This is a genomic window from Streptomyces sp. NPDC127197 (genome assembly GCF_042672405.1).
GTDB lineage: Bacteria > Actinomycetota > Actinomycetes > Streptomycetales > Streptomycetaceae > Streptomyces > Streptomyces flavusporus.
Genome location: NZ_JBHXVG010000019.1, coordinates 57672 through 171596 on the forward strand (window position 1 = coordinate 57672; position 113925 = coordinate 171596).

Sequence of the window (113925 nt, forward strand, 5' to 3'; positions counted from 1 at the left end):
GGGCGAGTATGGGTGACCTGCGTCAGTGCTGTGGCGGCACTCTGCGGGTTCGTCGCGCCGCACCTGGGTGGGAGCGGTGCGCCGGGCCACGATCCGCGTCCTGTGCGGCGTTCCGCTGACGGCGAGAGCGATCAGCGGGAGGAGGGTGAGGGCGGCGAGGGCCAGGATCAGCGTCTGGCGCTGCGGCATGCGCAGGGTGGCCATGGCCATGGTCGGCCCGCCGACGATCATGCCGATGGCGAAGGCGGTGATCAGCAGGCCGGCGTGGGAGACGCTGACGCCGAGGTCGCCGGCCAGCTCCGGCAGCAGGCCGCGATGACGAACTCGGTGGTCCCCATCAGGAACGTGCCGGCGGCGAGCACCCACACGACGAAGGGCAGCTTGCCGGGGGTGGTCCCGGATGCGGAAGGCATACGTGTGGTCTCTCCTTGGGCGGAAAGGGGGCAGATCAGGTGGGTGATGGCGAGGCCGTCGGAGCGGACGGTGGCCACGTCCGTCACGGTTCCATGGATCGAACGGGTTGGAGAAGGGAGGATCTTCTCCCCCTCTGGCGGGCACCGCCCTCCGCGCCCGGCTCCCCCACCCACGAACGGCTGCGCATCCTCGCCTCCTGGGCCGCCGACCAGAACCTGGCCGCTTCCCCTCCCCCACCTGACGGCGACCGGCGGTCGGTGGACCGGGCCCGTGCCCCGGGTCCCGGGCTAGCCGCCGATGGCGGACATGGGGCGGTCCGGCTGGACGAAGGTGGGGTCGTCCAGGCCCGCGCCTGCCTTCTTGCCCCACATCGCCAGGCGCCAGATGCGGGCGATCTCCTCGTCCGGGGCGCCGGCGCGCAGGGCGGCGCGCAGGTCGGTCTCCTCGCGGGCGAACAGGCAGGTGCGGATCTGGCCGTCGGCCGTCAGGCGGGTGCGGTCGCAGGCCGCGCAGAACGGGCGGGTGACCGAGGCGATGACGCCGACGCGGTGCGGGCCGCCGTCCACCAGCCAGCGCTCGGCCGGGGCCGAGCCGCGGGCTTCGTCGCCCTCGGCGGTCAGCTCGAAGCGGGTCCGCAGGGACGCCAGGATGTCCCCGGCGGTGATCATGCCGTCGCGCTTCCAGCCGTGCTGGGCGTCCAGGGGCATCTGCTCGATGAAGCGCAGCTCGTAGTCGTGCGCCACCGCCCAGGCGAGCAGGTCCGGGGCCTCGTCGTCGTTCAGCCCGGGCATCAGGACCGCGTTCACCTTCACCGGGGTCAGGCCCGCCTCGCGGGCGGCGTGCAGGCCCTCGAGGACGTCCCGGTGGCGGTCCCGGCGGGTGAGGGTCTTGAAGACGCCGGGGCGCAGGGTGTCCAGGGAGACGTTCACCCGGTCCAGGCCCGCCGCCTTCAGCGCGGCCGCGGTGCGCCGCAGGCCGATGCCGTTGGTGGTCAGCGACATCTGGGGACGCGGCTCCAGGGCGGCGACACGCTCGACGATGCCCACCAGGCCGGGGCGCAGCAGCGGCTCGCCGCCGGTGAAGCGGACCTCCTCGATGCCCAGGGACGTCACCGCGATGTCGATCAGGCGGACGATCTCGTCGTCCGTGAGCAGGTCCGGCTTGGCCAGCCACTGCAGGCCCTCCTCGGGCATGCAGTACGTGCAGCGCAGATTGCACCGGTCGGTGAGCGAGACCCTCAGGTCGGTGGCCACCCGGCCGTAGGTGTCGATGAGCACGTAGGCCCCCTCCTCAAGACAGGATTCGGTCCCCTGTGAGGGCGGTCCGACCGCCGGCCCGGCTCCGGATCAGCGGTCGATGAATCGGCCCCGTGCCCTGGGACAGAGGCAGACCAGTGGCATGGTTGGCGCAGGAGATGATCTCCGCGCTGATGGAGACCGCCGTCTCCTCGGGGGTGCGCGCGCCGAGGTCGAGGCCGATCGGGGAACGCAGCCGGGCCAACTGCTCCTCGGTGACGCCGACTTCGCGCAGGCGGTGCAGGCGTTCGGTGTGGGTGCGGCGGGATCCCATGGCGCCGATGTAGCCGACGGGCAGGTCGAGTGCGAGGCGCAGCAGCGGGATGTCGAACTTGGCGTCGTGGGTGAGGACGCAGACGGCGGTACGGGCGTCCACGGCCGTCTGCTCCAGGTAGCGGTGGGGCCAGTCGACCACGATCTCGTCGGCGTGCGGGAAGCGCGCCGCGGTGGCGAAGACGGGGCGGGCGTCGCAGATGGTGACGTGGTAGCCGAGGAAACGTCCGGCCTGGCTGAGGGCGGCGGCGAAGTCGACGGCGCCGAAGATCAGCATGCGGGGGCGGGTGGCGGCCACGTGGACGAGGACGGAGAACCGGTCGGGGCATGTGTCCGCCTCCCCGCCGAGCGGGACGAGCGCGGTGCGTCCCGCCCGGAGCAAGGCTGCGGCTCGGTCCGCCACCGCCCGGCCCGTCGGCCCCCGGTCCAGCGTCCCGAAAGCGACGTGACCGTCGCCGAGCACGCTCATGGTGGAGCCGACGAGTGCGTCGGGGCCGTCCACGACCTGGGCCACGGCAGCCGGTCGCCCCTGAACAACTTCGGCGAGAGCCTCTCCCAGGTGCGGCTGGGCAGCGGGGTCGATGCGCTGGACGAGGACGTCGAGTTCGCCGCCGCAGGTCAGTCCGACGGCGAAGGCGTCGTCGTCGGAGTAACCGAACCGGGCGCGCTGGGGAGGGCCCTGGTCATGCAGCACCCGCCGGCACAGTTCGTACACCGCGCCCTCGACGCAGCCGCCGGAGATGCTGCCGACCGCGTTGCCGTCCTCGTCCACCGCGACCGACGTACCGGTCGGCAGGGGCGCGCTGCCGTGCACGTCGACGACGGTGGCCAGGGCGAAGGGACGTGCCTCGCGGCACCAACGGTGCAGTGTGTCCGCGATGTTCAGCATGGGTCTGTCTCCGTGGTTCGCCGTGGGGTTGGCGGGCCGCCGCCGCGTCGCCGGGGAGCGTGTACACGGCGGCGGCCCTGACCGTCCGGCAGCCCGACGGGGGGACAGGCTGCCGGACGGGTCGGTGGGCCCGTCACTGGAATGCCAGGGCTAGATCAGTGCCTCGGCGGTGATGGGCAGATCGCGGACCCGGCGGCCGGTGGCGTTGAAGACCGCGTTGGCGATGGCGGGTGCCACGCCGACCATGACGACCTCGCCGAGCCCCTTGACGCCGAGCGGGTCGGCCTCCATGTCCTCGCCCTCCAGGTAGATCGCCCTGAGATCGGGGACGTCCGCGTTGACGGGGACGAGGTAGTCCGCCAGGCCGGCGTTCACGATCCGCCCGTCGCGGTGGTCGGTGACCGTGTGCTCCAGCAGCGCCTGGCCGATGCCGCCCACCATGCCGCCGATCGCCTGGCTGTCGGCGAGCTTGGGGCTGATGATGCGGCCCGCGTCGTACACGCCCAGGATCCGCCGCACCCGCACCAGGCCCAGCGTGGCGTCGACGGCCACCTCGGCGAAGGTCGCGTTGTAGGCGTGGAAGGAGTGCCGCTCGGGACTCGGCGGTCCGGTGTAGGAGCCGCGTGCTTCGAGGCGGGAGCGGTTGTTGCGGGTCAGCAGCCGCTGGTACGTCTCGCCCCGAGCCGGGTTGTTCCTTACGTGCAGCCGGCCACTGCGCGCCACGACGTCCTCGGCGGCCACGCCGTACAGCGGCGACTGCTCGTCCTCGACGGCCAGCTCGATCGCCTGCCGGCGAACCCGGTTGCAGCCGTCGAGGACGGCGGAGCCGACACTCGCCATGGTCATCGAGCCGCCGTGCGGCCCGGTCTGCGGGTAGAGCGAGTCGCCCAGCCGGAAGGTCACCGCGCGCATGGTCAGCCCGAGCGCGTCGGCGGCGACCTGGGTGTGGGACGTGTAGGTACCCGGCCCCATGTCACTGGAGGCGGTCTCGACCACGGCCGTGCCGTCGGCGTCCAATCGGACCCGGGCTTCAGCAGGCATACGCGCGGTGTGGTAGACACCCGCGGCCATACCCATGCCGATCAGCCAGTCACCCTCCCGCCGCGAGCGCGGCCTGGTGGGCCGGCGGTCCCAGCCGAACTCACGGGCGCCCACGGTGTAGCACTCACGCAGCCGACGGGTGGACCACGGCAGTCCGGACGACTCGTCCTCGGCCGGCTCGTTGCGTCGGCGCAGCTCGATCGGATCGATACCGAGCTCGTTGGCGAGTTCGTCCAGCGCCGACTCGATCACGTAGGACGCCGTCGCAGGGCCCGGCCCGCGCATCCAGATCGGGGTGTTCACATCCAGCGGCACCGTCCGGTACGCCTGGCGGACGTGAGGCATGCTGTAGAGCATCCGGCCCGGGTCCAGGATGCCCTCGACGAACGTCTCGTAGGAGGAGGTCTCGTGGTCCATCTCGTGGACCATGGCGGCAAGGCGCCCCCGCCGGTCGCTGCCCAGCCGCAGACGGTACTCGTAGGACGGCCGGAAGCCGACACCGAAGTACATCTGCTTACGGCTCAGCACCAGCTTGACCGGACGGCCCGTCTCCCGCGCCGCCAGGGCGGCGATGGCAACGTGCGGCCAGCAGCGCAGTCCGCTGCCGAAGCCGCCGCCGACGAACGGTGAGATCACGCGCACCGAGTCCTGGGGCAGGCCGAACACCGCAGCGAGTTCGTCCCGCGTGCCCATCACCCACTGCGTCTTGTCCCACACGGTCAGCCGGTTGCCGTCCCAGCGGGCGATGGTGGCGTGCGGCTCCATCGGGTTGTGATGGTTGCGGGCCAGGTGGTACGTCAGCTCCAGCCGTACGTCCGAGGAGCGCAGGCCTGCCTCGGCATCGCCACGCGCGTAGGTCGTCGGCTCGCCCGGCTCGGCCTCGGCCAGGTCGGTCGAGGGCCGCTCGGCGTCGTAGCTGACCTTGACCAGGCTCGCGCCGTGCTGCGCGGCCTCCAGGGTGGTGGCCACCACGACGGCGACCGGCTGACCGTGGAAGAGCACCCGGTTGTCCTGGAACACCCGCAGTCTGCGGCCGGCCGGGTTGTTCGACCCGGAGTTGTCACGGTACGGCAGCCTCGGCGCGTTGCCGTGGTGGATCACCCGCAGCACGCCCCGGTGGGCCTCGGCGTCACGGGTGTCGACGCCGGTGATGCGGCCGCGGCCGATACTCGCATCGACGATGACCGCGTGCACCGCCCCGTCGACATCGAACTCGGCGGCATACAGCGCCTGACCGGTGACCTTCAGCCGGCCGTCCACCCGGGACAGCGGCGCACCGACGGCTGCCTGCGGCTGGGGACTCACTTGGTACCTCCTACGATGCGCAGCTGGCGTTCCACGGTCCGCTGCAACAGCTCGGGCTTGAACCGGTTGTGCCGAAGCGGGCGGGCTCCCTGAGCCGCCCGCGCGGCGGCGGCCGCCCACAGGGCCTCGGACGGGCGTTCACCTACGAGGTGCCGCTCGACCGCGGGCAGCTTCCACGGCACCGTGCCCACACCGCCGGCGGCAACCTTCGCCTCCCGGATCACCCCACCGCGCACATGCAGTGCCACGGCCGCCGAGGTCAGGGCGAACTCGTAGGACTGACGGTCACGCACCTTCAGATAGCCCGACCGCAGCGGGCGCGGAAGCGCGGGGATCTCCACCGCGGTGATCAGCTCACCCTGCTGGACGGCCTGCTCCCGGTTCGGGGTGCTGCCCGGCCGCAGCAGGAAGTCCGCGAAGGGGAGACGGCGCTCCCCGTCCGGCCCCAGCAGGTGCACGGTCGCCTCCAGCGCCGCGAACGCCACCGCCACGTCGGAGGGGTGGGTGGCGACACAGTCGTCGGAGGTGCCCAGGATGGCGTGCATCCGGTTGAAGCCCTCCCGGGCGGCACACCCCGAACCGGGCTCGCGCTTGTTGCAGGCGGCGGTGACATCCCGGAAGTAGGTGCACCGGGTGCGCTGCATGATGTTGCCGCCGATGGTCGCCATGTTCCGCAGCTGCGCCGAAGCACTCAGCTCCAGCGCCTCGGAGATCACCGGGTACAGGCTGCGCACCTTGCGGTCGGCGGCGGCCTGGGACATGGTCACCAGCGCGCCGATGCGCAGGCCCCCGCCCTCGGTGGCGGTGACCTCACGCAGCGGCAGGCCGGAGATGTCGACCAGCGCCTCGGGACGCTCGACGGTCTCCCGCATCAGGTCGACCAGCGTGGTGCCCCCGGCGATGTAACGCCCGCCGCGGCGCCCGGCGTTGAGGGCTTCCCGGGTGTCGGAGACGCGGGTGTAGGCAAAGGGATACACAGGGCCGCTCCTTACTTCCGGCCCGCGGTCTGCTCGACCGCGCGCACGATCTTCACGTAGCAGCCGCAGCGGCAGATGTTGCCGCTCATCGACTCCCGGATCTCCTCCGGCGATCCGGTGTGACCCTCCTGGATGCAGCCGACCCCGGAAAGGATCTGGCCGGGGGTGCAGTAGCCGCACTGGAAAGCGTCCTGATCGATGAACGCCTGCTGCAACGGGTGCAGCCGGTCGCCGTCGGCCAGCCCCTCGATCGTGGTGACCTCGGCGCCCTCCAGGCGCACCGCCAGCGTCAGACAGGCGTTGACCCGATGGCCGTCGACCAGCACCGTGCATGCCCCGCAGGCCCCGGCGTTGCAGCCCTTCTTCGAACCGGTCAGGCCGAACTGCTCGCGCAGCAGATCCAGCAGCGACGTGCGGTTGTCCACCGTCACCGTCCGCCGGGTGCCATTGACCGTCAACGAGACCCGGCTGGAGGGCGCCGCCGCTACGGCGCCGGCTTCCTCCCCGGAGAGGAACGTGCCCCCGATCACGCCGCCCGCAAGGACAACACCGCCGACCGCGGTACTGGTGGCGATGAAGGTACGCCGAGTGGGAGGTGGTGAGGGCTCGCTGGAGTCGGCGGGTGGTGGAACGGCGGATTCAGGAAGATCAGTGGACATGGATATGCCTTCGCATCACGGACGGATCGGCCGTACAGAGCGGCCCGGCAGGAGGCGGGATCGTCGTCGCCGCAGACGTGGGCGACCGCCGCTTCACTGCCGCGGCCGTCCATGTGGGGAGTCTGGCATCACAGGTAATGCCTGTGGCAGGGAGAGTTTTATCCCCCTCTTGGCGTTCTCACCCACGGGTAAGGGATGAATGAGCAGCCTACCGAGAACACATGGGGATGGCTCCTTACGGGCTGGGGGTCGGCCGCCACGAAGGGCCGGGCGGGCCGGGTGCGCCATCCAGGTAACCCGTATTCCGCGCGGGCAGCGAGTTACTGATGAGGGGTGTACTGGCAGTACACCCCAATTTGCCGGACTCGGGCTTACGGTCAGGTGTGTGGACAACCGTGACGAAGTCCGTGAGTTTCACACCTCGCGGCGCGCCAAGAGCATCCCCGAGCAGGCAGGGCTGCCGGCCGGCAACCGCCGCCGTCTCAGCAGCCAGGAAGGGGGGAGAGTTTTCATCCCCGAGGATTCTCACCCAGGAGGGAATTCTCCCCTTTGCAGGCTCGCGCGACAGTGGCAAGGTCGTGGACGTGACCGGAGAACGGAGCTGGTCACCTGAAAGCTCTCTCGTAATGAACCCGTTGGGGCGGGAATTCTCCAGCAGGCGCTTTCCTGCCTGAACCCCGGACGACGACCATGACCCCCACTTCCGACGCCTGTCACTTCCACCGGTTCGCGTTCCCCACTCGGCCCGCTTCCGTTCCCGAGGCACGCCAACGCACCAGCGCCGCGCTCACCGACCTCAGCGGCCCGCCCTTCCCACGTTCCCCGACGCCACGGCGACCGGCGGTCGCGGGCTGCGCGTCATCTGCGATCTGACCCACCAGGCGGGCGGATCCGCCTGGACTGTCCCGGATCCTGACGAGGTCGGCAAAACCGTCCTTGTCCGCCTGCCCACGTGCAGTGCTCACGCGGCCGGGCGGCTACCGGCCCGTCCCCCGTCGGAGAGCTGCGTGTCGCTGCTCGCGACGAACGCGTCCCGCGGGTGCTGAACCGAGGCGAGGGAGACCAGATCCCGGCCGAACAGGGCCGCAGTGAGCCAGACGGTCAGAACCCGGGCCTTGCGCTCCCAGGTCGGCACCGCCAGAACGTGATAACCCCGGTGCATCAGCCAGGCGGGAAGTCCCTTGATGACAAGACTCTTGTACTGGAAGATGCCCCGCCCCAGGCCCAGCGTCGCCACCACTCCCAGACTGCTGTGGCGGTAGTTGCGGACCTTGCCCCCGTGCAGGTCGGCTGCGATGTTCTTCGCAAGGCGCTTGCCCTGTCGTACGGCGTGCTGGGCGTTCGGCACCGTCCGCGCTCCCGGGGCGGACGAAGCCAGGTCGGGAACGGCCGCATCGTCTCCGGCCGCCCACACATCCGCCACCGGCTCGCTGTCGGTGCCCACCCGAAGATCGGGACGGACCACGAGCAGACCCCGCTCGTCGACCGGAAGATCGGTGTGATTGTGCACCACCGGGTTCGAGGCGTTGCCGGCGGTCCAGACGATCAGCGCCGAGTCGAACTCCTCCCCGCTGGAGAGCACCACATGCCCGTCCACGGCGGAAACCAGCTGCGTGTTCAGGTGGACGCGGGCGCCGCGGCGCTCCAGAGAACGCACCACCCAGGCACCGGGCTTGTCGCCCACCTCGGGCAGGATGCGCCCGCGGGCCTCGACCAGGTGGAAGGACAGGTCGTCCGGACTCAGCTCCGGATACGACTTCAGCATCGCAGTCGCCAGCGACAGCAGCTCGCCGAAACCCTCCACACCGGAGAAGCCGCCGCCCACGAACGTGACGGTGAGCAGCTTGCGCCGGTCGGCGCCCGGCGGCAGTGACGCCGCCTGGTCGAACGCGGTCATCAACCGGTCGCGGATGGCCACCGCCTCCTCCACGTGCTTCAGGCCGATCGCCTGCTGCGCGAGTCCCGGTATGGGGAAGGTGCGCGTCACGGCCCCGGCAGTGACCACAAGAGTGTCGTAGCCAAGGTCGTAGTCGGCGCCGTTGACAGGCCGCACGGTGATGGTCCGGTCCGCATGGCGGATGTCGGTCACGCTGCCGGCGATGAGGCGGGTGCTGCGCAGATGCCGCCGCAACGACACAGCAGCATGACGCGCCTCGACCGACCCAGCCGTCACCTCCGGCAGGAACGGCTGGTAGGTCATGTAAGGGCGCGGGTCGACCACCGTGACACACGCCTCGCCGGCACGCAGTAGCCGCTCCAAACCCCACGCTGTGTAGAAGCCCGCGTAACCGCCACCCACAATGACAATCTCACGCATGATTCCCTCAACTCATAGCCGACGTCACATAGACCGGGTCGCACAAACCGATGTGACAGGTAAGAAAAAAATCGGACGGCGATGTCGAGAACCCGTGACCGGCTCCGTCCCCGAGGTGAACGCGACCACAATGGGTCGCACCAGCACCGAGGAGAACCACGATGGCCAAGTACCTGCTGCTCAAGCACTACCGAGGCGCCCCGGCGGCGGTCAACGACGTGCCCATGGACCAGTGGACGCCGGAGGAGATCTCGGCGCACATGCAGTACATGCACGACTTCGCCGCCCGGCTCGAGAAGACCGGCGAGTTCGTCGACGGTCAGGCGCTCGCCCCCGAGGGCACGTGGGTCCGGTACGACGGTGAGGGGCGACCGCCGGTCACCGACGGCCCGTTCGCCGAGACCAAGGACCTCATCGCCGGCTGGATGGTGATCGACGTCGACAGCTACGAGCGCGCCGTCGAGCTGGCCGGGGAACTGTCGGCCGCCCCCGGGGCGGGCGGGAAGCCGATCCACGAGTGGCTCGAGCTGCGCCCGTTCCTGGCCGCGCCGCCCACCATCACGGAGTGACCTCACCGATGGACGAGGCCCTGCTCCGCAGCCTCACGCCGAGCGTGCTCGCCATCCTCGTCCGCCGCGGAGCCGACTTCGCGGCGGCCGAGGACGCCGTCCAGGACGCGCTGGTCGAGGCGGTCCGCGTCTGGCCGGCCGACCCGCCGCGGGATGCGAAGGGCTGGCTGGTCACCGTGGCCTGGCGCAAGTTCCTCGACCAGGCCCGGGCGGACACCGCCCGCCGCCGGCGTGAGGACCTCGTGGAGGAGGAGCCTGCGCCCGGGCCCGCGCCCGCGGTGGACGACACGCTCCAGCTGTACTTCCTGTGCGCCCACCCGTCGCTCACGCCGGCGTCCGCGGTCGCACTCACGCTGCGCGCCGTCGGCGGGCTCACCACCCGGCAGATCGCCCAGGCCTACCTGGTGCCCGAGGCGACCATGGCGCAGCGCATCAGCAGGGCCAAGCGCACCGTCTCCGGCGTCAGGTTCGACCAGCCCGGCGACGTCGCCACCGTGCTGCGCGTCCTCTACCTGGTCTTCAACGAGGGCTACTCCGGCGACATCGACCTCGCCGCCGAGGCCATCCGCCTCACCCGGCAGCTCGCGGCCCGGGTCGACCACCCCGAGGTGGCGGGGCTGCTCGCCCTCATGCTGCTCCACCACGCCCGGCGCGCCGCCCGGACCGCGCCCGACGGCAGCCTGGTGCCGCTCGCCGAGCAGGACCGCGGCCGGTGGGACACCAAGATGATCGCCGAGGGCGTCGACATCCTGCAGGCGGCCCTCGCCCGCGACCGGCTCGGCGAGTTCCAGGCCCAGGCCGCCATCGCAGCCCTCCACGCCGACGCGCCCACCGCCGAGGAGACCGACTGGGTGCAGATCGTCGAGTGGTACGACGAGCTCGCGCGCCTGACCGACAGCCCGGTCGTCCGACTCAACCGCGCAGTGGCCGTCGGCGAGGCCGACGGACCGCGCGCCGGCCTGGCGGCGCTCGCGGCACTGGACGACTCCCTGCCCCGCCACACCGCGGTGGCGGCGTACCTCCACGAGCGCGACGGCGACCTGGCGACAGCGGCACGGCTGTACGCCGAGGCGGCCCACAAGGCACCCAACCTCGCCGAGCGCGACCACCTGACACGCCAGGCCGCCCGGCTCAACACCAGCCGGTGACGGAGCAGGGAATCAGGGACGGGAAGCGCTCGGCGAGGGCCTCCGCGCCCAGGCCCGCCCTGGCGGCCGCGCCGGGCGCGAGATTCTGCACGAACACGTCCGCCCCGCCGAGGAGTTGGTCCAGCACCCGCCTCCCCCGCTCCGACTTCAGGTCGAGGGACAGGGACTCCTTGGAGCGGTTGAGCCACACGAAACAGCTGGACAGCAGCGGGTCCGCGGGGTGCTCGGTCATGCGGCGGCCTCCAGGAGCGGGTGTGCCCCGACGGTATTACCCACCCCGGCTCAACGCGCCGCCCCGGCTCACGCGTAGAACCGCGTCACGCTCTGCAGCACGCACGCCGGCTTCGCGCCGCCCTCGATCTCGATCGTGCCGTCGACGGTGATCTGCGCGCCGCCGGGGACGTCGTCGACCTCGGCGAGCCGTGCGACCAGGCGGATGCGCGAACCGGCCGGCACCGGTGCGGGGAAACGGACCTTGTTCAGACCGTAGTTGACCTTGGTGGTGACGCCCTCGACGTCGAGCAGCTCGGTGAACAGCGGGATGAAGAGCGACAGCGTGAGATAGCCGTGGGCGATCGGGCCGCCGAAGGGGCCTTCCTTGGCACGCTCGGGGTCGGTGTGGATCCACTGGTGGTCACCCGTCGCGTCGGCGAAGCCGTTGATGCGCTCCTGCGAGACCGTGATCCACTCACTGGTGCCGAGGTCGCTTCCGGCGAGCTTCCTCAGTTCGTCCAGGTCGTTGACGGTGATGCTCATGAAGGGTCCTGCCCTTTCGCTGGTGTCGGACTGCCGGTCCGTCCCGAAGCGGGCGCGGACGCGGGACTTGAGGAGCTTCCCCGAGGCGGTGCGCGGCAGGGTCTCGGCCACCACGACGGACTTGGGGATCTTGTACTTGGCGAGGCGCCCGCCCAGGAACGCGATCACCTCGTCGGTGTCGAACCGTGCGCCCTCCCGGGCCACGACGACCGCGCGGGGCACCTCTCCCCACTTGTCGTCGGGGATGCCGATGACCGCACACTCCACGACATCGGGGTGGGTGAGCAGGACGTCCTCGACCTCCGCCGGGTAGACGTTCTCGCCGCCCGAGATGATCATGTCCTTGAGCCGGTCGACGATCGTGACGAAGCCGTCCTCGTCGACCCGTGCGATGTCCCCGCTGCGGAACCATCCGTCGGCGAAGGCCGCGGCGGTCTCCTCCGGAAGGCCCCAGTAGCCGGCCATGACATTGGGCCCGCGCACCAGCACCTCGCCGGGCTCGCCGACCGCGACGGGTGACAGGTCGGGGCCGGCCACGCGGACGTCGGTGAAGAAGTGCGGGACACCCGCGGAACCGGCTTTGCTCACCGCGTGCTCGACGTCCAGGAAGAGCGTGCCGGGGGCGGCCTCGGTCATGCCGTATCCCTGCTGGAAGTTGAGGCCCCGGGACTGGTACGTCGCGATCAGCGAGGTGGGGACGGGGGCGCCGCCGCAGGTCAGTTGTCGTAGGGAGGACAGGTCGGCGTCGGCCCAGCCGGGCTGCCGGGCCATCTGGTCGAACATCGCGGGCACCCCGAACATGAAGGTGATCCGGTGCCGTTCGATCAGGTCGAGGGTTCCGGCCGGGTCGAAGGCGCCGACCATGACGCAGCTGCCGCCCTTGAGGAGCACGGGCAGGGTCAGCATGTTGAGGCCGGCCGTGTGGAACAGGGGCGCGGAGACCAGCGCGGTCTCGTCGGCGGCCAGGTCCTGGTCGACGAGGACGTTGATCGCGTTCCAGGTGAGGTTGCCGTGGGTGAGCATCGCTCCCTTGGCGCGGCCGGTGGTCCCCGAGGTGTACATGATCATGCAGAGGTCGTCGGGGCCGACCGGTTCGTCGATCGGGTCGTCCGGGGCTGCGGCCAGCAGTTGCTCGTAGGCGGCACCGAGTGGGACGCGGTGTTCGACGGTCGGCCGGGCGGCCCGGCCGCCTTCGCCGCCGTTGTCAGTGGCGTCGTACAGACTGGGGGCATGGATGAGGACGCGCGCTCCCGAGTCCGTGAGCTGGTGGTCGATCTCGGGTGCGGCCAGACGCGTGTTGAGGGGGACGAAGACGGCACCGAGGAGGCCGGTGGCGAACAGGGTCTCCAGGAAGGAGGGGTGGTTGGGGCCGAGATAGGCGACGCGGTCGCCACGGCGGATCCCGGTCGCGCGCAGGGCGTGCGCGAGCCGGTTGGTGCGCTGGTGCAGGCTCAGGTAGCTGAGGGTCTGCTGCTCGTGGATCAGGGCGGTGCGATGGGGGGTCTTGCGGGCACGGCGTGCGGGCCAGGACCCGATTCCCTCGTTGCGCATGGGGTGGTGCCCCCTTTCACGTGCCTGAAGAGCCGGTGGCGTCGGTCGCGGTGAGCCCGAGGAGGCGGGCGGCGTTGTCCTTGAGGATCCTGGGCCGTACGTCGTCCTTGATGGCCAGCTTGTCGAAGTCGGCGAGCCAGCGGTCGGGAGTCAGGACGGGGTAGTCGGAGCCGAAGAGGACCTTGTCCTTCAGCAGGGAGTTGGCGTACTGGACGAGCTGCGGCGGGAAGTACTTCGGCGACCAGCCGGACAGATCGATGTGGACGCCCGGCTTGTGCGTGGCGACGGCCAGGGCCTCGTCCTGCCAGGGGAAGGAGGGATGAGCGAGGATGATCTTCAGATGGGGGAAGTCGGCGGCGACGTCGTCGACGTGCAGGGGGTTGGAGTACTTCAGGCGAATACCGCCGCCGCCGGGGACGCCCGCGCCGATACCGGTCTGGCCGGTGTGGAACAGAGCGATGGTGCCGGTCTCCTCGATCACCTCGTACAGGGGGTAGGCGATCTCGCGGTCGTTGGGGAAGAAGCCCTGGATGCTGGGGTGGAACTTGAAGCCCCTGACGCCGTACTCCTCGACGAGCCGGCGGGCCTGTCGCACGCCGGACTTGCCGCGGAAGGGGTCGATCGAGGCGAACGGGATCAGCACATCAGGGTTGGCGGCGGCGGCCTCGGCGACCTCCTCGTTGGGCACGGGCTCGGTGCCGGTGGCGTGCTCGGCGTCCACGGTGAAGACGACGGCGGCCATCCTGCGCTCGCGGTAGTACGCGGCGGTCTCCTCCAGGGTCGGTTTCCGCTTGCCCTCGACCTTGAAGTAGGCGCTCGAGGCGTCGTGCAGCTCGTCGTCCAGTGACGAGGTGCCCTTCGAGGAGACCTCGGCGTGGGTGTGGACGTCGATGGCGACGAGGTCGTCGACGTTCATGACGGTGGTCATGGGCGGCCCTCGTAGCGGTGCGGAGGGGTGGCGGTGCTGCGGCTCATGGCGCTCATGTCCCTCAGCCCTCCGGGAACTTGGGCGCCGGGATGCCGACCGTCTGCGGCTCGCGGCCGACCGAGGTGTGCCAGACGTCGGCGATCGTCTCGGGGCGCCAGCCGCCGTCGGCGTAGGCGACGGCGGTCTCCTGTGGATGGGACCACAGCGCCAGCTTGTCGCCACCGATGCCGATGCACTGGCCGGTCACGTCCGCGGCGGCCTGCGAGGCGAGGAACGGGACGAGCGCGGCGCAGTCCTCGGCCGTGCCGAAGCCCTCGCCCTTGCGCAGGAAGTCCGGCAGGGCCTCACCGCGCCGCATGGCCTCGACGTACGGGGCGAAGGCGGGGATCGTCTCGGTCATCGCGGTCGCCGCCACCGGGACGATCGCGTTGACCGTGATGCCGGCGCGGGCGAGCTCCATGGACCAGGTACGGGTCATGGCGGCGATCCCGGCCTTGGCAGCCGCGTAGTTGGTCTGACCGAAGTTGCCGCGCTGACCGGCGGGCGAGCCGACCAGGATCAGCCTGCCGCCCTCGCCCTGCTCACGCATCCGTACCGCGGCGGCGCGGGCGCAGGTGAAGGTGCCCTTGAGGTGGACGCCGACGACGGTGTCGAAGTCGTCGTCGGTCATCTTCCACAGAACCTTGTCCCGCAGCACGCCGGCGTTGGTGACCATGATGTCCAGCCGTCCGTATGCGTCGACGGCCCGGGCGACCAGCCGGTCGGCGGCCTCGGCCGGGCCCACCGCGACGGCCTCGGCGACGGCCCGGCCGCCGGCCTGCGCGATGGACTTGGCGGCCTGCTCGGCGACGGCCTCGTCCACGTCGTTGACGACGACGGACGCGCTCGCGGCGGCCAGGGCGTGTGCGTAGGCCAGGCCGAGGCCCCGGCCGCTGCCGGTGACGACGGCGACCTTGCCGGTGAGATCGATGCTGGGCACAGGGGTCCCTTCCGAAGGAGGTGCGACGACGCGTCACAAGAGGGTGCGGCGACGGCGTTCGCAGGGAAGTGCGGCTACGAGATCGAAGCTAAGAGCAATAATTGTTGACGTCAATAGTTGTTGCCGTCCTTCGGGTGCGTCAGACTGGGACCAGCACACGCAACCGCCCCGCCCGGGGCCTCGACCAGGGAGCCCGCCATCGCCCGCCAGCAGCACGCCACGAACACCGCCCCGATCGATGCGAACGAGCCCTGGATGCGCGGACTGCACGCGGACACCGGCTATCTGCTGTACCGGCTCGGCCTGCGCTCCGGGCAGCTCTTCAACGGCTTCCTCCAGGAGTCGGGCCTGCGGCTGCGCCACTACGCGCTGCTGCGCTTCCTCGCCACGGCCGGGGGCGCGCTCCAGCGTGAGCTGAGCACCCGCCTCGGCTACGACCCCAGCGCGATCGTCGGTCTCGTCGACGACCTGGAACGCGCCGATTTCGTGGAGCGCCGCCCCTCCCCGGACGACCGTCGCAGCCGCATCGTGGTGCTCACCGAGAAGGGCCGGTCATTCCTGCGTGACACCGACGAGGCCGGACAGCGTGTGACGAACGATCTCCTCCGGCCGCTGGACCCGGCCGAACGGGAGACGCTGCACGACCTGTTGCTGCGCATCGCGGAGCCGGGGCTGTCCCGAGGCTTCACGGAGGGGTGACGCGGCACGATGACCCCGCGTTCGGCGCCCGACCGGCTTCTGGCGGTGCTCGGCACCTTCGACCACGATCACCCTGCGCTTTCCCTGACAGACATCAGCCGCCGGGCGGGGCTGTCCCTCACCACCGCGCACCGGCTGGTCGGGGCGCTGACGGCGTGGGGTGCGCTGGAGCGTGATCCGTCCGGCGTCTACCACATAGGGCTGCGGCTGTGGGAGGTGTCGGCGCTCGCACCCCGCGGTCTCGCCCTGCGCCAGGTCGCGCTGCCCTTTCTGGAGGACCTGTACGAAGCCACCCATGAGAACGTCGCGTTGGCCGTGCGCGACGGCTCGGAGGTCGTCTACATCGAGTGGATCTCCGCCCGTACGGCGATCGGCGTCCGCATCCAGGTGGGCGCCCGCTGGCCGCTGCACGCCACCGGGGTCGGCCTTGCGCTGCTCGCCCACACCGAACCGGAGTTCCAGGCCGCGTACTGCGCCGAGCCGCTCACCGCGTACACCGAGCACACCATCACCGACCCTGGCGGACTGCGCCGGGCGCTCGCCGAAGTGCGCCGTTCCGGCTGCGCCGTGAGCAGCCGTCAGGTCACCGACGATGCCCTGTCCGTGGCCGCGCCGGTGCGGGGTGCAGGCGCGGCGGTCGTCGCGGCCGTCTCCGTCGTCGTGCCCGTCCGGGACGCGCAGATCCCCGCGTTGGTCCCGGCCGTACGGCTGGCGGCGCGCGGAATCTCGCGCGCACTGGGCTGGCAGCCACGGCCGGAGCCCGAAAGGGCTTCCGTCTGACGGAAGCGGTTGCCGACACAGGCAGCCTGCACGAGTCCCGCTTCTGCGGGGCCGAGCGGTGCATGGGGCCGATCGCGACGGCTGAACCTGGCCCGACCAAGACGTTCAGCCCTCGCCGCTGTACCGAGTCCGCGCGCCGGCCAGTGGATCGCTGCTTGTCGAGCCACAGCCCGGCACGCGTTCCAGGTGTTACCCGGCGGCCTGCGCAGTCATCGACTCGGGGTAGAACTGCTCGACACGGTCGCGCTTGGTGTACATGTCCCAGTAGTACTGGGCAAGGTCGTCGGGGTCGACGATGGGGAACTGTGCACCGGCGTCCGCCGTGGCCGCGGATGCCGCCTCGCTGCGCGCGATCATTGCCCCGATGGTCAAGGCGCCAGCATGGACACCGGTGTCGGCCAGCTCACCGTTCAGGGAGTACAGGTAGTTGCGGGCGGCGACGGCACTGCCGAGCATGTCCGTGCCGAAGCGGACGCCCTCCTCCTCGGTGAAGATGCCGACCTCGATCGGGCGGCGGGTGGTGATGCCGCGTTCGTTCAGGGCGAGGCGGTTGACGCCGCGCAGGCCGGTGCGCTCGTCGTCGTACGCGCCGATCTCGGCGAGGTCCATCAGGACTGCCACAGGCGGTCGCCGTTGATGGTGATCTTGTCGGGGATGGGAGTTGTCATGACCTGTCTCCCTGAAAAGGTGTCGGAAACGGTGGGTGGTGGGTACTGCTCAGCCGGCAGCGGTGGCGACCGCGAGGCCGAAGCCGATCAGCGCGACGCCTGTGGTCCGCCCGAGCGCACGGTGGATCCGCGGTTTTTGAAGAACCGGCCCGGCCTTGGACAGCAGGAACACGCAGCTGCCCAGCCAAGCGAGGGTGAGGGTGCCGTGAAGGAGCACGAGGAGCGTCATAGCCCAGGCGGCAGGCAGCCCGGACGGTGCCAACGTGGGCAGCAGCCCGGTGTAGAAGACGGCGATCTTCGGGTTGAGGACGTTGCTGACCAGGCCGGTCCGCCAGGGGCTCCCGACGGCGGCAGGACCGACATCCGTTCGGCCGGCCGGTGCCGAGCGGCGGTGCTGCCACAGCGCCTGCGCGCCCAGGAACACCAGGTAGCCGGCGCCAAGGAGCTTGACGGCCGAGTAGGCCGCAGGCGAAGCAGCGAGCACGGCCGCGAGCCCGGACACGGTCAGCGCACCCCACAGCAGCAGTCCGGTCACGATCCCGCCCACGGTGCGCAGCCCGTCTCCGGGACCGGCCACGAGCGCACGTCGGGTCACCACCGCCATGTCCGGGCCGGGCACGATGGTCAGCAGCCCGAGGACACCGATCGCGGCCACGAAGTGGGTCAGCACGCTGCCGACCTCCTCCCGATCGAACTGATCGAACCGGTCGGCAGTGGGGGGATGAAGGGGTGGTGAGTCAACGCAGGGGTCCTTCAGGTGTCGCGTGTTCAATGACCAGTGGTGGAGTGCGGGTTGGCAGCAGTCCCCTCGGTGCTCAGCAGCACGACCACCGAGGACGGCCCGAGCCCCCATGCCCTACGGCGTTCCTCGGCTCCCACGCCGATGAGCGCCGCACGCAGACCGGCAAGCGACGCGGCCCCGCAGGGGCCCGAGGAGACACCGAGAGCAGCGAGGTCACCGGCCGCGCGGGCGCTGTCGGCGTCGGCGATGGCGACTGCGGCGTCCAGCCCGCCGCGCAGGTAGGGCCAGGCGATGCTGGACGGGGTGCCGCAGTTCAGTCCGGCCATGGTGGTCTCCCTCGTGGTGACGCTGACGGGTGCGCCGAGGGTGAGGCTTTCCAGGACACCCAGGGCCTTGAACGCGGGCAGCCCCGGACGGCACGACTCGTCCGTGACGAAGACCCGGCCGACTCCCCATGCATCCGCCGGCGACGGGAGTTCGGTCAGTGGGGTGGGCGCGCAGTCGGGCAGCGAAGGGTGGAAGACCCGCACCTCGGCGGGCGCGGGTTCACACCGCCGGGCACGGGCATCGGGACGCATGAACCACGGCGGCGTACGACAGGAGGAAGCGTTGTCAGACACACGATCAGGGTCCGATGCACCCTTACGATCGGCCCAGCGAATGTTTTCGATCTATACTCATCGGAAAAACCGAACTATCCAGCCATCGGTCCGCGAGGGCGAGGAGAGCGGGCTTCCCATGTTCGATCTGCACCGACTGCGCCTGCTCCGCGAACTCAGACACCGCGGCACCCTGGCGGCCGTCGCCGCCGCCCTCTCCTACGCCCCCTCCTCCGTCTCCCAGCAGCTCTCCCAGCTGGAAACCGAAGTCGGCGTCCCGCTCCTTGAGCCGGTCGGACGGCGGGTGAGGCTGACTGCGCAGGCCGAGATCCTCGTCGCCCACACCGAAGCGGTCCTCGAACGCCTGGAGCGCGCGGAGGCGGACATCGCCGCCTCCCTGACCGACCTGACCGGTACCCTGCGCATCGCCTCGTTCCAGACAGCCGCCCTGGCCCTCGTCCCGACCGCGCTCGGCCTGCTGCGTGACCAGCACCCGCACCTGCGCGTCCACGTCACGCACAGGGAGCCGGAAAAGGCCCTACCCGCTCTCCAAGCCCGCGACTTCGACCTCGTCCTCGCCGAGGAATACCCCGGCAACCCCAACCCGCGGCCCGCCGAACTCGAACAGGAAAACCTGCTCGACGACCCCCTGCACCTCGCCCTGCCGAAGCCGGCCGACACAGGGGACGCCGACGGCCCGACGGCGGCGCTGCGCTCACTCGCGGGCCACCCCTGGGTGATGGAACCCGAAGGCACCCCCGCCCGGCACTGGGCCATGACCCTGTGCCGCAACGCCGGCTTCGAACCAGACGTACGGTTCGAGACCACCGACCTCCTGCTCCACCAGCGCCTCGTCGAGCAGCAACACGCCGCAGCCTTCCTCCCCGACCTCGTCTGGAACGGACAACCCCCGACCGTCACCCTGCGCCAACTCCCCCGCGGCCAGCGCACACGCCGCATCTTCACCGTCGTGCGCCAAGGCCGCAGCCGGCACCCCGCCGTCCTCGCGTGCCGGGACGCCCTCCGCCGCGCGGTCACCTTCCGCTCCAACGAGGCACAGGGCAACGTAGCTCACCGTTGAGGCCCTGCGCGCGGACCGCCAGGGCGCGGCCGATCACGGGCACCGGATCACCGCGGCGATCGCCCGCCACGTGGCCCGCGCCGGCGGCACCGTCGACCAGCTACGCCCTCGCGGCCCATGCTGCCGTACGTGAACCCGCCGAACGGCATCGCGTGTTGGTCGCGCGCCTGCTCCGGTGGACCGGCATCAGGCGTCGGTGGCCGCGTGGACGCGTTGCCCTTCGACGAAGGTCTGCAGGACGCGGGTGGCGGTGATCTCTTCGGGCGGGCCCGCGAACGGGTCGCGATCGAGGACGACGAGGTCGGCCGCCTTGCCGACGGTGATGCTGCCGGTGGTGCCGTCGAGGTGGTTCACGAAGGCGCTGCCCGCCGTGTACGCGGCGATGGCGGTGCCCAGGTCGAGGCGCTGCTCCGGGAGGAAGACGGGGGTGCCCTCGGGCGCGTGGTGGGAGATCCGGTTGACGGCGACGTGGATGGCCTGGAGTGGATCGGGGCTGCTGACCGGCCAGTCGCTGCCCGCGGCCAACGTCGCGCCGGCGCGCAGCAGGTCGCCGAAGGGATACTGCCGTGCGCCGCGTGCCGCACCGAGGAAGGGCAGGGTCAGCTCGTCCATCTGCGGTTCGTGGGCGGCCCACAGCATCTGCAGGTTGGCACTCGCGCCCAGGGCGCGGAACCGGGGGATGTCGTACGGGTGGACGACCTGGAGATGCGCCAGGTGGTGCCGTGTGTCGCGCCATCCGTTGGCCGTACGGGCGGACTCCACGGCGTCCAGCGCCTCGCGCACCGCGCGGTCGCCGAGCGCGTGGAAGTGGACCTGGAAGCCGAGCGCGTCGAGTTCGGTGACGTACTTCCTCAGCTCTCCCGGCTCGACGAAACTGATGCCGCTGTTGTCCGAGGAGCAGCCGCAGCCGGTCAGATACGGATCGAGCATCGCGGCGGTGTGGTTCTCGGCGATGCCGTCCTGCATGATCTTCACGGTGCCGGCGCGGAACCGGCCTTGGTTCAACTCCTCTCGACGCGCGGCGAGTTCGGGGATCTGCTCGGCGCCGCGCTCGCGGTCCCACCACAGGGCGCCGACGACGCGGGCGGTGAGCAGGCCCCGGTCGAGGGCTGCCTGATAGGTGGGCGCCGGGTCGGCCATGTTGGCGTACGCCCCCACGATGGCGTCCTGCCAGGCGGTGACACCGTACGAGTGCAGCACGGCCTGGGCCCGGAGCAGGGCGGCGAGTTGCTCCTCCGGCGTGGGATCCGGCAGCAGCCTTCCCACGAGGTGGACGGCGCCCTCCTGGAGCATGCCGGTCGGGTTGCCGTCGGCGTCGCGCTCGATCCGGCCGTCGGCGGGGTCGGGCGTACGGGCGTCGATGCCCGCACGCTCCAGCGCCCGGCTGTTGACCCAGGCGCCGTGGTGGTCGCGGTTGGGCAGGAACACCGGGCGGTCCGGGACGATCGCGTCGAGGGCGGCGGCGGTGGGGGTGCCGCCGGGGAAGGCCTCCAGGGACCAGCCTCCACCGGTGATCCACTCGACGTCCGGGTGCTGATCGGCGTACGCCTTGATCCTGCGCAGGTACTCGGCCGCGTCGGCGGTGTCGGCGAGATGGCACAGCCCGAGCTCGATGCCCGCGCCCTGCGGATGGACGTGGGCGTCCTGAAAGCCTGGGAGCAGCAACTTCCCGGCGAGGTCGACGACTTCGGTGCGCGGCCCGATGAGCTCGCGCACCTCGTCGTGGCCGACGGCGGCGATCCGCCCGTCGCGCACGGCCACGGCGGTTGCGCGGCTGCGGGCGGGATCGACGGTGTGCACGGGGCCGCCCGTGAGGACGAGATCGGCCGGCCCCGTGACCTGGGGATGCGACATGGGGGTGAACTCCGTTGGGGGTGGTCAGACCGTCGTACGGCCCATCGGAAGGGTGAGGGACTCGGCGTCGGTGCCGCGCCCGGTGGTGAAGTACGGGGAATGCCTCACGTACTTGGCCACGGCGGCCATGCCCAGGCCGACGAGGACGATCACGGCGGGCAGCGAGAACATGAACCAGCCGTTGTCCGGGCTGAGTTCGAAGTGATCGCTCATGGTCAGGTACGAGTACCCGAGGTAGCCGCCCAGGCCCAGCAGGACCAGGCCGGACGCGGCGGGCACGCCGACGGCGAGCAGCGCCTCGCGCGCCCCTTCGCGCAGCGCGGAGCGGAAGCGCACGGCGCAGCCGAGCGCGGTGAGGCCGTAGTAGAGGGCGACGATCAGGCCGATGGCGTTGACGGCGGCCAGGAGCATGTCGCTCAGCTTGGGAATCGCGACGGCGAGCAGGGCGATCACGGCGGCGATGGTCATCACGGCGACCGTGCCGGCGGCGGGCGTGCCGTATCGGGGGTGGATCCGGGTCCACAGCGGTCCCATGGTGCGGTCGCGGCCCATGGCGAGCAGTCCACGCGCCGTGGGGATCAGCGTGGCCTGCACGGAGGCGACCGCGGAGAACATCAGCGCGACCAGGGGCAGGGTGGCCCAAGGCTCGGCGGCCAGCTTCTCCCCGAGGTACGGGAGCGCCTGGGGGCCGTTCTGGACGAGTTCGCCCAGGCTCATCTCCCGCTGGAAGGCGACCGAGGCGAAGAGGAACAGGCCGAGCATGGCGAACAGGGCGATGAGGCCTCCTCGGGCCGCGTCGCCCGGGCTCTTCGTCTCCTCGGTGACGCTGAAGGCCGCGTCCCAGCCCCAGTAGAAGAACACCGCGAGGACCATGCCCTGGGCGAAGGTGGTGCCGCTGGAGATCTCGAAGGGGTTGAACCAGGAGAGGGAGAAGGCGTGGTCGCCGGTGACCAGGGCCCAGCCGCAGAAGCCCAGCAGCACCGCGTACTCGAAGACCAGCAGCGCGAACTGGAACCGGGCGACTGCCCGCATCCCGGTGACGGCCATGGCGGTGACGGCGAGGAGTATCACCAGCCCGACCGCCGTGCTGACACCGGTGGACGTCGGATCGAGGGCCATGCCGGCGAGGCTGTGCAGACCGGCCTTGTTGGCGAAGATCAGGACGACCGAGCCCATGATCGCGCTGGTGTAGGCACAGAAGATGATCGAGCCGACCAGGGTGACCCAGCCGGTCAGGAAGCCGGGCCAGGGGCCGAGGGACTTGCCGACCCACACGTAGCCGTTGCCCATGTTCGGTTCCGAGCGGTTCAGACGGGCGTAGGCGGTGGCGATGCCGAGCACCGGCAGGAACGCCAGGAGCAGCAGCACCGGGGCCTGAAGGCCCACGACGGTCGCGATCGTGCCCATGCCGATGGCGATGCTGGTGGTGGCCGCGGTGCTGGACGCGGCGATGGCGATGCCGTCGACGACACCGAGGGATCGACGCAGGGCGGGGCCGGACCCGGCGGACGGGTTCGGCGGGGAGGACAGGGGCGGTGCGGACGACATGAAGGGCTCCTCGGGGAAGAGGGCGGGGAAGAGCCGCGCGGGAATGCGATGGAACAGCCGACGTCCACATTGGGTCAACCCTGTTGACGTAAGGCAGTCGGGGGCCGTTCACTGAGTGTGCTTCGTCGGCGTGCAGTGAGAGGAACGTGGCCATGTCCACTCGTGTCCCGCAGGAACGCAGACGCCGGCGGCCCACCCGGTCCGGGATCCTGCTGTCGGAGGACCTGATCGTGGAGACCGCGCTGCGGCTGATCGGCGAACACGGACCGGAGGCGCTGAGCGTGCGCCGGCTCGGCGCGGCACTGGGCTGCGACCCGACCGCTCTCTACCGCTACTTCCACGGCACCGACGACCTGGTGCTCGCCATCGCCGACCGAATCATCGGCGACGCCATGGCGGAGTTCGTCCCCGGCGACGACTGGGTGGCCTCGCTGCGCGAGATGGCCCTGCGGGTCCGCGCCGGGTATCTCGCCCATCCCCGGGCGGCCGCCATGGCGGCGCATCGGGTGACCCGGCGCAGGAGCGAGATACAGGCGGTGGAGACGGGGATCGGCCTGCTGCTGTCCGCGGGCTTCGAGCCGGCCGCCGCCGCACGGCTCTACCTGGCCTTCATCGACACCGTGCTCAGCCACGCGGCCACGGACGCGGCGTTCCAGGCGCTCCCCCGACAGCAGCGCGAGGCCGATCACCGAGCGTGGCGGGACGTCTATCAGGGCTTGGACCCGGCGGCATACCCGGCGCTCACCGCGGTACGCCCCGAGCTGCCCGGGATGGCGGACAGCTCCTTCGAGGAGGCGGTGGACCTCCTCCTCGAGGCACTGGTGGCCCGCGCCCCGGCAGGGCGGGTACGCGGCCGCTGAGGCCCGCCGTGCACGCCGGGGACCACCGCCCTCACTGTGTCGCCGACCGGGCACTCTTCCGCCCCCGACGGCGCTGGGTCGCTCGGGGCGGAAGAGTGTCGACTTCGACGGGTGACGAGGAGCGCCCCGGCAAGCGCGGGCGAGGGAGATCCCCCTCAGGCCCGCCCCGAGAGCCCGCTTCGGTAGTGCCGATGTGGGGTGCGGTTCCGCATCCGGACGACGCCGAGGGGGCGGACCTGACCGCGCCGGACGTCGCCGTGTGCGGCCCGCTACAAACTTCTGACCGGCCATTTCACGGAACCACTTCCGCCTGGCAGAAGCCGCCTTGCGCGGTGACCGCAGCCGTCACGAATCTGAGTCCAACCACGGACCGCGGGGCGACGACGCCCCGCTCTCAGGGACGGGAACGCCATGCCGCACATGACCGCCTTCGCCAGAAACCAGTGGTACGTCGCCGCCTACGCGCACGAGGTGAGCCGCGAACTCCTCGGCCGGACCATCCTCGGCGAGCCGCTCGTCCTCTACCGCACCGAGGAGGACGGCAGCCCCGTCGCGCTCGCCGACCGGTGCGTGCACCGCCGCTACCCGCTGTCCGAGAGCCGGCTCGACGGCGACCGGATCGTGTGCGGCTACCACGGCTTCACGTACGACACGACGGGCACGTGCGTGTACGTGCCGGGCCAGAAGCGCATCCCGCGCACAGCCCGCGTCGCCGCGTACCCGGTGGTCGAGCAGGACGCGCTGATCTGGGTGTGGATCGGCGACCCGGCGCTGGCCGATCCGCAGCGGATCCCGCGGGCGCCGCACCTGGCGGACCCGGCGATGACGACGGTGACGGGGATGGAGCCCATCGACTGCGACTACGGCCTGCTGGTCGACAACCTCATGGACCTGTCCCACGAGACCTATCTGCACGGCGGCTACATCGGCACCCCCGAGGTCGCCGAGACCCCCATCACCACCGAGGTCGACGAGGGCGCGGGCATCGTACGGGTGAGCCGGCACATGGACGACGCGGAGTGCCCGCCGTTCTACGCCCGTTCGACCGGGATCCAGGGCCGGATCACGCGGTGGCAGGACATCGAGTACCACGCGCCCTGTCTGTATCTGCTGCACAGCCGCATCGCCCCGGTCGGGGTGGTGCCCGAGGCGGACGGCAGCGACCCGAACGGCTTCCACACCGAGATCACCTACGCCATCACGCCGTCGAGCCCCGGCAAGGTGTACGACTTCTGGGCGGTGTCCCGGGACTTCGCGACCGACGACGAGGAAGTCACCACGTTCCTGCGGGACTTCAACCACACCGTGGTCATGCAGGACGTCGACGCGCTGAACCTGCTGCAACGTGCCCTGGGCTCCGAGCCGGCCGGCTACCAGGAACTCAGCATCAACATCGACACCGGCGGTCTCGCCGCGCGCCGCATCCTCGCCCGTCTGGTCGAGGAGGGGGACAAGCCCTTGGAGAGGGTCCGGTGAGCACACCGACCGGCGAGATCTACCGCATCGACTGGCTGCCGGGCACCGACCTCCTGCACGGCACCTGTCACTGCGGTGCCGAGCACACCGCCCAGGACCCGGTCGAGATGTGGGAGTGGATGCTCGCCCACCCCCGAGGACACGAGCCGCGAGGAAACAGTTCATGAGCGCGTACGAAGCCGAACTCGTCGTCGACCGCCGGGAGCCGGTGGCCGACGGCGTGCTGGCCCTCACCCTCCGGCATCCGCTGGGCGAGGAACTGCCCGCCTGGGAGCCGGGCGCCCACATCGACGTGGTGCTCGGGCCGGACCTGGAACGGCAGTACTCCCTGTGCGGGGACCCGGCGGAGCGGCATACGTGGCGGATCGCCGTGCTCCGCGAGATCGACGGGCGGGGCGGATCGGCGTACGTGCACGCGGAGTTGAGAGGGGGCGACAAGGTTCGGGTGCGCGGGCCGCGCAATCACTTCGCCCTGGAACCGGCTCCCCGGTACCGCTTCGTCGCGGGTGGCATCGGCATCACCCCGATCCTGCCGATGCTGGCCGCGGCGGAGGCGGCGGGCGCGGAGTGGACCCTGCTGTACGGGGGTCGTACGCGCGACTCGATGGCGTTCACCGACGAGTTGGGCCGCTACGGGGAGAGGGTCACGATCGCTCCGCAGGACGAGACCGGGCTGCTGGACCTGGCCCCGGTTCTCGACGGCCTGCCCGACGGCACGCTCGTCTACTGCTGCGGGCCCGAGCCGCTGCTGGACGCGGTGGAGGCGGGCTGCTCCGGGGGCGTGTTGCGCGTGGAGCGGTTCCGTCCCAGGGAGCAGGAGGCCGGCCCGGACGGCGAGTTCGAGGTGGTGCTGGAGCGCACCGGTCGCACCCTCACCGTCCCCCCGGGCGTCTCCGTGCTCGACACCGTGCGGGCCTCAGGCGTCGAGGTGCTCTACTCCTGCACCGAGGGAACCTGCGGGACCTGTGAGACGGACGTTCTCGACGGCACGCCGGACCACCGCGACTCGGTGCTCACGGACGAGGAGCGTACGGCCGGCGAGACGATGATGATCTGTGTGTCCCGCTGCCGGGGAGCGCGGCTGGTGCTGGACCTCTGACGGTCACACCAGGGCATGCCAGGCCCGGGAGACGGCGGTGCGGAACCCGTCCACCTCCTGGGCCGAGAACTCGCGGAGCATCCGCTCCTCGAGCAGGGCGACCGCCTCGGCGTGGTCGTCCAGCAGGGCGCGGCCCTCATCCGTGAGCAGGATGAGCAGTTCACGGCGGTTGTGCGGGTTGCGCTCGCGGCGGATGAGCCCCCGGGCCTGCAGGGTGCGCACCAGGTCGGCCATGGACTGGGCGGTCACGAACGAGGCGCGGGCGAGCTGGGCGGAGGTCAGCCCGTCGTGCCGCTCGAGGACCGTGAGGGCCGTGTACTGCAGTGCCGTGATACCGGCCGGTTTCAGCAGCTCGTCGAGGTGCGAGCGAATGACCAGCTCGAGCCGCTTGACCAGGTAGAGCAGGGAAGGGGACATGGATCCAGCCTAGGCCATTGACAGGAATCCTGATCGTCACGAGACTGCGCTTCATCAGCTTTATCAGGATTCCTGATGGACCACGGTGGCGACGTGATGGCCCCGCGTATCCGCCGACCCGCACAGAGAGGACTCGGCAAGCCATGAGCCCCCAGGAGATCGAGGACGGCCTGCTGTTCATAGGCGGCCGGTGGCGCGAGGCCGCGGGCGGCGCCCGCAGGGAGGTCGTCGACCCGTCCACCGGCCGGGCGGTCGGTACCGTGGCCGAGGCGGACGCCGCCGACGTCGACGCGGCCGTCGCGGCCGCCCGCGAGGCGTTCGAGACCGGCCCCTGGGCCGCGACCAGCGGGCGGGAGCGCGCCCGGATTCTGCACCGGGTCGCCGGCCTGATCCGGGAGAACGCGGACGAACTCGTGCGGCTGGAGAGCCTCGACGTCGGCAAGCCGGTCGCCCTGTGCCGGCCCGTCGACGTGATGACCGCCGTCGAGCAGTACGAGTACTGCGCCGGGCTGGCGCAGACCCTCGACGGCGCCACCCGCGACACGCCGCTCAACGCCTTCGCCTACACCCGCCGGGAGCCGCTGGGCGTGGTGGCGGCGATCACTCCGTTCAACTTCCCGCTGATCCTGTCCAGTACGAAGATCGCGCCCGTCCTGGCGGCCGGGAACACGGTGGTGCACAAGCCCGCGGAGGACACCCCGCTCAGTGCCCTGTTCATGGCACAGCTGCTCCAGCAGGCGGGAGTTCCGGACGGGGTCCTCAACGTGGTCACCGGTTCCGGCCGGGTGGCGGGCGAGGCCCTGCTCGACCACCCGGGCGTCGACAAGATCGCCTTCACCGGGTCGACGGGCGTCGGCCGCCATGCCGCCGCCGTCGCCGGTCGTGCCCTCAAACCGGTCACCATGGAACTCGGCGGCAATGCCGCCCACATCGTGTTCGAGGACGCCGACGTGGAGAAGGCGATCGGCGCGATCATCAAGGGATTCGTCTTCAACACCGGCCAGTTCTGCATGGGCGGGCCGCGGCTGCTGGTCGCCCGGCCGCTGTACGACACGATCGTCGGCGCGCTGGCCCAGGCCGTGCCCGGCATCCCGGTGGGCGATCCGCGTGACCCCGCCACCGTCGTCGGCCCCATGGCCGCCGCCCGGCATGTCGAGAAGGTCGAGGAGTACGTCGCCCTCGCCCGCAAGGAAGGTGGCCGCATCGTGTGCGGTGGCGAACCCCTGGACCTGAACGGCGGCTACTACTACCGGCCCACCGTCATCGCCGACCTGGCCCCCGACTCCCGTGTCGTCCAGGAGGAGATCTTCGGCCCGGTCCTGACCGTCCAGCCCTTCGACACCGAGGACGAGGCGGTCGCCCTGGCCAACGGCACCGTCTACGGACTGGCCGCCGGCGTCCAGACCACCAATCTGGCCCGGGCCCACCGGGTCGCGGACCGTCTCCAGGCCGGCATCGTCTGGATCAACGACTGGGCGATGCTCGACCCGGCCGTGCCCTTCGGCGGCGTCAAGGACTCCGGGTACGGGCGCGAGTACGGCCCCGAAGCCCTCGCCTCCTACACCAGGACCAAGTCCGTCGTCGTCTCGCTCGACTGAGCCGCACCCCCGCCAAGGAGTCACCCCATGGGCATCACCACTCAGGCAGCCGTCGTCGAGAACGGCGGCGCGCCCTTCACCCTCAGCGACATCCGTCTCGACGGACCGCGCCCCGGCGAGGTCCTGGTCAAGATGGCGGCAGCCGGCCTGTGCCACACCGACCTCGGTGTGGCGAGCGGCGCCCTGCCCTTCCCGCTGCCGGGCGTCCTCGGCCACGAGGGCGCCGGCGTCGTGGAAGCGGTGGGGCCGGGCATCACCCGCGTCGCACCGGGTGATCACGTCCTGCTGTCCTTCACCTCGTGCGGCGACTGCCGCAACTGCCTCGACGGCCACCCCGCCTACTGCGCCACCTGGCTGCCACTGAATCTCATCGGCGGCCGGCGCCCCGACGGCAGCAGCACGCTCAGCCGCGACGGCGAGCCGATCGGCGGCCACTTCTTCGGCCAGTCCTCGTTCGCCCGGCATGCCCTGGTCAGCGAGCGCAGTCTCGTCAAGGTCGACGCGGAGGTGCCGCTTGCGACGGTGGCGCCGTTGGGCTGCGGGGTCCAGACCGGCGTGGGTGCGGTCTGGAACGTCCTCGCACCGCGCGTGGGGGACACCGTCGTGGTGTTCGGCGCCGGCGCCGTGGGCCTGTCGGCCGTGATGGCGGCGGCGCTCACCCCGGCGACGACGATCATCGCCGTCGACCGGGTGGCCGAGCGACTGCAGCTGGCCCGTGACCTGGGCGCCACCCACACCGTCCACGCCGGCGAGACGGACACCGCCGAGGCCGTCACCGACATCACCGGCGGGCAGGGAGCCGACGGGATCGTGGAGACCACGGGCAACGTGCGGGTGGCCCGCACGGGGACCGAGGTGCTCGCCCCGCGCGGAACTCTCGTCCTCGTCGGCGCACCTCCGTTCGGGACGGACATGGCCCTCGACGTCAATGGCATGTTGCCCGGTAAGCACGTCGTCGGACTGACCCTCGGCGACAACGAGACACAGACCGTCCTCCCCGCCCTGGTCAGGCTGGTGCGCGACGGCCGGCTGCCCGTGCACCGGCTGATCACGCAGTACGCCTTCGAGGACATCGACCAGGCCAGGCAGGACATGATCGCCGGCAAGACGATCAAGCCGGTCCTGCTGTTCTGACGGCTCCCTACGCCGCCGCGACGTCCGCCGGCACCTCCGCCGCCCGCTCCTCGAACTGCGTCCGGTACAGCTCCGCATACCGCCCCCCGGCTGCCAACAGCCCCTCGTGCGTGCCCCGTTCCACGATGTGCCCCGCTTCCAGGACCAGGATCAGGTCGGCGGTGCGCACCGTGGACAGGCGGTGGGCGATCACGAGGGCGGTGCGGCCCTGAAGGGCTTCGGTGAGGGCCTCCTGGACCGCCGCCTCCGAGGTGTTGTCCAGGTGGGCGGTGGCCTCGTCGAGGACGACCACGCGCTGGCGGGCCAGGAGCAGCCGGGCGATGGTCATGCGCTGGCGTTCGCCGCCGGAGAGGCGGTAGCCGCGTTCGCCGACGACCGTGTCGAGGCCGTCGGGCAGGGATCGTACGAGCTCGTCCAGGCGGGCCCGGCGCAGGGCGTCCCACAGGTCGTCGTCGGTCGCCTCGGGGCGGGCCAGTAGCAGGTTGGCGCGGACCGTGTCATGGAACAGGTGGCCGTCCTGGGTGACCATGCCGACGGTGGCGCGCAGGGAGTCGGCGGTCAGGTCGCGGACGTCGACGCCGCCGATGCGCACGGTGCCCTCGTCGACGTCGTAGAGACGCGGCAGGAGTTGCGCGACGGTGGACTTGCCCGCGCCGGAGGAGCCGACGAGAGCGACGGTCCGCCCGGGTTCGGCGCGGAAGGAGATGCCGCGCAGGACCTCGGCGCCACCGCGGGTGTCGAGGGACGCCACCTCCTCCAGGGAGGCGAGGGAGACCTTGTCGGCGGAGGGGTAGCCGAAGCGGACGTCGTCGAACTCCACCGCCACCGGGCCGTCGGGCACCTCGACGGCGTCCGGCTTGTCCTCGATGAGCGGCTTCAGGTCGAGCACCTCGAAGACCCGCTCGAAGCTGACGAGGGCGCTCATCACCTCCACACGTGCCCCGGCGAGCGCGGTGAGCGGCGCGTACAGCCGGGTCAGCAGGAGGGCGAGGGAGACGACGGCGCCCGCTTCCAGGGTGCCGCGCAGGGCGAACCAGCCGCCGAGGCCGTAGACCAGGGCCAGCGCCAGTGCCGAGACCAGGGTGAGCGCGGTGATGAACGCCGACTGGAGGGTCGCCGTGCGCACGCCGATGTCCGCGACCCGGCGGGCCCGGGCGGCGAACTCCGCCGACTCCTGCTCGGGGCGGCCGAAGAGCTTGACGAGGGTGGCGCCGGGGGCCGAGAAGCGCTCGGTCATGCGGGTGCCCATCGCCGCGTTCAGCGTCGCCGCCTCCCGCTGCATGCGGGCCATACGGCTGCCCATCCGCCGGGCGGGCACCACGAACACCGGCAGCAGCACCAGCGCGAGCAGCGTTACCTGCCAGGACAGGGTGAGCATCACGGCGAGGGTGAGCACCAGCGTGACGAGGTTGCTGACCACTCCGGACAGCGTGTTGCTGAACGCCCGCTGCGCGCCGATGACGTCGTTGTTGAGACGGCTGACGAGCGCGCCCGTACGCGTGCGGGTGAAGAAGGCGACCGGCATGCGCTGCACATGATCGAACACCGCCGTCCGCAGATCGAGGATGAGCCCCTCCCCCAGCGTCGCCGAGAGCCTGCGCCCGAGGATGCCGAGCGCCGCTTCCACGACGGCGATGAGCGCGATCAGCAGCGCGAGTCGTACGACGATTCCCTCGTCGCCGTCCGACACGATCGCGTCCACGACGCGGCCGGCCAGCACGGGGGTGGCGACGGCGAGCAGCGCGGTCACCACCCCGAGCAGCACGAACAGGGCGATACGGGGGCGGTGCGGGCGGGCGAACGTGCCGATGCGGCGCAGCGTGGCGCGGGCGAAGGGGCGGCGTTCCTGCTGGGCGGTCATGACGCTGTGCAGCTGCGTCCACGCCGTGGTCTCCATGCTCATACGACCGACCGTAGAACCTCAATCAATCTTGAGGTCAACCTCGGAGAGATGGATCGAGAGAGAGCGGGCGAGATCGGGAGAGATCGAAGTCCGCCCGCTTCCCGTACGTAAGCCGCCGTCCCCGCTTCCGCAACCCGCAGTTGATGCGGTACGGAAAACCTCTCCGAGTGTGACAGCAGTACAACGCTCCACGGGACGGCTCCTCGGACGCATCCCCTTCCGCCTGATCCTGGGCCTGCTCCCGCTCGTCCTCGTGGCGTACCTCGCGGTGCGGCACCGTGACGTGCTCGCCGAGGGCTTCCATCACCTGGCGACGGCCCAGTGGCCGTGGCTGCTGGCCGCGGGCGGCGCCACCTGTCTGACCTGGGTCGCCATGGCGGTGACCCGGCAGGGCGCCGTCGTCGAGCGGCTGCCGGGCTTCCGGCTGCTGGCCACCCAGGTCGCGGCGATGGCGGCCAACCACATGCTGCCGACCGGGCTGGGCGCGAGCGCGGTCAATCTGCGGTTCATGACGGTGTGCGGGCTGCCGCTGGCCCGCTCCTCGGCGGCATTGGCGCTCTATCTGCTCGCGGAGAGCATCGCCCGCGTCGGTCTGCTGGCCGCGCTGCTCCTGCTCTTCCCCGGCGCGCTGCGGCTCGGCACCCTCCTGCCGGACGGTGCGACCGGCCCGCTGCTGCTCGGGCTCGGCGCGGCGGTACTGGTGGCGGTCGCCGTCCTCCTGCTCGTACGGCGGCTGCGCACGGCCGTCGTCTCCTTCCTGCGCACGGCGCTGGGCGAGGCGCGCTCGGTGCACATGCGTCCGTCGCGGGCGCTGGCGCTGTGGGGTGGTTCGCTGGCGTTTCCCGCGTTGCAGGCGGCCGGTCTGGTCGCGGTGGGGCTGGCGCTGGGGCTGGAGATACCGCTGTGGCACATGGTGGTCGCGTATCTGGCGGCGACCGTCGCCGTCGCGGTGGTGCCCACGCCGGGTGGACTGGGCTCGGTGGAGGCGGCGCTGATCGTGGCGCTGGTGGCGGCGGGCGGGCCGGTGGCGGTGGCCACGGCTGTAGTGCTGGCGTACCGGATCATCACCGTGTGGCTGCCGTTGCTGCCGGGGGCGTTGACGTTGGGGGCGCTGGTGCGGCTGAAGGTGATTTGAGGCGTGCGTGCGGGTGGGGGTCGCTTGCCTGCGCCGGCAGGGTGCCGCTGCGCCCGCCCTCCCCCACTCTCGGCTTCGCTCGAGCGGGGGGACCCCCATCGCCCTGGGGGTCCCCCCTCTGGGGGAGGCACGACTGCCCGCAGCCAGGTACGACCGGTAACGTTCCAGCATGCCGGTACGCATCGAGCGCCAAGGGCCCGTCACCACCGTCGTCCTCTCCCGCTCCGAGGTCCGCAACGCGGTGGACGGTCCGACGGCGGGCGAACTCGTCGCCGCCTTCCGGGAGTTCGAGTCGGACGACGCGGCGCGGGTGGCGGTGCTGTGGGGCGAGGGGGGCACGTTCTGCGCGGGAGCCGACCTCAAGGCGCTCGGCACCGAGCGCGGCAACCGGGTCACGGAGGACGGCGACGGCCCGATGGGACCGACCCGGATGCGGCTGTCGAAGCCGGTGATCGCCGCGGTGGCCGGGCATGCCGTCGCCGGGGGTCTGGAGCTGGCCCTGTGGTGCGATCTGCGGGTCGCCGAGGAGGACGCCGTCTTCGGGGTGTTCTGCCGCCGCTGGGGCGTCCCGCTCATCGACGGCGGTACGGTACGGCTGCCCCGGCTGATAGGCACGAGCCGTGCCCTGGACATGATCCTCACGGGACGGCCGGTCCCGGCCGGCGAGGCGTACGAGATGGGGCTCGCCAACCGCCTCGTACCCACCGGCACCGCCCGCCCCGCCGCCGAGGAACTGGCCGCCACGATCGCCCGTTTCCCCCAGCCCTGTCTGCGCTCCGACCGCGCGTCCGTCCTGGAGCAGGACGGCCTGGACGAGCCGACCGCGATGCGTGGCGAACTCCGGCACGGAATGGGCGTGTTGGCGCAGAGCCTGGAGGGCGCGGCACGGTTCGCCTCGGGCGCGGGGCGGCACGGCGCCTTCACGGACGACTGAGCTCAGGCGACGCTCACCCGGACCGGGCCGCCCTTGGGATCGACGCGGGGCGTCCAGCGTGCGGTGAGCGTGAGCGTGCGGTGCGGGACGGCCGAGCGCAGCGGTCGGCGGTGCAGCAGGCGCCCGTCCTGGGTGATGTGCAGGACCGGGCGGGTGAGCAGGGTGGCCGTGCGCAGTACGTAGGGGTGGCGGTCGGCCGGGGTGACGCGGTTCGGGGCGATCCAGCGCAGGGGCGGATCCACGGTCAGGGGGACGCCGTCGGGCCACTCGGCGCCCGCCAGAGCGGCGAGGACGGCGTCGGCCGAGTGTGCGCCCTCGCGGGCCGCCGTGGCCGCGCTCTCCACGGCGTGCAGCACGCTCCCGACGGCGAACACGCCCGGGCGGGCGGTACGCAGCGCGCCGTCGACGGCCGGCCCGCGCGTGCCGGGATCCAGGGGCAGTCCGCCGCGCCGGGCCAGTTCGTGATCGGGCACGAAGTCACCGGTGAAGACGACCGTGTCGCAGGGCAGGGTGGCCGTACGGCCGTCGCGGTGGCGTACCCGGACGCCCGACAGCCGTCCGTGGCCGAGCAGTTCGGTGACCGTGGTGTCGGTGAGCAGCGGGATGCCGCGGCGCAGCCGGGCGTCCAGCGCGCGGGTGGACGCCGTCTGGGCCCGGGGCAGCTCCGTGACCATGGCGACGACGTCGGCCCCGGCGGCTCGTACGGTGTCGGCGGCGGCATACGAGACGTCCTGCGCGCCGACCACCACGGCCCGGGTGCCGACCGGCTGCCGGTGGAGGTGGACGGCTTGCTGGAGTTCGCCCGTCGTGTAGACACCGGCGGGACGCGTGCCCGGCACCAGGCGTGCCGTGCGGGGGCGTTCGCGGGCGCCGGTGGCCAGCACGATCGCCCTCGCGGTGATCGTCTCGGGGCCGGCCGCACTGACCGTCGTCAGGGCCAGCTGGCCCGCCCAGTCGAGGGCGGTCACCCCGGTGCGTACCACTGCCCCGGCTCGGACCGCGGCGTCGGCCAGCAGACGCGCGTACGCCGGCCCGGTCAGCGGGCGCGACCAGGTCCCGAAGCCGCCGTGCGCGCAGTGCCGTGGCACTCCCCCAGCCTGCTGCTCCCGGTCCAGCACCTCGACCCGCCCCGCGCCCGCGGCGGCCAGGCGGGCGGCGGCAGCGAGTCCGGCGGGTCCGGCGCCGACGACGAGGACGTCGACCTGCCTCATGCGCCGGCCTCCTCGAACAGCGCCCGCACCGCGGCCCCGCAGTAGAAGCCCTGGCAGCGGCCCGCCCGGGCGCGGGTGCGGCGGCGCAGTCCGTCGAGGGTGCGCGGCGGGATCGTAGCGGCGAGGGCGTCGCGGATCTCGCCGCGGGTGACGCGTTCGCAGTGGCAGACGAGGGTGCCGTACTGCGGATCGGCGGCGATGAGGTCGGGGCGCTGGTACGGGCGGGGGAAGGCCTCGCCGAGGTTCGGCATGCGCACCGGCTCCAGCTCCCGTTCGGGACCCGGGTCGAGGCCCGTCTCGGTGAGCAGTCCGGTGACGTGCGCCGCGATGGCGAGCGAGGCGGTCAGGCCGGTCGAGCGGATGCCGCCGACGGTGACGTACGCCTGCTCGGGGTGGGCGCGGATGCGGTAGTCGTCGTGCTCGATGGCGGCGCGCAGACCGGCGTAGACGGCGGTGACGTCCTCGTCGAGCAGTGCGGGCAGGATGCGGCGGCCCTTGTCGCGCAGGGCGGCCAGTGCGTCGGCGGTGGAGCCGGTGGCCCGCTTGTCGTCCAGGTCCTCGGCGGTGGGGCCGAGCAGGACGTTGCCGTAGACGGTGGGGGCGACCAGGACGCCCTTGCCGAGGGCCGTGGGGACGGGGAGGAGGATGTGGTGGACCAGGGCGCGGGCGAACTTGTCGAAGACGAGGAGCTGGCCGCGGCGCGGGGTGACGGTGAAGTCGTCGTGGCCGAGCTGGGCGTCGAGTGTGTCGGCGTGCAGTCCGGCCGCGTTGACGAGCCGGCGGGCGCGCAGGGCACCTCGGGACGTCTTCAGCACATGGCTGCCGTCCTGCCGGCTCGCCTGCTCCACCCGGCAGTTGAGGTGCAGGTCGACCCCGTGGCGGACCGCCTGGGTGGCGTACGCCAGGGTCGTCGTCCAGGGGCAGATGATGCTCTCGCCGGGCACGTGCAGGGCACCGCGGGCGCCGGGGCCGAGGTGGGGTTCGCGGGCGTACAGCTCGGCGGGTCCGAGCAGGCGGGCGGCGTGGTACTCGTTGCGCTCGGCCTTCTCGGCGAGCCGGGGCAGCGCGGCGAGCTGTTCCTCGTCCCAGGCGACGAGCAGGGCGCCGACCGGTTCGACGGGGATGCCGGACTCGGCGGCGTACGCGGCGAGTTGCCGGGCGCCCTCGCGGACCAGCCGTGCCTCCAGCGAGCCGGGGACCGCGTCGAACCCGGTGTGCAGGATGGCGGTGTTGGCCTTGGACGTGCCCTGACCGACGTCGTCCTGGGCCTCGACGAGGGCGACGCGCAGGCGTGGGTGCCGGGCGAGGGCGCGGGCGATGGCGCTGCCGACGACACCGGCGCCGATGATCGCCACGTCGTACGTCACGGCAGGCAGCGGTCCCCGCTCGGTGACCGTCGTCCGGGCGTCGCGCTGCGCCGTCTCGGCGCCCGTCATGCGGGCGTCCTGTCGAGGAGCGCGGCGACGGCGCGGCGGAATGCCGCGAGGCGCTCGGCGGCCTCGTCGGCGGTGATGCGGGGCTCGTACACGGCGGCCGGTTCCCAGTCGGGCAGCGCCTCGGCGACGGTCAGGCCGGGCTCCGCGCCGAGCCGGGCCAGCACGCCCACGCCGAGGGCGGTCGCGTCCGGCAGCGCGGACACCTCGACGGGGAGTTGCAGCAGGTCGGCCTGGGTCTGCATGAGGAGCGTGGAACGGGTCAGACCGCCGTCCACGCGCAGCGCCGCCGGCGGACCGCCCAGGTCCGTCTCGGCCGCGTCGGCAAGGTCGACGACCTGGGCCGCGAGGCCCTCGCACAGGGCGCGCACCAGATGCCCGGGCGTGGTGTCGAGGCCGAGGCCGGTGAGCGATCCGCGCAGGTCGCCGCGCCACCAGGGGGCGGCGAGCCCGGCCAGTGCGGGGACGAAGGTGACGCCCCCGCTGTCGGGCACCGAGGCGCCCACGGGGTCGAGGTCGGCGGCACCCTTGATGACGCCGAGGTCGGTGAGCCAGCGCACGGCGGACGCGGCCGTGTACACCTGGCCGTCCAGGCAGTAGGCGGTGCGTCCGGCGAGCCGCCAGGCGACGCAGCTGACCAGGCCGGAGCTGCCGCGCCGGGGTGTGTCACCGGTGTGCGCGAGCAGGAACGCGCCGGTCCCGTAGGTGCACTTGGCGCCGCCGGGTTCGGTGATGTGCTGGGCGAGCAGGGCGGCCTGCTGGTCGACGATCAGGCCGGTGAGCGGGATCTCCGGGCCGAAGGCGGTGGTGGTGCCGACGGAGCCGGCGGTGTCGACGACGTCGGGGAGCCGTTCGCCGGACAGCCCGTAGAGGTCGAGTGCGCGAGGCGACCACTGGACACGGTCGAGGTCGAGCAGCTGGGTGCGGCCGGCGGTGGCGGCGTCCGTGACGTAGGCGCCGGTGAGCCGGTGGACGAGCCAGGCGTCGCTGGTGGTGACGACTCCCTCGCGGGTGAGGTTGCGTCGTATCCACGCCATCTTGGGTGCGGCGAAGTACGGGTCGACGGGCAGGCCCGTCAGCTGCCGCAACTCGTCCTCGTTAGGGGCTAGTTCGGCGCACACGGGCTCGGCGCGGCGGTCCTGCCAGACGAGCGCGTCGGTCAGCGGGCGGCCGGTGCCGGGATCCCAGGCGAGCACGGTCTCGCCCTGGTTGGCGAGGCCCAGCGCCACGACCGGCTCGCGCGCCTCGGCGAGCGCGCGGCGGCCGGCGTCGACCACCGAGTCGTACAGCTGGTCCGGATCGACCTCGACCAGGCCGCCGGGCAGAAAGCGGGGCCGTACGGCGGCGAATCCGGTACCGATGACGCCGCGTTCGGGGCAGACCACCAGCGCCTTGGTGCCGGACGTGCCCTGGTCGACGGCGAGCACCGGACCTGTCATCGAACCCCCTGTCGGCTGCTGGGCGATCACGGCTCGACAGCCTGCCGTCGTCCGCCACACCCCGTCAAGCGGCGCTGACTCACCGTCAATCGGGCTTTGACACGAGCCAGTTCCCAAGGATCGGGGAAAGCGGAGGTGAATGCGGAACCTCCGCCTCTATAGTTTCCGCCGACCACGCGATCTCCTCAACCGCCGCTCGGGGGAGCCCTGTTGTTACTCCACCCTGCCGTCCGGACCCGCCCGTTGACCGGGGCGGGGAGATGATGGCCAGAGACGGAGCACGACCCGCCTACGATCCCGCCGGACCCGACAGTGCGCTGCGCACCGCGCTTCAGGAGGTGCGCACCGGACGCTGGATGTCGATGCGCACGCTGCTCGCGGAGACCGCGACCTGGGGACAGTGGACCCAGCGCACACAGATCCTGGCCGCCGCGGCCGCCGGCACCGACGTGGTGCGGGCCTGGCTCGCCGAGGAACCGGACAGCGTCCCGGCCGTGGTGATGCAGGCCCGAGTCGGGGTGGAGCGGGCGCTACGGGCGGCCCGGGACGACCATCGCCGTACGCAGGAGCTGTGGCACGAGGCCTGGCTGGCGAGCGACACGGCGTCCCGCGCGGCCCCGCACGACCCGGTCCCGTGGGTGTGCCTGCTGGCGCTGGCCCGGCTGGACCGCGAGCAGCGCTGGGACGAGCACCGGGTGGCGCCGCCGGAGCCGATGCTGCCGCCGGGCCCGTGGGGGCTGCTGGCTCAGGCCCACAAACGCGATCCGTACAACCGCGAGGCCCACCATCGCATGGTGCAGTTCCTGTACGCGCGCTCGGCGTCGGGGCGGCTGGCGGAGGCGGTCGGCTTCGCCCACTGGGCCGCCGAGGGGGCACCGCCGGGCTCCGCGCTGCATGTGCTGCCGCTGTACGTGCGGGTCGAGCGCTACCGGCGGGCCGGCGGGCGGGACGCCGCCCTCGATCTGCACTGGGTCGCCGAGGACGCCACCCGCGAGGCACGCCGGGCCTTCCAGGGCTGGTTCGAGCTCACCACCGCTGCCGAGCGCTCCCCGCTGGACCTCAACCACCTCGCCCACGCCCTGTGGGGCGCCCTCCAGTTCCCGGAGGCGGCCCGGGTGTTCGACGCCATCGGCCCGTACTACGCGCCCCTGCCCTGGGCCTGCCGCACCTCCGATCCGGCCGATCACGCCCAGGCCGTGGACGTCTTCCTGCAGGCCCGCGCCCGCAGCCGCTCCGCCGCCCAACGCCCCTGACGCCCCCTTCCCCCCTCCTGGAGGTTCCGCATGCCCCTCACCCCCGACGGTGTCCAGCAGCAGGACGAGGAACAGCGCCTGCGCGAACTGGGCTACAAACCCGTACTCGCCCGCCGCATGGGCGGATTCGGCAACTTCGCGATCAGCTTCTCGGTGATCTCCATCCTGTCCGGCTGCATGACCCTGTACGGCTTCGGCATGGGCGCAGGCGGTCCCGCAGTGATGCTGTGGGGCTGGGCGGGTGTCGGCCTGTTCGTGCTCTGCGTGGGACTCGCGCTGGCGGAGGTCACCAGCGCGTATCCCACGTCCGGCGCCCTGTACTACATGGCCGACCGGCTCGGCGGGCGCCGCTGGGGCTGGTACACGGGCTGGCTGAACCTGCTCGGCCTGCTCGGCGCGATCGCCGGCATCGACTACGGGGCCGCGCTGTTCACCGGCGCGTTCATGAACCTCCAGTGGGGCTTCGAGCCGACGCCGGAGAAGACGATGCTGATCTTCGTCGTGATCCTGCTGCTGCACGCCACACTGAACCTGTTCGGCGTGCGCCTGGTGAGCGTGCTCAACTCGATCAGCGTGTGGTGGCACCTCGCCGGTGTCGCCCTCATCGTCGGCGTCCTGGCCATCGTCCCCGACCACCACCAGTCGCCGTCCTTCGTCTTCACCGAGTTCGTCAACGAGACCGGCTGGGAGAACCCCGTCTACGTCGCCGCGATCGGCCTGCTGCTCGCCCAGTACACCTTCTCCGGCTACGACGCCTCCGCCCACCTGTCCGAGGAGACCGCCAACGCGTCGGTGTCGGCGGCCCGCGGCATCGTCCGCGCCATCTGGGTCTCCTGGATCGCGGGCTTCGTGCTGCTCGCGGGCCTGACCTTCGCCATCCAGGACTACGACGCCACGCGGGCCAGCGAGACCGGGGTGCCGCCCGCGCAGATCCTGCTCGACGGCCTCGGCACCGACGGCGCGAGCGCGCTGCTGCTCGTGGTGATCGTCGCCCAGCTGTTCTGCGGCAACGCCGAGGTCGCGGCGGCCAGCCGGATGGTGTTCGCGTTCAGCCGCGACCGGGCCCTGCCCGGCTCGGAGCTGTGGCGCAAGGTCAGCAGCCGCACCCAGACCCCGGTCGCCGCCGTGTGGCTGTCGGTGGCGGTCGCCTGCGTGCTCGCCCTGCCGTCCCTGTACTCGACGACGGCGTACGGCGCGGTCACCGCCATCAACGTCATCGGCATCACACCGGCATACGTCATCCCCGTGTTCCTGCGGCTCCGGGCCGGCGACCGCTTCCAGCGCGGGCCGTGGCACCTGGGCCGGTGGAGCCGGCCGATCGGCTGGATCGCGGTGGTGTGGGTGGCCTGTGTGACGGTGCTGTTCTGCCTGCCGCAGTCGTCGCCGGTGACGGTCGACACGATGAACTACGCCTCGGTCGCCCTCGCCGTCGTACTGGTCCTCGCCACGGTGTGGTGGTTCGTGGCCCGCCGTTCGTACGGAACGCCCACCACCGCGGCGTACGGCGACGACCGTGAACAGGCCGAACTGGCCGAGGGAATCGTCTGAGCGGGGCGATCCGGCTGCCGGACCAGGTACGAACCCCGGTGCCCGATACGGCAGGATGAGCGGTCGCGCCCGACTTCGAGATGGCTGTCCGGCGCGACCGCACATCACGGAAACGAGCAGGTGACAAGGTGACGAGACTTCACATCCGGCCGTCGGCGAGGACCTTCCCCGCGGTTCTTCTCCCCGGAGGTGACCGGTGAACCGCGAACTCACCATGAACGACCTGGTCATCGCCGGCATCGCGGTGGCCGCGGGCCTGCTGGCGGCGTTCCTGCTGCGCATGTTGCTGCGCTGGCTGGGCAAGCACGCGGACCGCACCCGCTGGACCGGCGACGAGGTCATCGTCGCTGCCCTGCGCACCGTGGTGCCCTGGGCCGCGGTCGTGGGCGGCGCGGCGGCCGCGGGGGCGGCGCTGCCGCTCACCAGGACGGTGCAGCGCAACGTCAACCAGGGCCTGACGGTCCTGCTCATCCTCGTCGTGACGATCGCGGCGGCCCGGATGGTCGCCGGCCTGATCCGGACGGTCACCCAGTCCCGCTCCGGAGTCGCCGGGTCGGCGACGATCTTCGTCAACATCACCCGGGTCGTGGTCCTGGCCATCGGCTGCCTGGTGGTGCTGCAGACGCTGGGCATCTCCATAGCCCCGCTGCTCACCGCCCTGGGTGTGGGCGGTCTGGCGGTGGCACTCGCCCTCCAGGACACGCTCGCCAACCTCTTCGCGGGCATCCACATCCTCGCCTCGAAGACCGTCCAGCCCGGCGACTACATCCGGCTGAGCAGCGGCGAGGAGGGCTATGTCACCGACATCAACTGGCGGCAGACCACCATCCGCAACCTCTCCAACAACCTGGTCATCATCCCCAACGGGCAGCTGGCGGGGACGAACATGACCAACTACAACCGCCCCGAGCAGGACCTCACCATCCTGGTCCAGGCGGGCGTCGCCTACGACAGTGATCTGGAGCACGTCGAGCGCGTGACCCTCGAAGTGATCTCCGAGGTGATGACCGAGATCACCGGCGCCGTCCCGGACCATGAGCCGGCGGTGCGGTTCCACACCTTCGGCGACTCGCGCATCGGCTTCACGATCATCCTGGGTGTCGGCGAGTTCAGCGACCAGTTCCGGATCAAGCACGAGTTCATCAAGCGCCTGCACCGGCGCTACCGCGAGGAGGGCATCCGCATCCCCGCCCCGACGCGGACGGTGGCGATCCAGCAGGGCGGCAGCGCTCTGCCCGACGCGGTGATCCCGGCCCCACGACCCAGCACCCACGACCACGAGATATCTTGATGTCGAGCAATGTTGCAGACGTGGAGCGGAGCACCCGGTGACTGACTCGACCATCATCTATACGCACACTGACGAGGCCCCGGCCCTGGCGACGTATTCCTTCCTGCCGGTGGTCCAGGCGTACGCCTCGCAGGCGGGTGTCTCTGTGGAGACCCGTGACATCTCGCTGGCCGGCCGCATCATCGCGGTGTTCCCGGAGTACCTCACCGAGGACCAGCGGATCCCGGACGCCCTCCACGAGCTGGGCGAACTCGCCAAGACGCCCGAGGCCAACATCATCAAGCTGCCGAACATCTCGGCGTCGATCCCGCAGCTGAAGGCCGCGATCGCCGAGCTGCAGGCCCAGGGCTACGCGCTGCCGGCCTATCCGGACGACCCGAAGACCGACGAGGAGCGGGAGATCCAGGCCCGCTACGACAAGGTCAAGGGCTCCGCGGTGAACCCGGTCCTGCGTGAGGGCAACTCCGACCGCCGCGCCCCCGCGTCGGTCAAGAACTACGCCAAGACGCACCCGCACCGCATGGGCGCCTGGACCCCTCAGTCCAAGACGAACGTCGCGACGATGGGCGTCGACGACTTCCGTTCCACCGAGAAGTCCGCGGTGATCTCCGAGGCCGGCTCGCTCCGTATCGAGCTGAAGGGCGACGACGGCTCCACCACCGTCCTGCGCGAGTCCGTCCCCGTTCTCGAGGGCGAGGTCGTCGACGCCTCCGTGATGCGGGTCGCCGCGCTGCGCGAGTTCCTCACGGAGCAGGTCGCCAAGGCCAAGGCGGAGGGCGTGCTGTTCTCCGTGCACCTGAAGGCCACGATGATGAAGGTCTCCGACCCGATCATCTTCGGCCATGTGGTACGCGCCTTCTTCCCGAAGACGTTCGCCAAGTACGGCGACAAGCTCGCCGCCGCCGGCCTGACCCCGAACGACGGTCTGGGCGGCATCTACAAGGGCCTGGAGTCCCTGCCCGAGGGCGCCGAGATCAAGGCCTCCTTCGACGCCGAGCTCGCCGAGGGCCCGGAGCTGGCGATGGTCGACTCCGACAAGGGCATCACCAACCTGCACGTCCCGTCGGACGTCATCGTCGACGCCTCCATGCCGGCCATGATCCGCACCTCCGGCCACATGTGGGGCCCGGACGGCCAGGAGCACGACACCCTCGCGGTCCTGCCGGACTCCTCGTACTCCGGCGTCTACCAGGCCGTGATCGACGACTGCCGCGCCAACGGCGCCTACGACCCGTCCACCATGGGCTCGGTCCCGAACGTGGGTCTCATGGCGCAGAAGGCCGAGGAGTACGGCAGCCACGACAAGACCTTCGAGATCCCGACCACGGGCACCGTCCGCCTGGTCGACCAGGCCGGGAACGTCGTCATCGAGCAGACCGTGTCCGCCGGTGACATCTTCCGCGCCTGCCAGACCAAGGACGCCCCGATCAAGGACTGGGTGAAGCTGGCCGTCACCCGCGCCCGCGCCACCGGCGACCCGGCGGTGTTCTGGCTGGACGCCACCCGCGCCCACGACGCCAACCTGATCGCCAAGGTCGAGCAGTACCTGCCGGAGCACGACACCGAGGGCCTGGACATCCGGATCCTGAACCCGGTCGAGGCCACCAAGCTGTCGGTGGAGCGCATCCGCCGCGGCGAGAACACGATCTCGGTGACCGGCAACGTCCTCCGCGACTACCTCACCGACCTCTTCCCGATCCTGGAGCTGGGCACCAGCGCCAAGATGCTGTCGGTCGTCCCGCTGATGGCGGGCGGCGGCCTGTTCGAGACGGGCGCCGGCGGCTCCGCGCCGAAGCATGTGCAGCAGCTGGTCAAGGAGAACTACCTGCGCTGGGACTCCCTGGGTGAGTTCTTCGCCCTGGTGCCGTCCTTCGAGCAGTACGCCAAGACCACCGGCAACGCTCGTGCCCAGGTCCTCGCCGACACCCTCGACCGCGCCACGGCGACCTTCCTCAACGAGGACAAGTCCCCGACCCGTCGCGTCGGCGGCATCGACAACCGCGGCAGCCACTTCTACCTGTCCCTGTACTGGGCGCAGGAGCTGGCCGCGCAGACCGACGACGCGGACCTGGCGAAGGCCTTCGCGCCGCTCGCCGAGACGCTCGCCGCCAACGAGCAGAAGATCGTCGACGAGCTGATCGCGGTCCAGGGCAAGCCGGCCGACATCGGCGGCTACTACCAGCCCGACCCGGCCAAGGCCGCCGCGGTCATGCGCCCCTCGGCCACCTGGAACGAGGCGCTCGCGTCCCTGAGCTGACGCCCTGCCCCTCGAGGCCCGCTCACGTCTCCGCCCCGACCGGTGCACCGTCCGGCCGGGGCGGAGGTGTGTGGGGGAGGCACGACTGCCCGCGGATTGACGCTCACAACACCCTGAGGAGCCGCCCGATGTCCCCTGCCGCACCGTCCTCCTTCCAGCTGCTGCCCGGTGCCGACGACTCCCCCGTGATCCTGCATGTGCCGCACTCCGCCCGGGACATACCGGGCGATGTCCGTGCGGGCATCGTGCTGGATGACGAAGCGTTGGAGCGGGAGCTGGATCACATCACCGATGCGCACACCGCGCGGATCGCCGCCGAGGCGGCCGGGTTGTGCGTTGCCACGCCCTGGCGGTTCGTCAACCGGCTCTCGCGGCTGGTCGTCGACCCGGAGCGGTTTCCGGACGAGCGGGAGGAGATGCTCGCCGTGGGCATGGGCGCCGTGTACACGCGGACCACGCACCAAGGCGCGCTGCGGCCCGAGGGCTTCGACCCCGAACCGCTGATCGAGCGCTACTTCCGCCCGTACGCCCGGGCCATGACAGAGGCTGTGGCCGACCGGCTCGCCGCCACCGGCCGGGCCGTGATCATCGACGTGCACTCCTATCCCACCGCCCGGCTGCCGTACGAGCTGCACGGCGAGGGTCCGCGACCGCCGGTCTGCCTGGGCACCGACTCCTTCCACACGCCTCCCGAGCTGCTCACGGTCGCCCGGAAGGCGTTCGCGCGGTGCGGGGAGACGGGGCTCGACAGCCCCTTCGGCGGCACGTACGTACCCCTGGAGTACTACGGGTCCGAGCCCCGGGTGAGTGCGCTGATGGTGGAGATCCGCCGGGACACCTACATGACCGAGCCGGGCGGACCGGCCGGTCCCGGACTGCACCGGCTCGCGACGGCACTGGCGGAACTGGTCGGCGCGGTGCCCCGCTGATCCCCGGCCGGCGCGGGTGGCGGTCTCAGGCCCGCAGCCACTCCGTGACGACCACCTGCCCGCCGGTCCGCAGCCGCAGCGCGAAAGGACCGGCGGTCGGTACGTCGCCGGCGAAACGGCCCATGGCGTCGGCCGTGAGGGTGGCGGGCGCGGCCGGCTGAGGGCTGCCGAGCACCTCGATGCGGGCCGGCTGCGGAGGCAGCACCTGCCCCATCACGCCCTGCTCCGTCACCTCGACGTCGACGGTCAGCTCACCGGCGCGGAAGGTCAGCATCCGCGGCGCGTCCGTCACTCCCCTGACCGGGATGGCGTCGACCAGTGAGTCGAAGGTGAGCTCGGCGAGCCGGGCGTCCAGGTCGTGCAGCATGAACGCCTCGACGGCCAGGCGCCGCAGCTCGGCGGGCACCGGATCCAGGATGGCGGCGGCACCGCGGAGTTCCCCCTCCAGCAGGCCGTCGTCGAACTCCGTGTCGTTCAGGACGGCTTCGTCGTAGCCGTCGTCGCTGTTGTCGTGGTGGGCGTTCACAGTGCTCCCCGTGCGTCGAGTCGGGCCCGCAGGCGGCGCAGACAGCGCTGGCGCAGCGGCCCGATGCTGCCGACGGCGATGCCCAGGGCGGCGGAGACCTCCTGGTAGCTGGGCGGCGGCGAGGCCATCAGGACCCGCAGCAACTGCCTGCAGCGCTCGCCGAGTTCCTCGAACTCCTGCCACAGCCGTCGGACGCGCTCGCTCTGTGCGGCGGCCTCCTCGGAGTCGAGCACGGACTGTTCCGGCGTACGGTCCTCGCTGACCCGGTCCAGGAGTTGCGGATCATCGGTCGGCGTCAGCCGCCGTAAACTCCTGATGACCTTCAGGCTCTCGTGCCGTGCGGTGCTCGCCAGCCACGCGCCCGCCTTGTGCGGTTCACGGATCCGCCCGAGGTGCTGGGCAAAACGGAACCAGACGGTCTGGTAGACCTCGTGCGCGTCGGCATCGGAGAGCCGGTGTGCGCGCACGACGGACCACACAAGTGGGCTCAGCCCTTCCACCAGCGCTTTCCAGGCCGCCGCGTCGCCGTCGACGGCGGACTGGACGAGCGCGCCGACATCTGCACGGTCCACGGCCCCACCCCTCGTGTACGGCAAGTCATCGTACGCGGTGGCGGGGACGGTTACGGCCCTCATGTCCCAGGAGCGAGGGTCACGACCGGCACCGGGCGCCACGTGGGCGGACGCAGGGCCGGTACACGGGTGCTGCGCACCGACGCGAACTCCGTGTTCGCCGCGAGCAGTTGCTGCCCTGCGGCGCGCGGGTCGCGCTCCTTGTGCGCGACCATGTGGGAGGCGATCATCCCGGCGACCACCGGGGTGGCGAAGGAGGTGCCGCTCCATTGCGCGAACCCCTCGAACATCACCTGGTCCGGCTTGCTCGCGGTGGTTCCCTGCTCCTCGCTCAACACGCCGGTGTGCCGGGGGTTCTGGCAGGTGCAGGCGTAGCTGAAGCCGTAGCGGCAGGCCTCGTACGTGGAGTGCTGGTAGACGTACGGGACGGGCGCGTCGAAGCCGGTGAGGGAGCTCGTGAGACGCTCGCCGGGCGCGTAGACCTTCACCCAGGCGCCGTGGTTGCTGAAGCAGGCGCCGAACTCGCCGTCGCTGCGCAGCGCTCCCACCGACAGCACGCTGTTCTCGTAGCCGGGCAGGTCGGCGTAGGCGGCGGGCCAGAAGGGGGTGGCGCTGCCGTTGTTGCCGGCCGCGGCGACCAGCAGGGTGCGCTGGGTGCGCAGTTCCTCCATGAAGGCCTGCACGCCGAGCAGGCCGTCGGTGCGGCCGTTGGGGGTGCCGGCGGACAGGCTGAGGATGTCGGGCCAGCCGCTCCTGTCGACGGCCTCGAACAGTTTGTCGCCGAACTCCGACTCCAGGATGGCGCCCGCGTCGTTGAGGGTGTTGCGGACGGTGAGGTCGGTGTTGGGTGCGACGGCGGCGACGAGTCCGGCGATGAACGTGCCGTGTCCGACGTACTGCTGGAGGATGCCGTTGTCGTCGGTCTCCTTGATCTGGGCGTCGCCCTGGGTGTGGGCCAGCAGCGGGTAGGACCGGTAGTCCTTCATCAGGCCGGTGTCGATCACGAGGACGCCGACGGCGGTGTCCGGATCGTGCATCGCCTCGGCCGCGGCGGGGTTGGGCTGCTCGGTGGGCGGCGCGGGTACGGGCTCGTCGCCGGGGCAGGCGTTGACCGGCGCGATGTGCACCACGTGATTGCGGCTGACCAGCCTGCGACCGGCACGTCCCTCCGCGGCGCTCAGCGCGCGCAGGGCACTCGCCACGGCACGGTCGCCGCGCTGGTCGCCCTGTCCGGGGTCCCCGACCTGGATACGGGTGATCCCGGAGCGGTTGGTCTCGGAGCTCGCCCGGCGCACGCTCTCGCCGACCAGGCCGGTGGTCTCGGTGAAGTGGGCCCGCACGGTGTCCTCGACGAGCCGGGCCTCCTCGCCGTCACGCGCGATCACTACGCCCTTCTCGTAGAGGAACTCGGCGGAGTCGTCCGGGCCCATCGCCAGGGGGACGTCGGGCATCGAGCGCTGGATCTGGTCGAACTGCTCGCGGAATCGCTGTGGTGCCATGGCGTGTTCCTCCTGGTGGGGCATTGGTCGACAAGTAGAGCCGCGGTACGGCTGATTGATACAGAGACAATCCTGTGTGGCACGGTTCCGGGGCCACTACCATCCGAGGGGTGACAGCGGGAAGCGACTCGGTTCTCGAACTGCTGCCGATGGTGTTCGCCGCTCCCAACGACGCGCTGGCAGGGGCGGAACGGGTGCTCGACACCGGTCCGCCGCCGTTGTACGCCTCCGTCGCCCACCAGGTGATCGGCATCTGGCAGCGGGACTTCGGCGACCTGCGGATCGCCCTGCACCATCTGCGCCGCGCCCGTGACCTCGCGGCGCGCGCGGAGTCGGCCGACCGGGAGGCGGACGTCCTCGGCACGCTCGGTGTGGCGCTGGTCCACGCGGGGCGCACCCGGCAGGGTCTGGCCGCGTTCGAACGGGGTGTCCTGCGCGGCACGGGGCACACCCGGGCGCGCGTGCTGTACCGGCGGGCGTACGTCTGGTGGGTGCTGGGCCATCATCGGGAGGCGCTGGAGGACGTACGCCGGGCGATTCCGGTGCTGCGGCAGGCGGACGACGTGATCTGGACGGCGCGGGCGCTGACGCTGCGGGCGACCGTGCATCTGGCGCTGGGCGCGGTGGAGCGGGCGGACGCCGACTTCACCGCGGCCGAGGCGCTGTGGGACACCACAGGCCAGGAGCACGACAAGGCCGACGCGGTGGAGAGCCGCGGCCTTGCCGCGTTCCGCTCGGGCGACGTCCCGGCGGCGCTGCGGCTGCTGGACGAGGCCGCGGAGCGGTACGCCAAGCTCGGCACGCCGTCGTTCATGCTGAACATCCGGCGCTGCGAGGTCCTGATGGCGGCCGGGCTCGCCCCCGAGGCGCTGGCCGAGGCGGACGCGGCGACAGCGGTCCTCGACGGCATAGGAGGGCAGTCGACCCGCAAGGCGGAGCTGCTGCTGGCGGCCGCCCGTGCGGCCCGGCTGGCGGGCGATCCGCACACGGCGATCGCACGGGCGGCGCTGGCGGTGCGGCTGTTCGCCGGGCAGCGGCGGACCTGGTGGGAGACGCACGCCCGGCTGGTGCTGATCGAGGCGCGGGTGGCCGCGGGACGCCGTTCGGGGCGGCTGGTCGCGGACGCCGCCGCGGTGGCCGACCGGCTGGCCGCGTTCGGGGCGCCGGCCGCGCCGGAGGCGTCCCTGCTCGCGGGCCGGATCGCGCTGGGCCTGGGCTGGCGCACGGACGCGGAGCGGCATCTGGCGGTCGCCGCCCGCAGCAGGCACAGCGGGCCGCCGCTGGCGCGGATGACGGGCTGGGCGGCGCAGGCGCTGCGGGCGCGGGCCGCAGGTTCGGGCCGAGGGGTTCTGGAGGCGTGCCGGCGCGGCCTGGACGTGCTGGACGACCATCGGATGACGCTCGGCGCGTCGGAGCTGCGGGCGCGCGCCACCGAGCAGGGCGCGGAGCTGGCCGCGCTCGCCCAGCAGGCCAGCCTGACGGGCGGCGGGCCGCGCCGGCTGCTGGTGTGGAGCGAGCGCTGGCGGGCCACCGTGCTGTCCACGCCCCCGACCCGTCCGCCGGCCGACCCGGCGCTGCTCCGCTCCCTGACCGCCTACCGGGAGATCGCCGCCCGCGCCGAGGCCGCCCGTATGGAGGGCCGTCCCGTCCCGGTGCTGGAGCGCGAGGAGCGCCGCCTGGAGCGGGAGATCCGCTCACGGACCCTGCACATGCGGGGCGACGCTCCCGGTGACGAGCTCCGCTTCGACGTCGGGCGGCTCCTGGAGCGGCTCGGCGAGGCGCGGCTGGTGGAACTCGCCGTCCTGGACGGGCGGGTGCATGTGCTGCTGTGCGGTCAGGGGCGGGTGCGGCGGTTCGAGGCGGGGCTGCTGGCGGAGGCGGAGGCGGAGGCCGAGCACGTCCAGGCCGGGCTGCGACGCCTCGCCCATCCGGGGGCGGAGGGCCGGCTGCCGGTGGTGGAGGCGGCGGGCCACCGCCTTCAGGAGCTGCTGCTCGGTCCGGCCGCGGCGCATCTCGGGCCCGGCCCGGTCGTGGTGGTACCGCCGGGCCGGCTGCACCGGGTGCCGTGGGCGCTGCTGCCCTCGCTGCGGGACCGGGTACTCAGTGTGTCTCCGTCGGCGAGCAGTTGGCTGCGGGCCCGGGAGACCGAGCCGCCGCCGGGCGGCCGGCACGTCCTGGTGCGCGGGCCGGGCCTGGCGACCGGCGGCGCGGAGGTGCCCGACGTGGCCGACCGGTACGGCCGGCCGACCGTCCTGGAACACGACGAGGCGCGGGTGCCGCGCGTCCTGGCGGAACTCGACGGCGCCGCGCTGGCGCACATCGCCGCGCACGGCACCTTCCGCGCGGACAGCCCGCTGTTCTCGGCGTTGCGGATGGCCGACGGTCCGCTGATCGTGCACGACTTCGAACGCCTGGACCGCAGCCCGTACCGGATCATCCTGTCCAGCTGCGACACCGCCCGGCTCGCCTCGGTCGGCGCGGACGAGCTGCTCGGCCTGGTCACCGCGCTGCTGCCGCTGGGCACGGCCGGGGTGGTGGCGAGCAGCGCACCCGTCAACGACGCCGCGGTAGTGCCGTTGATGCTCGCGCTGCACAAGGGCCTGAGCGCCGGCCTGTCGCTGGCCGAAGCCCTGCGTGACGCCCGGGCGGCGCTGCCGGGTGATGCGGTGCACCGGGCCACGGGGTGGGCGTTCACGGCGTTCGGGGCGGCGTGATCCCGGTTCACGCCGGCTGCGCGTCGGGCAGTTCGACGAGCCAGGGCAGGGCTCCGCGGTCGCTGGCGCCGAGGCGGGCGTAGGCGCTGTAGAGGTGGTTGCCGACGGTGCGGATCGAGAGGGTGAGCTGTTCGGCGATCTGCCGGTTGCTGAGGCCGGCCGCCGCGAGGGTGACGATCTGCCGTTGCCGGGCGGTGAGTTCGCCGAGGACGAGGCCGGACAGGGCGGGGGTGCGGGCGCCCTGGCAGCGGCGGGCGAGGGCGACGGCGCGGGTGCGCGAGGTGCGGGCGGCACGCGGGTCGCGGTGCGCCCGTACCGCCTGGGCGTGTGCCTCGGCGGCGAAGAGCAGGAAGCCGCGCTCCTCCAGCCGTTCGGCCACCCGGTCCAGGGCGGGCCCGTCGCCGCGGGCGAGTGCATCGGCGTGGTCGGCGAAGACGCCGCGCAGGCGGCCCGTGGCGTGCTCGGGCGCACCGAGGCGTACGGCGTCGTACGCGTCCTCCTCGTCGAGCGTGGCCAGTGCCCCGTCGACGGCGCCACGTGCCGCCGCCAGCCAGGCTGCCGCCGCGGAACCCACCATCGCCTCCTGAGCTGTCGTCACCTCGCCCGACTGGGCGGCGGCGAGGGCGAGCTCGGTGCGGCAGGGCGCGTCGTCGGGCGCAGCGCGCAGGCCCTCGCGCGCCCACGCCCCGGCCTCCCGCAGCTCTCCGCGCAGCCGCGCGAAACGCGCCCGTACCGCGGCGTACCCGGGCGGCACCGGCGCGCCCTCCGCCGCGAGCCACTCCCCCACGGGTGTGGGCAGCGGGGTCACGTCGGCCTGCTCGATGCGCCGTGCCAGCGTTGCCCGCTCCGCGTCCAGTGCGGGGCCGCACCGGTCCGGGGTGCCCGCGAGCCGCCGGGCGCGCAGCGTGCCGGCCGTGGCCCGTAGCGCGGGGCCGTACAGGGGGTCGGCAAGGTGGACGGCGCCGTGGTCGTCGATGCGGATCAGGCCGTCGGCCTCGAGACGTTCGAGGGGGCGGAGGTCGAGTTCGTCCAGGTGCAGCGGCAGGGGTTCGGCGAAGGCGAGGCGGTCGAGGGTCTCACGCTCGTCGGGGTCGGTGCGGTCCAGGGCCGGCGCGGTGCGGTCGCGCAGGGTCGCGGTGACCGGCACCGGGCCCCGCCAGGCCCGCTCGTCGGAGTCGGGGACCCGGGTGAGCAGCCCGCCGTCGCGCACCGCGCCCAGCAGGTCGCGCAGCAGCCGCAGGTCTCCCCGGCACAGGCGGTGCAGGCGGTTCGCGGTGAGCGGCTCCAGGGGGCCGCCGGCGCCCGCGGTCAGCAGTTGGGCGGTCTCCGTGGCGGGCAGCGGCTCCAGGGCGAGGCGGGGCAGCAGTTCGCCGGTCCACAGCCGGGACACGGCACCGGGGACGCGGGCGCCGTCGGTGGCGACGACCAGCAGGCGGGTGCGGCCGTGGACGGCGAGCTGGTGGACCAGGGCCGCGGAGGCGTCGTCGAGCAGGTGCGCGTCGTCCACCAGCAACAGGCGTACGCCGGAGAGCAGGTGCACCGCCCGGTGCAGGCCGACCGCCTCGGGCAGCAGGTGGGCGAACGCGGCGAAGGGGATCTCCCGGGTCTCGGGGGTTCCGGCGGCCCTGGCACAGTCGGTGCCGCGGACGGCCTCCGTGACGAGCCGGGTCTTTCCGCAGCCCGCGGGACCGGTCACGACGATGCCGTGCCGGCCGGCGGTCAACGACCGGCGGACCAGTTCGAGTTCGTCCTCCCGACCGGCGAACGGCCAGGGCAGCTCCAGGGTCTTCGCGTCCTGTTCGTAAGTCATCACGTCCGTAAGAGCAGCGCTACTCACATCTGATACAGGGCGACTTGAGTAGCCCCCGACTCAGGCGCCCCGGCCCGGGCGACGGCAGTCTGTGGCGCATGGCCGGACGCTACTGCTCCCTCGCGCAGGCGTCGGCCCCGGTCTTCGCACCGGGGCTGACCGCCGAGCGGCTCAGTGCGCTGCGCGGCGGTCGGCGGATGTGGGTCAACGGCACGGTCCTGCACTACTACTTCTTCGACGACGACACCGACGGCTCCGTCATCCCCGTTCCGGGGACCGCGGAGACCCGGCGGGTGTCGTGGGCCGGCGCCAAGGACCAGCAGGACGTCGTGCGCGAGTGCTTCCGGGAGTGGCAGGACCTGGGCATCGGCCTCACCTTCACCGAGGTCGACGACCGGTCCGAGGCGGAGCTGCGCATCGGGTTCCAGCTCGGCGACGGCTCCTGGTCGACGGTGGGCAGGGACGCGCTGCGGGTCGGCCGCAACGAACGCACCATGAACTTCGGCTGGGACCTGACCGCGCCCGGGGAGCGTGGGACGGCCCTGCACGAGATCGGGCATGCGCTCGGCATGCTGCACGAGCACCAGAGCCCGTTCGCGGGCATCCACTGGGACGACGAGGCCGTGTACGCCGAGCTGGCGGGCCCGCCGAACTTCTGGAGCCGGGACCGGACGTTCTTCAACATCCTGCGCAAGCTCGACCCGGAAGAGGTCAACGGCTCCGTCTGGGACCCGCTGTCGATCATGGAGTACCCCTTCCCGTCGGGGCTGATCCTGGAGCCCGAGCAGTTCCGCGGGGGCCTGAACCCGCCCGGCGCGCTGTCGGCCCTCGACAAGGAGTTCGTCCTTCGCTGGTACCCGCCGGCCGGCGCTCCCCCAGTCTCGAACAGACTCGACCGGGGGGACCCCCATCAGCCGCCCGCGCTGGTGCCGTTCCGCTCGGCGCCGCTCGGTCTGCGGCCGGGCGAGCAGGCCGACTTCGTCGTCGAGCCGCCGGAGACCCGCGCGTACACGGTGGGCACCTTCGGCGACAGCGACACCGTCGTCGTGGTCTTCGAGGAGCGGGACGGCGAACCCCGCTATCTCACCGGACAGGACGACGGAGGCACCTCCGGCAACGCCACTGTCAGGGCCCGGCTCGTCAAGGGCCGCCGCTACTTCGTCCGTGTGCGCCTGTACTCCTCGTGGGGTCCGGGCGAGACGGCGGTCATGTGCTGGTGACAGCACGGCCCCGCGCCACGCGGACGCCTGGACCACAGTCCGGCACCGGGGGAGCGGTCGGGGACGTCACCTTCGGGGGAGGGTGACGTCTCCGACCACGCCATGGATGAGTGCGCGTACTCATCCCGGTCGAGTAGCCGCACGGAAGCCTCACAGCCTGCGGCAGGGGTTGCGTACTGCTGCCGTACAAGCACGCGCGAGTGTGTTCTGGTGTGGATGGGTGAGTGCCCGGCAGCAGCGGCCCGCTTCGGGGAACTTGTGTCTGTCAATCGAATACGTGACCTTTCCGGATGGTGGTCGTTGAGCGGGGTGACGGACTGCGTTGTTCCTGGCTGGGGGTGATCGGGGTGGGTGAGCTGCGGGAGGTGGCCGCTCCGTTCGTGGTGCCCGGCCCGTCCGGTGTCGCCATCCGCACCCGCCTCAAGGGCCTCACTCCGGAGGAGGACAAGGTGCTGCGGGCCGTGGGCGCGCACCTCGGCGCGCTCGCCTCGAGGGATCTCAAGCGGCGCTGCATGGACGGTCTGGAGCACTCCACGGACACGTGGGCCGAGCGCAAGCGTGCCCTGACCGAGGAGTCCTCCTCCCGCTGGGCCGGATCGATCACCAAGGCCACCCACGACCAGTGGGCGCTGTCCCGGCGTGCGCAACTCGCCCACATCCAAGGACTGGAAGCGGGCATCGAGACGATCGAGCACCGGCTGTCCCTGCCGGTCGGCGAGAAGGGCACGAAGCGTGCTCCGGGCGGGTACCGCACCCGGCAGGAGTGGTTCGCCAAGACCAGGCGTCTGCACGTGCTTGCCGACCGGCTGACCGCTGAGCGGGCCGACCGCGAAGCCGGACGCGTCCGCGTCGTGCGGGGCGGCAAGAAGCAAGCCCGGGGCCGTCACCGTCTCGAAGCCGCCCAGCTCACCGAAGCCGAGTGGCGGCAGCGGTGGGAAGCGTCGCGCTGGTTCTTGCAGGCGGACGGCGAGAGCGGGAAGAGGTTCGGGAACGAGACGATCCGCGTCACCCCCGACGGCGAAGTCTCCATCAAGCTTCCCGCTCCGCTCGCCCACCTGGCCAACAGCAGGCACGGCCGGTACGCCCTCACCCAGACTGTGGTCTTCCGCCACCGGGGCGAGGAGTGGGCCGACCGTGTATCGGCGAACCGGGCCGTGGCCTACCGCATCCACCTGGACGTGGAGCGCGGGCGCTGGTACCTGACCGCCTCGTGGACGATCCCTCCGGCTCTGACCGTGCCCCTGTCCGGGGCGAGGCGCGGCGGCCTGATCGGCGTGGACACCAACGCCGACCACCTCGCGGCCTGGCGGCTGGACGAGCACGGCAACCCGTGCGGCGAACCCCGCAGGTTCTCCTTCGACCTCGACGGCCCCGCCTCTTACCGGGACGCCCAGGTACGGCACGCCCTGATCCGCCTGCTGCACTGGGCCGCCCGGCACGGACTGAACATCGCGATCGAAGACCTCGACTTCGGCGCGGAGAAGACCCGCGAGAAGCACGGCAGACGAAAGCGGTTCCGCAAGCTCATCAGCGGCGTGCCCGTCTCCAAGCTGCGGGCGCGGCTGGTCGGCATGGCCGCCGAGCTGGGGATCACCATCGTGGCGGTCGATCCCGCCTACACCTCCCAGTGGGGCGCGCAGCACTGGCAGAAGCCCCTCACCAGCACGAAGCGGGCCACCACGCGGCATCACGCCGCGAGTGTGGCCATCGGAAGGCGCGCCCTCGGGCACCGTATCCGGCGACGGACGGCACCGCCCCGCACCCACCAGAGCGATGGGTGTGGGCATCGGACCGCCCAGGCCGGACACGGCGTCCGACGGCGTGAGGAAAGCCGCCCCCGCATTCCCGGACCACGGACACGATCCGATGGCGCTGGGTGCGGAGTGAAAACGGCCGACCAGCGTGCCCAACACCGTTCGGGGCACGCGGCTGAGCATGGGTTCTGGCAACAGGACCCACTCCCGCTCAGCCTTTAGGAACGGTACTTCTGGGACATGGAGACCGCAGTAGTCCCTGACCAGGAGGAGGCCGCCATGCACTGGCCCCGTCGGTCGGCCGCCCTGTACACCCGAGGAGACACCGCCCTGATCGTGGCCGGTGGCTACGCCGCGCTCGTCGTCGGCGTCGCCGCCTGGCTGGAGGCCCTGGTTCTGCTGGGCGATCCGGGCCTGGGCGGGGTGTGGCTCATCCTCGTGACCCTGCCCGTGTCCATCCCGCTGATCCTGATACCGGCCCCGCCTGAGGCGTACGGCGTGATGCTGGCCGCCGGGGGCCTGGCGCAGGCGTGGGTACTGTGGCGCCTGCTGCGCGGCCGGCGCGTGCGCTGACCGCGCAGCAGGCGATCCGCCGCTCAGTCGTCGTCCGGGAACTCGCCCGAGAACGCGGCGGCCATGCGCAGCCAGGGCCCCGCCTCCTCGTGCCGCCCCTGACGTTCCAGGGTGCGGCCCAGCATCAGGTGGGCGTAGTGCTCCACCGGGTCACGGTCGATGACCTTGCGCAACTGCTCCTCGGCGGCCCGCAGTTGTGCCGAGTGGTAGTAGGCGCGAGCCAGCAGCAGCCTGGGGCCGGTCTGCTCCGGGGCCTCCTCGACGACGGCGGCGAGCAGCTTCGCGGCGCCGATGTAGTCCTTGGCCTCGAAGAGCAGCCGGGCCCGCTCCCAGCGTTCGACGGTGGTCTCCTCGTGCGGGACCCCGGCGCCGTTGTCGAACAGGTGCAGGGCGCTTGCCCAGCGGTCGGGCGCGACGCCGCCGTTCGCCCGGTAGTCGTTGAAGTTGTCGGTCATCAGGACTCCTTTCCTGGCTGCCGCGTGCTCGGCGTCGCGGGCGGCGTGCAGGTCCTCGCAACACGCTGCGGAACGTCCCTATTCCGCGAACGGAGGTCAGCGGGGTCGGAGGAGGCCTCCCAGTCCTGGAGGATGGCGTGAGCCGTGCGGCCGATGTCCGCCCATCCATCCCAAACAGGAGCACAAGGCGACCCACTACTTCGGCCTGGTCAACTGGTGGCTGGACGACGTATCCGAGACGGTCTTCGCCATCGGCGGCCTCCGCTTCTACGGCGACACGGGCGCGGGGCGGCTGCCGAGCGGGCGGCCCTCGCTCGGCTGTGACGCCGCGGCCCACAATCTGCACTCCGAGCACGCACCCGTACGCCCGGCGGTCGACCCGAGCGCCACGCCTGAAGCCGCCGGGCCCGGCGCCGGCGAGGGCGGCGCGGTCCGGGCCAACGGCACCCGCCTGGTGGTGCAGCGGCACTGGGAGGAGGCCCAGGAGGGCGAGGGCGGCGACGGCGGCGGCGCACTTCTTCTCCACGACGTCTTCGTCGGCTCCGGCGACGGCCCTCTGCGCCGCACGCAGGCTCACCAGTTGGATTAGCCAACCGTAGTGATGTCGTGGCAGAGTGTGACGCACACTCGGTGCCCAGGCGACGTCGGGCACCCTCCCCGGTCAAGTGTTGCACCTGCCTGACCGGCCAGCGTCCGGAGGGACGTGCCACGCGGGCAGACGGCTTTGCCCATCGGGACCAGGGCACGAAGGCGATGGGTGGCATGGAGCGGTTTTCCGCGCTCTGATCCTGTGCAACCCATGGGATCGCCAAGCCAATCAGAGACGCTACCCGGACGGACTCCGCAGCGTCGCGGTCGGCATCGGCATCAACCGCAGCCTGGCCACAGGCGCTCCGGTACACCTGACGGACCTGGGACTGCGACTGTCCTGAGCTCCGTGGAGGCCGGGGCGCGCAGCCGCGTGCCCCGGCCTCGCCGCGTCGACCGCACGGAGCGACTGCGGAACTACAGAGATCCTCAGGAGTAGAAGGTAGGCCGGTCCTTCACTCCGACCGTGACGATCCGGCCGGACTCGCGGGCTTCGACCGTCGCATCGGTGATGACCGTGGCCGCGTAACCGTCCCAGACCGAGGGGCCGGTCGGTGCGGCGCCCGCCGCGACCGAGGCGATCCACTCGGCGTCGAAGGCGGCGGTGAACCGGCGCGTCCAGTCCTGGAGGACCCCGATGTGGTGCCCGCCCGCGGTGCGGACGCCGACGGCGGCCGGGTCGGGGAGCCGGGCGAGTCCGGTCTCGCCGACGGTCTCGCACTGGATGTCGTAGCGCGGGATGAGGACCTGTGCGGTGCGGGCGGAGGGCAGGGCGAACCGTCCGCCGGCCTCGCTGCTGATACGCGCCCAGGCGTCCCGCGGGAGGTGGGCGAAGTGGGTGACCGCGTCTGACACTCCGCTCGGTCCGGCCAGTTGGAAGGAGTCGCCCGCGACGGTCACCATTGCCGATCCCGTGAGCGGCAGGACCAGGAACTCGCTGTCGCCGGTGGCCTGTCGGTTCCAGAACAGACAGTCCTCGGAGCTGCGAGCCCTGACGGTCCGTCCACCGTTCCCAGCACCGCCTGTCACGCCTCGAAGACCCTCCCCAACTCGCTGGTAGTGACACTCTCTTGGTGCGACACTGCTGTTCGCGCCAGGTGACGGGGGTGACAGGGATGGCGGAGGAGATACCGGGTGGCTTCCGGGGCCGACGGCCGGTGCTGCGGTTCCTGGCGGACGCGCTGCACACCCCGCCCGGCAGTCCGCCGCCACGTCCGCTGCTGATGCTGCTCGGGCCGCGTGGCACGGGCGCCAGTCAGATGCACGAGTCGGCCCTGGAGTACTTCCAGACGGTGTGCCCGGTGGCGTACCTCAACTTCGAACCGCGCGCGGGCGGCGGCCAGCTGTCCATGCGCGAGGTGCTCGCCGCGCTGGCGCACCAGCTGCAGTCGGGAAAGCCTCTGGACCCGGTTGCCTTCCCGCGGCTCACCATCGGGCTGCTCGCCACCGAACACCGCTGGGACCCACCGACCCGCGACGGCGCCCGGCGACTCGCCCGGGTCGGCATCACCCGGCGGCTGCGCCACCAGATGCCCTCCCGCACGCGCGACATCGTCGGCTCACTCAGCCGTACCGCGATGCAGGTGACGAGCGCCTTCGAGGTGCCCGGGCCGTTCTCGGTGCTCGCCGCCGTGTCCGAGCACATCCAGGTGTCGCCGGGACGCCAGCTGAGCCTGCTGCAGGAGCGCCGCGGACGGCAGTGGTACGCCGGCCGGCTGGCCGGCCTGACCGACCCGGACGACGCGCTGGTCGAACTGAACGCCTGGTGGCACCAGGAGACGGCGGACCACCGAGCACGGGTGGAGCGCCTGCTCCTCGAGGCGTTCGTCCACGACCTCCGGGCGCACGCACGAGGGCCGCTGCACAACAAGTCGATGCTGGTGCTCCTCGACAACTGCCAGGAGCCGATGGGCCTGGATTTCGTCCGCGCCTGGGCCAGGGTGCGCGAGGCGCTGCCGGAGGACGGTCACGGCAACGACCCGGCGGTGGTCGCCGGCAGTCTGCACAAGTGGCCCGCCACCTGGGGGCCCAGTCGCGACGGCGGGCCGGGCGAAGGGGTACGGGTGGTCGGGTCGGATGCTGCCTCGCTCGCGGACTGGCTGAACCACCGGTCGGCGGACGGCGGCGCCGGGTCCTGGTGGTACGCCGTACGGTTGCGCAATCTGACCCGGGACGACGTCGCCGCCCTCGCCGCGCTCGGGCGTCCGCGCTGGACCCAGGAGGCGGACTGGGCGCACCGGCTCACCGGCGGTCTGCCCTGGGCGGTCGCCCAGCTCGCGCAGGCACTGCCGGACAGCGAGCGGCCGGTGTCCCCCCGATCGCTGCGGATGCTGCCCGAGGTGGCGGCGGAGCGCGGTGCGCCGCGGCTGGTGGATCTCGCGCTCGGCCGGCTCCTGGCCGACTTCACCGAGCAGGAGGTGCACACGCTGGAGGAGTGGGCCGCCGCACACGCGGTGGACGAGGCCCCGCAGGTGGTCTCGGAGCCGTCCGGGCCGGTGCCGCGTCCGCTGGTCACCCGCCTCCTCGACCGCTGGCTGGTGTACCACGGCGCCTCGGGTGAGCTGCGGTTCCTGCCGTGGCTGCGGCGGCTGCTGCTGTGGCGCCTGGCCGCGGACGAGGAGCGCTGGCGGCGGGTGCACGCCGCGTTCCACGCGCACGCCGAGCGGCTTCAGCGCCCCGCCGACGTGCTGTACCACCGGCTCGCCCTGGGCGAACCGGCTGCGGTGGCCGACACCCTGACCGCCCTGCTCACCGGGGATCAGGCACTGCCGCGCCGGGAGTGGGTGGCACTGCTGCAGCGGGTGTGCGCGGCACCGAACCGGCTGGAGCGGTTCCCCGAGCCGGAGCACCATCTGGCCCGGCTCGCCACACTGGGTGCGGCCGGCACCGACGAACTGCGGCGCACGGTCTGCGGGCTGGTGGCGGCCGGCTGGCTGTGGGCCGACCCGCTCACCGATCCGCGCGGGCGCATGCTGCCCGAACTCGCGGAGCGCTTCAGCCGGCTCGCGGCGTTGCTCGACCGCGACACATTGCCGCTGTACGAAGAGGCGGCCCGGTTCCGTGACTGGGTGCCGCCGCAGACCCAGGAGGGGGTGACGTGGTGGTGACCCCACGTCAGGGGACGTATCCGAGCAGACCGCGCTGGACGAGACGACGCCTGTACCGCACACTCGGCTGGGCCGCCATCGCTCTGGTTGTGGCCGCCCTGGTCACGGTCGGCCTGGTCTGGTGGCTGAGCCCGGAACGGCACTGCACCGAGGGCGTGGAGCAGCGCGGCACCCCGGCCGAATGCGTCGGCGTCCCGGACTCCGGCACCTTCGTCTTCACCGACGATCTGCGCGCCATCACCGACCGTATCGCCAAGGAGAACGCGGACATCACCGCGGAGGACGCCAAGACCCCGTACGTCGAGGTGGCGTATCTGACGACGCTCACGGTCCGCGACGACGACTCCAATTCCGCCGAATCCGTACGTCACGAGCTCCAGGGCGCCTACCTCGCGCAGGTGCGGCACAACGCCGCCTACTCCCCCAAGATCAAGCTGATTCTCGCCAACCCTGGCAGCCGCTCCCGGCACTGGCAGTTCACCGTCGAGAAACTGAAGGCGCGCACCGGTGGTGACCACCCGCTGGTCGCGGTGGCCGGGATCGGGCCGTCCACCGAGGAGAACAAGGCCGCCGCGAGCGCTCTCTCGGACGCCGGGCTGGCCCTGGCGGCGTCCACCGCGACCGCCACCGACATGGTCGCCGAGCGCCTCGTGCGGGTCGCCCCGCCGAATTCCGCACAGGCCCGCGCCGCCGCCTCCTACCTGCACGATGAGGGGTACGACACCGCGGCCCTGGTCGTCGACAAGGCTTCAGGCAACCTTTACGCACGCACCCTTGCCGAGGAATTCGCCCACGTCTACCCCCGGGACACCAGGTCCCGGCTGGCCGAACGCCGCTACGTCTACGACTCCTCCCAGGAGAGCTGGGGCAACCAGATGCACTTCCTGGCCGAGGCACTGTGCGACGAGCGCCCCGACGTGGTCTTCTTCGCCGGGCGCGGCAAACAGCTCGGCCGCTTCCTCACCGAGCTCGCCGACCGTACCTGCCGGGGCGAGCAGGACGACGCCTGGCAGAACGTCACGGTCATGACCGGCGACGACACCAGCAACCTCTCCAGCGCGCAGCTTGCCGAGTCCGCCGACAAGGGCGTCCGCCTGCTGTTCACCGGCCTCGCCCACCCCCGCATGTGGGACGACCGCGACGACATCCCCGACCCCGCCCGCGAGTTCGCCCCCGGCGGCCGCATGACCGAGTGGTTCCCGTCCGACACCCACGACGACGGCCAGGCCATGGTCGCCCACGACTCCGTCGCCGTCATCGGCAAAGCCCTGCAGATGGCACGCGGCGAGAACGGCTCCGGCAACCCCCGCCCGGACGGCAAGGCTGTCGCCGCCATGTTCCAGGTCATGATCTCCCAGAAGGCCCACGGCGCCGGCGGCTATCTCTCCTTCACCGAGAAGGGCACCGTGGTCGGCCACGGCATCCCCATCCTCGAACTGGTCCGCCGTGAGGGGAAGTCCGGGGGCGACGAAGATCAGCTACAGGGGACGGCACGGCTGCGGAAGGTGGTGTGGTGACGGCGGGCCCAGGGCTTCACCATCCCCGTAGCCGGACACACCGTCGCTTCGTACGCCGCCGGGCGCGGGTGAGATGTCGTACGCCCGCCGAAGCCCGAGGGCCGGCGCACCGTGCATCAGCTACGCGTTGTCGGCGCCCCGACCGGCCATCCCCGTACTCCACGCACACAAGGGCGTCGAAGTGTGGGTGCCCGCTCACTCCCTCGACGAGGACGAGCTGCCCGGCGCGCGCTCACACCGAACGAGTTCGTCGATCGTGATCATCACCCCCATCATCTGCCCGGTCGCCGAGGAGCACCCCAGCCCCACGCTCGTACGGGCCGACGGCAGTGTCCGCACCGTCGGCCGCCCCGCCGAACTCGCGGCCGGCGCACTCACGCTGACACGCGTCCGCGAGCTGCTGAGCCGGCACGCCGAGCAGCGCCGCAAGGATGGCGACGAGCGGCTCCACATCGTCGACGGCACAACACTGTTCGGCCCCGAGGACCTCGCCGACCTCCCTGACTGCCTGCGGGCCGCAATCGGCGCGGCGCTCGGCTGACGCGGTCTCGATGCCCTCGCCCTGCACATGCCCGCTCGGCAGGCGCGCTTTCAGGTCGAGCTGATCACGGTGCAGGAACCCGATCTCCTCGAACCCGAAGCGCACCTGCCCCTGCCTCAGCCGCCGATCACCGCTAGTGTCTGCAGATTCGGGTCTGACCGCGCCCCGGAGCCGGGGGCTCACCTGGCGGAGGCCCCTGCGGCCGGCCGTCTCCGGTCTCTCCGGGCAATAGGATCGGGCCGAGGGTGGCACACCGGAGGGGTCGGGAGAGCATGCGTGGCGGGGAATGCGAGGGAACGGCTGGCCGATCTGCTCGACGGGGCGAGGCTGGCTGGGGCCTTCAGCGCCCGGCTCGAGACGCCCGCGCACGGTCTCGGGCTCGAGGTGGCCGGCGTCGGGCCGGTGAGTCTTCCGCTGCGCGCGCCCCAGGCGAAGAAGCTGATCGCGGTGGCGCGCCCGGCGTTGTTCGGGCGGGGCGAGGAAACACTGAGCGACACCGGCATCCGCGACACCTGGCAGATCTCGCCGGACCAGATCACCCTGGCCGGGCTTTCCTGGCCGACGCTGCTGAATGGCGCGCTGGAGCACTTCCGAAACGAGCTCGGGCTCCCGGCGACGGCCCGGCTGCGGGCCGAGCCGCACGCGCTGCTGGTGTACGGCAAGGGCCAGTTCTTCCTCCCTCATCAGGATTCGGAGAAGGACGACGCCATGGTGGGCACGCTGGTGCTCTGTCTGCCCTCGGCGCACACCGGCGGAGAACTGGTCATCGAGCATGCCGGACAGCGCAGCACCTACCGCGCCTCGAAGACGGAGCTGACCCTCGTCGCCTTCTACGCCGACTGCCGACACGAGGTGACCCCGGTCCGGTCCGGGTACCGGGTGGCCCTCACCTTCAACCTGCTCGCCGAGCCTGGGACTTCGGCGCCTGCCTCCGGCCCGCTCACCGAGCTGGCGCGCTGCCTGGACCAGCACTTCGGCACGCCCGCCAAGCCGCGCTATGCGATGCGGGACCTCGACCCGCCGAACCGGCTGGTGTATCTGCTCGACCACGAGTACACCCAGCGGGGCCTGAGCTGGGAGCGGCTCAAGGGCGCCGACGCCGAGCGCGCCGCGCTGCTGCGCGCCGCCGCCGGGCAGGCCGGCTGCGAATCGGTGCTCGCCCTCGCCGAGATCAAGCAGACCTGGGACGCCTACCCCGCCGGTGACGCCCCCTGGGACGACTACTACGGATACGACGAAGACGACGAGTACGAAGGCGAGCACGACAGCCCCGCGACCGACGACGACTACGTCGTCCAGGACCTGATCGACGACGAGATCACCCTCGACTGGTGGACCGGCCCGGACGGCACCGGCGGCGAGCAGATCTCGCTGTACGTCCACGACTACGAGGCCTGCACCAGCACCCCGAGCGCGGACCTCACCCCCTACGAGTCCCAGTACGAGGGCTACATGGGCAACTACGGCAACACCCTGGACCGGTGGTACAGGAGGGCCGCGGTCGTCGTGTGGCCGCGCGAGCGCGCGTTCGCGGCGCGCGGCGAGGCGCGATCGCGGTGGGCCCTGGAGGAACTGCGCGACCGCATCGGGCGAGGAGACCTGGACGGGGCACGCACCGCCGCCCGGTCCCTCGCCCCGTTCTGGAAGCACACCGATGCCCAACCCGAGCTGCTGGAGGGCGCGTTGCACGTGGCCGCGGGCCTGGGTGCGGCCGAGACCGCGGCGATGCTGCTGGAGCCGTTCCGGGTGAGCGCGCTGGGACCGCAGCACGCCCACGGGCTGGCCGCTGCGGCCGAGCGGTACGGCACCGTGTGGCTGCGCCAGGTCGTCGACGGCTGGTTCGGCTCGCAGTACCGCCACGAGGCACACCGGTACGAGTGGACCGAGAGGCTGCCGGACCTGTGCACGACGCTGCGCTCCTCCGGCCCGGCGGGGACAGCGGCAGCGCGGCTGCTGTCCACCGGGGCCTGGACCGCGGTGGACGAAGACCTGCGGCAGTGGACCACGACCGGGCCGGCCGAGATCCGCAGCCCCCGACTGGAGCAGCTGGGCCTGCCGCTGCAACACCTCCTACAGGCGGCCGACCAGGCAGAGCGGACCGAGATCCTGGCCGTGCTGCGCGCCCAGGCGGACACGGTGCTGGAATGCCTGATGCCGATGCTGCGCCGCTCGGCGCAGGCGCTGCCGACGGACACCCGGCGCGCGGCGGGGCTCGACACGGTCGCACGCGACTGCACGGACCGGCTCCGCGCGATCGCCGCACGACGACCGCGTGCCGCGGACGACTGGTCGATCGCCTGGACCGGCTGCGGCTGCGACCTGTGCGCCACCCTGGAGACGTTCCTCGCCTCCCGCTCGCGGCGTGTCCTCGAATGGCCGCTGGCCAAGGACGGACGCCGGCACGTACACACCAGGATCGACTCGGCCGGTCTCCCGGTGCTCCACCAGACCAGACGGCAGGGACGCCCGTACACCCTCGTACTGACCAAGACCGAGCAGCTGTTCACCCGCGAGCAGACCGCCCGCCGCCAGGCCGACGCCGACCTGACCTGGCTGACCTCGACCTGGAACACCCTCCCCGCCGGGCCGCGTTGAGCCCGTGGGACCTTGTCGGCGCATGCGATGAACCGTCAGCCATGATCTTGATCTGAGGTCAACACTGCGGGCGCCCAGCCCACGACGGAAAAGGGCGGTCGTGGCGCAGCGCACCGCCAGACACAGCACAGTGGTTCCGCCCGGTCCGGATCCCGGCTCGTACCCGTCGGCAGCTCTCGCGCGTCCCTGCCGTCGGCTCGAAGACCGCCCCGCGCCGTACGACGCAGCTCGACACCTCGGGTACCTGCCGTGCCGAGGGCACCGAGTCGATCACACGAGGCTCATGGTCTCGACCGCCCCCACAGTCCCCGCCGGGAGCGAGGAGCAGGGCGACTTCACGCCCCTCCAGCGGCCTCAGTTACGGGACGGCGCCCCACAGCACTTCTTGTACTTGCTGCCGGAGTTGCACCAGCACGGGCCGTTGCGCGCCGGCGGCCAGGCCGACACCCGGTCGGCCCGGTGGCGCAGCAACCACTCGCCGAAGTCACGGCGGGTGGCCGCCTCGCCCGGGTCGCGCCCCTGTTCACGGGCGTATGCCTCGTAGTCGTGGACGGTGCCGGTCACCAGGTGGACCCGAGCCGCTCCCGCGTCCTCATAGGCGCGGGCCTCGCGCTGGAGCGCCTGCGCATAGGTTCCGTAGTCGTCTCCGTACAGGGCGGTCGACTCCGGCCAGCGCGAGCGCACCACGGGGAAATCCTGCCGCGTCCAGCGCAGCACGATGCCGTCGAAGGCTCCGCCGTCCTCCGGGGGGTCGATCCGCCGCCCCTGCCGCGCCCGGTCCCACTCCAGGACCGTCTCGCGGAGCGCCGACAGTGCGGCGTCCGCCTCGGCCTCCGCCGCCACGTCCTCCTCGTCCAGCTCGATGCCCAGCTCCCGGCGCAGGAAGTTCCGACTGATCAGCAGGCCATGGCGAGTCTGCTCCCACTCCTCGTGGCCGCGGTGCGACTCCAGTAGGTCGAGTGCTTCCTGGCACCACTCCAGCGCCGCCTTGGGGCGGGCCGACTCGGTCAGCGTCTCGACCATGTCGTCATAGACCCCGACCGCCTCGAAGCCCAGCGCGCTCGCGGACAGCTCGCCGCGCAGCACGGCCGCCTCTGCCTCGGCCTCGTCCCCTCGTCCCAGCGCGAGCAGCTGACCCACCACCCCCACCCGGGCGTGCAGCCCGCTCACTCCCGGGCAGTCGGCCGCGCGCCGGAAGACCGCGAGGACCTCCTCGCCCGCGCCCTTGCGGGACATGATCCACCCCGCGTCCGTCAGCGCCCGCGCCTCCTCCGGGTGCCCGGCATGCGCCTCGGCCCAGGCCAGACACTCCTCCGCCACCGGTTCCCGGCCCAATCGGCCGAGCAGTTCCTGGTAGGAGTCCGCCTGCTTCACCTTGTCCGCCACATTCACCCGGCGAGCCTACAAGCCAGCCGGCAGCGCCCTCACGAAAACGAGGGCGGAGACGGCGGGGACGGTGAACTGTCAGCCGAGGCCGGCCTTGTCCAGGCGGGCCAGGAAGCCGGTCTTGCGGCGGTGTTCGGCACGCAGGCCGTGCAGGTAGTCGGTGAATTCCGGCTCGGTACCGAGCTCACGGTGCACGTCGCGCAAGGTCTTCAGGTGACGGACGGCGTACTGGTAGCGGTACTTGTTGCCACTCTCCCCGAGATAGAGGTCGATCAGCCTCCGGTACGGGACGACAGTGTCGGCCGGATGGACGGGCCGCCGCTCGGCGAGGAGGTCCTGCAGGACGTACGTCGACAGGGCATCGGCATCGAGATGCGCTGTCGCTGTCTGCCATGCCTCTTCGGCCAGGCCCTCTGCGCGCAGGCACGCGATCAGTTCGGTGACGTGGGCGGGGTTCTCGGGCAGCCGGGCGCGCAGCAGGTCCAGGGCCCAGGTGACCGTCTGCGGGCTGCCGACCTCCCGGGCCGTCGCGGCCAGCGCTGCGAACGCGGAGGCGAGCGGGGTGCGGGCGAAGACGTCCCGGCGCACCGACACGGCTTCCTCTCCCTTCCCGCCGGCGATGAGGAGTGCGACGAGCTCGTCCGTGAGCCGCGGCTTGAACGGGCTGGCGGGGTGGGCCTCCAGCCCGCGGCGTGCCCAGTCGGTGGCCTCCGCCTCCCGGCCTGCGGCCCGGAGCGCGCGGACGATCTTGACGTACTGATCGGGTCCGGTCAGTGACCGGGCGAGTACCTCGACGTAGTGGTCGGTGTCGCCGGAGATCTCCGCGAGCTGTTCCCGCAGATGCCGCACGCCGAAGGCGGTGCCCCATTCGTCTGCCTGCTCGGGATCGCCGGCGCGCTGCTCGACCAGGTCGGTCAGCTGCCGCAGGCCCCGCTCGCCCAGGGCGGGGGCGAAGTCGGCCAGAGGGATGTCGGGCCAGCCGGGGCCGTCGAACACCGTGGTGGCGATCCAGTTCGCCAAGGCTCGGGGATCCTTGGGCGGCGCCGCCGCCAGCGCCTGGGCGTAACGGGCAGTCAGTGCGCGCAGGGCGTCCCCGCAGCTACCGGAGGAGTCGTCCAGGTACATCAGGGCCCGGGTGACCCGGTCCACCGCTGTGCGCAGCCGACGGGCCGCCTCGGCCGCATTCCCGGTCTCCAGCAGGCGTCCGGCCGCTTCGTCGACGGCCCACGCGGTGGCCACGTACTCGCGGTGCCCGGCGTACGGACCGCGTCGCCGGTCTCGCCGCAACCCGTCGACCAGCTGCTGAAGGGAGGTCTCCTCGCTCATGGCTCCATCTCAGCACGCCGCGGGGCGCGGGTAGGGTTGCGGGCCGTGAGCGAGTACCAGTACTACGAGTTCCTGGCCGTCGACCGACCTCTGGATCCTGCACAGTTGCAGCAGGTCCGGTCCCTGTCCACCCGGGCCACCATCTCCCCGACCCGCTTCGTCAACGAGTACCACTGGGGCGACTTCCGCGGGGACACCACCAAACTGGTCGAGCAGCTCTACGACGCCCACCTGTACTACGCGAACTGGGGCAGCCGCCGCCTCGTCCTCCGTCTGCCTGCCAACGTGCTCCCGGTGAAGACGGCCGCCGCCTACGTCATGGAGGAGGCCCTCACCGTGTGGACCCGCTCCGGACACACCCTGCTCGACTTCTCCCTGGACAGTGAGGACGGCGGGGAATGGGACTTCGAGACCTCCCTCGAGCTGTCCTCCCTGATCGGCCTGCGCGCCGAACTCGCCGCCGGCGACCTGCGCCCCCTCTACCTCGCCTGGCTGGCCGCCCTCACCATCTGGGAACTGGCCGAGGACGACGAGGAGGAGTATGCCCGCGAGACGGAACCGCCGGTCCCCGCCGGCCTGTCCGAACTCACCGGCCCGCAGCGCGCCCTGGCCGACTTCCTGAAAGTGGACCCCGACCTGCTGACCGCCGCAGCCCAGGCGAGCGAGCCCAGCCCCGCACCGGGCCCGGACCGGCGCGAACTCGCGGCGTTCATCGCATCCCTGCCCGCGAAGGAGAAGGACGACCTGCTCCTGCAAGCCGTCCTGGGCACCAGCCCCCAGCCGGGACCAGAGCTACTGGCCCGCTACCGCTCCACTGCCACCCCCGCCACCACCGCCCCGCCCACATCGCGCCGCAGCGCCGCCGAACTCCTCGACACGGCCTACCACTGCCGCACCGAACGCACCCGGCGCGAGTAGGAGACCCACTGCAAGGCCGTAGAGGAACGCGCCCGCGCCGCAGCCCAGGCCCGCCAGCGGCACCTGGGCGGCCGACCCGACACGGCTCGGCCCCTCGCCCGCGGGCCAGGCAGGATGGGGTCATGCGTCATACCACGGCCGTTCGCCGTCTCCGTACGATCACCGACGCCTGCGACCGTGCCCGGCGACTGCCCGGCGGCGGTGCTCTTCTTGCCGCGCATGCCTTCGGCCCCATCCTGGACGGGATGGGAGACATCCCGGTGGTGCACATCGCCCTTGTTGTCGACTTGCCCGCCGAGGAACTGCCCTGGGGCGTCGAGCCTCCCGAGTGCACCGCGCTGGCGAACCTCCTCGACCTTGGCAAGGCGCCGGTCGTGCGGCGCTGGCGGCCCGCGGCCTGGCCGGTGTGGAACCACGCGATTCGTCGTCCGCTGCGCATCTGGTCCCCCACCGGACCCGATACCCGTGCGCTGGACGCGCTTGCCGCGGGCCAGGCCGGCCCGCTGCGGCTGGCCGCCCCCCCAGCCGACGGAGGAAGCCGAGCAGCGACTGGTCGAATCCGCCGCCTCCCTCCTCCGCCTGCGCCGGGTACGCGACAGCTACTGGGACGACGACTGACGGCGCGCCCACCGAGGCTCCGGCCGGTTTCCGGAGGACTCGCTCTGGGAGGCGGTCGACGGCCACCTCGAACTGCTCGACACGGCAGCCGAGGAGCCGCCCACAAATAGCTGTGGGTCTGGCACCGCCCGGACGTAGACAGCGCCGCCCAAAGGGATCGCTGCTGCTCAACGGTGGCGGTGGGTGTTATGTGACGGCGAGGTGATGTCGCCCGCCCACGAGACGCCATGACCCGCCAGCTGATACGCCAAAGGCTGACGCCGTCACCGTGGAGCCAACGCACGTGCCCCCACTGGAGGTGAGCATCTTGGCTCCTCGCTCTCCCGAGCGGGGTCGTCTTTACCGGCGCTGCGACTTCCGTCGGCCCGACGGCCGGCAGTTCGGTGCCAGCTGTCCGAAGCTCAAGGGCCTTTCCCGGCACGGCTCGTGGGCCTTTGCCGTCGACCTGCCGTCCGCCGACGGCAGACGCAAGCCCCACTGCCGCAGCGGCTTCCCCACCCGCAAGGCCGCCCACGCCGCCCTGGAGCACGCCCTGTCCTGCGAGCGCACTGGACTGCACTGCGACGAGCACCTCACCCTCGCCGCCTACCTGACCGATTGGCTGCGTACCAAGGAGGAGGCGCTCAAGCCGACCACGTTCGTCCGCTACCGTGACTACGTCCGCGCCGGCCTCATCCCGTCCTTCGGACGCATCGCGCTCCAGGACCTGCGCCCGCGGCACATCATCGCCTGGCAGGAGGCCGAGCTCGCTCGCGGCCGGGGGCGCACCACCGTCTACCGGATCGGCGCCGCCCTCTCCAGCGCCCTCGGCACGGCCGTGCGCGCCCGGCTGATCCCGGACAACCCGTGCAGACACGCGATGACGCCGCGGCCCGCGGCGCAGGAGCGGATCTGCTGGAACCCCACCCAGGCGGCCGCATTCCTGCGTCACAACCACACCCACTACGCCGACCAACTGGCCGACTTGTTCGAGCTCCTGCTCGGCACCGGCATGCGCCGCGGCGAGGCCCTCGGCCTGCACTGGACCGATGTCCACCTGCCCGAGAAGACCCTGCTGGTGCGCTGGAACCTCACCGCCGTCAACAACAACCGGCTCTACCTCGGCCACCCCAAGACCAAGGCCAGCCGAAACTGGGTGAGCCTGTCCCCGCGCGTTATTGCCGCGCTGGAGCGCCAGGCCGCCCTCGCCCGGGCCGACCAGCCCCTGGACACCCCGTTGGAAGGACTGGTTTTCTGCCAACCGGACGGCTGCCCTCTGCGCCCGCAAGGAGTCCTGAGCGTGCTCCGGCAACGCTCTGCGGAGCTCGGCCTGCCTCGGATCGGCGTCCACGACCTGCGCCACACCGCCGCAACCATCATGATCAGCTCACGGGTCCCGCTGGCCGTGGTCTCCAAGACGTTGCGGCACTCGACGCTGTCCACCACGGTCAACCTCTACGGCCATCTGCTGCCGTACGCCGCCCGCGACGCCGTCACCGCCATCGACAAGGCCCTGTCACGCGCCGACCGCACGCACTATCAGACCGCTGCGGTGTCAGATGACCAGGCGGCTTGAGACCGGCCGCTGAAGCGGGCGCGGGTTGCCATCACGTGTCACACGAACGCATCCAGCGGGGCTGCCGGAAACAGCAGACCCGCTGGTGAACACCGTCGGGACGACAGGATTTGAACCTGCGACCCCTTGACCCCCAGCGGAGCCACTGAGCGGTGTGCGACGGGTCGTTCTTCGAGGTCAGTGTCAAGCGTACTCGGCCGAGTAAAGGAGTCTGTGCACTCAGGCCTTCTGCCGGGCAGCCTCGTCGCCTTGCGTTCGAGGCCCGCGGCGGTCTCCGTGGCGGCGGCAGCCCGCGAGGCGTCCTGCTGAGGCGCTCCGGACACCTGCTCCGGCGTAGCCACTACCCCCGACCTGCGGGTTCCGATGCCTTGATCCCCTACACCACCTGGCGGGACGCCATCTGGGGGGATGACCTCCCTACGTCCTCTGGCACTTCCGTCGGCGCGCCTCGGCCGACAGCCGGGCAAGTCGGAGCATGTACGCGGTCCTTGCGCGCTGTACGAGGCCCTCGCGGCCCAACGGGCCAACCCGATCGACTCCTACCTCGGGCCCCTGGGGCAGTTCACCCTGGGCAACTCGAACCACCTCAACCACACGGTCTAGACCCGGGCCCTGCACGCCTACCTGCGCTGGCGCAACATGAACCGCCGCCCGCGACGTCCTCGCAACCCAAACGACGTGAACGCGCCCGCATCCGAAGCAAGAAAGGAATCCGATGGGGCGGCAGACCCAGGCCCACGCGGCATGAGGGCCGCCAGTAGCAGCACTTACGGGGCGTCTTCTACGCAGTGTCCCACGACGGCGACCGCGGAGTCCAAGTGTTTTCCGGTCGGCGGCGGTGCTCTGGGTCGCCAATCCATAAGGACTGCAAGGGGATTGACGTAGAAAACGCTTGCCATCTACGGTCCCCTCCGGATTCGCGAACAGCTTTCGGTATACCGAACAGCGAAGGAGTCGAGGCGGGATGGGGAAACAGAGAAGACCCGGATGGGTGTCGATTGCCGCGGCGACCACCCTCGCGCTGACGACGGGTACGATCGCCGCCCCGGCCGCCCACACCACGGACGATCCCGTGGAAGTCGTGGTCAACGGGGACGACGTCCGTGCCGACAACGTGAACGGCTTGACCTACAAGGGCCTCGGAGTGCTCAGCTGCAACAGCACGAGCAACCTGCTGATGGACTACAAGGCGGAGCACCCTGCCCGGTACTGGCAGCTCATCAGGGTCCTCTTCGGCGGAAAGAACCCGCTGATCAACCACGTCAAGGTCGAGATGGGTTCGGACACGAACACGTCGACCGGTTCCGATCCGGCGACCATGCGCACGGCGGACGAACTCGCCGACGCCTCCCGTTCTCCCGGTTTCCAGCTGGCCGCCGACGCCAAGACGGTCAACCCGAGGCTCAAGGTCTCGATTCTCCGCTGGGTGATGCCCCAGTGGGTTCAGACCGAGTGGAACAAGGGCACCGGCACCGACGAGATGTACAAGTGGTACAAGGAGACGATCCTCGACGCCTACGAGAAGTACGGCTACATGGTCGACTACGTCAATCCGGACACCAACGAGACGCGCACCCCCGACATCTCCTTCGTCAAGTGGTACAAGAACGCGCTGGTGAACGACACGGACTTCGCCGATCCACGCTACGGCCTGACGCCTCGTCAGCAGAAGGCGGCCGCGAAGGCGTACCACGACATCAGGATCACCGCCTCGGACGAGAACACCACGAAGAACATCGGCCCCGCCCTGCTCACGGACGCCGAACTCTTCGGCATGGTCGACGCGGTGGGCTACCACTACACCACCGACGACCGGCTGGACGGCACTCCGGAGAGCGCCACGTACCGGCCGTACACGAAGCTGGCGACCGGTGACAACACGTACGGCCAGGACAAGGAGGTCTGGTACAGCGAGGGCGTCGGCTCCTTCGGCTGGACGGACTACCGGGTCAACAACACCGAGGGCCCGGGTGGCGCGAGCACCGGGATCGGTGGGGTGCAGAGCGCCCTCGACCTCGCCAACCGCTCCGTGAAGAGTTACGCCAACTCCAAGCGGACGCACTACATCTTCCAGCCGGCGATCGGGTCCTTCTACGAGGGTGCCCAGTACAGCCACAAGGAGCTGGTCAGCGCCCGCGACCCGTGGTCGGGTCATCTCCACTACGACGCCGCGGTGCATGTGATGCAGCACTTCACCCAGTTCGCGAAGACAGGCTGGGAGAACGACACCAACACGGCCGGCATCTGGCGCACCGTGCCCGAGGCGAGCTACAGCGGCGTGAGCGGCACCGAGAACGTCGACGGCTCGAACGGCGCACCCAGTTACATGACTCTCGCCGACCCGGCCAAGAAGGATTTCTCCACCATCGCCGTCAACGACAGCGACCGGTTCAGGACCTACCGGATCAAGGCCGAGAACATGAACCTGGGCGGCGATCCCACCATGGAGGTCTGGGAGACCCGTGCGGCGGACGCCGGTCAGGCCTACGACGCCAACTTCAAGCACCTGGCCGCCCAGATCCGCCCCGACGGCGACGGTTACTACGTCTACACGGTCAAGCCGCGATCGATCGTCACCTTCACCACGCTCGACAAGAGCCACGACAACGCGACGCGGCAGCGCCTGCCCGAGTCCGGGAACCGCACGGTGCTCGACACCGACGCGACCGGCAAGAAGCACAACACCCGCGACAAGGTTCTGTACGCCGACGACTTCGGGTACGAGGAGGAAGGCAGGGTCCAGGTCGGGACGGGCAACGGCGCGCGCAAGGTGTCCCAGCCCTACCTCGAGTCGCGCGGCAACCAGCCCCGCTACATGGTCGACCAGACCGGCGCCTGGGAGGTCGGCGAGAACGCGAGCGGCGACAACGTGCTGTACCAGTACATGGACCAGTCCATGAAGGACACCGGCGCCTGGAACCGCAACACCCCGAACACGACGGTCGGCGACTTCCGCTGGGAGAACTACAAGGCCACGGTCGATGTCTCGTTCCCCCCGGACACGGACGGCGGACTCGCCGCCCTCGGCGTCCGCCAGCAGAAGGGCATGGCGATCGCCGACGCCGCCTACAACGTGCGCATCGGCCCGAACGGCGTATGGACCTTCTACGAGTACGGCAAGGCCGTCAGTACGGGAACGGTCGCGGCGTCCGACACCTACCGCCTCGCCATTGAGGCGAAGGGCGCGACGATCACGACGTACATCGACGGGAAGCCCGTCGCGACGTACCAGGACCCGACTCCGCAGACCGAAGGCCGCGTCAAGCTCGGCACCGACTTCCACAAGATCGCGTTCGACAACCTGAAGGTCGAGAAGGTCGACGGGTACACGCCCTACGCGAGTGCGCAGCTCGACAGCATGGACGGCTCGATCGCCTACGAGGGCACCTGGAGCAGGAAAGCCTCACTCGGCGACGCGATGGACTGGTACCGCTCGACGTCGACGAGCACGACCGCCGGCGCCTCCTTCACCGTCCCCTTCACCGGCACCGGCATCGACGTCATCGGCGGCAACGACGGCAGCGCCGTTCTCGACGTCTATGTCGACGGCAAGTTGACCGCAAAGGACGTGAAGACGGCCGCCACCGACAAGCGCCTCGCGACGTACGCGCTGCGCGGCCTGCCCGAGGGCAAGCACACGGCCAGGTTCGTGCTCAAGTCAGGAAAGATCGTTCTCGACGCGTTCAACGCCATCTCCGGTGACGTGGACGGCACCGTGGACACGACACCGATCCACACCGCCCTCGACGAGATCGGAAGTCCGGCACAGGACGACTACACGGCCGACTCATGGGCCCTGTTCGCCTCCGCCTTCTCGGCCGCGAAGGCCGCGGTGTCCGGGCAGAAGGGTCTCGACATCATCGGCGTCGAGCAGATCACGGACAGGCTCGACAAGGCGTACGACGGGCTGGTGCGCAAGGACGGCAGCGCGCGGTAGCCGGCCGCGGCGTCAGGCGGGGGCCGCGCCGCCCCCGCCTGGTCCGCCAAAGCAAGTGCCGGTCCCGAAAAAGCGCTGCTCCGGTGGGCAGGCTGCCCCGGTGTACGAGGAGCTGTGGCTGCGCAACCAGACCTGGGCGGACCTGAGACCGACAGGGCGCACGTTCGACCCGGACGCCGCGCACGAGGTGGGCCGCGCGCCCCCATGTTGCAGTACAGCCGGATGATCGCCTCGTCCCGCAGCTGGGCGAACTCCCCGCCCTTGCAGGTGCCCAGCAGCTTCGAGGTCTCCTCATCCCGTATGACGGGGATCAGCTTCTGCGGCAGCTTCGGCTGCCGCACCCCTTCCATGGGCGACCGGTCGATCTCCCCCTCGTCCAGCATCAGCCACTTGAAGAACTGCTGCAGCCCCTTGTGCTTGTTTCAGCGCCGTCGACGCCGACCGCGTCTCGATCATCCACGCCTGGAACGCCTCCACGTGCGCCCGCGTGACCTCCACCGGATCCCCGGCCGCGGCGTCGGCGTCCGGATCCGGCGAGTACTCCCGCAGGAACCGCGCCAGCTGCGCGGCCGCCAGCAGATAGTTATAGCGGGTGGTCTCCGGATAGTTCCCGGCCCGCAGCGAGCGGTCCCAGTCCCGCAGGAACCCCGACCAGGTCTTCGACAGACCCGCGGTCATCTTCTCCAGGTCCAGCAACGGCATCTTCGCCGGCCTCCGAGTAAAGGTGCCGATGAGCGGCATGCTCAACCTCGAAGCCGGAAACGACCCACACAGAAGAAGGGCCCCCACAGGCTGTCGCCTGCGAAGACCCTTCGCACCGTCGGGACGACAGGATTTGAACCTGCGACCCCTTGACCCCCAGTCAAGTGCGCTACCAAGCTGCGCCACGTCCCGGTGCCCGTACCCGCGGCGGCCGCGTGAACGTGCAGGTAAACCCTACCTCATGCACGTGACAGCCCCGGGAGACGGATCGGGCATGCCACCGCCCGCGTGAGTGTCAGCCTCGCGCGGCGGGTGTGGCGGGCTCCGGTGCGGTGTCCGGTGCGTCGTCGGCCGAGCGGGCCGGGACGGCCGGGCGGCCGGGGCGGCGGGCGGGGACGAGGAGTGCGGCGAGGGCCGCGGCGAGGCAGAGGACGGCCAGCAGGGCGAAGCCGTGCGTGTAGCCGGAGTCGTAGGGCAGGCCCGAGGGCTGGAGGCGGCCGGTGACCAGGACGCTGGTCACCGCGGCGCCGATGGATCCGCCGATGGTGCGGATGTTGGCGTTCATGCCGGTGGCCGCACCGGTCTGCGCCGCCGGGACGCTGCCCACGATCAGGTTGGCCATGGCGGCGAAGGCGAGCCCGATGCCGAGGCCGAACACGCCTGCCACGAAGGCGACCTGCCAGGGCCGGTCGTGCCACAGGGCGAGGAAGCCGCAGGCGACGGCGCCGAGCGCGGCGCCGGTGATGAGGAGCGTCTTGGCGCCCAGCACCGGCTCCAGCCGGCCGCTCAGCACGCCCGAGAGGAACATCGCGACCAGCATCGGCAGCATGAGCAGCCCGGCCTCGGTGACGCTCGCGCCGAAGCCGTACCCCGCGGAGGCGGGCGTCTGCACGAACCCGGGGAGGAAGGACCAGATCGCGTACATGCCCGCACCGAACAGCAGCGCGGCGGTGTTGGTGGTCCACACCGCGGGCAGCCGCATGACCCGCAGGTCGATCAGCGGGGTGCGGGAGCGGGCCTCGGCCAGCAGCCACAGCGCGAACAGGGCGACGGCAGCGGCGAACAGGCCGATGACGCGGGCCGAGCCCCAGCCCCACTGGCCCGCCTGGCTGAGCGGCAGCAGCAACGCCACCAGCCAGGCCGACAGCAGCGCGGCGCCGAGCCAACTGACGTTCCCTTCGGCCCGGTTGGGCGATTCGGGCACGTACCGCAGGGCGATGAGCGTGGTGAGTGCGACGATCGCGACGGGGATCCAGAACAGCCAGCGGTAGTCGAGCGCGGAGACGATCGGTCCGGCCGCGACGACGCCGACGCCACCGCCCGCGGCGATCACCGCGGACAGGTTGCTGATGCTGCCGCTGACCTGCGCCGGGGCGAACTCGTCCCGGATGATGCCGAAGGACAGCGGGAACAGGGCTCCCCCGGCGCCCTGGACGACACGGGCGACGATCAGCACGCCGATGCTCGGCGCGAGCGCGGCGAGCAGACAGCCGGCCAGCACCGTCAGCAGGACGGCGACGAGGGTGCGCTTCTTGCCGATCAGGTCGCCGACGCAGCCGAGGATCGGAGTGAACACCGAGGCCGACAGCAGATAGGCCGTCATCACCCAGGTCGCGGTGGATTGCGAGGTGTGCAGGGCGTGCTGGACCGTCGGCAGGGCAGGCGCGATCAGCGACTGGAGCATGGCGAAGACGCCGGCACCGGTCGCGAGGACCGCGAAGGTGAGACGGGTGGACTTGCGGGGCATGAAAGGCCTCTCCGGACAGGACAGGTGCGGCCGAGGTCATCCGGCGCGGACGTACGGACGGGCGCGCTGCGGGGCAGCGTCGGGCACGCCGACGGCCGCGGGGAGCGGTCGTGGAGGGGTGTGGCGTATGGGACGGGCGGTGCACTCGGGTGCAGGGCCCGTGGCAGGGTCGATACGGGGGTGTCGTCGCGTCGGTGATGCGTGCGGCCGCACGCATCCACGGCGCAGACACCCGCACTGCTAAAGTGGAGGTACTCCTCCACTGTAGCGGAGGCTTACCTCCGCTTCAATCCCGTCCGTCCTAGGGAGGCAGCAATGACGGCCCAGACGTTTCCCGTGAGCGAGATCGTGGCGTCCCGGCGACCGCACCGGAAGGACGCCGCCCGCAACTACGACGCCCTGCTGGCCGCCGCGCGCGAGGCGTTCGCCGAGCACGGCGCGGACGCCTCCCTGGAGGACATCGCCCGTCGCGCGGGCGTCGGCATCGGCACGCTCTACCGGAACTTCCCGACCCGTCGGCATCTGTTCGAGAGCGTGTACGCCGGCGAGGTGAACGACCTGTGCCAGGTCGCCCAGGAGGTCGCCGACCAGGAACCGTGGGAGGCGCTCACGGCCTGGCTGCACCGGTTCACCGGGTACATGGTGACCAAGCGGGCGGTCCGCGAGGCGCTCAACGACGAGTCGGACATCTTCCTGACCTGCCGGGAGTCGATGTACGCGGCCGGCACCCCGCTGTTCGAGCGGGCGCAGCAGGCAGGGGTGGCGCGCAAGGACATGGACTTCGGGGACCTGCTGCGCATGGTCGCGGGCATCACCTCGACGAGCTTCGTCGACGACGCCCAGCGCGACCGTGTCCTGTCCGTCGCGCTGGACGGCGTGCGCACCGCGCGCTGAGTCGCCGGTCGAAATTACTACCTGCCCATCGCCTCCTTGCGCAGCAGTTCCAGGAACGTGGGGGTGCCCTGCGTCGTGCGTACGTCGACGTAGGCGCGCACGTGGCGGTCCTCGACCGCGTGGTGCAGCAGTGCGTGGGCGAGGTCGGCGCGGGCGGTGTACCGGCCGGGCAGCCGTGCCGTGCCGACCTGGTAGTCGCTGACCGTCTCCGTGTCGAACAGGCCGCCGGGGCGGATGACCGTCCACGCGTGGTCGGACTCGCGTACGACGTCCTCCATGCGGCGCATGTCGGCGTAGACCGTGCGGCCGAGGAAGCGGACGACCGCCGGTTCCAGCAGCCTGCGGAAGAGGAAGCCTTCACCAGGTGCCGCCGTGTCGAAGAGGACGGTCGAGGTCACGGCCACCAGGCGTCGCACGTTGTGCTTGGTCATGGCCTGCGTGATGTGGGTGATGCCGGCGGAGTACACCGTGACGGGACGGCGGCCGTACGGCACGCCGAGTGCGGAGATCACCGCGTCCTGTCCGGCCACGGCCGGTTCGACCGCCGCCGGATCGAGTACGTCCGCGCCGACGACGCGCAGCCCGGGGCCGGTGACCGGGAAGGCGTCGGGGCGGCGGGTGACGGCGGTGACCGAGTGCCCTGCGGCGAGGGCCTGTCGGGTGGTCTGCCGTCCGGTGGGGCCGTTCGCGCCGAAGATGACGATGTTCACTGGCTTTCCTCTCGTGCGTGTGGGTTTCCGCCAGTTGTGAGGGCGCGGCGGCCGGGAGTGTGACATCGCCGGGCGCGCCGTAAGAGTTCCGTCATCTCCTGACCGTCGCGGTCCGGCCGTACGCACATATTGAATGGATCTCCCGGAGAACGGAACGGGAGGGGACGCCATGGGGCGTATGGGCAGGGTGATCGTGGTGGCGCTGGTGCCGGCCGTGGCGTTGGTCGGGGCGGGGCTGTACTGGTTCCAGCCGTGGAAGCTGTGGCAGGACGAGACCGTGCAGGAGGCGCTGCCCGCGGCGACCGGGGCACCGGCGCCCGCACCGAGCACCTCGGCCTCGCCGAGCACCTCGGCATCGCCGGAACCGGCGGGCCCGGTGACGGTGGCGCGCGGCGAGCTGATCAGTCACGAGCACGCCACGTCCGGCACGGTGACGCTGCTGCGGCTTGCGGACGGCTCCCACGTGCTGCGTCTGGAGGACCTCGACACCAGCAACGGTCCGGATCTGCGGGTGTGGCTGACGGACGCGCCGGTGAAGGAGGGCCAGGCAGGCTGGCATGTGTTCGACGACGGCGCGTACGAAAGCCTGGGGCGGCTCAAGGGGAACAGGGGAGACCAGAACTACGCCGTTCCCGCCGGCGTGGACCCGGCCGCCTTCACGAGCGTGAGCATCTGGTGCGACCGGTTCGACGTGTCGTTCGGGGCGGCGGAGCTGGCTCCCGCGTGAGCGCAATGCCGGCCCACGTCGGGGCGCCCGCCGCACCGGGCGCCCCTGGGACCGTCACCGCGGGACAGCCGCCGTCCGCTGTGCGGCGGCTGTCTCCACGGCCATCGCCGTACCGAGCAGCCGCGTGAGCGCGAGCTGTTCGGCCTGCGTGGCCGTGCCCAGGCTCAGCCGGGCCGGTACAACGCGGCGAGCAGTTCGATCACGGCCTGGGTGGCGGGGTGCGGGTCGTCGCGCCACCAGATCAGCCGTACGGCGACCGGTTCGGCGTCGCGCACCGGCCGGTAGACGACGCCGGGGCGCCGGTACTGGTGGGCGGTGGACTCCGCGGTCAGCCCGATGCACCGGCCCGTGGCGATCACGGTGAGCCAGTCGTCGACATCGTGGGTCTCCTCGGTGGCCGGGCGGGAGTCGGGGGGCCACAGGTCCACTGTCGTGGTGCCGGTGCGACGGTCGACGAGGAGCGTGCGCCCGCTGAGATCGGCGAGCCGGACGGAGCGACGCCGGGCCAGCGGATCGTCGGCGGCCAGGGCGCACAGCCGCCGTTCCAGGCCGACGATGGCGGAGTCGAGGCGCCGGTCGTCCGGCACCCTGCGCACCACCGCCAGATCGCACATCCCCTCCAGCAGGCCTGCGGTGGGCGAGTTGACCCGCACCAGGTGCAGTTCGGTCTCCGGGTGCACGGCGCCCCACTGGCGCTGGAAGGGGAGTGTGTGCCGGCCGAGCGCCGCCCAGGCGTAGCCGACCCGCACCTGGATGTGCCCGGAGGTGGCCTCCCGGACCAGGTGGTCCACCTCTACGAGCACCCGCCGGGCGTGCGCCACGACCCGCAGTCCGGTCGCCGTCGGCGTCACCTGACGCGAGGTGCGCCTGAGCAGCCGTACGCCGAGGGCACGTTCGAGGGAGGCCAGGGTGCGCGACACGGCGGCCTGGGAGACGCCGAGCGCTGTCGCGGCGTCGGTGAAGGTGCCCTCGTCCACGATCGCGACGAGGCAGCGCAGTTGACGTAGCTCCACATCCACATCCATGACTCAAGCGTATGGATGGATCGGAGGTTGCATTTTGCGCAAGAGCAGTACGGCTGCACCATCGCGGGCATGCGAGCAGCTCCCGCACGCCGCGCCGTGCCCACGCGTCTTCCCAACCCGCAGTCGCCCGCCAGGGGTTGGGCCGGTGTGGTCACGATGGTCGCCAGCGGCCTGTCCAACCAGACGGGTGCCGCCGTCGGTGCCCTGGCCTTCCCCGTCATCGGCCCGGTCGGGGTCGTCGCGGTCCGGCAGTACGTTGCCGCCGCCGTCCTGCTGGCCGTGGGCCGCCCGCGGCTGCGGGACTTCACCTGGCCTCAGTGGTGGCCGGTGCTGCTGCTGGCCGTGGTGTTCGGCACCATGAACCTCAGTCTGTACACCGCCGTCGACCGGATCGGTCTCGGGCTGGCGGTGACGCTGGAGTTCCTCGGCCCGCTGAGCATCGCCCTGGCCGCCGTCCGGCGTCGCCTGGACGCCTGCTGTGCGGTGATCGCCGCGGCGGGCGTGGTCACCCTGATGCGTCCGCGACCCTCCGCCGACTACGTGGGGATGGGCCTCGCCCTGTTGGCGGCCGTGTGCTGGGCGTCGTACATCCTCCTCAACCGCACCGTCGGCCGACGCGTCCCCGGCGCGCAGGGGGCGGCGGCAGCGGCGGGCGTCTCGGCCGTGCTGTTCCTGCCGGTGGGCATCCTGGTCGCCGTACAGCGCCCGCCCACCGCCGAGTCGGTCGCCTGGGCGGTGGCTGCGGGTGTCCTGTCCTCGGCCGTGCCCTACCTCGCCGACCTGCTGACGCTGCGCCACGTCCCCGCCCAGACGTTCGGGCTCTTCATGAGCGTCAACCCGGTCCTCGCCGCGCTGGTCGGCTGGGCCGTCCTCGGCCAGGGCCTGGGGAGCTGGGAGTGGGCCGGCATCGGGGCGGTCGTCACGGCGAACGCGCTCAGCATCGTCACCCGGCGCGCGTGAGGGCGACCGCGACGTCACCCTCGGACGGTGGCCGTGGTGCCGCGGATCTCCAGCGTCGGCGTGGCGAGGTGCACGCTGCCCTGCCCTCCGCGTCCCTCGAAGCGATCGAGCAGACAGCGGGCGGCGCGACGGCCGACCTCGTGGCCGGCGTTGTCGACGGTGGTGAGCCACAGGTGCCGCAGCCGGGAGATGCTCGTGTTGTCGTAGCCGGTGACCGACAGGTTGTCCGGGACCCGCAGGCCCAGCGCCTCGGCCGCCGACAGGGCGCCGACGGCGGCGATGTCGTTGACGGCGAGGACGGCGGTGGGCCGGTCCGGGCGGCCGAGCAGCCGGACGGCGGCGCGGTGGCCGCCCTCCTCCGTCATGTCGCAGGCTTCGACGATCGCGCCGTCCGCGAGACCGTGCTCCCGCATCGTCGCCTCGAAGCTGCGGCGCCGCAGCTCGCCGACCGCGCCGTAGCCCGCGATGTGCGCGATGCGGCGGTGGCCGAGCCCGATGAGGTGCTCGGTGACCAGCCGCGTGCCCCGCTCGTCGTCGCCGGCGACGACGTCGACGCCAGTCGGTACGGGTTCGCGGGCGCCGGCGACGACGAGCGGGATGCGGTCGGCGACCGTGCCGAGCGCCGCCGGGTCGGGCAGGGTGCCGACCACGATCAGCCCGTCGACCCGCAGGTCCAGGAAGGGGCCGGTGAGGTCGTGTCCCGTGCGGCGGTTGAGGCGGGCGTCGGCGAGCAGCATGTGCAGGCCGTTGTCATGGAGGAGGGAGTTCAGGCCGTCGAGGAGATCGACGAACCACGGGTTGCGCAGGTCGTTCAGGAGGACGCCTACCGTGCGGGTGCGCTGCTCGCTGAGGCTGCGGGCGGCGGCGTTCGGCCGGTAGCCCAGCTCGCGCACGGCCCGCAGCACGGCCTCCCGCTTCTCGGGCCGTACCTGGCCGGAGCCGCGCAGCACCAGCGAGACCAGCGACTTGGAGACGCCGGCGTGTTCGGCCACGTCACGGATGGTCGGCGGTCGCATGGGATGGACCGTTCCATGAGACGCGCCGGGTTGTCAAAGGGGTTGACACCTTGCGGAAGATCCGCCCAGGGTGGCCTGGACAGGATATGGACCGGTCCAAAAAGGGGCTGTCATGGTGGATGCGCTCGGTGTCGCCGTCGTCGGATTCGGCTGGATGGGCCGGGTGCACACCCAGGCGTACGCCCGCCTCCCCCACCACTACCCCCGACTGCCCCTCCGCCCGCACCTCGTGACAGTCGCCGAGGAGGTGCCCGGCCGCGCCGAGCAGGCCGCCGAGCAGTTCGGGTTCGCCTCGGCAACCCGCGACTGGCGCGAGGTGGCCGCCGATCCGCGCGTGCGGGCGGTCAGCATCACGGCGCCGAACTTCCTGCACCGCGAGATCGGCGTGGTGATGGCCGAGGCCGGCAAGCACATCTGGATCGAGAAGCCGGTCGGCCTGACGGCCGAGGACGCCCGCGCGGTCGCCGACGCGGTCGCCAAGGCCGGCGTCCAGGGCGCGGTCGGCTTCAACTACCGCAACGCGCCCGCCGTGGAGGCCGCCCGGGAGCTGATCGCCACCGGCGAGATCGGCACGGTCACGCATGTCCGCATCCGGCTGTTCAGCGACTACGCGGCGCATCCCGAGGGCGCGCTGACCTGGCGGTACGAGCGGGAGCGCGGTGGCAGCGGAGTGCTGGGCGACCTGGCCTCGCACGGCGCGGACCTGGCCCGTTTCCTGCTCGGCGACATCGCGTCGCTCACCGCCGACACGGCGGTCTTCGTCCCGGAGCGGGCCCGCCCCACCGGCGCCACCGCGGGCCACTCCCGCGCCGCGGGCGGTGAGCTCGGCCCGGTCGAGAACGAGGACTACGTCAACTGTCTGCTCCGCTTCGCCTCGGGCGCCCGCGGTGTCCTGGAGGCCTGCCGGGTCTCGGTCGGCGAGCAGAACAACTACGGCTTCGAGGTGCACGGCACCAGCGGCGCGGTGTTCTGGGACTTCCGCCGCATGAACGAGCTGCGGATCAGCCGCGGCACGACCTACCAGGACCAGCCCGTCAGCACCGTGTACGTCGGCCCCGGGCACGGCGAGTTCGCCGCCTTCCAGCCGGGCGCCGCCAACGCCATGGGCTACGACGACCTGAAGGTCATCGAGGCGTACCGCTTCCTGCGCTCGATCGCCGAGGGCACACCGCACGGCGCCACGCTGTCGGACGCGGTGCACAGCGCAGCCGTACTGGACGCGATGGCGCGGTCCGCGGAGAGCGGCGCCTGGGTCGCCGTGGACACGCAGGCGTGACGGTGAGCGGTCAGCGCGCCTTGCGGGCCCGTCGGCCGATCGCGGTCTTGACCGGGATCAGAACGAGCCACCACCACACGGCCGCGGACCCGATCAGCAGAGCCAGCGGGATGGTGAGGAGGAAGATCACCACCGTCGTGGCGCCGTCCAGGGCGTCCAGCGCGGTGCCCACCTCCGAAGGCTCCTCGCCGTGCAGCCAAGGGCGTCGAGCCAGGAGGACGACCAGCGCGAGGTGGGTGGCACCGAGTGCGGCGACCGCCGCCGCGTAGATGGCGACCGAGGCGGGTTCGTCACCGTAGTCGGAGATCAGCCTGGTGGGGAAGGGCAGCAGTGCCGCAACGCCCAGGCCGAGCACGGCCAGTGCGATGACCTGTCCGTCGACCTGCCGGACGGCGCGGAAGATCCGGCGGTGGTCGCGCCAGAAGCTGCCGAGCACCGCCACGCTGAGCGCGTAGGCGCCCAGGTCGGGGAGGAGCTCGCGCAGAGCCTCGTGGTATTGCGCGGAGTCAAGGCCCCGCGGCACGGTGAGATCCAGGACGAGCAGGGTGATGGCAATGGCGAACACGCCGTCGGCGAGGGCCACCAACCGCTCGGGCCCGCCGTCCGGGATGGATTTCCACATGCGCACGACGGTAGGGAGCCGGTGCCCGCCGAGCGGGGATACACGCCCGGGCCGCGACCCCGAACGCCGTCGTGGGTCACACGGCCGTCGCCTGCGGCGGCATGTTGTAGGGCGTGACCACCTGGATCGCGGACGGCAGGGTCGGTCCGGCGGGCGGCAGGGCGCCCTGGGCGCGCATCACGATGTGGCAGGCCTCCCGCACGTCCTGGCGCAGGTCGTGGTGGAGTACGGCGGACAGACGGTGCTCGCGCAGCAGCCGGGTGTTGTCGTGGTCGAGGTCGTGCGCGACGAAGACGACGCACTCGCGGCCGACGTCCTCGAAGGCCCGGAGGGTGGCGATGTTGCCGCCACCGATCGAGTAGACCGCGCGGATGTCCGGGTCGCGTTCCAGAGCGGCGCGCACCAGGTCGTACTGCGTGGCGTCCAGGCCCTGGCCCTCGGCGATCTCGACGAGCGTGCGGTCGGGATGCCGGGCGCGCATGGCGGCGCGGAAGCCCATCTCGCGCTCCTCCTCGTTGCGGAAGAAGCCGCTGCTGAGGCTGGTGAGCACATGGGCGGGCCGGTCGCCGAGCCACTGGTCCATGAGGTATGCGGCCGTCGCGCCCGCCGCCCGGTTGTCGATGCCGACATAGCCGAGGCGTGCACTGGCGGGCAGGTCGGTGGCCAGGGTGACGACCGGTATGCCGGCGGCCGCCAGCCGGCCGACGGCGGCGGTGACCTCGGGGACGTCGGGCGCCTTGAGGATCACGCCCTGTGAGCCACGCCGGGTGATGCGGTCCAGCGTCGCGACCAGCTCACCCACCGGGCCGGTCTCCCGGAAGTGGAAGCGGGAGCGCAGCACCGCCGGGTGCAGGGACGGCAGTTCGGCCTCTAGGGCGGCGCGTACGGCGGTGGTGAACCGCTCCGGCGCATGCATCACGATGTCGACCATGAAGGTGCGGCCGACGAGGCGGACCTGGGTGCGCTGCCGGTCCAGGTCGGCGATGGCCTGCCGGACCTCACGGGCGGTGCTCTCGCGCACCCCGCCCCGCCCGTTGAGGACCCGGTCGACGGTCGCCTCACTGAGGCCCGCCTGCCGTGCGATCTCCCGGATCGGGAAGGGGTGGCCCATGCGATCGGCTCCTTGAGGGCTTTTTGATGGCTCGCTGCTGGTTGTTCGAGGGGTTTGTACTGACAAGAATGACAGCGCTGTGTCGCCCCTGTCACCGAAAGGACGAGGATGTCCTTCACCTCCTGGCTGTCCGAGCGGGACTGCGATCTCGACGCCTTCCGCGCGCTGGTCGAGCGGAAGACCGATGTCGCCGACTACCCCTGCGCCGCGTCCGTGGAGCGGAACGTCCTGGTGTACGAGAGTGACCGGCTGCCGGGGAGCCGCCGGGACCTCCAGGCCGAGCTGGTGCGCGCGCTCGCCGAGGGCCCGGGCATCGTGATCTTCCGGGGGGCGTTTCCGGATCCGGCGATCGTCGACGGGATCACCGCCGTCTTCGACGCCCTGATCGCCGAGCAGCACGCCTCGGGCGCGACCGCCGGTGACCACTTCGCCAGGCCGGGCGCCAACGACCGGGTGTGGAACGCACTGGAGAAGGCGGCCCTGTTCGACCCCGAGACGTTCGCCGACTACTACGCCAACGATGTCCTGGCCCTCGTCTCCGCAGCCTGGCTCGGCCCCGGTTACCAGATCACCTCGCAGGTCAACGTGGTCAACCCGGGGGGCGCGGCCCAGACCGCACACCGTGACTACCACCTGGGCTTCCTCTCCAGCGAGACGGCAGCGGCGTACCCGGCGCACGTCCACCGGCTCTCCCCCGCGCTCACCCTCCAGGGCGCGGTCGCGCACTGCGACATGCCGGTCGAGACCGGCCCGACGATGTACCTGCCGTACTCGCAGACGTACGAGCCGGGCTATCTGGCGTGGCGACTCCCCGAATTCCAGGCGTACTTCGAGGACCGTCACGTCCAACTCCCACTCGCCAAGGGCGACGCCGTCTTCTTCAACCCGGCGCTGTTCCACGCCGCCGGCACGAACCGCTCCGCGGACGTACGGCGGATGGCCAACCTCCTCCAGGTGTCCTCCGCGTTCGGGCGCGCGATGGAGACGGTGGACCGGGCGGCCGTCGTGAACGCGCTTTTCCCGGTGTTGCTGAAGCGCAGGGCCGAGGGCGTGGACGAGGCGTGGCTGGAGAACGTGATCGCCGCGAGCGCCGAGGGCTACCCCTTCCCCACGAACCTCGACAGCGACCCGCCGGTCGACGGGCTCGCCCCGCCCTCCCAGGCGGACGTCGTACGGCGCGCGCTGCGCGAGACATGGGCTCCCGACGCTCTGCGGGAAGAGCTGCGGGCCGGCGCCGAGCGGCGCCAGAGCTGAAAGGACCTGGAAAGACATGGGACTTCTCGACGAAAAGGTCGTCCTGGTCAACGGCGGCAGCCAGGGCGTCGGCGCGGCCATCGCACGGGCGGCCGTCCGCGAGGGAGCGGTCGTGGCCATCACCGGGCGGCGCACCGAACCCGGTGAGGCTCTGGTGGCCGAGCTGGCCACCGACGGGGGCAAGGCCATGTTCGTACGGGCCGACCTCGCGGACGCCGAGCAGGCGAGGTCGGCCGTGGCCGAGGTCGTCGACGCGTACGGCCGGATCGACTGCCTGGTCAACTCCGCGGGGCTGACGTCCCGGGGCACGCTCCTGGACACCACGCCCGAGCTGTTCGACCAGCACATCGCGATCAACCTCAAGGCGCCCTTCTTCGCCATGCAGGCCGCCGTCGCGGACATGGTGGCGCGCAAGGCGCCCGGCACGATCGTCAACATCATCACGTCCTCGGCGCACGGCGGACAGCCGTTCCTGGCGCCGTACGTCGCCGCCAAGGCCGGGCTCATCGGGCTGACCCGCAACGCCGCGCACGCGCACCGCTGGGACCGGATCCGGATCAACGGCCTGAACATCGGCTGGACGGCGACCGAGGGCGAGGACGCCACGCAGCGCACCTTCCACGACGCCGGGGACGACTGGCGCGAGCAGGCCGCCGCCCGGCTGCCGATGGGCAAGCTGGGCCAGCCGGACGAGATCGCCGACTTCGTGGTCTTCCTGCTGTCGGACCGTTCCGGCGTGGTGACCGGTTCGGTGATCGACTGGGACCAGAACGTGCTCGGTGGCCTCGACTAGCCCTCCCTTCCTCCCCTCCTCTCCTCGTACGACCCCTCAAGGAGCTGCAACCCCATGCGTATCGGCATCCTCGGCCTCGGCCGTATCGGCGCCTTCCACGCCGAGACCCTCTCCGGACTCGACGTCGTCGAGTCGCTCGTCGTCGCCGATCCGTTCGCGGAGGCGGCCAAGGCCGCCGCCGAGCGGTTCGGGGCCGAAGTCGCGGACTCGCCCGAGGCCGTGCTGGCCGCCGGGATCGACGGCGTGGTCATCGCCGCCGCGACGGACGTCCACCCGGGGCTGATCCTCGCCGCTGTGGAGGCGGGTGTGCCCGTCTTCTGTGAGAAGCCCGTCGCCAAGACCATGAGCGAGGGGGTGCAGGTCCTCAAGGCCGTCGAGGGCAGTGACGTGCCCGTGCAGATCGGCTACAACCGGCGCTTCGACGCCGGGTTCGTCGCCGCCCGGGCCGCCGTGCGGGCCGGTGAGCTGGGCACGCTGCACACCGTACGGTCGACGACGCTGGACCCGGCGCCGCCGCCGGCCGCGTACATCGCCGCCTCCGGGGGCATCTTCCGCGACTGTTCCGTGCACGACTTCGACATCATCCGCTGGGTGACGGGCCGTGAGGTGAGCGAGGTGTACGCCGTCGGCGGCAACCGGGGAGCCGACTACATCCGGGAGGCGGGGGACGCCGACACCACCGGCGCGGTCCTCACCCTGGACGACGGCACGATCGCCGTGGTGTCCAACAGCCGACACAACGGCCGGGGGTACGACGTGCGGATGGAGCTGCACGGCTTCGAGGACTCCATCGCCGTCGGGCTGGAGGACAAGCTGCCGCTGCGGTCGGTCGAGCCGGGCGTGACCTTCCCGGCGGGCACTCCGCACGACTTCTTCATGGACCGCTTCACCGCCGCCTACCGAGCCGAACTCGCCGCGTTCACCGAGATGGTGTCGGGTTCCCGCCCCTCGCCGTGCACGGTCGCGGACGCGCTGGAGGCGGGGTGGATCGCGGAGGCGTGCACGCTCTCCCTGAAGGAGCACCGGCCGGTGCGCATCGAGGAGGTCCGCACCGTCTGACTCAGTGGTGGAAGCACGGCTGGTCCGCCGCGTGGGCCGCCGGCCCGTTCGACAGCTGGCCGACAGCGGTGCGCAGGTCGTCCGCCAGCAGCGCAATCTTGTCGTACCCGGTGCCGTGCCGGACCAGGACCCGCTGGACGACGGTGTCCTCGCGGCCGGCGGCCAGCGGGTAGGCGGGGACCTGCCAGCCTCGACGGCGCAGCTGGTCGCTGACGTCGTACAGCGTGTAGGGCACCTGGCCGGGGTCGGTGAGGGTCCAGGTGACGGCCGGGAGGGCCGCCTGGCCGTCGTAGAGGACGGTGAAGGGGCCCATGCCGGCGACCTGCTCGGCCAGCATCCCGGCGGTGGCGGCGCAGGCGCCGTGGATCTTGGTGTAGCCCTCGCGGCCCAGACGCAGCAGGTTGTAGTACTGGGCGACGACCTCGCCGCCCGGGCGGGAGAAGTTCAGGGCGAAGGTGGGCATGTCACCGCCGAGGTAGGAGACGCGGAAGATCAGGTCCTCGGGGAGCAGGCCGGGCGACCGCCACACCACCCAGCCCACTCCGAGCGGGGCCATGCCGTACTTGTGGCCGGAGACGTTGATGGAGGCGACCCGGGGCAGCCGGAAGTCCCACACCAGGCCGGGGTGGAGGAAGGGGGCGACGAAGCCGCCACTGGCGGCGTCCACGTGCACGGGGATGTCGAGGCCGGTCTCGTCCTGGATACGGTCGAGTTCGGCGGCGATCTCGGCGACCGGCTCGTAGACGCAGGTGTAGGTGACACCGAGGATCGCGACCACACCGATGGTGTTCTCGTCGACGTAGTCGCGCAGTTGGTGGGCGCGCAGTCCCAACGCGTCCGGTTCCAGGGGGATCTGGCGCAGTTCGACGTCGAAGTAGCGGGCGAACTTCTCCCAGCACACCTGGACCGGCCCGGCGACCAGGTTGGGCCGGTCGGCGGGCCTGCCCTCGGCCCGTCGGCGCTCGCGCCAGCGCCACTTCAGCGCCAGTCCGCCGAGCATGCCGGCCTCGCTGGAGCCGGTGGTGGAGCAGCCGAGGGTGGTGGTGCCGTCCGGGGCGTTCCACAGGTCGGCGAGCATATGGACGCAGCGGCTCTCGATCTCGGCGGTCTGCGGGTACTCGTCCTTGTCGGCCATGTTCTTGCCGAGGCACTCGTCCATCAGGTCGTGCGCCTCCGGCTCCGCCCAGGTGGTGCAGAAGGTCGCGAGGTTCTGTGCGGCGTTGCCGTCCAGGTCCAGTTCGTCGTGGATGAGGGCCCGTACCGCGCGGGCGTCGGACACGTCGTCGGGCATGCGGTACTTCGGCAGCGCCCGCTCGCTGATGGGCAGCGCGTACACGTCGTCGAGGGGGCGGCTGGTCTCGTGCAGGGCCATGGAGTCAATCCCCGGATCGTACGGACGTCGCGAGGGAGGCCGGGGCGAGGTACCCGAGCAGCACATGTGAGGGACAGCGACTCGCCCCCGGCCTCCCTCAGTCCGCAATCTCGCACACCGGGCCCGGCCGCGCCTTCCGAGCGCACCCGGATGACGGGCTCGGGCCACGATCGTGGGTCTCAGGCACTCCCTCAGCGCGCCGCGGGTATCACCCCGGTGGCCTCCAGCCGTGACGGGTCGGCCCGGAGGATGGCCTCCAGGGCGAGCCGCAGCGGTGGTCCCGGTTCGACGCCCAGTTCCTCTCTGAGCACCCGGCGGGCGTGGTGGTAGACGCCGAGGGCGTCGCCCTGCCGGCCCGCCCGGTACAGCGCGGCCATCAGCTGGCGGTAGAACGGCTCCCTCAGGGGATGCTGGACGAGGAGGCCCTTGAGTTCCTCGATCACTTCGTGATGGCGGCCGACCGCGAGAGCGGCGTCGACGGCGAGTTCGGTGCAGTTCAGCCGTTTCTCTTCCTGGACAGCCCGGAAGGATTCGATCGCCAGGGAGCTCGGCACTCCCTCCAGGACCGGACCGCGCCACAGGGACAGAGCCCGGCGGAGAAGTTCGCCGGCCGGTCGGAAATCGGCCGCCGAGTACCGTTCCCGGCCACGGGTGTAGAGCTGCTCGAATTCCTGGAAATCGGTCATGGCCTCACTCAGGTCGAGAATGTATCCGGACGACGTCGTGACGATCGGGGACGTTCCCCGAGGGCCGCAGAGGATTTTCCGCAACTGCGAGACGTACACGCGCAGGCTCGCGAAGGCACAGCGCGGCGGACCCTGCTCCCACAGTTCCGCCACGAGTTTCTCTCCGGGCACCGCCTCACCTGCCCTGACCAGGAGCAGGGTGAGCAGTTTGGTGAGTTTGGGCGCATCGGGCGTCAGATCGACACCGCCGCGGGTGACCCGCAGCCGCCCGAGCAGCTCGTAGCGCAGTGGATGGTCGGCTTGTGCAGAGAACAGGGACACGGCAACCCCCCGAATGCGCGGAACGCATTCAACTAAAACCGGCTCCCCCGTCCGTCCCGAGGTCCTGGGACGCCTGTTACTCGAAAGTATCTTCTTTCTCGGGAAGCCTATGCCAGCTCGTCCACCGATGCCAGGCCCTACCCGTTACACACTTATTAATCCGAGCAAAACTGGCCCGGTTCGGTCATCCCCTGGCCGTAAACAAATGAGTCGCCGTTCAATCAAACAGCCCGGCCCGCGGGAAGCGGGCCGGGCTTGTGGCTTCGCGTACCGGTCAGGCCGCTACCGGCCGGCCCTCCCCGAGGGTCTGGCCCAGCCAGGTGAACAGCTGTTCGTGGTAGAGGCGCATGGCGCCGGAGTGGCAGTGCGCCCCGCCGCCCTCGTCCGCCGTGAAGACGTACAGCGTCTTCGGCGAGTTCAGGCCCGTGTACACCTTCTTCGCGTGCTCGAGACCGGCGAAGAACATGTCCTCCTCCGCGTCCAGGACGAGCACCGGACACCGCACCTGTCCGATCACCTCGGACAGGCCGAACGCTGGCAGCGTACGCAGCAGTTGGGACGGGGTGTCCGCGCCGAAGGTCCACAGCGCCTGCCGCAGCAGCCAGCGGGTGAAGGTCTGCTGGGCGGCGATGCCCCACATCACCGGGTCGGCGAAGTCGTCGCAGCCCTGCTCGACCCACTCCAGGACGAACGGAGGCAACGCCACGACGTCGCCCAGCTGCCATACGGCGTCATGGGCGACGCACCCGGCCAGCCGGTGCTCGAACGCCGCGGCCCGCACGGCGAGCAGCCCTCCGAGGCTGGTGCCGACCAGGACCACGCGGTCGGGGTCCACACCGGGCAGGTCCTGCGCGTAGTCCACGACCGGGGTGACCACCTGCTCCCAGTCCGGCCGGAAGACCAGCCCCTGCTCGCGCAGCACGGAACCCTGCCCCGGGCCTTCGAAGCACAGGCAGTCGTAGCCACGGGCAAGGGCGGCCGCGGCTACGAAGAACCAGCCCTCCTCGAGCGTGGAGTCGATGCCGCCGTGATGGACGACCATGGGCCGGGGCTCGCCTGTTTCCTCCGCCCGGTAGAGGTAGCCGGGCAGCGAGGTGTCCTCGTAGGGAATCCGGACGAACTGCGGTGGCCGTTCCATGAGTTCGGCGGCGTCGGCGAAGGTCGCCCGGGACAGCCGCATCAACCGCAGGGCCTCCGCGTCGTGCGGGTCGTCGCGCTGGAAGAACTCGGCGGTGCGGTAGTAGTTGTGCGCCCGCAGCAGTGCGGCACGGGCGTCGACGCAGCGGCCCTCGTCGAGGGCGGTGGTGCCCAGGCGGTGCACGCGTTCGGCGAGCTGGGCCCACTCCCTCCGCCACGCCTCGGTGTCGCCGTCGGGGATCCGGGCGGCGACCGAGACGACCTCGCCGAGCTGCGCACCGCCGTAGTCGGCGTAACCGGCGGTGCGCAGGGCCTGGTAGTCGAAGGCGGGGTCGTCGAAGAGGAACTTCATGGCAGCGGCTCCTTACGGGGGCGGCAGGTGCTCCGGTGCCGTGCCGGGCCCCGACCCGGCACGGTTCGCGCGGGTTCCGTTCAGGAACGTGTCGACGATCGACTCGGCGAACGCCGCGGATTCCACGGGGCGTTGCCGCAGGATCAGGCGGGCGGCCATCGGTCCGGTGAGGATCTCGACGGCGTCGTCCAGGTCGAGGTCGGCGCGCAGTTCGCCGCTGTCGATGCCCTCCCGCAGGGCCTCGACCAGGGCCTCGCGCCGCGCCGCGACGACGGTTTCCTCGAACCGTTCGACCAGGTGCGGGCGGCGTACCGCCTCGCCGAGAAGGCTGCCGATCAGCCGGTGCAGCTGGGTGTCCTGGCCGCGGTGGCGCAGCTGGTCGACGAGCGTCACCAGCTTGTCCCGCAGGGTCAGTCCGTCCAGCTGCGGCACGGGCAGGTCGAGGGTGCCGAGCGCGGCCAGCACCAGCTCTTCCTTGTTGCGCCAGCGGCGGTAGATGGTCGCGCGCGCCACGCGGGCCCGCTGGGCGACCAGGTCCATGGACAGGTCGCCGAAGCTGCAGCCCTCGCTGAGCAGGCTCAGTGTGCTGTCCAGGATCGCCCGGTCGGCGGCGGGATCGCGCTGACGACCGCCGCGGGGCGTGCGCACCGGTGCGGCCGCCGACTGTCGGGCGTGGGGCGGCTTGCGCATCGGACCTCCGTGGGGTGGTGAGCCGACTGCCCTTTCCCAGCTGTGTGTTCGACGCTAGACCTGACGGTCAATCGAGTCAATGGTGTATCGATACATCATTGACTCGATTGCTGCGCTCGCCTCTGCGGCCCCAGCGCACTGGCGACGAGGAACCGCTCGACACCGTCGCAGCGCAGCCGCCACTCGGCCGAGATCCGGCCCAGAACCCAGCCCTCGCCGTGAGGTTCGGGCCGCGGACGCAGCAGCGTGAAGTCGTACGCGAGGCCCACGCCGAGCGCCTTCGCGTACGCCTCCTTCAGCGTCCACAGGCGCACGAGCCGGGCGTTGCGCTCACCGGAGGGCAGTTCGCGCAGCTCCGCAAGCTCCTCCGCGTGGCAGAACCGCTCGGCGAGCCCGGGCGCCAGCAGCGGGCGGTGCCGAGCCTCCACGTCCACGCCGATCCGGCGGCCGAGGGCCACTCCGACCACCAGCACCCCGGCCGTGTGGCTGATGCCCGCGTCCAGCCCCGCGGGCTCGTGCACCACCGGCCGGCCCCACCCGTCGCGCCCCAGCCGGATCCGGTCCGGCGCCACGCCGGACACGGCGGCCACCGCGCGGCGCAGCAACAGCCGGGAACCCAACAGCCGGGCCCGTGCGGCGGGTTCCCGCGTCGCCAGATAGCGGGGCCAGTCGGCGCCGAGGAGTCCGGGCGCGGACGGCCCCGCGGCCGCCCGCGCCCAGTCGTCCAACCGGCCGTGGCAGACCACGAACCCGTCCCTCAGCGCAGTCTCCTGCACCGCACCCGACGCATCGTTCCCTGGTTTCAGTCCGATGGGCGCCATGACGAACTCCTCTCCGCAGGCACCGCATGCCGGCACGGATCGTGCCCTTTCGTACACACACCGTTGTACCGGCCGGTCCGCCTGCCGTCCGCCCAACCCCGCAGCCATGACGTGCGCACCAATTTTCGCTTTACGTCGCCTTTTCACGGCGCCTAAAGCCTGGCCGCACGGATGGCACCCGGTGCCGCCCGACGGTCTCATCCCGCACCGGTCACCGACCGCGAAAGGACAGCCAGTGCCGCACCAGCTTCAGCACCGAACGCTGACGGACGCCGTACGCGACGGCGTGCACCGTCACCCCGAACGCACCGCATTCGTGTACCTGCACGAGGACGGCCCGGACATGCGGCCGGAGGAGCTCAGCTACGCCGAACTGGACCGGCGGGCCCGCGTGGTGGCCACCCGGCTGCGCGAGGCCGCCAAGGGCGATCCGACGCGTCCGGTCCTGCTGCTCTACCCGCCGACCCTGGACTTCGTCACGGCGTTCATCGGCTGTTTCTACGCCGGGCGTACGGCGATCCCGGCGCCACTGCCCGACGAGCCCGGCGAACGGCTGGCCCGGGTCAGCAGCATCCTGCGGGACGCCGATGTGGGGGCGGTGCTGACGCTCCCCGAGTACCGGCAGGCCATCGGCGCCTGGCTGACCGCCACCGGAATCCCGGACGTGGTGTGCCTGTCGACCGGCGCGGAGGACGACGCGGGCGTGGACGCCGGTCTGTGGGTCCCGCCCGCGGTGCGCGACACCGACGTGGCCTTCCTGCAGTACAGCTCCGGCTCCACCAGCGAGCCCAAGGGCGTCATGGTCACGCACGCCAATCTCGCCGCCAACGAGGAGGCCATCCGCACGGCCATGCGCACCCCGGACGGCGTGGTGACCGGCAGCTGGCTGCCGCTCTACCACGACATGGGGCTGATCGGCATGACGCTGCAACCGCTGTGGGTCGGCGGGACCAGCGTGCAAATGTCGCCGGTCTCCTTCATCAAGCAGCCCCACCGCTGGCTGCGCATGATCCACGACTACCGGGTGGAGGGCACCGCCTCCCCCGACTTCGGCTACGAACTGTGCGTCCGCCGGGTCACCGAGGAGCAGTCCGCCGGCCTGGACCTCTCCAGCCTGCGGGTGGCGCTGAACGGGGCCGAGCCGGTGCGTGCCGGGACCCTGCGCGCGTTCGTGCGGCGCTTCGCCGGGCACGGGCTGCGCCCCGAGGTCGTGCTGCCCTCCTACGGTCTGGCCGAGAACACCCTGCTGGTCTCCAGCGGCGACACCGAGGCGCCGCACCTGGAACTCACCGTCGACGCCCATGCGTTGGAGCGGGACGAGCTGCGGCCCGCGCGCAGCGACCGGGCGGGCCGCACCCTCGTGGGCTGCGGCCGGCCGACGGACACCGAGGCGCTGATCGTGGACCCGGTGAGCCTGGAGGTGCTGCCCGACGGGCGGGTCGGCGAGATCTGGCTGCGCGGCCCGTCGGTGGCCGCCGGCTACTGGAACCGGCCCGAACTGACCGCGCAGACCTTCCGGGCCGAGACGGCGGACGGCCGCAGCGGGTACTTCCGCACCGGCGACCTCGGCGCCCTGCTCGACGGGGAACTCTACGTCACCGGCCGCATCAAGGAGATGCTCATCCAGCACGGCCGCAACCTCTACCCGCAGGACATCGAGCAGGCGGTCCAGGACTCGGGTGAGGCGTTCCGACGCGGCGGCGGCGCCGTGTTCACCGTGGCCGACCGGGCCGACGGCCGCTCCCACGTGGTCGTGGTGCAGGAACTGCGCTCCCGCGCCGCCGTCGACACCGACCTGCCCCAACTGGCCGCGTCCGTCCAGGCGTTGCTCAGCCGACGGTTCCAGCTGGCCGGCGTGAGCGTGGTGCTGGTGCGTCAGGGGGTGATCCGCAAGACCACCAGCGGCAAGACACAGCGCACGCTCATGCGGCAGCTCTTCCTCGACGGTGCGCTGCCGGTGCTGCACCAGCGCCTGCAGCGCCCGGTCGCCGACCTGCTCCCCGAGACCGACGTGACGCCCGAGCCGGCGGCCGCGTCCCCCCGCCCCTGACCCCCGCGATCCGGAGAGAGACGTACGCCATGAGCATTGCCCACGACACCCGTACCGCCCCTGTGGAACACCCCCTGCACCCGGACCACGCGCCCGGCCTGGAAGTTTGGCTGGCCGAACGCGTCGCCTTCCATTTGCACAGGTCCCCCGACGAGATCGACCCGGACACCCCGCTCGCCGACTACGGCATCGACTCGGTCGCGGCGATCAGCATCTGCGGCGAGATCGAGGAGCGGTTCCGGATCGCCGTCTCCCCGACGATCGCGTACGACTTCCCGACGGTGCACGCGATCGGCGACCACCTGGCCGAGCAGCTGGCCGCCAAGGACACGCGATGACGGAAACGACCGCAGTGACCCCCGTACGCGAGCCCATCGCCGTCGTCGGCCTCGACTGCCGCTTCCCCGGTGCCCGCGACCCCCAGGAGTACTGGTCGCTGCTCATGGACGGCCGGGACGGCACCGGCCGGGTCCCCGAGCAGCGCTGGGACGCCGACCGCTATCACGCCGCCGTGCCGTCCTCCCCCGGCAGCACGTCGGAGAAGCGGGTGCCCGGCCGGACCAACACCGTGCGCGGCGGCTTCATCCAGGACCCCGACGCCTTCGACCCCGGCTTCTTCGGGATCGCCCCGCGGGAGGCGCAGGCCATGGACCCGCAGCAGCGGCTGCTGCTGCAGAGCTCCTGGCGGGCCCTGGAGGACGCCGCCGTCGCGCCGCAGGACCTGGCCGGGACCGACACCGGCGTGTTCGTCGGGGTGATGGCGAACGAGTGGGCGTATCTGCAACTCGCCGACTACGACCGGATCACCGCCCGCTACGGCTCCGGCAACGGCTACTTCATGGGCGCCAACCGCGTCTCGTACCACCTCGACCTCAAGGGCCCGAGCCTCGCCGTGGACACGGCCTGCTCCTCGTCCCTCGTCGCCGTGCACCTCGCGATGAGCGCGCTGCGCTCGGGCGAGTCCGACTACGCGCTGGCGGCCGGCACCAACCTGATCATGACGCCGGTCATCAACATCTTCTACGCCCAGGCCGGCCTCTCGGCGCCCGACGGACGCTGCAAGCCGTTCAGCGCCCTGGCCGACGGCATCGGACGGGCCGAGGGCGTGGCCGTGCTGGTGCTGCGCCGGCTGAGCGACGCACTGGCGGACCGTCAGCCGGTGTACGCGGTGCTGAAGGAGACCGGCACCAACCAGGACGGGCGCAGCAACGGCATCACCGCGCCCAACCGCTGGGCGCAGCAACGGCTGATCGAGTCGGTGTGGCAGCGGGCCGGCGTGACCGCCGACGACATCCGGTTCGTCGAGGCGCACGGCACCGGCACCCTGCTCGGCGACTTCATCGAGGCGCAGGCCCTCGGCGAGCTGACCAGCGGGCGCAGCGGCGGCAGCGTCGCGCTGGGCTCGGTCAAGAGCAACTTCGGGCACGCGGAGGGCGCGGCCGGGATCGCCGGGCTGATCAAGGCCGTCCTCGCCCTGCACCACCGCACGGTGCCGCCGAGCCGGTTCGCCCATGAGGAGAACCCGAAGCTGGACCTGCCCGGCCGCAGGCTGACCCTGCTGAAGTCGCCCCTGCGGCTGCCGTCGGGCACCGTGCACGCCGCGGTCAGCAGCTTCGGCATGGGCGGCAGCAACGCGCACGCGGTGCTGGCGTCCGCGCCCCGCGCGGTCCACCGCGGCCGGCCCGGCGCGCCGGGGGTGTTCACCGTCTCCGCCCGGACCCCCGAGCGGCTGCGCGCCAATCTGCTGGCGCAGGCCGACGCCCTGGCCCGCCGCCCGGAGAACCAGCTGGCGCAGCTGTGCTGGACCAGCAACTGCGTCAAGTCCCGGCTGCCGCACCGGGCGGCCGTGGCGGCCGGCGATCTGCCCACGCTGGTGGCGGAGTTACGCACGGCTGCGGAGCGCGCCGAGGAGGCACCGCGGGTGGACCCGGGGCGGCGGTCGGTGGGGTCGGTGGCGTTCGCCTTCACCGGTCAGGGCGCCCAGCACCCTCGTATGACCGCGTCCTGGTACCGGTCGTGCCCCGCGTACGCACGCCACCTCGACGACATCGACAAGGAGCTCACCCCGCACACCGGGCGGTCGGTGCGCGACCTGGTGCTCGACGGCGATCCGGAACTGCACCGGGCGCGCTTCGCCCAGCCGGCGCTGTTCGCGGTGGGGTACGCGATGGCGGCGACCCTCGCCGAGGGCGGGATCAGGCCGTCGTACGTCATCGGGCACAGCATCGGCGAGTTCGCCGCCGCCTGCGTGGCCGGGGCGCTGGACGTGGCCGACGCTGCGCGGCTGGTGGCCCGGCGCGGGGCGCTGATGGAGTCGCTGCCCGAGGACGGCGGAATGCTCGCGGTGGGCCTGGACGCCGCGGAGGCCGAGGCGCTGCTGGTGGGGCGGCAGCGCCTCGGTCTGGCCGCCGTCAACGGCCCGCACGCCACGGTGATCGCCGGGGACCTCGACGAACTGGTCGAGGTCGAACGGGAGTTGAGCGAGCGGAAGGTGACCGCGCGACGGCTCACCGTGTCCCATGCCTTCCACTCGCCGCTGATGCGGCCGGTGGTGGAGGAGTTCCGCGCGGAGTGCCGGGACGTGCCCGCCCGGCGCCCGCTGCTTCCGGTGTTCTCGACGGTGTACGGCCGTGAGCTGACCGGCGAGGAGACCATGGACGCCGACTACTGGGCCCGGCAGATCACCGCGCCGGTGCGGTTCGCTCAGGCCGCCTGTGCCCTGCTGGCCGGCGGGGTCACCCACGTGGTGGAGATCGGGCCGCGCTCCGTACTCACCCCGCTGCTGGCCCGGCTGACGACGGACGGCGGGCATCCGGCGAGCCTGCACACCGCGCACCCCGGAGAGCACGCGCCGGGCCACCGGCCGCAGCAGCTGCTGGGCGAGCTGTGGTGCGCCGGGCTCGCCCCTCAGTGGGACGTGCTCTACGACGAGGCGGACCGGGTGCCGCGCCGGCTGCCGCCGTATGTGTTCGACGACTCGTTCCGGGCCTGGCGCTCCGGCTCCGCACCCGGCCTTCCCGAACTGTCCGCGCCGCACGTCCCCTCTGGCGCGGACGCCACCGCGGTTCCTAGTGGCGCGGACCGCGGTGCACCGTGCCCGCCGGCCCCGGCGGAGGACCTGCCGGACTCCCTCGCCGAACTGACACGCCGTCTGGTGTGCCGGGTCGGCGGGCACGACCCGGGCCATGTGCACGACCACTCCCGGCTGCACGAGGACCTGGGCTTCGACTCGATCCGCGTCATGGAGCTGAAGGCACGCATCGAGCACGCGCTGCCGCGGCTCGGCGAGCTGCCGGTCGAGGACCTGCTCGCCAGTCTGCGCACCGTGGGCGACCTCGTCCGCTACCTGGGGTCCCTGCACCTCACCGACGCCCCCGTACCCGCAGCCCCGGAAGGAACCCACCGATGACCGCCCCCACCGCCTACCTGACCTCGGTCGGCACCTGCCTGCCCGGCGACCCGGTGGACAACACGACCCTGGCCAAGCTCGTCGGCGTCGACGAGAGCTGGGCCGACATGTTCATCGGCAACACCGGCCGGCACTTCGCCGTCGACCTGGCGACCGGTCAGGTCCGGCACACTCTCGCCGACATCGCGGCGACCGCCGCCGACCGGGCGCTGGCCGAGGCCGCACTCGAGCCCTACGACATCGACTGCGTCGTGATGGGCACCGCCACCCCCGACCAGCTGATGCCGGCCACCGTGAACCTGGTGGCGGACCGGCTCGGCATCGACAACGTCCCCACCTACCAGCTCCAGTCCGGCTGCGCGGGAGCCGTGCAGGCCCTGGACGTGGCCCGCACCCTGCTGCTCGCCGGGCGCTGCCGCACCGTGCTGGTGATCGGCGGCGACGTGTGCGCCAAGCACCTGGAGACCGACTTCGACCCGGGCAGCCGCACCTCCGCCGAGCTCGTGAACTACGTGCTGTTCGGCGACGGGGCCGGCGCGGCCGTACTCAGCGCAGAGCCCGTCGGCGGTGACGGCATCGAGATCCGCCAGGTGCTCAACCGGCTGGTGGGCCTGGGCCGGGAGCCCGGCCAGGTCATCGACTGGTTCGGGCTCGGCGACCGGCACAGCGACCGCACCGCCGTCTCCGAGGACTACAAGGCGATCGAGGAGACGGTGCCCGCGCTGGCCCAGCAGATGTTCTGGGAGCTGCTGGAGGACCTGGGCTGGGCCGCCGACGACGTGGACTTCCTGCTGCCCCCGCAGCTGTCCGGCCGGATGAGCGACCGCATCTCCGCCGAGATGCCCGCCCCGGACGCCCGCCGGATCAACGTGGTGCGCCACGTCGGCAACAACGGCAACGCCCTGCCGTTCCTCCAGCTCGCCGAGTTGCTGCGGCAGTGGGAGGGGCCCGGGCGGGCCGTTGCGGTCGCGGTCGAGTCCAGCAAGTGGATCAAGTCGGGTATCGCCCTGGAGCGGTCATGACGCAGATCGGGACACCCATGGAGAGCACCGTCGGCCCCGGTGCCTGGCACGACCCCGGGGCGCTGCGCACCCTGCGCATCCTGCACCGGTCGGGCAGGCTCGCCGCCGAGTACCGGGCCGTCCCGGGCCTGCTGTCGCGCATGCCGCAGGCCGACCTCCCGGCCGCCGGGCAGCTGCTGTCCCGGCTCGACCCGAAGGAGGTGCGGCGGCACGCACCCGACGTGCCGGTGGTGTCCGTCGCCGTCACGGGGCACTCGACGGTGGCCCCGGTCGTCGCGCCGCTCACCGCCGAACTGGCCCGGCACGGGCTGCTGTTGGAGCCGAAGGTCGCGCCCTACGGGGCGTACGTACAGGACCTGATGCGCCCCTCGGACGAGGCGCTGCCGCAACTCACGCTCTGCCTGCTCGACGCGTACACCGTCTTCGACGACGTCACCGTGCCGTGGCGGGCGGAGGACGTCGAGGCCGCGGCGCGGGCGAAGCTGTCGCTGCTCGCGGGTGCCGTGCGCGCCCATCAGGAGGCGGGACGCGGGCTGCTCGTCCTCAACACGGTGCCGCTGCTGCGCCGGTTCACCCACCAGCTGGTCGACCTGCGTTCCCGGGCCCGGCTCGGCGCGGTGTGGCGGGAATTCAACCAGGGGCTGCTGTCGCTCGCCGACCAGCATCCCTCGGTGGTCACCGTCGACCTCGATCCGCTGGTCGGCGAGGGGGTGCCCGCCTGCGAGCCGCGCACCGCGCAGTACGCCCGGGCCCGGCTGTCCGACCCGCTGCTGGCCGCCTACGCCCGGGAGGCCGCCCACGTGGTACGGGCCCGCCTCGGCCGCACCCGCAAGGTGCTGGTGCTCGACCTGGACGGGACGCTGTGGGGCGGGGTGCTCGGCGAGGCCGGGCCGCACGGCATCGAGCTCGGCGCGGGACTGCGCGGCGAGGCGTTCCAGGACTTCCAGCGCACGGTGCGGCAGCTCGGCTCGCAGGGCGTGCTCCTCGCCGTCAGCAGCAAGAACGACGACGATCTGGTGCGCGAGGTGCTCAAGGGGCACCCGGCCATGGTGCTGCGCGAGGACGACTTCGTGCGCGTCAACGCCAACTGGAAGGCCAAGCACGACAATGTGCGGGACATCGCCGACCGGCTGGGCCTCGGCCTGGACAGCTTCGTCTTCGTCGACGACAGCCTCTTCGAGTGCGGGCTGGTCGCGGAGCGGCTGCCCGACGTGGCCGTGGTCCCGGTCGACGAGGAGCCGGCCCTGCACCCGTCGGCGCTGCTGGCGGACGGCTGGTTCGACCTGTTCGAGCTGACCGAGGCCGATCTGGAGCGGGCGGGCCGCTACCGCACCGAGGCGCTGCGGCAGGAGTTCCGCGAGGACGTCGGCTCCTACCAGGACTACCTCGAAGGGCTCGGTATCGAGGTGATCCTGCGCCCGCCGGACGAGTCGGAGCTCGCCCGGGTCTCCCAGCTCACCCTGCGCACCAACCAGTTCCACCTGGCCACCGAGCGCCTCCAGGTGCCGCAGGTCGCCGACTGGACGGTGCACCCCGGCCGGCATGTGATCGCGGTCCGGGCCCGCGACCGGTTCGGCGATCACGGGCTGATCGGCGCGCTGTTCCTGCGGCGCGAGGGCGAGTTGCTGCGCATCGACAACTTCGTGCTGAGCTGCCGGGTGTTCTCCCGGGGCATCGAGAGCGCCTGTGTGGCGGCGGTGCTGGACTTCGCCCGGTCCACCGGGGCGCGCGCCGTGACGGGCCGTTACCTGCCCTCGCCGCGCAACTCCGCCTTCGCCTCCTTCTACGCCGACCACGGCTTCGCCGTCCTGGGCGGCGACGGGGACGACCCGGACGCCGTCCACTTCCGGCACGACCTCGCGACCATCGCCCCGGCCCCCGCCCATCTGCGGCTGGACGCGGCGTTCGGACCCTTCGACGCGGCAACCGACGGACACGGAGACAAGTGATGACCACGGCACTCGCCGACCCCACGGAGTTCCGCATCCTCCTCGAGGAGGAACTCGGCCTGCACGTCGACGCCGACGACCTCGACCGGCCGCTGGACGACTTCCCCGACTGGGACTCGGTCCTGCTGCTGCGGCTGGTGACCGTCGTGGAGAGCCTGGCCGGACGGCGGATCCCGGTGGCGGACCTGCTGCAGGCGCGCACGTTCCGGCAGTTGTACGAGGCGGTGGCGGGCCGATGACCGCGACGCCCGAGCCGGACCCCGAACCCTGTCTGCGGTTCCACGCCCTGTTCCTCGACACCCAGCTGGACATCTACTGCCCGCCCGGCCTCGCGCGGCTTCTCGCGGGCCGCGGGCGCGAGAAGCCGCCGGCCGGCGATCCCCCACCCCTGCCGGACAAGGAGCCGGAGGACATTCCGGCAGAGAAAGGAGCGGTCCGATGATCCCCCTGGCCGAGCTGCGCAGGTTCGCCCTCCCGCACGCGCACGCCCAGGGCGTCCCCCCGGACGTCCTGCACCGGGTGCTGCACCAGCTGAGCGACGACGCCAAGGACGAGGGTCCCGGCGCCTGGACCCACGCCTGGTCGTCGCTCGCGGTGGCGGCCGAGGCCCGCGGCCGGAACCTGGACGCCGTCCGCTACTACGCCATGGCCCGCTTCCCCTACGTCGACGGCCCGGAGCGGCGCGCGGCGCAGGACGCCTGCGTGGCGGCCTTCGACCGCTGGCGCAAACGCGTCGGCGGGATCACCCGGCTCGACCTGCCCTTCGACGACACGGGCTTCGCCTGCTGGGCCGCCGGCCTGTCGCAGCACCGACGGCTGCCGCTGATCCTCGTCGTCGGCGGCATCACCGGCACCAAGGAGCAGTGGGCGCCCGTCCTGGCCGAGGCCGACCGGCTGGGCGCCGCCGTCGTGGTGACGGAGCTGCCCGGCGTCGGCGAGAACGCTCTCCCCTACGGAACGGACAGCACCCGCATGCTGAGGTACCTCGTCGATCTGCTCGGCCGGGCCGCCGACACCACCCGCACCTGCGTCGTGGGCCTCAGCTTCGGCGGGCACCTGGCGCTGCGGCATGCCCTGGCGGACGACCGCGTCCGGGGCCTGGCCACCGTCGGCGCACCGGTCCGGGACTTCTTCGTGCGCGCCGCGCAGGGCACCCCGCTGCCGCACCTGGTGAACCTGACCCTGTCCCACGTCACCCGCACCCCGTCGGCCCGACTCCCGGCCGCGCTCGCCGACTGGGGCCTGGCCGAGGACGAACTCGCCCGACTGCGCATCCCGGTCGCCTGCGCGGTGAGCCACGACGACGAGATCGCGCCGTACTCCGATGCGGAGTTGCTCCAGCGGAGCGTGCCGCACCTGCGGCTGGTCGAGAACGACGTGCTGGGCGGCGCGCCCGAGCGGGCGCCCGAGACCCGGCTGTGGCTGCTGGCGCAGGCGCTGCGGATGGCCGGTACGGCAGCTGGCGTGCGGCGGGCCGCGTCCGCCCGGGCCCGGGTCCTGAGGGCACGTCACCGCCTCGCCCGTACGTCGGCGGGAGCCCCCGTATGACCACCAGTGCTCCTGCGTCCTGCCTCGGCCGGGAGCCCCGGGCGGACGCTCGGCTGCGGCTGTTCTGCTTCCATCACGCGGGCGGCGGGGCCTCCTTCTTCGCGTCCTGGCCCGCCCGCGTGCCGCCCGAAGTGGATGTTCTGCCGGTGCAGTTGCCCGGCCGCGAGGCCCGCCTGCGCGAGCGCCGCTTCCAGGACGCCGGCGAGGTGGTCGAGGCCCTCGACCGCGACCTCGGGTCCCTGCTCGACGAGGGGCCCTGGGCGGCGTACGGGCACAGCATGGGCGCGCTGCTGGCCTTCGCGCTGGCGGCGGCCCGGCTGCGGGCCGGCGCCCGTGGCCCCGAGGCGCTCTTCCTCGGGGCGTACGCGGCGCCGCACCGCACGCCCACGCTGCCGGCGCCCGACCGGTACGACGACGGGGAACTGGCCCGCCTGCTGGTGGACTTCGGCGGGCTCGCCCCGCAGTTCCTGGACCGGGAGGACTGGCTGCGGGCGCTGCTGCCGGTCGTACGGGACGATCTGCGGATCTGCGCCAGCCATCGGCGGGCGCGGCTGCCGGACCCGGACGACGAACGGGCCCGGCTGCCGCTGGACGTGGAGGCCTTCGCCGGCACCGACGACCCGCTGGTCGACGCGGAGGCGGTACGGGCCTGGGCACGGTACGCGCACGGTTTCCGCCTCACCACCGTCCCCGGCGGCCACTTCTTCCCCCGCGAGGCGCCCGTGCCGTTCTTCGACCGGCTCAACCGCTCCCTGGACCGGCTCCTTGCCGCGCAGGGCCCACCACGCGCGGAACCCGGCTGATCCGCCGCTCGATGTCGTCGGCGTTCTTCGCGTACAGCGCGCGCTGCTCCTCCACGCCCGGCATGACCCACAGCGGGCGTGCGGAGCCGTCGGCGAAGGCGAGGCCCTCCGTGTCGGGGCGCAGCCCGGTGAGGGTGAGCGCGAAGGACTCCAGGTAGTCGATGCCGCCGTCCGCGGCGAGCCGGAACGGCCGGTCGTGGCCCGGGTAGATCAGGTCGGACACGGCCAGCACCCGGTCGATGCTGCGGGCGGCGGCGTCGGAGTCCCAGAAAACCAGCGGGTTGCGCCGGGTGCGGGCGACGTACGCGAAGTGCAGGGCGTCGCCGGTGATGGTGGCGCGGCCCGCCTCGGTCTCCACGACGACGCCGATGCTGCCCGGTGAGTGCCCGGGCAGGGCGATCACGGACACGCCGGGGATGAGCTCCTCGCCGTCCGCCACCTCGCGGACGGGCAGTTGCTCCAGCAGCAGCCCGGTCCAGGCGGGCGTGGCCCAGTCGTTGGCGTGCGGGGTGTGGGCGTAGCGGCGCTCGTCGGGGTGGAGGACGAGGGTGGCGTGCGGGAACAGGTCGATGTTCTGCACATGATCCCAGTGGGCGTGGGTGAGGACGACGGTGTCGATGTCGTCGGCGGTCAGGCCGTGGACGGCGAGCGCATCCCACAGGAAGGGACGGCGTCCGACGTGGGCGGCGTCGACGAGGAGGGTGCGGGGCCGTCCGGCGGCGTCCGGGCCGCGGACCAGGAACACCCCGCAGAAGGCGGGGTAGCCCTGGTCGGTGTCGATGGCGAAGCCGGGCAGGAGGATGTCGATCGTCGGCATGGAACTCCCTTGGAGGCGGGGGATGTTCACGGACGGTGGTCGGGTGTGCCGGGTACGGCCGTGCGGATCGCGTCGAGGCTCGCCGGGTTGACGAGCGTGGACAGATCGCCGGGCTCCTCGCCGGTGACCAGGGCGCGGACCAGGCGCCGCATCACCTTGCCGTTGCGGGTCCTGGGCAGCTCGGGCACGGCGACGACCCGGCCGGGCCGGAACGCGGGTCCCAGCGCGGCGGCGACCCGCTCGCGGATCCGCTCGGCGTCCGCCGCGTCGAGGGTCCGGCCGGGCGCGGGAACCGTGAAGCACCACAGGGCCTCGCCCGAGACGGGGTGCGGTATCCCGACGGCGGCGGCCTCGGCGACGGCCCGGTCGCCGAGGACGGCGTCCTCCACTTCGGCGGGTCCGAGGCGCTTGCCGGCCACCTTCATGACGTCGTCGAGCCGGCCGTGCACGAACCACTCGTCCCCCGACCGCGACACCAGATCCCCGTGGGACCAGCGCCCCGGCCTGCGCCCGAAGTAGGCATCGGCGAACCGCTCCCGCGCCTGCCACAGCCCCCGGGTCATCCCCGGCCACGAACGCCGTACGACCAGCTCCCCGAGCCGCCCCTCGTCCACCTCGGCACCGGCCTCGTCCTCGATGACCGCGTCGATGCCGAGACACGGTCCCGCGAAGCCGCACGGCGACTGGGGCACGGTGGGCGCGGAGGCGAGCAGGGAGCCGCCGACCTCGGTGCCGCCGCAGATGTTGATCACCGGGCAGCGTTTGCCGCCGAACTCGGCGGAGTACCAGCGCCACGCCTCCTCGGTCCACGGCTCCCCCGTCGAGCCGAGGACCCGCACGGAGGGAGGCGCGGCCGGATGCCGTGAGCCACGTGCCATCAGCATCCGGGACAGACTGGGCGAGCTGCCGAAGACGGTGACCTCGTGCTCGTCGAGCAGCCGCCACAGGCGGGTCACGTCCGGGTGGTCGATCGCCCCCTCGTACGCCAGGACACAGGCACCGGCGAGGGTGGCACCGATCGCGACGAGCGGGAACATGATCCAGCCCGGATCGGTCACCCAGAACACCACGTCACCCGGCCGGAGATCGAGGTGGTAGCGGGTCTCGCTGCCGACCTGTGCGGGGAAGCCGCCGTGCGTGTGGACCGCGCCCTTGGGGCGGCCGGTGGTGCCGGAGGTGTGCAGCAGGAGGAAGGGGGCGGTCGCGGAGAGGGATTCGGTTCCGACGGGTTCGGCGGCGGCCAGCCGCTCCCAGCCGCCCGATCCGTCGGCCACGACGACGAGTTGACGTACGCTCGGCGCCCCGGCCATGGCCGTGCGCGCCACCGCCTCCAGGTCGTACCGGCGTCCGCGCCGGAGGGTGGAGCGTGCGGTCACCAGCACCCGGGCGCCGGCGTCGACGAGCCGGAGCGCGATCGCCTCGGCGCCGAAGCCGGAGAAGAGCGGCACGAGGATCGCGCCGATCCGCGCGCAGGCGAAGAGCAGGACGAAGGCATGGGGACCGGAGGGCAGACAGCAGGCCACCCGGTCCCCTCTCCCCACCCCGAGCTCACGCAGCCCGCCGGCCACCCGGGCGCTGTATGCGGCGACCTCCTCGTACGAGAGGGTCCCGAGCGTCCCGTCCTCGCGTTCCCAGCGCAGGGCGGGCGCCTGCCCGCGGCCCTGCCGGAGGTGGCGTTCCAGGCAGGAGTCGACGAGGTTGGTGCGCCCGCCCGGGAACCACCGGGTGAACGCGATGCCGCCCGAGTCGTCGTACATACGCTGCGGGCGCACATGCCAGACGATGCCGATGTCCGGCAGGGCCCGCTCCCAGAACCACTCGGGGTCGGCCGCGGACCGGGCCTGGAGTGCGCGGTAACCGCCGTCGACGCCGTGCCGGCGGCAGAAGGCGGCGATGTTGCCGTGCTCGGTGAACTCCGGTGTCGGGTACCAGGCGTACGCGTTCATCGGGCCCCGTTCTCGATCAACGCGGCGATGGCCTGGCCGCCGCCGATGCACAGGGCGATCACGCCGAACCGGCCGCCGGTGCGGCGCAGTTCGTGGGCCGCCTTGAGCAGCAGCACCGTGCCGGTGGCGCCGATGGGATGGCCGAGGGCGATGGCCCCGCCGTTGGGGTTGACCCGGTCCGGGTCGAGTTTGAGGGTGTCCATCACGGCCAGTACCTGGGCCGCGAACGCCTCGTTGAGCTCGATCACGTCGATGTCGTCGAGGGTGAGGTCGTGGCGCTGGAGCAGAGCGCGGATCGCGTCGGCGGGGGCGACACCCATGATCTCCGGCTCCAGCGCGGTGACGACCGCGTCGAGCAGCCGGCACAGCGGGGCGGCGCCGCGCTCCAGGTCGCCGGCGCGCATCAGCAGCACGGCGGCGGCGCCGTCGTTGATGCCCGCGGAGTTGCCGGCGGTGATCGTGCCGTCCTGCGCGAAGACGGTGGGCAGGGCGGCGAGCTTCTCCACCGTCGTGCCGGGCCGGGGATGTTCGTCGCGCTCGACGATGCCGTCCGGGGTGGCGACGGGCACGATCTGCGCGTCGAACCGCCCCGCCGCCACAGCCGCGGCCGCCCGGCGCTGGCTCTCGGCGGCCCAGCGGTCCTGACGTTCACGGGAGATGCCGTACCGGCCTGCGACCACCTCGCCGGTCATGCCCATCGGGTAGTGGCCGAAGGGGTCGGTGACCAGGGAGACAGTGCCGTCGATGGCCGGTTCTCCGGGCAGTTCGTCGCGGGCGCGTTCGCTGTAGTCGAGCCGCGGCTGACGGGTCATCGACTCGTTGCCGCCCGCCACGATCACGTCGGCGACACCGAGGGCGAGGCTCTGCGCGGCCGACCAGACCGCCTGGAGTCCGGATCCGCACAGCCGGTTGACGTTGTGGGCGGTGACCCGCACGGGCAGGCCCGCGCTCAGCGTGGCACGCCGGGCGTTGAACGCCTCGGGGCCGACCTGGCCCACACAGCCGAGGACGACCTCGTCGACGGCGCCGAGCTGCAGCCCGGCACGGACGACGGCCTCGCGGATGACAAGGGCGCCGAGCCGGTGGGCGGGGGCCGAGCTCAGCGCGCCCTGGTACCGGCCGATCGGGGTGCGGGCCCCGTTCAGGACGGCGATGTCTAAAGGCTTCGGGGACATCGGTTTCACTCCTCGGGACTCGTGCGGGTGAGCGCCGGGTGCAGGGTCCGGGCGTCCCGGTCGGGGCGGATCAGCAGCGCGGCGAGCAGGGCGCCGCCGATCAGCAGGCAGGCGGCCAGGTCGAAGGCCCGGCCGTAGCCGACGGTCTCGTTCGGCGCGGCGTCGATGATCCGGCCGGTGACGTAGGGAGCGAGCAGGCTGGAGAGGGCGGCGAGGGCGTACGACAGTCCGAGGGCGGCGCTGCGCCGGGCGGGCGGACAGATGTCGGCGATCGCCGCGTTGGTGAGCGGGGTCTGGCCGTTGCCCGCGGAGAACGCCAGCACGAGCAGCGGCAGCAGGAGGGCGGCGGGACCGGCCCGGGTCGCGAGCAGCAGACAGAGCCCGGCCAGCAGCGGCAGCAGCGCGCCGAGCAGCCCCTGCGCGACCCGGGCGGTCACCCCCCTCCGCAGCAGCCGGTGCGCGACGGCGCCGGCGGTGAGGACCAGGACGGCCATCGACAGGGCGGGCAGACCGACGATCGCACCGACCTCCGCGTCACTGAACCCCGCCTGCTCCTCCAGATAGAGCGGCAGCCAGGCGAAGCCCAGGGCGAGCGTCCACATGACGGCGAACGTGGAGAGGGTGGCGCCGAGCCAGGTGCCGGTGGTGATGATGCGCCAGAAGGGGACGCGGGGGCTTTCTGACAATGCGTCAACTGGGCGTGGGGGTGGGGGGTGTGGTGCGTCGGGTGGTGGTGTGGGAGCGGTTGACGGAGCGTCGGCGAGTGGTGCGGGCCGGAGATCGGCGGTGCGTCGGGCGGGCACGGTGGACGGTGCGGAGCCGCGAGCGACGGTGCGTGGATCAGCGTCCGCGGACGCGCAGCCGCCGGCGACGGCGGGCGGATCGCCCTCCGCCAGCGCACAGCCGCGGCCGACGGCCGGCGGATCGTCGTCCGTGGCTGCCGGGCCGAGCCGTGCTGTGTACGGCCCGCCACCGCCCAGTCGCAGCCACGCGGCCGTCCACACGACTCCCACGGCCCCGAGCAGTCCGAACACGGCGCGCCAGCCGAGGGTGTCGCTGACCAGGATGACCAGTGGCGCGGCCAGCACGGTGCCGCCCGCGCCGCCGGCGACGACGACGGCCGAGGGAAGGGCGCGCCGTTTTTCCGGGAACCAGGTGAACGCGGTGTAGTTGGCGAGCGGATAGCCCGGCCCCTCACCCGCCCCGAGCACCACCCGGGTGGCGACGAGCGCGCCGAATCCGGCGGCGGGGAGGAGGATCGGCAGCTGAGCCGCCGCCCACACGAGGGCGAGCACGGCGAGCAGGGGCCGGGGGTGGATGCGGTCGCCCAGGAAGCCGACCGAGACGGCGGAGAGGCTGAAGAGCAGATAGAAGCTGCTGGCGATGGTGCCGAACTCGGTGGCGGTGAGCCCGAGATCGTCCTTGATGGGCCCCGCGGTCAGCCCGAGGACGGCCTTGTCGGCGGCGTTGATCACGATGAACAGGGCCAGCAGGACGAGGACGGTCCGGGCGCGGGGCCCGGTGCCGTCGGACGCGGCGGGCTCGGTGTGGGCCTCAATGGTCATGCCCGGGCCGGCCCTTCGTCGTGCCGGTCGAAGAGGAACTTCATCCGGGCCCCCTTTGCCCCGAACAGACCCCCATGCTCCGAACAGAGCTCGGCGGAACGGAACAGGTCCGTTCCGTCTGGCCGGGAACGTACACCCGCCCGGAACGGAACGCAACCGTTCCGTCCGGTGTTAACCTCCCGCAGTGGACTCGACCAGGGACTCGACCGGCAAAAGCGCACTGGACCCCCGCAGGCCCACCGGCTCCGCGATGCTCCGGGAGTCGGTGACGGAGACGATCCGGCGGGCGGTGTTCGAGGAGCTGGCCGAGACCGGGTACGCCCGGATGTCGATGGAGGCCGTCACCCGCCGGGCCCGCGTCGGCAAGGCCGCCCTCTACCGCCGCTGGCCCACCAAGGAGGCCATGGTGGTGGAACTGGTCTCCGAGGCCGCCGCCGCCCACCTGCCGACGACGGCCGACTCCGGTTCGCTCCTCGCCGACGTCGAGCGCTTCGTCCGCGACACGATGGCCGACCTGCGCCATCCCCTGGTCGGCCGGATCGTCCCGGACCTCGTCGCCGAGTCGGCCCGCAACCCGTCCCTTCGCGACGCGCTGCACAAGGCGGTCCTCGCGCCCCGGCGTGTCGCGGTGACGACCGTCCTGCGGCAGGCGGTGGACCGCGGTGAGCTGCCGGCGGACATCGACATGGGCCTGGCCGTCGATCTCTTCGGCGCCCCGCTGTACTTCAGGATGCTGGCGGTCGGCGGCCCCACCGACGACGCCTACGTCACCCGCCTCACCCACGCCGTGCTGGCGGCCCTCGCCGCGAGCCGCTGACCTGCGCCCCCGGGCGGCGTTTTTGTCACGCGCATGCGTAGACGCGCCGTACGGCAAGCACCTACGGTCTCCGGGCAGCCAAGCCCTGGAGTGCCGGATGCGCCGTAGCTCCTCGCCCCTCGCCCTGCTCCTGCTGGGCCTGGGCGTCTTCCTGCTGGTCCTCGCGCCCATGCTCGCGTGGTACGTCAAGCCGCGCGCGGCGGTGAACCCGGTCGACATCGATGTGACCGCGGTCTACACCGGCACGGGCAGCTACTTCGACGTCGACGAGGCCGAGACGCTGCGCGAGAAGCGGATCACGGTCACGCAGCGGGTGCGCGGCGACGTCGGTGACAGCGAACGCAGCGGCCGGGCGGTGTGGGACGTGGTCACCACGGTCGACACGGACAAGTCGCTGCCGGCCGCCGATCCGCATGACGCGCTGGACTTCTCCACCGCCCGCTGGGTCACCGACCGCCGGACCAACCGGCCGGCGCACTGCTGCCGGGAGCAGCCGTACCACGAGGGCGAGGCCTACCTGAAGTTCCCCTTCGACGTGCAGAAACGCCCGTACCGCTGGTGGGACAGCCAGCTCGGCGGGGCGGTCACCCTCTCCTACCGGGGCACCGAGAAGATCCGCGGCTACCAGGGGTACGTCTTCACGGGCACCGTTCCGCCGACAAAGATCGGCACCCGTCAGGTCCCGGGGGCCCTGGTCGGCCGGCCCGAGGCGGCGCAGGTGTTCGCCGAGGAGTGGTACTCCAACCACGGCATCAAGCTGGTCGTCGACCAGGCCACCGGCCGTGTCCTCTCCGCCCAGTTGGGCCCCCGCCAGACCCTGCGCGCACCGGGCGGCACAAAGGATGCCGTGGTGCTCCTGGATGTGCCGAAGCTGAGCCACACGCCGGCCACGCAGGAGTTCGCGGTCGGCAAGGCCGAGGAGGACAGCGTGCGGCTGCGTGCGGTCGGGCGGACCGTGCCGATCGGTGCGGCCGCGGCGGGGTTCGTCCTCGCGGCCGCGGGGGGTGTGCTGCTCGTACGCGGGCGGGCGCGTCCCGAGGACGGGTGACGCGCGCGCCTCCAGGGGCCCGAGATCGACGTGGTCAGGCGCCGCAGGAGCGCAGGAACTTCCGGGTGCGGACCGCGATCGGCAGGGGCTTGTCCGGCTCGCAGGGGTACATGTCCTGCTCGACGATCGCGAACAGTTCGACGCCGAGCCCCTGCGCCGCAGCCAGTACCGGCTCCAACTCCGGTACGCCGGACGGGGGTTCGCACATCACCCCGCGCTGCACGGCCGGCCCGAACGGCACCCCGCCCGCGACGACGTCGGCGAGGATCTCCGGGTCGACCTGCTTGAGGTGCAGGTAGCCGATGCGTTCGCCGTACGTCTCGATCAGCTTGACGCTGTCACCGCCGCAGTAGGCGTAGTGCCCGGTGTCCAGGCAGAGGTTGACCAGCGCCGAGTCGGTGGAGTCGAGGAAGCGCTCGACGTGCGCCTCGGTGTCGATGTGGGTGTCGGCGTGCGGGTGGACGACGATGTCGAGGCCGTAGGTCTCCTTGACCTCGTGGCCGAGGCGTTCCATGCCCTTGGTCAGGTGGGCCCACTGCTCGGCCGTGAGCTCCGGCGGCTCCAGGATCTCGGCGGTCTTGTCGTCGCGCCAGAACGACGGGATGACGACGAGGTGCCGGGCGCCCATGGCCCGGGTGAGCGCGGCGACCTGGCTGACGTGCTCCCAGGTGGACTCCCAGACGGACGGCCCGCGGTGCAGGCCGGTGAAGACCGTGCCCGCCGACACCTTCAGGCCGCGCTTGTCGATCTCGTCGGTGAGCCGGGCCGGGTCGGTCGGCAGATAGCCGTACGGGCCCAGCTCGATCCAGGAGTAGCCCGCCTCGGCGACCTCGTCCAGGAAGCGTTCCCAGGGCACCTGCTGAGGGTCGTCGGGGAACCAGACGCCCCAGGAGTCCGGCGCCGAGCCCACCCGGATACGGTCGAGGGAAGGGGCGGTTGCCATGTCAGGAGGTCCCTTCGGGAGAAGCGGGTGATGCCTTCGCGGGCGTGGTGAGGTCTTCCTCTTCCGGAAGCTCCTCGACGTCGACGCCGCGGACCTGGGCCAGTTCGTGCTTGAGGGCGGCGAGTTCGGCGCCGCCGGCCATGTGGTTGGTCAGCTCCTCGAGGCCGATCTCGCTGCGGTCGGCGCTGAGTTCGAGGGTGCCGAGGCGCAGGACGCTGAAGTGGTCGCCGACCATGTAGGCGTGGTGGGGGTTGTGGGTGATGAAGATGACGCCGAGTCCGCGGTCGCGGGCGGCGGCGATGTACTTCAGGACCACGCCGGACTGCTTGACGCCCAGGGCGGCGGTGGGCTCGTCCAGGATGAGGACGCGGGCGCCGAAGTAGACGGCGCGGGCGATGGCCACGCACTGGCGCTGGCCGCCGGAGAGTGTGCCGATGGGCTGCTCCAGGTCGTCGAGGACGATGCCCATGTTGCGCAGTTCCTCGTCGGCGGTCTTCTTCATGCGCTCGATGTCGAGGCGGCGGATCGGCCAGGGGCCCTTGGTCATCTCGGAGCCGAGGAAGAAGTTGCGCCACACCGGCATCAGGGGCACGGTCGCCAGGTCCTGGTAGACGGTGGCGATGCCCCGGTCGAGGGCCTCGCGCGGGGTGGTGAAGCGGACCGGTTCTCCGTCGACGAGGAACTCGCCCTCCGTGTGCTGGTGCAGCCCGGAGATGATCTTGATCAGGGTGGACTTGCCGGCGCCGTTGTCGCCGAGGACGCAGGTCACCTTGCCCGGGTGAACGGCGAGGTCGACGCCGTGCAGGGCACGGATGTTGCCGTAGGACTTCCCGGCGCCGCGCAGTTCGACGATCGGCCGGTCCTGCTCGGGGACGGCGTCCTTCAGGACGGCTCCGTGGGTGCCGGTTCCGTTGGCGTTGGTCATTGCGTCACCTCCGGGTCGCCGTGCGACGGACCCACAGATTGATGAGGACGGCCCCGAGCAGCATCACACCGAGGAAGGCCTTGAACCAGTCGGGGTTCCACCCGGCGTAGACGATGCCCTGGTTCACCATGCCGAACATGAAGGCGCCGAAGACCGGGCCGATGGCGGAGCCGTAGCCGCCGGTGAGCAGACAGCCGCCGATCACCGCCGCGGCGATGAAGATCAGCTCCTGGCCGACGCCCTCGCCGGACTGGACGGTGTTGAAGGAGAACAGCTGGTGCATGCCGACGAACCAGGCGCCGAAGCCGACCAGCATGAACAGCGTGATCTTGGTGAAGGTCACCGGAACACCGACCGCGCGGGCACTCTCCTTGTTGCCGCCGACCGCGAAGATCCAGTTGCCGTACTTGGTGCGCAGCAGCACCCAGGTGGC

95 protein-coding genes, 1 tRNA gene and 5 pseudogenes (2 of these 101 running past the window's edge) are annotated in these 113925 nt (G+C 71.8%); 50 read left to right on the plus strand and 51 right to left on the minus strand.

Annotated elements, in window-relative coordinates; translation table 11 throughout:
* The 7 genes from ACFVJQ_RS26920 to ACFVJQ_RS26950 all read right to left on the minus strand — a co-directional run.
* Positions 1-366: the 5' portion of a hypothetical protein gene (locus ACFVJQ_RS26920; protein WP_385787676.1), read on the minus strand. The gene continues 18 nt to the left of window position 1, outside the view; only the first 366 of its 384 coding nucleotides appear in the window; it begins with the start codon at positions 364-366; its stop codon lies beyond the left edge, outside the window.
* Between the two features lie 335 nt (positions 367-701).
* Positions 702-1691: a GTP 3',8-cyclase MoaA gene (gene moaA, locus ACFVJQ_RS26925; RefSeq protein WP_385787679.1), complete on the minus strand. Its 990-nt coding sequence runs from the start codon at positions 1689-1691 to the stop codon at positions 702-704.
* A gap of 13 nt (positions 1692-1704) precedes the next feature.
* Positions 1705-2871 carry an XdhC family protein gene (locus ACFVJQ_RS26930; protein WP_385787682.1) on the minus strand — a complete coding sequence of 389 codons (1167 nt, stop codon included), beginning with the start codon at positions 2869-2871 and terminating at the stop codon, positions 1705-1707.
* A 150-nt stretch (positions 2872-3021) separates the two neighbouring features.
* Positions 3022-5217, minus strand: coding sequence for a xanthine dehydrogenase family protein molybdopterin-binding subunit (locus tag ACFVJQ_RS26935; RefSeq protein ID WP_385787685.1), 2196 nt, complete (start codon positions 5215-5217; stop codon positions 3022-3024).
* On the minus strand, positions 5214-6194 hold the full coding sequence (locus ACFVJQ_RS26940) for an FAD binding domain-containing protein (RefSeq protein ID WP_385787688.1): 981 nt from the start codon (positions 6192-6194) through the stop codon (positions 5214-5216). Before ACFVJQ_RS26940 ends, ACFVJQ_RS26935 begins: the two co-directional genes overlap by 4 nt.
* Before the next feature lie 11 nt (positions 6195-6205).
* Positions 6206-6853 (minus strand): (2Fe-2S)-binding protein, encoded by a 648-nt coding sequence (locus tag ACFVJQ_RS26945; protein ID WP_385787691.1) that lies wholly within the window; start codon positions 6851-6853, stop codon positions 6206-6208.
* A gap of 961 nt (positions 6854-7814) precedes the next feature.
* Positions 7815-9170 (minus strand): NAD(P)/FAD-dependent oxidoreductase, encoded by a 1356-nt coding sequence (locus ACFVJQ_RS26950; RefSeq protein ID WP_385787694.1) that lies wholly within the window; start codon positions 9168-9170, stop codon positions 7815-7817.
* Between the two features lie 161 nt (positions 9171-9331).
* Between ACFVJQ_RS26950 and ACFVJQ_RS26955 the strand changes: the two genes are divergently transcribed.
* Positions 9332-9739 carry a YciI family protein gene (locus ACFVJQ_RS26955; RefSeq protein WP_385514556.1) on the plus strand — a complete coding sequence of 136 codons (408 nt, stop codon included), beginning with the start codon at positions 9332-9334 and terminating at the stop codon, positions 9737-9739.
* Between the two features lie 8 nt (positions 9740-9747).
* Complete coding sequence (locus tag ACFVJQ_RS26960; RefSeq protein ID WP_385514597.1) at positions 9748-10887, plus strand: RNA polymerase sigma factor; 1140 nt, start codon at positions 9748-9750, stop codon at positions 10885-10887.
* Here ACFVJQ_RS26960 and ACFVJQ_RS26965 read toward each other — a convergent pair.
* The 5 genes and pseudogenes from ACFVJQ_RS26965 to ACFVJQ_RS26985 form a co-directional block, all read right to left on the minus strand.
* Positions 10877-11089, minus strand: a pseudogene (locus ACFVJQ_RS26965) (CoA transferase); the annotation flags it as partial. The gene ACFVJQ_RS26960 and the pseudogene ACFVJQ_RS26965 overlap by 11 nt on opposite strands.
* A gap of 98 nt (positions 11090-11187) precedes the next feature.
* The gene (locus tag ACFVJQ_RS26970) at positions 11188-11643 is read right to left on the minus strand and encodes a MaoC family dehydratase (RefSeq protein ID WP_385514598.1); all 456 of its coding nucleotides are present in this window, start codon (positions 11641-11643) and stop codon (positions 11188-11190) included.
* Positions 11644-11679: 36 nt separating this feature from the next.
* Positions 11680-13194: pseudogene (locus tag ACFVJQ_RS26975) on the minus strand (long-chain fatty acid--CoA ligase); the annotation flags it as partial.
* A 16-nt stretch (positions 13195-13210) separates the two neighbouring features.
* Positions 13211-14110 (minus strand): amidohydrolase family protein, encoded by a 900-nt coding sequence (locus ACFVJQ_RS26980; protein WP_385514599.1) that lies wholly within the window; start codon positions 14108-14110, stop codon positions 13211-13213.
* A gap of 73 nt (positions 14111-14183) precedes the next feature.
* Positions 14184-15101, minus strand: coding sequence for an SDR family NAD(P)-dependent oxidoreductase (locus tag ACFVJQ_RS26985; RefSeq protein WP_385787697.1), 918 nt, complete (start codon positions 15099-15101; stop codon positions 14184-14186).
* Positions 15102-15356: 255 nt separating this feature from the next.
* On the opposite strand from ACFVJQ_RS26985, the gene ACFVJQ_RS26990 reads away from it, so the two are divergent.
* Positions 15357-15800, plus strand: coding sequence for a MarR family winged helix-turn-helix transcriptional regulator (locus ACFVJQ_RS26990; RefSeq protein ID WP_385787700.1), 444 nt, complete (start codon positions 15357-15359; stop codon positions 15798-15800).
* A gap of 9 nt (positions 15801-15809) precedes the next feature.
* Complete coding sequence (locus ACFVJQ_RS26995) at positions 15810-16580, plus strand: IclR family transcriptional regulator (protein ID WP_385514559.1); 771 nt, start codon at positions 15810-15812, stop codon at positions 16578-16580.
* A gap of 189 nt (positions 16581-16769) precedes the next feature.
* On the opposite strand, the gene ACFVJQ_RS27000 is transcribed toward ACFVJQ_RS26995, so the two are convergent.
* The 3 genes from ACFVJQ_RS27000 to ACFVJQ_RS27010 all read right to left on the minus strand — a co-directional run bounded on the left by ACFVJQ_RS27000 (position 16770) and on the right by ACFVJQ_RS27010 (position 18610).
* A complete protein-coding gene (locus tag ACFVJQ_RS27000; protein WP_385787704.1) occupies positions 16770-17201 on the minus strand; it encodes a hypothetical protein in 432 nt (143 codons plus the stop codon).
* Between the two features lie 96 nt (positions 17202-17297).
* Positions 17298-17918 (minus strand): LysE family translocator, encoded by a 621-nt coding sequence (locus tag ACFVJQ_RS27005; RefSeq protein ID WP_385787707.1) that lies wholly within the window; start codon positions 17916-17918, stop codon positions 17298-17300.
* A 98-nt stretch (positions 17919-18016) separates the two neighbouring features.
* Positions 18017-18610: a pyridoxal-phosphate dependent enzyme gene (locus ACFVJQ_RS27010; RefSeq protein WP_385787710.1), complete on the minus strand. Its 594-nt coding sequence runs from the start codon at positions 18608-18610 to the stop codon at positions 18017-18019.
* A 118-nt stretch (positions 18611-18728) separates the two neighbouring features.
* Between ACFVJQ_RS27010 and ACFVJQ_RS27015 the strand changes: the two genes are divergently transcribed.
* Positions 18729-19670: a LysR family transcriptional regulator gene (locus tag ACFVJQ_RS27015; protein ID WP_385787713.1), complete on the plus strand. Its 942-nt coding sequence runs from the start codon at positions 18729-18731 to the stop codon at positions 19668-19670.
* 186 nt (positions 19671-19856) lie between these two features.
* Here ACFVJQ_RS27015 and ACFVJQ_RS27020 read toward each other — a convergent pair whose 3' ends face one another.
* Both ACFVJQ_RS27020 and ACFVJQ_RS27025 read right to left on the minus strand, forming a co-directional pair.
* Positions 19857-21524 (minus strand): amidohydrolase, encoded by a 1668-nt coding sequence (locus ACFVJQ_RS27020; RefSeq protein WP_385787716.1) that lies wholly within the window; start codon positions 21522-21524, stop codon positions 19857-19859.
* A gap of 24 nt (positions 21525-21548) precedes the next feature.
* Positions 21549-23072: an APC family permease gene (locus ACFVJQ_RS27025; protein ID WP_385787719.1), complete on the minus strand. Its 1524-nt coding sequence runs from the start codon at positions 23070-23072 to the stop codon at positions 21549-21551.
* Between the two features lie 152 nt (positions 23073-23224).
* Between ACFVJQ_RS27025 and ACFVJQ_RS27030 the strand changes: the two genes are divergently transcribed.
* From ACFVJQ_RS27030 to ACFVJQ_RS27045, 4 genes are all read left to right on the plus strand, one after another.
* Entirely contained in the window at positions 23225-23932 is a 708-nt protein-coding gene (locus ACFVJQ_RS27030; RefSeq protein WP_385787722.1) for a TetR/AcrR family transcriptional regulator, read from the plus strand.
* Between the two features lie 411 nt (positions 23933-24343).
* Positions 24344-25408 (plus strand): Rieske 2Fe-2S domain-containing protein, encoded by a 1065-nt coding sequence (locus ACFVJQ_RS27035; RefSeq protein ID WP_385514560.1) that lies wholly within the window; start codon positions 24344-24346, stop codon positions 25406-25408.
* A complete protein-coding gene (locus tag ACFVJQ_RS27040; protein ID WP_385274533.1) occupies positions 25405-25575 on the plus strand; it encodes a hypothetical protein in 171 nt (56 codons plus the stop codon). The genes ACFVJQ_RS27035 and ACFVJQ_RS27040 overlap by 4 nt, the downstream gene beginning before the upstream one ends.
* A complete protein-coding gene (locus ACFVJQ_RS27045) occupies positions 25572-26507 on the plus strand; it encodes a PDR/VanB family oxidoreductase (protein ID WP_385787725.1) in 936 nt (311 codons plus the stop codon). The genes ACFVJQ_RS27040 and ACFVJQ_RS27045 overlap by 4 nt, the downstream gene beginning before the upstream one ends.
* Positions 26508-26510: 3 nt before the next feature.
* Here the strand turns inward: ACFVJQ_RS27045 and ACFVJQ_RS27050 are convergent, their stop codons facing one another.
* Positions 26511-26924, minus strand: coding sequence for a MarR family winged helix-turn-helix transcriptional regulator (locus tag ACFVJQ_RS27050; RefSeq protein ID WP_385514562.1), 414 nt, complete (start codon positions 26922-26924; stop codon positions 26511-26513).
* A 143-nt stretch (positions 26925-27067) separates the two neighbouring features.
* Here ACFVJQ_RS27050 and ACFVJQ_RS27055 point away from each other — a divergent pair, with 143 nt between their 5' ends.
* Positions 27068-28522: an aldehyde dehydrogenase family protein gene (locus ACFVJQ_RS27055; protein WP_385787728.1), complete on the plus strand. Its 1455-nt coding sequence runs from the start codon at positions 27068-27070 to the stop codon at positions 28520-28522.
* A 27-nt stretch (positions 28523-28549) separates the two neighbouring features.
* Entirely contained in the window at positions 28550-29656 is a 1107-nt protein-coding gene (locus tag ACFVJQ_RS27060; protein ID WP_385514564.1) for an NAD(P)-dependent alcohol dehydrogenase, read from the plus strand.
* Between the two features lie 7 nt (positions 29657-29663).
* Here ACFVJQ_RS27060 and ACFVJQ_RS27065 read toward each other — a convergent pair whose 3' ends face one another.
* A complete protein-coding gene (locus ACFVJQ_RS27065) occupies positions 29664-31553 on the minus strand; it encodes an ABC transporter ATP-binding protein (protein ID WP_385514600.1) in 1890 nt (629 codons plus the stop codon).
* A 175-nt stretch (positions 31554-31728) separates the two neighbouring features.
* On the opposite strand from ACFVJQ_RS27065, the gene ACFVJQ_RS27070 reads away from it, so the two are divergent.
* Both ACFVJQ_RS27070 and ACFVJQ_RS27075 read left to right on the plus strand, forming a co-directional pair.
* On the plus strand, positions 31729-32694 hold the full coding sequence (locus tag ACFVJQ_RS27070; protein WP_385514565.1) for a YbhN family protein: 966 nt from the start codon (positions 31729-31731) through the stop codon (positions 32692-32694).
* 169 nt (positions 32695-32863) lie between these two features.
* Entirely contained in the window at positions 32864-33628 is a 765-nt protein-coding gene (locus ACFVJQ_RS27075; RefSeq protein WP_385787732.1) for a crotonase/enoyl-CoA hydratase family protein, read from the plus strand.
* A 2-nt stretch (positions 33629-33630) separates the two neighbouring features.
* On the opposite strand, the gene ACFVJQ_RS27080 is transcribed toward ACFVJQ_RS27075, so the two are convergent.
* From ACFVJQ_RS27080 to ACFVJQ_RS27090, 3 genes are read right to left on the minus strand one after another with little or no spacing between them, the layout of a single operon-like run.
* Complete coding sequence (locus ACFVJQ_RS27080) at positions 33631-34839, minus strand: NAD(P)/FAD-dependent oxidoreductase (RefSeq protein WP_385787735.1); 1209 nt, start codon at positions 34837-34839, stop codon at positions 33631-33633.
* The gene (locus tag ACFVJQ_RS27085; protein ID WP_385787738.1) at positions 34836-36275 is read right to left on the minus strand and encodes an FAD-dependent oxidoreductase; all 1440 of its coding nucleotides are present in this window, start codon (positions 36273-36275) and stop codon (positions 34836-34838) included. Before ACFVJQ_RS27085 ends, ACFVJQ_RS27080 begins: the two co-directional genes overlap by 4 nt.
* On the minus strand, positions 36272-37711 hold the full coding sequence (locus ACFVJQ_RS27090; RefSeq protein ID WP_385787741.1) for an FGGY family carbohydrate kinase: 1440 nt from the start codon (positions 37709-37711) through the stop codon (positions 36272-36274). Before ACFVJQ_RS27090 ends, ACFVJQ_RS27085 begins: the two co-directional genes overlap by 4 nt.
* Positions 37712-37974: 263 nt before the next feature.
* Between ACFVJQ_RS27090 and ACFVJQ_RS27095 the strand changes: the two genes are divergently transcribed.
* The 5 genes from ACFVJQ_RS27095 (at position 37975) to ACFVJQ_RS27115 (ending at position 44989) form a co-directional block, all read left to right on the plus strand.
* Positions 37975-38964, plus strand: a complete 990-nt coding sequence (locus ACFVJQ_RS27095; protein WP_385514601.1) for a hypothetical protein — start codon at positions 37975-37977, stop codon at positions 38962-38964.
* Positions 38965-38994: 30 nt separating this feature from the next.
* Positions 38995-40512: an amino acid permease gene (locus ACFVJQ_RS27100; RefSeq protein ID WP_385514570.1), complete on the plus strand. Its 1518-nt coding sequence runs from the start codon at positions 38995-38997 to the stop codon at positions 40510-40512.
* A 196-nt stretch (positions 40513-40708) separates the two neighbouring features.
* Positions 40709-41803, plus strand: coding sequence for a mechanosensitive ion channel family protein (locus ACFVJQ_RS27105; protein ID WP_385514571.1), 1095 nt, complete (start codon positions 40709-40711; stop codon positions 41801-41803).
* Between the two features lie 37 nt (positions 41804-41840).
* A complete protein-coding gene (locus ACFVJQ_RS27110; RefSeq protein ID WP_385514572.1) occupies positions 41841-44060 on the plus strand; it encodes an NADP-dependent isocitrate dehydrogenase in 2220 nt (739 codons plus the stop codon).
* A 128-nt stretch (positions 44061-44188) separates the two neighbouring features.
* Positions 44189-44989 (plus strand): N-formylglutamate amidohydrolase, encoded by an 801-nt coding sequence (locus ACFVJQ_RS27115; RefSeq protein WP_385514573.1) that lies wholly within the window; start codon positions 44189-44191, stop codon positions 44987-44989.
* A 25-nt stretch (positions 44990-45014) separates the two neighbouring features.
* Here ACFVJQ_RS27115 and ACFVJQ_RS27120 read toward each other — a convergent pair whose 3' ends face one another.
* The 3 genes from ACFVJQ_RS27120 to ACFVJQ_RS27130 are packed head-to-tail and all read right to left on the minus strand — an operon-like array spanning position 45015 to position 47586.
* On the minus strand, positions 45015-45515 hold the full coding sequence (locus ACFVJQ_RS27120; RefSeq protein ID WP_385514574.1) for a hypothetical protein: 501 nt from the start codon (positions 45513-45515) through the stop codon (positions 45015-45017).
* Entirely contained in the window at positions 45512-46150 is a 639-nt protein-coding gene (locus ACFVJQ_RS27125; protein ID WP_385514575.1) for an RNA polymerase sigma factor, read from the minus strand. The genes ACFVJQ_RS27120 and ACFVJQ_RS27125 overlap by 4 nt, the downstream gene beginning before the upstream one ends.
* A complete protein-coding gene (locus ACFVJQ_RS27130; protein WP_385514576.1) occupies positions 46147-47586 on the minus strand; it encodes a S8/S53 family peptidase in 1440 nt (479 codons plus the stop codon). Before ACFVJQ_RS27130 ends, ACFVJQ_RS27125 begins: the two co-directional genes overlap by 4 nt.
* Positions 47587-47696: 110 nt before the next feature.
* Here ACFVJQ_RS27130 and ACFVJQ_RS27135 point away from each other — a divergent pair, with 110 nt between their 5' ends.
* Positions 47697-50300 (plus strand): CHAT domain-containing protein, encoded by a 2604-nt coding sequence (locus ACFVJQ_RS27135; RefSeq protein WP_385514577.1) that lies wholly within the window; start codon positions 47697-47699, stop codon positions 50298-50300.
* A gap of 7 nt (positions 50301-50307) precedes the next feature.
* Here the strand turns inward: ACFVJQ_RS27135 and ACFVJQ_RS27140 are convergent, their stop codons facing one another.
* Positions 50308-52110, minus strand: coding sequence for a LuxR C-terminal-related transcriptional regulator (locus tag ACFVJQ_RS27140; protein WP_385514578.1), 1803 nt, complete (start codon positions 52108-52110; stop codon positions 50308-50310).
* A gap of 98 nt (positions 52111-52208) precedes the next feature.
* Between ACFVJQ_RS27140 and ACFVJQ_RS27145 the strand changes: the two genes are divergently transcribed.
* From ACFVJQ_RS27145 to ACFVJQ_RS27155, 3 genes are all read left to right on the plus strand, one after another.
* A complete protein-coding gene (locus tag ACFVJQ_RS27145) occupies positions 52209-53330 on the plus strand; it encodes a M12 family metallopeptidase (protein WP_385787748.1) in 1122 nt (373 codons plus the stop codon).
* A 290-nt stretch (positions 53331-53620) separates the two neighbouring features.
* Positions 53621-55306: an IS200/IS605 family accessory protein TnpB-related protein gene (locus tag ACFVJQ_RS27150; RefSeq protein ID WP_385787751.1), complete on the plus strand. Its 1686-nt coding sequence runs from the start codon at positions 53621-53623 to the stop codon at positions 55304-55306.
* 57 nt (positions 55307-55363) lie between these two features.
* Entirely contained in the window at positions 55364-55657 is a 294-nt protein-coding gene (locus ACFVJQ_RS27155) for an SCO4225 family membrane protein (RefSeq protein ID WP_385787753.1), read from the plus strand.
* A 23-nt stretch (positions 55658-55680) separates the two neighbouring features.
* Here ACFVJQ_RS27155 and ACFVJQ_RS27160 read toward each other — a convergent pair whose 3' ends face one another.
* Positions 55681-56112 carry a tetratricopeptide repeat protein gene (locus tag ACFVJQ_RS27160; protein WP_385787756.1) on the minus strand — a complete coding sequence of 144 codons (432 nt, stop codon included), beginning with the start codon at positions 56110-56112 and terminating at the stop codon, positions 55681-55683.
* Between ACFVJQ_RS27160 and ACFVJQ_RS27165 the strand changes: the two genes are divergently transcribed.
* On the plus strand, positions 56102-56701 hold the full coding sequence (locus tag ACFVJQ_RS27165) for a hypothetical protein (RefSeq protein WP_385787759.1): 600 nt from the start codon (positions 56102-56104) through the stop codon (positions 56699-56701). The two genes, ACFVJQ_RS27160 and ACFVJQ_RS27165, sit on opposite strands and share 11 nt — an antisense overlap.
* 428 nt (positions 56702-57129) lie before the next feature.
* On the opposite strand, the pseudogene ACFVJQ_RS27170 reads toward ACFVJQ_RS27165, so the two are convergent.
* Positions 57130-57432, minus strand: a pseudogene (locus tag ACFVJQ_RS27170) (inositol 2-dehydrogenase); the annotation flags it as partial.
* Between the two features lie 9 nt (positions 57433-57441).
* A pseudogene (locus tag ACFVJQ_RS27175) lies at positions 57442-57912 on the minus strand (5-deoxy-glucuronate isomerase); the annotation flags it as partial.
* On the opposite strand from ACFVJQ_RS27175, the gene ACFVJQ_RS27180 reads away from it, so the two are divergent.
* From ACFVJQ_RS27180 to ACFVJQ_RS27195, 4 genes are all read left to right on the plus strand, one after another.
* Positions 57816-59807: a hypothetical protein gene (locus ACFVJQ_RS27180; protein ID WP_385787864.1), complete on the plus strand. Its 1992-nt coding sequence runs from the start codon at positions 57816-57818 to the stop codon at positions 59805-59807. The pseudogene ACFVJQ_RS27175 and the gene ACFVJQ_RS27180 sit on opposite strands and share 97 nt — an antisense overlap.
* Positions 59798-61324, plus strand: coding sequence for a branched-chain amino acid ABC transporter substrate-binding protein (locus tag ACFVJQ_RS27185; RefSeq protein WP_385787762.1), 1527 nt, complete (start codon positions 59798-59800; stop codon positions 61322-61324). The genes ACFVJQ_RS27180 and ACFVJQ_RS27185 overlap by 10 nt, the downstream gene beginning before the upstream one ends.
* Positions 61325-61511: 187 nt before the next feature.
* Positions 61512-61865, plus strand: coding sequence for a hypothetical protein (locus ACFVJQ_RS27190; RefSeq protein ID WP_385787765.1), 354 nt, complete (start codon positions 61512-61514; stop codon positions 61863-61865).
* A gap of 276 nt (positions 61866-62141) precedes the next feature.
* Positions 62142-64460 carry a 2OG-Fe(II) oxygenase gene (locus ACFVJQ_RS27195; RefSeq protein ID WP_385514584.1) on the plus strand — a complete coding sequence of 773 codons (2319 nt, stop codon included), beginning with the start codon at positions 62142-62144 and terminating at the stop codon, positions 64458-64460.
* Positions 64461-64814: 354 nt separating this feature from the next.
* On the opposite strand, the gene ACFVJQ_RS27200 is transcribed toward ACFVJQ_RS27195, so the two are convergent.
* Both ACFVJQ_RS27200 and ACFVJQ_RS27205 read right to left on the minus strand, forming a co-directional pair.
* Positions 64815-65852 carry an SEC-C domain-containing protein gene (locus ACFVJQ_RS27200; RefSeq protein ID WP_385514585.1) on the minus strand — a complete coding sequence of 346 codons (1038 nt, stop codon included), beginning with the start codon at positions 65850-65852 and terminating at the stop codon, positions 64815-64817.
* Between the two features lie 72 nt (positions 65853-65924).
* The gene (locus ACFVJQ_RS27205; RefSeq protein WP_385514586.1) at positions 65925-67172 is read right to left on the minus strand and encodes a DUF6880 family protein; all 1248 of its coding nucleotides are present in this window, start codon (positions 67170-67172) and stop codon (positions 65925-65927) included.
* A gap of 45 nt (positions 67173-67217) precedes the next feature.
* Between ACFVJQ_RS27205 and ACFVJQ_RS27210 the strand changes: the two genes are divergently transcribed.
* The 5 genes and pseudogenes from ACFVJQ_RS27210 (at position 67218) to ACFVJQ_RS27230 (ending at position 74200) form a co-directional block, all read left to right on the plus strand.
* Entirely contained in the window at positions 67218-68090 is an 873-nt protein-coding gene (locus ACFVJQ_RS27210; protein WP_385514587.1) for a hypothetical protein, read from the plus strand.
* Between the two features lie 465 nt (positions 68091-68555).
* Positions 68556-68708 carry a hypothetical protein gene (locus ACFVJQ_RS27215; protein WP_385787770.1) on the plus strand — a complete coding sequence of 51 codons (153 nt, stop codon included), beginning with the start codon at positions 68556-68558 and terminating at the stop codon, positions 68706-68708.
* 307 nt (positions 68709-69015) lie between these two features.
* Positions 69016-70263, plus strand: a complete 1248-nt coding sequence (locus ACFVJQ_RS27220) for a tyrosine-type recombinase/integrase (RefSeq protein WP_385787773.1) — start codon at positions 69016-69018, stop codon at positions 70261-70263.
* Positions 70264-70776: 513 nt separating this feature from the next.
* Positions 70777-71024: pseudogene (locus ACFVJQ_RS27225) on the plus strand (IS630 family transposase); the annotation flags it as partial.
* Between the two features lie 203 nt (positions 71025-71227).
* The gene (locus ACFVJQ_RS27230) at positions 71228-74200 is read left to right on the plus strand and encodes a GH59 galactosidase (protein WP_385787776.1); all 2973 of its coding nucleotides are present in this window, start codon (positions 71228-71230) and stop codon (positions 74198-74200) included.
* Positions 74201-74491: 291 nt separating this feature from the next.
* On the opposite strand, the gene ACFVJQ_RS27235 is transcribed toward ACFVJQ_RS27230, so the two are convergent.
* The 3 genes from ACFVJQ_RS27235 to ACFVJQ_RS27245 form a co-directional block, all read right to left on the minus strand.
* Positions 74492-74941: a phage integrase N-terminal SAM-like domain-containing protein gene (locus ACFVJQ_RS27235; protein ID WP_385787778.1), complete on the minus strand. Its 450-nt coding sequence runs from the start codon at positions 74939-74941 to the stop codon at positions 74492-74494.
* 79 nt (positions 74942-75020) lie between these two features.
* Positions 75021-75094, minus strand: a tRNA-Pro gene (locus ACFVJQ_RS27240).
* A 103-nt stretch (positions 75095-75197) separates the two neighbouring features.
* Positions 75198-76649: an MFS transporter gene (locus ACFVJQ_RS27245; RefSeq protein WP_385787781.1), complete on the minus strand. Its 1452-nt coding sequence runs from the start codon at positions 76647-76649 to the stop codon at positions 75198-75200.
* A 315-nt stretch (positions 76650-76964) separates the two neighbouring features.
* On the opposite strand from ACFVJQ_RS27245, the gene ACFVJQ_RS27250 reads away from it, so the two are divergent.
* Complete coding sequence (locus tag ACFVJQ_RS27250) at positions 76965-77543, plus strand: TetR/AcrR family transcriptional regulator (protein WP_385787784.1); 579 nt, start codon at positions 76965-76967, stop codon at positions 77541-77543.
* A 17-nt stretch (positions 77544-77560) separates the two neighbouring features.
* On the opposite strand, the gene ACFVJQ_RS27255 is transcribed toward ACFVJQ_RS27250, so the two are convergent.
* Positions 77561-78253, minus strand: coding sequence for an NAD(P)-dependent oxidoreductase (locus ACFVJQ_RS27255; protein WP_385516388.1), 693 nt, complete (start codon positions 78251-78253; stop codon positions 77561-77563).
* Between the two features lie 169 nt (positions 78254-78422).
* Here ACFVJQ_RS27255 and ACFVJQ_RS27260 point away from each other — a divergent pair, with 169 nt between their 5' ends.
* Positions 78423-78980 carry a DM13 domain-containing protein gene (locus tag ACFVJQ_RS27260; protein WP_385516389.1) on the plus strand — a complete coding sequence of 186 codons (558 nt, stop codon included), beginning with the start codon at positions 78423-78425 and terminating at the stop codon, positions 78978-78980.
* 164 nt (positions 78981-79144) lie between these two features.
* Here the strand turns inward: ACFVJQ_RS27260 and ACFVJQ_RS27265 are convergent, their stop codons facing one another.
* A complete protein-coding gene (locus ACFVJQ_RS27265) occupies positions 79145-79999 on the minus strand; it encodes a LysR family transcriptional regulator (protein WP_385516446.1) in 855 nt (284 codons plus the stop codon).
* A 75-nt stretch (positions 80000-80074) separates the two neighbouring features.
* Between ACFVJQ_RS27265 and ACFVJQ_RS27270 the strand changes: the two genes are divergently transcribed.
* The gene (locus ACFVJQ_RS27270; RefSeq protein WP_385516390.1) at positions 80075-80965 is read left to right on the plus strand and encodes a DMT family transporter; all 891 of its coding nucleotides are present in this window, start codon (positions 80075-80077) and stop codon (positions 80963-80965) included.
* A 14-nt stretch (positions 80966-80979) separates the two neighbouring features.
* On the opposite strand, the gene ACFVJQ_RS27275 is transcribed toward ACFVJQ_RS27270, so the two are convergent.
* Complete coding sequence (locus ACFVJQ_RS27275; RefSeq protein ID WP_385787788.1) at positions 80980-81981, minus strand: LacI family DNA-binding transcriptional regulator; 1002 nt, start codon at positions 81979-81981, stop codon at positions 80980-80982.
* A 112-nt stretch (positions 81982-82093) separates the two neighbouring features.
* Here ACFVJQ_RS27275 and ACFVJQ_RS27280 point away from each other — a divergent pair, with 112 nt between their 5' ends.
* On the plus strand, positions 82094-83257 hold the full coding sequence (locus ACFVJQ_RS27280; protein ID WP_385787791.1) for a Gfo/Idh/MocA family protein: 1164 nt from the start codon (positions 82094-82096) through the stop codon (positions 83255-83257).
* A 10-nt stretch (positions 83258-83267) separates the two neighbouring features.
* Here the strand turns inward: ACFVJQ_RS27280 and ACFVJQ_RS27285 are convergent, their stop codons facing one another.
* Both ACFVJQ_RS27285 and ACFVJQ_RS27290 read right to left on the minus strand, forming a co-directional pair.
* Entirely contained in the window at positions 83268-83879 is a 612-nt protein-coding gene (locus ACFVJQ_RS27285; RefSeq protein WP_385516394.1) for a TMEM175 family protein, read from the minus strand.
* A 76-nt stretch (positions 83880-83955) separates the two neighbouring features.
* Entirely contained in the window at positions 83956-84990 is a 1035-nt protein-coding gene (locus tag ACFVJQ_RS27290; protein WP_385787794.1) for a LacI family DNA-binding transcriptional regulator, read from the minus strand.
* Between the two features lie 108 nt (positions 84991-85098).
* Between ACFVJQ_RS27290 and ACFVJQ_RS27295 the strand changes: the two genes are divergently transcribed.
* From ACFVJQ_RS27295 to ACFVJQ_RS27305, 3 genes are read left to right on the plus strand one after another with little or no spacing between them, the layout of a single operon-like run.
* Entirely contained in the window at positions 85099-86244 is a 1146-nt protein-coding gene (locus ACFVJQ_RS27295; protein ID WP_385787797.1) for a phytanoyl-CoA dioxygenase family protein, read from the plus strand.
* Between the two features lie 16 nt (positions 86245-86260).
* On the plus strand, positions 86261-87037 hold the full coding sequence (locus ACFVJQ_RS27300) for an SDR family oxidoreductase (protein ID WP_385516400.1): 777 nt from the start codon (positions 86261-86263) through the stop codon (positions 87035-87037).
* Between the two features lie 54 nt (positions 87038-87091).
* Entirely contained in the window at positions 87092-88096 is a 1005-nt protein-coding gene (locus ACFVJQ_RS27305) for a Gfo/Idh/MocA family oxidoreductase (RefSeq protein ID WP_385787800.1), read from the plus strand.
* 1 nt (position 88097) lies between these two features.
* On the opposite strand, the gene ACFVJQ_RS27310 is transcribed toward ACFVJQ_RS27305, so the two are convergent.
* From ACFVJQ_RS27310 to ACFVJQ_RS27330, 5 genes are all read right to left on the minus strand, one after another.
* Positions 88098-89468 carry a glutamate decarboxylase gene (locus ACFVJQ_RS27310; protein WP_385787803.1) on the minus strand — a complete coding sequence of 457 codons (1371 nt, stop codon included), beginning with the start codon at positions 89466-89468 and terminating at the stop codon, positions 88098-88100.
* A gap of 191 nt (positions 89469-89659) precedes the next feature.
* Complete coding sequence (locus ACFVJQ_RS27315; protein ID WP_129802925.1) at positions 89660-90475, minus strand: AfsR/SARP family transcriptional regulator; 816 nt, start codon at positions 90473-90475, stop codon at positions 89660-89662.
* Positions 90476-90749: 274 nt separating this feature from the next.
* Complete coding sequence (locus ACFVJQ_RS27320) at positions 90750-91964, minus strand: alpha/beta hydrolase family protein (RefSeq protein WP_385787807.1); 1215 nt, start codon at positions 91962-91964, stop codon at positions 90750-90752.
* A 12-nt stretch (positions 91965-91976) separates the two neighbouring features.
* Positions 91977-92654, minus strand: a complete 678-nt coding sequence (locus ACFVJQ_RS27325) for a TetR/AcrR family transcriptional regulator (protein WP_385787810.1) — start codon at positions 92652-92654, stop codon at positions 91977-91979.
* A 95-nt stretch (positions 92655-92749) separates the two neighbouring features.
* The gene (locus ACFVJQ_RS27330) at positions 92750-93475 is read right to left on the minus strand and encodes a 4'-phosphopantetheinyl transferase family protein (RefSeq protein WP_385787813.1); all 726 of its coding nucleotides are present in this window, start codon (positions 93473-93475) and stop codon (positions 92750-92752) included.
* A gap of 235 nt (positions 93476-93710) precedes the next feature.
* On the opposite strand from ACFVJQ_RS27330, the gene ACFVJQ_RS27335 reads away from it, so the two are divergent.
* The 9 genes from ACFVJQ_RS27335 to ACFVJQ_RS27375 are packed head-to-tail and all read left to right on the plus strand — an operon-like array spanning position 93711 to position 104256.
* Complete coding sequence (locus ACFVJQ_RS27335) at positions 93711-95525, plus strand: fatty acyl-AMP ligase (protein ID WP_385516410.1); 1815 nt, start codon at positions 93711-93713, stop codon at positions 95523-95525.
* Between the two features lie 29 nt (positions 95526-95554).
* Positions 95555-95863, plus strand: a complete 309-nt coding sequence (locus ACFVJQ_RS27340; RefSeq protein ID WP_129802920.1) for an acyl carrier protein — start codon at positions 95555-95557, stop codon at positions 95861-95863.
* On the plus strand, positions 95860-98934 hold the full coding sequence (locus ACFVJQ_RS27345) for a type I polyketide synthase (RefSeq protein WP_385787817.1): 3075 nt from the start codon (positions 95860-95862) through the stop codon (positions 98932-98934). Before ACFVJQ_RS27340 ends, ACFVJQ_RS27345 begins: the two co-directional genes overlap by 4 nt.
* Complete coding sequence (locus ACFVJQ_RS27350) at positions 98931-99956, plus strand: 3-oxoacyl-ACP synthase III family protein (protein WP_385516413.1); 1026 nt, start codon at positions 98931-98933, stop codon at positions 99954-99956. The genes ACFVJQ_RS27345 and ACFVJQ_RS27350 overlap by 4 nt, the downstream gene beginning before the upstream one ends.
* Positions 99953-101905 carry an HAD-IIIC family phosphatase gene (locus ACFVJQ_RS27355; protein ID WP_385787820.1) on the plus strand — a complete coding sequence of 651 codons (1953 nt, stop codon included), beginning with the start codon at positions 99953-99955 and terminating at the stop codon, positions 101903-101905. Before ACFVJQ_RS27350 ends, ACFVJQ_RS27355 begins: the two co-directional genes overlap by 4 nt.
* On the plus strand, positions 101905-102144 hold the full coding sequence (locus ACFVJQ_RS27360; protein WP_129802917.1) for a phosphopantetheine-binding protein: 240 nt from the start codon (positions 101905-101907) through the stop codon (positions 102142-102144). The genes ACFVJQ_RS27355 and ACFVJQ_RS27360 overlap by 1 nt, the downstream gene beginning before the upstream one ends.
* Positions 102141-102347 carry a hypothetical protein gene (locus ACFVJQ_RS27365; protein ID WP_224735090.1) on the plus strand — a complete coding sequence of 69 codons (207 nt, stop codon included), beginning with the start codon at positions 102141-102143 and terminating at the stop codon, positions 102345-102347. The genes ACFVJQ_RS27360 and ACFVJQ_RS27365 overlap by 4 nt, the downstream gene beginning before the upstream one ends.
* On the plus strand, positions 102344-103453 hold the full coding sequence (locus tag ACFVJQ_RS27370; RefSeq protein ID WP_385787824.1) for an alpha/beta fold hydrolase: 1110 nt from the start codon (positions 102344-102346) through the stop codon (positions 103451-103453). Before ACFVJQ_RS27365 ends, ACFVJQ_RS27370 begins: the two co-directional genes overlap by 4 nt.
* Complete coding sequence (locus ACFVJQ_RS27375; RefSeq protein WP_385787827.1) at positions 103450-104256, plus strand: thioesterase II family protein; 807 nt, start codon at positions 103450-103452, stop codon at positions 104254-104256. The genes ACFVJQ_RS27370 and ACFVJQ_RS27375 overlap by 4 nt, the downstream gene beginning before the upstream one ends.
* On the opposite strand, the gene ACFVJQ_RS27380 is transcribed toward ACFVJQ_RS27375, so the two are convergent.
* From ACFVJQ_RS27380 to ACFVJQ_RS27395, 4 genes are read right to left on the minus strand one after another with little or no spacing between them, the layout of a single operon-like run.
* Positions 104195-105073, minus strand: coding sequence for an MBL fold metallo-hydrolase (locus ACFVJQ_RS27380; protein ID WP_385516420.1), 879 nt, complete (start codon positions 105071-105073; stop codon positions 104195-104197). The genes ACFVJQ_RS27375 and ACFVJQ_RS27380 overlap by 62 nt on opposite strands.
* A 26-nt stretch (positions 105074-105099) precedes the next feature.
* Positions 105100-107019 (minus strand): AMP-binding protein, encoded by a 1920-nt coding sequence (locus ACFVJQ_RS27385; RefSeq protein ID WP_385787831.1) that lies wholly within the window; start codon positions 107017-107019, stop codon positions 105100-105102.
* Positions 107016-108194: a thiolase family protein gene (locus ACFVJQ_RS27390; protein WP_385787834.1), complete on the minus strand. Its 1179-nt coding sequence runs from the start codon at positions 108192-108194 to the stop codon at positions 107016-107018. The genes ACFVJQ_RS27385 and ACFVJQ_RS27390 overlap by 4 nt, the downstream gene beginning before the upstream one ends.
* A 5-nt stretch (positions 108195-108199) precedes the next feature.
* The gene (locus ACFVJQ_RS27395) at positions 108200-109759 is read right to left on the minus strand and encodes an MFS transporter (protein ID WP_385787837.1); all 1560 of its coding nucleotides are present in this window, start codon (positions 109757-109759) and stop codon (positions 108200-108202) included.
* Positions 109760-109943: 184 nt separating this feature from the next.
* Here ACFVJQ_RS27395 and ACFVJQ_RS27400 point away from each other — a divergent pair, with 184 nt between their 5' ends.
* Together ACFVJQ_RS27400 and ACFVJQ_RS27405 are read left to right on the plus strand one after the other, a co-directional pair.
* Entirely contained in the window at positions 109944-110576 is a 633-nt protein-coding gene (locus ACFVJQ_RS27400) for a TetR/AcrR family transcriptional regulator (protein WP_385787839.1), read from the plus strand.
* A 97-nt stretch (positions 110577-110673) separates the two neighbouring features.
* Entirely contained in the window at positions 110674-111624 is a 951-nt protein-coding gene (locus ACFVJQ_RS27405) for a DUF3068 domain-containing protein (RefSeq protein WP_385516428.1), read from the plus strand.
* 34 nt (positions 111625-111658) lie between these two features.
* On the opposite strand, the gene ACFVJQ_RS27410 is transcribed toward ACFVJQ_RS27405, so the two are convergent.
* The 3 genes in view from ACFVJQ_RS27410 to ACFVJQ_RS27420 are tightly spaced (at most 4 nt apart) and all read right to left on the minus strand, a layout consistent with a single transcriptional unit that may run on beyond the window.
* The gene (locus ACFVJQ_RS27410) at positions 111659-112567 is read right to left on the minus strand and encodes a sugar phosphate isomerase/epimerase family protein (RefSeq protein ID WP_385516430.1); all 909 of its coding nucleotides are present in this window, start codon (positions 112565-112567) and stop codon (positions 111659-111661) included.
* Between the two features lies 1 nt (position 112568).
* On the minus strand, positions 112569-113492 hold the full coding sequence (locus tag ACFVJQ_RS27415; protein ID WP_385516432.1) for an ATP-binding cassette domain-containing protein: 924 nt from the start codon (positions 113490-113492) through the stop codon (positions 112569-112571).
* Positions 113493-113496: 4 nt separating this feature from the next.
* Positions 113497-113925: the 3' portion of an ABC transporter permease gene (locus ACFVJQ_RS27420; RefSeq protein ID WP_385516448.1), read on the minus strand. The gene runs 648 nt beyond the window's last position; 429 of the gene's 1077 nt are visible here — the last part of the coding sequence; the start codon falls outside the window, past its right edge — the gene reads right to left on this strand; its stop codon occupies positions 113497-113499.

Coding starts and splice junctions, on each gene's coding strand:
- ACFVJQ_RS26930 (WP_385787682.1), bottom strand. CDS start 2,871: ATGCTGAACATCGCGGACACACTGCACCGTTGGTGCCGCGAGGCACGT.
- ACFVJQ_RS26945 (WP_385787691.1), bottom strand. CDS start 6,853: ATGTCCACTGATCTTCCTGAATCCGCCGTTCCACCACCCGCCGACTCC.
- ACFVJQ_RS26950 (WP_385787694.1), bottom strand. CDS start 9,170: ATGCGTGAGATTGTCATTGTGGGTGGCGGTTACGCGGGCTTCTACACA.
- ACFVJQ_RS26955 (WP_385514556.1), top strand. CDS start 9,332: ATGGCCAAGTACCTGCTGCTCAAGCACTACCGAGGCGCCCCGGCGGCG.
- ACFVJQ_RS26960 (WP_385514597.1), top strand. CDS start 9,748: ATGGACGAGGCCCTGCTCCGCAGCCTCACGCCGAGCGTGCTCGCCATC.
- ACFVJQ_RS26970 (WP_385514598.1), bottom strand. CDS start 11,643: ATGAGCATCACCGTCAACGACCTGGACGAACTGAGGAAGCTCGCCGGA.
- ACFVJQ_RS26980 (WP_385514599.1), bottom strand. CDS start 14,110: ATGAACGTCGACGACCTCGTCGCCATCGACGTCCACACCCACGCCGAG.
- ACFVJQ_RS26990 (WP_385787700.1), top strand. CDS start 15,357: ATGCGCGGACTGCACGCGGACACCGGCTATCTGCTGTACCGGCTCGGC.
- ACFVJQ_RS26995 (WP_385514559.1), top strand. CDS start 15,810: ATGACCCCGCGTTCGGCGCCCGACCGGCTTCTGGCGGTGCTCGGCACC.
- ACFVJQ_RS27015 (WP_385787713.1), top strand. CDS start 18,729: ATGTTCGATCTGCACCGACTGCGCCTGCTCCGCGAACTCAGACACCGC.
- ACFVJQ_RS27020 (WP_385787716.1), bottom strand. CDS start 21,524: ATGTCGCATCCCCAGGTCACGGGGCCGGCCGATCTCGTCCTCACGGGC.
- ACFVJQ_RS27025 (WP_385787719.1), bottom strand. CDS start 23,072: ATGTCGTCCGCACCGCCCCTGTCCTCCCCGCCGAACCCGTCCGCCGGG.
- ACFVJQ_RS27030 (WP_385787722.1), top strand. CDS start 23,225: ATGTCCACTCGTGTCCCGCAGGAACGCAGACGCCGGCGGCCCACCCGG.
- ACFVJQ_RS27035 (WP_385514560.1), top strand. CDS start 24,344: ATGCCGCACATGACCGCCTTCGCCAGAAACCAGTGGTACGTCGCCGCC.
- ACFVJQ_RS27045 (WP_385787725.1), top strand. CDS start 25,572: ATGAGCGCGTACGAAGCCGAACTCGTCGTCGACCGCCGGGAGCCGGTG.
- ACFVJQ_RS27050 (WP_385514562.1), bottom strand. CDS start 26,924: ATGTCCCCTTCCCTGCTCTACCTGGTCAAGCGGCTCGAGCTGGTCATT.
- ACFVJQ_RS27055 (WP_385787728.1), top strand. CDS start 27,068: ATGAGCCCCCAGGAGATCGAGGACGGCCTGCTGTTCATAGGCGGCCGG.
- ACFVJQ_RS27060 (WP_385514564.1), top strand. CDS start 28,550: ATGGGCATCACCACTCAGGCAGCCGTCGTCGAGAACGGCGGCGCGCCC.
- ACFVJQ_RS27065 (WP_385514600.1), bottom strand. CDS start 31,553: ATGGAGACCACGGCGTGGACGCAGCTGCACAGCGTCATGACCGCCCAG.
- ACFVJQ_RS27075 (WP_385787732.1), top strand. CDS start 32,864: ATGCCGGTACGCATCGAGCGCCAAGGGCCCGTCACCACCGTCGTCCTC.
- ACFVJQ_RS27080 (WP_385787735.1), bottom strand. CDS start 34,839: ATGAGGCAGGTCGACGTCCTCGTCGTCGGCGCCGGACCCGCCGGACTC.
- ACFVJQ_RS27085 (WP_385787738.1), bottom strand. CDS start 36,275: ATGACGGGCGCCGAGACGGCGCAGCGCGACGCCCGGACGACGGTCACC.
- ACFVJQ_RS27090 (WP_385787741.1), bottom strand. CDS start 37,711: ATGACAGGTCCGGTGCTCGCCGTCGACCAGGGCACGTCCGGCACCAAG.
- ACFVJQ_RS27095 (WP_385514601.1), top strand. CDS start 37,975: ATGGCCAGAGACGGAGCACGACCCGCCTACGATCCCGCCGGACCCGAC.
- ACFVJQ_RS27100 (WP_385514570.1), top strand. CDS start 38,995: ATGCCCCTCACCCCCGACGGTGTCCAGCAGCAGGACGAGGAACAGCGC.
- ACFVJQ_RS27115 (WP_385514573.1), top strand. CDS start 44,189: ATGTCCCCTGCCGCACCGTCCTCCTTCCAGCTGCTGCCCGGTGCCGAC.
- ACFVJQ_RS27125 (WP_385514575.1), bottom strand. CDS start 46,150: ATGAGGGCCGTAACCGTCCCCGCCACCGCGTACGATGACTTGCCGTAC.
- ACFVJQ_RS27130 (WP_385514576.1), bottom strand. CDS start 47,586: ATGGCACCACAGCGATTCCGCGAGCAGTTCGACCAGATCCAGCGCTCG.
- ACFVJQ_RS27140 (WP_385514578.1), bottom strand. CDS start 52,110: ATGACTTACGAACAGGACGCGAAGACCCTGGAGCTGCCCTGGCCGTTC.
- ACFVJQ_RS27145 (WP_385787748.1), top strand. CDS start 52,209: ATGGCCGGACGCTACTGCTCCCTCGCGCAGGCGTCGGCCCCGGTCTTC.
- ACFVJQ_RS27150 (WP_385787751.1), top strand. CDS start 53,621: ATGGTGGTCGTTGAGCGGGGTGACGGACTGCGTTGTTCCTGGCTGGGG.
- ACFVJQ_RS27155 (WP_385787753.1), top strand. CDS start 55,364: ATGCACTGGCCCCGTCGGTCGGCCGCCCTGTACACCCGAGGAGACACC.
- ACFVJQ_RS27160 (WP_385787756.1), bottom strand. CDS start 56,112: ATGACCGACAACTTCAACGACTACCGGGCGAACGGCGGCGTCGCGCCC.
- ACFVJQ_RS27180 (WP_385787864.1), top strand. CDS start 57,816: ATGGCGGAGGAGATACCGGGTGGCTTCCGGGGCCGACGGCCGGTGCTG.
- ACFVJQ_RS27205 (WP_385514586.1), bottom strand. CDS start 67,172: ATGAGCGAGGAGACCTCCCTTCAGCAGCTGGTCGACGGGTTGCGGCGA.
- ACFVJQ_RS27230 (WP_385787776.1), top strand. CDS start 71,228: ATGGGGAAACAGAGAAGACCCGGATGGGTGTCGATTGCCGCGGCGACC.
- ACFVJQ_RS27235 (WP_385787778.1), bottom strand. CDS start 74,941: ATGCCGCTCATCGGCACCTTTACTCGGAGGCCGGCGAAGATGCCGTTG.
- ACFVJQ_RS27245 (WP_385787781.1), bottom strand. CDS start 76,649: ATGCCCCGCAAGTCCACCCGTCTCACCTTCGCGGTCCTCGCGACCGGT.
- ACFVJQ_RS27250 (WP_385787784.1), top strand. CDS start 76,965: ATGACGGCCCAGACGTTTCCCGTGAGCGAGATCGTGGCGTCCCGGCGA.
- ACFVJQ_RS27260 (WP_385516389.1), top strand. CDS start 78,423: ATGGGGCGTATGGGCAGGGTGATCGTGGTGGCGCTGGTGCCGGCCGTG.
- ACFVJQ_RS27270 (WP_385516390.1), top strand. CDS start 80,075: ATGCGAGCAGCTCCCGCACGCCGCGCCGTGCCCACGCGTCTTCCCAAC.
- ACFVJQ_RS27275 (WP_385787788.1), bottom strand. CDS start 81,981: ATGCGACCGCCGACCATCCGTGACGTGGCCGAACACGCCGGCGTCTCC.
- ACFVJQ_RS27280 (WP_385787791.1), top strand. CDS start 82,094: ATGGTGGATGCGCTCGGTGTCGCCGTCGTCGGATTCGGCTGGATGGGC.
- ACFVJQ_RS27285 (WP_385516394.1), bottom strand. CDS start 83,879: ATGTGGAAATCCATCCCGGACGGCGGGCCCGAGCGGTTGGTGGCCCTC.
- ACFVJQ_RS27290 (WP_385787794.1), bottom strand. CDS start 84,990: ATGGGCCACCCCTTCCCGATCCGGGAGATCGCACGGCAGGCGGGCCTC.
- ACFVJQ_RS27295 (WP_385787797.1), top strand. CDS start 85,099: ATGTCCTTCACCTCCTGGCTGTCCGAGCGGGACTGCGATCTCGACGCC.
- ACFVJQ_RS27300 (WP_385516400.1), top strand. CDS start 86,261: ATGGGACTTCTCGACGAAAAGGTCGTCCTGGTCAACGGCGGCAGCCAG.
- ACFVJQ_RS27305 (WP_385787800.1), top strand. CDS start 87,092: ATGCGTATCGGCATCCTCGGCCTCGGCCGTATCGGCGCCTTCCACGCC.
- ACFVJQ_RS27310 (WP_385787803.1), bottom strand. CDS start 89,468: ATGGCCCTGCACGAGACCAGCCGCCCCCTCGACGACGTGTACGCGCTG.
- ACFVJQ_RS27320 (WP_385787807.1), bottom strand. CDS start 91,964: ATGAAGTTCCTCTTCGACGACCCCGCCTTCGACTACCAGGCCCTGCGC.
- ACFVJQ_RS27325 (WP_385787810.1), bottom strand. CDS start 92,654: ATGCGCAAGCCGCCCCACGCCCGACAGTCGGCGGCCGCACCGGTGCGC.
- ACFVJQ_RS27330 (WP_385787813.1), bottom strand. CDS start 93,475: ATGGCGCCCATCGGACTGAAACCAGGGAACGATGCGTCGGGTGCGGTG.
- ACFVJQ_RS27340 (WP_129802920.1), top strand. CDS start 95,555: ATGAGCATTGCCCACGACACCCGTACCGCCCCTGTGGAACACCCCCTG.
- ACFVJQ_RS27345 (WP_385787817.1), top strand. CDS start 95,860: ATGACGGAAACGACCGCAGTGACCCCCGTACGCGAGCCCATCGCCGTC.
- ACFVJQ_RS27350 (WP_385516413.1), top strand. CDS start 98,931: ATGACCGCCCCCACCGCCTACCTGACCTCGGTCGGCACCTGCCTGCCC.
- ACFVJQ_RS27355 (WP_385787820.1), top strand. CDS start 99,953: ATGACGCAGATCGGGACACCCATGGAGAGCACCGTCGGCCCCGGTGCC.
- ACFVJQ_RS27360 (WP_129802917.1), top strand. CDS start 101,905: ATGACCACGGCACTCGCCGACCCCACGGAGTTCCGCATCCTCCTCGAG.
- ACFVJQ_RS27365 (WP_224735090.1), top strand. CDS start 102,141: ATGACCGCGACGCCCGAGCCGGACCCCGAACCCTGTCTGCGGTTCCAC.
- ACFVJQ_RS27370 (WP_385787824.1), top strand. CDS start 102,344: ATGATCCCCCTGGCCGAGCTGCGCAGGTTCGCCCTCCCGCACGCGCAC.
- ACFVJQ_RS27375 (WP_385787827.1), top strand. CDS start 103,450: ATGACCACCAGTGCTCCTGCGTCCTGCCTCGGCCGGGAGCCCCGGGCG.
- ACFVJQ_RS27380 (WP_385516420.1), bottom strand. CDS start 105,073: ATGCCGACGATCGACATCCTCCTGCCCGGCTTCGCCATCGACACCGAC.
- ACFVJQ_RS27385 (WP_385787831.1), bottom strand. CDS start 107,019: ATGAACGCGTACGCCTGGTACCCGACACCGGAGTTCACCGAGCACGGC.
- ACFVJQ_RS27390 (WP_385787834.1), bottom strand. CDS start 108,194: ATGTCCCCGAAGCCTTTAGACATCGCCGTCCTGAACGGGGCCCGCACC.
- ACFVJQ_RS27395 (WP_385787837.1), bottom strand. CDS start 109,759: ATGACCATTGAGGCCCACACCGAGCCCGCCGCGTCCGACGGCACCGGG.
- ACFVJQ_RS27405 (WP_385516428.1), top strand. CDS start 110,674: ATGCGCCGTAGCTCCTCGCCCCTCGCCCTGCTCCTGCTGGGCCTGGGC.
- ACFVJQ_RS27410 (WP_385516430.1), bottom strand. CDS start 112,567: ATGGCAACCGCCCCTTCCCTCGACCGTATCCGGGTGGGCTCGGCGCCG.
- ACFVJQ_RS27415 (WP_385516432.1), bottom strand. CDS start 113,492: ATGACCAACGCCAACGGAACCGGCACCCACGGAGCCGTCCTGAAGGAC.